This window comes from Kitasatospora sp. MAP5-34 (assembly GCF_029894335.1).
Classification (GTDB): domain Bacteria; phylum Actinomycetota; class Actinomycetes; order Streptomycetales; family Streptomycetaceae; genus Kitasatospora.
The window spans coordinates 56,073-153,391 of the sequence record NZ_JARXZC010000013.1; the positions used below are offsets into that span (position 1 = coordinate 56,073).

78 protein-coding genes, 1 tRNA gene, 1 rRNA gene, 1 other RNA gene, 2 pseudogenes and 1 riboswitch (1 of these 84 only partly in view) are annotated in these 97,319 nt (G+C 71.9%); of the genes and pseudogenes, 23 read left to right on the forward strand and 60 right to left on the reverse strand.

The window, feature by feature from the left end:
• Window positions 1–899 carry the 3' portion of a nicotinate phosphoribosyltransferase gene (locus P3T29_RS13795; RefSeq protein ID WP_280716699.1) on the forward strand. Its footprint begins 436 nt before the window's first position, so 899 of the gene's 1,335 nt are visible here — the last part of the coding sequence; its start codon lies off the left edge, out of view; its stop codon occupies window positions 897–899.
• A 104-nt stretch (window positions 900–1,003) separates the two neighbouring features.
• The gene (locus P3T29_RS13800; RefSeq protein WP_280716700.1) at window positions 1,004–1,594 is read left to right on the forward strand and encodes an isochorismatase family protein; all 591 of its coding nucleotides are present in this window, start codon (window positions 1,004–1,006) and stop codon (window positions 1,592–1,594) included.
• A gap of 44 nt (window positions 1,595–1,638) precedes the next feature.
• On the opposite strand, the gene P3T29_RS13805 is transcribed toward P3T29_RS13800, so the two are convergent.
• A complete protein-coding gene (locus P3T29_RS13805; RefSeq protein ID WP_280716701.1) occupies window positions 1,639–2,700 on the reverse strand; it encodes a hypothetical protein in 1,062 nt (353 codons plus the stop codon).
• 316 nt (window positions 2,701–3,016) lie between these two features.
• On the opposite strand from P3T29_RS13805, the gene P3T29_RS13810 reads away from it, so the two are divergent.
• Window positions 3,017–3,595, forward strand: coding sequence for a hypothetical protein (locus P3T29_RS13810; RefSeq protein ID WP_280716702.1), 579 nt, complete (start codon window positions 3,017–3,019; stop codon window positions 3,593–3,595).
• A 33-nt stretch (window positions 3,596–3,628) separates the two neighbouring features.
• Here P3T29_RS13810 and P3T29_RS13815 read toward each other — a convergent pair whose 3' ends face one another.
• A complete protein-coding gene (locus P3T29_RS13815) occupies window positions 3,629–3,853 on the reverse strand; it encodes a hypothetical protein (RefSeq protein WP_280716703.1) in 225 nt (74 codons plus the stop codon).
• Window positions 3,854–4,111: 258 nt separating this feature from the next.
• Here P3T29_RS13815 and P3T29_RS13820 point away from each other — a divergent pair, with 258 nt between their 5' ends.
• The gene (locus tag P3T29_RS13820; RefSeq protein ID WP_280716704.1) at window positions 4,112–4,549 is read left to right on the forward strand and encodes a hypothetical protein; all 438 of its coding nucleotides are present in this window, start codon (window positions 4,112–4,114) and stop codon (window positions 4,547–4,549) included.
• 154 nt (window positions 4,550–4,703) lie between these two features.
• Entirely contained in the window at window positions 4,704–5,783 is a 1,080-nt protein-coding gene (locus tag P3T29_RS13825; protein WP_280716705.1) for a DUF2332 domain-containing protein, read from the forward strand.
• Here the strand turns inward: P3T29_RS13825 and P3T29_RS13830 are convergent.
• The 7 genes from P3T29_RS13830 to P3T29_RS13860 form a co-directional block, all read right to left on the reverse strand.
• Complete coding sequence (locus P3T29_RS13830; RefSeq protein WP_280716706.1) at window positions 5,780–6,316, reverse strand: DinB family protein; 537 nt, start codon at window positions 6,314–6,316, stop codon at window positions 5,780–5,782. The two genes, P3T29_RS13825 and P3T29_RS13830, sit on opposite strands and share 4 nt — an antisense overlap.
• 81 nt (window positions 6,317–6,397) lie before the next feature.
• Window positions 6,398–6,886 (reverse strand): GNAT family N-acetyltransferase, encoded by a 489-nt coding sequence (locus P3T29_RS13835; RefSeq protein ID WP_280716707.1) that lies wholly within the window; start codon window positions 6,884–6,886, stop codon window positions 6,398–6,400.
• Window positions 6,887–6,943: 57 nt separating this feature from the next.
• Window positions 6,944–7,159 carry a hypothetical protein gene (locus P3T29_RS13840; protein WP_280716708.1) on the reverse strand — a complete coding sequence of 72 codons (216 nt, stop codon included), beginning with the start codon at window positions 7,157–7,159 and terminating at the stop codon, window positions 6,944–6,946.
• 86 nt (window positions 7,160–7,245) lie between these two features.
• Window positions 7,246–8,679 (reverse strand): type VII secretion-associated serine protease mycosin, encoded by a 1,434-nt coding sequence (gene mycP / locus P3T29_RS13845; protein ID WP_280716709.1) that lies wholly within the window; start codon window positions 8,677–8,679, stop codon window positions 7,246–7,248.
• Window positions 8,680–8,769: 90 nt separating this feature from the next.
• The gene (locus tag P3T29_RS13850) at window positions 8,770–10,158 is read right to left on the reverse strand and encodes a WXG100 family type VII secretion target (protein WP_280716710.1); all 1,389 of its coding nucleotides are present in this window, start codon (window positions 10,156–10,158) and stop codon (window positions 8,770–8,772) included.
• Between the two features lie 82 nt (window positions 10,159–10,240).
• Window positions 10,241–10,756, reverse strand: coding sequence for a hypothetical protein (locus tag P3T29_RS13855; protein ID WP_280716711.1), 516 nt, complete (start codon window positions 10,754–10,756; stop codon window positions 10,241–10,243).
• 234 nt (window positions 10,757–10,990) lie between these two features.
• Window positions 10,991–11,683, reverse strand: a complete 693-nt coding sequence (locus P3T29_RS13860; RefSeq protein WP_280716712.1) for an endonuclease V — start codon at window positions 11,681–11,683, stop codon at window positions 10,991–10,993.
• Window positions 11,684–11,927: 244 nt separating this feature from the next.
• On the opposite strand from P3T29_RS13860, the gene P3T29_RS13865 reads away from it, so the two are divergent.
• The gene (locus P3T29_RS13865) at window positions 11,928–12,170 is read left to right on the forward strand and encodes a hypothetical protein (protein WP_280716713.1); all 243 of its coding nucleotides are present in this window, start codon (window positions 11,928–11,930) and stop codon (window positions 12,168–12,170) included.
• Between the two features lie 106 nt (window positions 12,171–12,276).
• On the opposite strand, the gene P3T29_RS13870 is transcribed toward P3T29_RS13865, so the two are convergent.
• Both P3T29_RS13870 and P3T29_RS13875 read right to left on the reverse strand, forming a co-directional pair.
• A complete protein-coding gene (locus P3T29_RS13870; RefSeq protein WP_280716714.1) occupies window positions 12,277–12,885 on the reverse strand; it encodes an RDD family protein in 609 nt (202 codons plus the stop codon).
• A gap of 82 nt (window positions 12,886–12,967) precedes the next feature.
• Window positions 12,968–14,266, reverse strand: a complete 1,299-nt coding sequence (locus tag P3T29_RS13875; protein ID WP_280716715.1) for an RDD family protein — start codon at window positions 14,264–14,266, stop codon at window positions 12,968–12,970.
• A gap of 325 nt (window positions 14,267–14,591) precedes the next feature.
• Here P3T29_RS13875 and P3T29_RS13880 point away from each other — a divergent pair, with 325 nt between their 5' ends.
• The gene (locus P3T29_RS13880; protein ID WP_280716716.1) at window positions 14,592–15,035 is read left to right on the forward strand and encodes an SsgA family sporulation/cell division regulator; all 444 of its coding nucleotides are present in this window, start codon (window positions 14,592–14,594) and stop codon (window positions 15,033–15,035) included.
• Window positions 15,036–15,130: 95 nt separating this feature from the next.
• Here P3T29_RS13880 and P3T29_RS13885 read toward each other — a convergent pair whose 3' ends face one another.
• From P3T29_RS13885 to P3T29_RS13895, 3 genes are all read right to left on the reverse strand, one after another.
• The gene (locus P3T29_RS13885) at window positions 15,131–16,597 is read right to left on the reverse strand and encodes a glycosyltransferase 87 family protein (RefSeq protein ID WP_280716717.1); all 1,467 of its coding nucleotides are present in this window, start codon (window positions 16,595–16,597) and stop codon (window positions 15,131–15,133) included.
• A 116-nt stretch (window positions 16,598–16,713) separates the two neighbouring features.
• A complete protein-coding gene (locus tag P3T29_RS13890; protein WP_280716771.1) occupies window positions 16,714–18,087 on the reverse strand; it encodes an ATP-binding protein in 1,374 nt (457 codons plus the stop codon).
• A 23-nt stretch (window positions 18,088–18,110) separates the two neighbouring features.
• Complete coding sequence (locus tag P3T29_RS13895; protein WP_280716718.1) at window positions 18,111–18,806, reverse strand: response regulator transcription factor; 696 nt, start codon at window positions 18,804–18,806, stop codon at window positions 18,111–18,113.
• On the opposite strand from P3T29_RS13895, the gene P3T29_RS13900 reads away from it, so the two are divergent.
• Entirely contained in the window at window positions 18,805–19,395 is a 591-nt protein-coding gene (locus P3T29_RS13900) for a hypothetical protein (protein WP_280716719.1), read from the forward strand. The two genes, P3T29_RS13895 and P3T29_RS13900, sit on opposite strands and share 2 nt — an antisense overlap.
• A 36-nt stretch (window positions 19,396–19,431) precedes the next feature.
• Here the strand turns inward: P3T29_RS13900 and P3T29_RS13905 are convergent.
• Window positions 19,432–19,938, reverse strand: a pseudogene (locus tag P3T29_RS13905) (VOC family protein); the annotation flags it as partial.
• A 183-nt stretch (window positions 19,939–20,121) separates the two neighbouring features.
• Here P3T29_RS13905 and P3T29_RS13910 point away from each other — a divergent pair.
• Window positions 20,122–20,604, forward strand: a complete 483-nt coding sequence (locus P3T29_RS13910) for an Lrp/AsnC family transcriptional regulator (RefSeq protein ID WP_280716720.1) — start codon at window positions 20,122–20,124, stop codon at window positions 20,602–20,604.
• Between the two features lie 112 nt (window positions 20,605–20,716).
• On the opposite strand, the gene P3T29_RS13915 is transcribed toward P3T29_RS13910, so the two are convergent.
• The 5 genes from P3T29_RS13915 to P3T29_RS13935 all read right to left on the reverse strand — a co-directional run bounded on the left by P3T29_RS13915 (window position 20,717) and on the right by P3T29_RS13935 (window position 25,270).
• The gene (locus P3T29_RS13915; RefSeq protein ID WP_280716721.1) at window positions 20,717–21,523 is read right to left on the reverse strand and encodes a S16 family serine protease; all 807 of its coding nucleotides are present in this window, start codon (window positions 21,521–21,523) and stop codon (window positions 20,717–20,719) included.
• Window positions 21,524–21,559: 36 nt separating this feature from the next.
• On the reverse strand, window positions 21,560–22,210 hold the full coding sequence (locus P3T29_RS13920; RefSeq protein ID WP_280716722.1) for a helix-turn-helix domain-containing protein: 651 nt from the start codon (window positions 22,208–22,210) through the stop codon (window positions 21,560–21,562).
• Window positions 22,211–22,514: 304 nt separating this feature from the next.
• The gene (locus P3T29_RS13925) at window positions 22,515–22,865 is read right to left on the reverse strand and encodes a DUF2752 domain-containing protein (protein WP_280716772.1); all 351 of its coding nucleotides are present in this window, start codon (window positions 22,863–22,865) and stop codon (window positions 22,515–22,517) included.
• Window positions 22,866–22,994: 129 nt separating this feature from the next.
• Complete coding sequence (locus tag P3T29_RS13930) at window positions 22,995–23,231, reverse strand: TM2 domain-containing protein (protein WP_280716723.1); 237 nt, start codon at window positions 23,229–23,231, stop codon at window positions 22,995–22,997.
• Window positions 23,232–23,446: 215 nt separating this feature from the next.
• The gene (locus P3T29_RS13935; RefSeq protein WP_280716773.1) at window positions 23,447–25,270 is read right to left on the reverse strand and encodes a DEAD/DEAH box helicase; all 1,824 of its coding nucleotides are present in this window, start codon (window positions 25,268–25,270) and stop codon (window positions 23,447–23,449) included.
• Between the two features lie 312 nt (window positions 25,271–25,582).
• On the opposite strand from P3T29_RS13935, the gene P3T29_RS13940 reads away from it, so the two are divergent.
• Complete coding sequence (locus P3T29_RS13940) at window positions 25,583–26,083, forward strand: SsgA family sporulation/cell division regulator (RefSeq protein ID WP_280716724.1); 501 nt, start codon at window positions 25,583–25,585, stop codon at window positions 26,081–26,083.
• An 11-nt stretch (window positions 26,084–26,094) separates the two neighbouring features.
• Here P3T29_RS13940 and P3T29_RS13945 read toward each other — a convergent pair whose 3' ends face one another.
• The 3 genes from P3T29_RS13945 to P3T29_RS13955 form a co-directional block, all read right to left on the reverse strand.
• Window positions 26,095–28,644, reverse strand: a complete 2,550-nt coding sequence (locus P3T29_RS13945) for a DUF2156 domain-containing protein (RefSeq protein WP_280716725.1) — start codon at window positions 28,642–28,644, stop codon at window positions 26,095–26,097.
• Window positions 28,641–29,960, reverse strand: coding sequence for an alpha/beta hydrolase-fold protein (locus P3T29_RS13950; RefSeq protein ID WP_280716726.1), 1,320 nt, complete (start codon window positions 29,958–29,960; stop codon window positions 28,641–28,643). The genes P3T29_RS13945 and P3T29_RS13950 overlap by 4 nt, the downstream gene beginning before the upstream one ends.
• 349 nt (window positions 29,961–30,309) lie before the next feature.
• Complete coding sequence (locus P3T29_RS13955; RefSeq protein WP_280716727.1) at window positions 30,310–32,874, reverse strand: phosphatidylglycerol lysyltransferase domain-containing protein; 2,565 nt, start codon at window positions 32,872–32,874, stop codon at window positions 30,310–30,312.
• A 396-nt stretch (window positions 32,875–33,270) separates the two neighbouring features.
• Between P3T29_RS13955 and P3T29_RS13960 the strand changes: the two genes are divergently transcribed.
• Window positions 33,271–34,620: a hypothetical protein gene (locus P3T29_RS13960; protein ID WP_280716728.1), complete on the forward strand. Its 1,350-nt coding sequence runs from the start codon at window positions 33,271–33,273 to the stop codon at window positions 34,618–34,620.
• Here the strand turns inward: P3T29_RS13960 and P3T29_RS13965 are convergent.
• Window positions 34,546–36,033, reverse strand: a complete 1,488-nt coding sequence (locus tag P3T29_RS13965) for an MFS transporter (protein WP_280716729.1) — start codon at window positions 36,031–36,033, stop codon at window positions 34,546–34,548. The two genes, P3T29_RS13960 and P3T29_RS13965, sit on opposite strands and share 75 nt — an antisense overlap.
• A 108-nt stretch (window positions 36,034–36,141) precedes the next feature.
• Window positions 36,142–36,456, reverse strand: a complete 315-nt coding sequence (locus P3T29_RS13970; RefSeq protein WP_280716730.1) for an SMR family transporter — start codon at window positions 36,454–36,456, stop codon at window positions 36,142–36,144.
• A 46-nt stretch (window positions 36,457–36,502) separates the two neighbouring features.
• Window positions 36,503–36,563, reverse strand: a riboswitch (guanidine-III (ykkC-III) riboswitch).
• A 296-nt stretch (window positions 36,564–36,859) separates the two neighbouring features.
• Between P3T29_RS13970 and P3T29_RS13975 the strand changes: the two genes are divergently transcribed.
• Window positions 36,860–36,934 (forward strand) — tRNA-Cys (locus P3T29_RS13975).
• 62 nt (window positions 36,935–36,996) lie between these two features.
• Here P3T29_RS13975 and P3T29_RS13980 read toward each other — a convergent pair.
• The 11 genes and pseudogenes from P3T29_RS13980 to P3T29_RS14030 form a co-directional block, all read right to left on the reverse strand.
• Window positions 36,997–37,284, reverse strand: coding sequence for a hypothetical protein (locus tag P3T29_RS13980; RefSeq protein ID WP_280716778.1), 288 nt, complete (start codon window positions 37,282–37,284; stop codon window positions 36,997–36,999).
• Window positions 37,175–37,849 carry a class I SAM-dependent methyltransferase gene (locus P3T29_RS13985; protein WP_280716731.1) on the reverse strand — a complete coding sequence of 225 codons (675 nt, stop codon included), beginning with the start codon at window positions 37,847–37,849 and terminating at the stop codon, window positions 37,175–37,177. Before P3T29_RS13985 ends, P3T29_RS13980 begins: the two co-directional genes overlap by 110 nt.
• 65 nt (window positions 37,850–37,914) lie before the next feature.
• Complete coding sequence (locus tag P3T29_RS13990) at window positions 37,915–39,465, reverse strand: hypothetical protein (protein ID WP_280716732.1); 1,551 nt, start codon at window positions 39,463–39,465, stop codon at window positions 37,915–37,917.
• Between the two features lies 1 nt (window position 39,466).
• Entirely contained in the window at window positions 39,467–39,796 is a 330-nt protein-coding gene (locus P3T29_RS13995; RefSeq protein ID WP_280716733.1) for a hypothetical protein, read from the reverse strand.
• 143 nt (window positions 39,797–39,939) lie between these two features.
• Window positions 39,940–41,346 (reverse strand): S8 family serine peptidase, encoded by a 1,407-nt coding sequence (locus P3T29_RS14000; protein WP_280716734.1) that lies wholly within the window; start codon window positions 41,344–41,346, stop codon window positions 39,940–39,942.
• Window positions 41,347–41,518: 172 nt separating this feature from the next.
• Complete coding sequence (locus P3T29_RS14005; RefSeq protein ID WP_280716735.1) at window positions 41,519–43,873, reverse strand: xanthine dehydrogenase family protein molybdopterin-binding subunit; 2,355 nt, start codon at window positions 43,871–43,873, stop codon at window positions 41,519–41,521.
• 728 nt (window positions 43,874–44,601) lie between these two features.
• Window positions 44,602–45,051: pseudogene (locus tag P3T29_RS14010) on the reverse strand ((2Fe-2S)-binding protein); the annotation flags it as partial.
• A 116-nt stretch (window positions 45,052–45,167) separates the two neighbouring features.
• On the reverse strand, window positions 45,168–46,034 hold the full coding sequence (locus P3T29_RS14015) for an FAD binding domain-containing protein (RefSeq protein WP_280716774.1): 867 nt from the start codon (window positions 46,032–46,034) through the stop codon (window positions 45,168–45,170).
• 438 nt (window positions 46,035–46,472) lie between these two features.
• Window positions 46,473–48,077 (reverse strand): beta-N-acetylhexosaminidase, encoded by a 1,605-nt coding sequence (locus P3T29_RS14020; RefSeq protein WP_280716736.1) that lies wholly within the window; start codon window positions 48,075–48,077, stop codon window positions 46,473–46,475.
• Window positions 48,078–48,179: 102 nt separating this feature from the next.
• The gene (locus tag P3T29_RS14025) at window positions 48,180–48,455 is read right to left on the reverse strand and encodes a DUF3039 domain-containing protein (RefSeq protein WP_280716737.1); all 276 of its coding nucleotides are present in this window, start codon (window positions 48,453–48,455) and stop codon (window positions 48,180–48,182) included.
• A gap of 91 nt (window positions 48,456–48,546) precedes the next feature.
• Window positions 48,547–49,116: a YqgE/AlgH family protein gene (locus P3T29_RS14030; RefSeq protein ID WP_280716738.1), complete on the reverse strand. Its 570-nt coding sequence runs from the start codon at window positions 49,114–49,116 to the stop codon at window positions 48,547–48,549.
• 338 nt (window positions 49,117–49,454) lie between these two features.
• On the opposite strand from P3T29_RS14030, the gene murA reads away from it, so the two are divergent.
• Entirely contained in the window at window positions 49,455–50,795 is a 1,341-nt protein-coding gene (gene murA, locus P3T29_RS14035) for a UDP-N-acetylglucosamine 1-carboxyvinyltransferase (protein ID WP_280716739.1), read from the forward strand.
• Between the two features lie 115 nt (window positions 50,796–50,910).
• Here the strand turns inward: murA and P3T29_RS14040 are convergent, their stop codons facing one another.
• The 8 genes from P3T29_RS14040 to ftsE all read right to left on the reverse strand — a co-directional run bounded on the left by P3T29_RS14040 (window position 50,911) and on the right by ftsE (window position 60,289).
• Window positions 50,911–51,192, reverse strand: coding sequence for an HU family DNA-binding protein (locus tag P3T29_RS14040; protein WP_057237508.1), 282 nt, complete (start codon window positions 51,190–51,192; stop codon window positions 50,911–50,913).
• 667 nt (window positions 51,193–51,859) lie between these two features.
• Complete coding sequence (locus tag P3T29_RS14045) at window positions 51,860–53,335, reverse strand: NAD-dependent malic enzyme (protein WP_280716740.1); 1,476 nt, start codon at window positions 53,333–53,335, stop codon at window positions 51,860–51,862.
• 371 nt (window positions 53,336–53,706) lie between these two features.
• Entirely contained in the window at window positions 53,707–56,046 is a 2,340-nt protein-coding gene (locus P3T29_RS14050; protein ID WP_280716741.1) for a UvrD-helicase domain-containing protein, read from the reverse strand.
• Between the two features lie 263 nt (window positions 56,047–56,309).
• Window positions 56,310–56,680, reverse strand: a transfer-messenger RNA (tmRNA) gene (gene ssrA, locus P3T29_RS14055).
• Between the two features lie 124 nt (window positions 56,681–56,804).
• Window positions 56,805–57,287 (reverse strand): SsrA-binding protein SmpB, encoded by a 483-nt coding sequence (smpB, locus tag P3T29_RS14060; RefSeq protein WP_280716742.1) that lies wholly within the window; start codon window positions 57,285–57,287, stop codon window positions 56,805–56,807.
• Between the two features lie 45 nt (window positions 57,288–57,332).
• The gene (locus P3T29_RS14065; RefSeq protein ID WP_280716743.1) at window positions 57,333–58,457 is read right to left on the reverse strand and encodes a S41 family peptidase; all 1,125 of its coding nucleotides are present in this window, start codon (window positions 58,455–58,457) and stop codon (window positions 57,333–57,335) included.
• 179 nt (window positions 58,458–58,636) lie between these two features.
• On the reverse strand, window positions 58,637–59,545 hold the full coding sequence (gene ftsX / locus P3T29_RS14070) for a permease-like cell division protein FtsX (protein ID WP_280716744.1): 909 nt from the start codon (window positions 59,543–59,545) through the stop codon (window positions 58,637–58,639).
• A 54-nt stretch (window positions 59,546–59,599) separates the two neighbouring features.
• Window positions 59,600–60,289 (reverse strand): cell division ATP-binding protein FtsE, encoded by a 690-nt coding sequence (ftsE, locus tag P3T29_RS14075; protein ID WP_280716745.1) that lies wholly within the window; start codon window positions 60,287–60,289, stop codon window positions 59,600–59,602.
• A 482-nt stretch (window positions 60,290–60,771) separates the two neighbouring features.
• Here ftsE and P3T29_RS14080 point away from each other — a divergent pair, with 482 nt between their 5' ends.
• Window positions 60,772–60,966 (forward strand): hypothetical protein, encoded by a 195-nt coding sequence (locus P3T29_RS14080; protein ID WP_280716746.1) that lies wholly within the window; start codon window positions 60,772–60,774, stop codon window positions 60,964–60,966.
• A gap of 159 nt (window positions 60,967–61,125) precedes the next feature.
• Here P3T29_RS14080 and prfB read toward each other — a convergent pair whose 3' ends face one another.
• The 3 genes from prfB to P3T29_RS14095 all read right to left on the reverse strand — a co-directional run bounded on the left by prfB (window position 61,126) and on the right by P3T29_RS14095 (window position 65,526).
• Window positions 61,126–62,238: a peptide chain release factor 2 gene (gene prfB, locus P3T29_RS14085; protein WP_280716747.1), complete on the reverse strand. Its 1,113-nt coding sequence runs from the start codon at window positions 62,236–62,238 to the stop codon at window positions 61,126–61,128.
• 34 nt (window positions 62,239–62,272) lie between these two features.
• Window positions 62,273–63,535 (reverse strand): serine/threonine-protein kinase, encoded by a 1,263-nt coding sequence (locus tag P3T29_RS14090; RefSeq protein WP_280716748.1) that lies wholly within the window; start codon window positions 63,533–63,535, stop codon window positions 62,273–62,275.
• A 191-nt stretch (window positions 63,536–63,726) separates the two neighbouring features.
• Complete coding sequence (locus tag P3T29_RS14095) at window positions 63,727–65,526, reverse strand: serine/threonine-protein kinase (protein WP_280716749.1); 1,800 nt, start codon at window positions 65,524–65,526, stop codon at window positions 63,727–63,729.
• A 282-nt stretch (window positions 65,527–65,808) separates the two neighbouring features.
• On the opposite strand from P3T29_RS14095, the gene P3T29_RS14100 reads away from it, so the two are divergent.
• On the forward strand, window positions 65,809–68,535 hold the full coding sequence (locus tag P3T29_RS14100; protein ID WP_280716750.1) for an FtsK/SpoIIIE domain-containing protein: 2,727 nt from the start codon (window positions 65,809–65,811) through the stop codon (window positions 68,533–68,535).
• Window positions 68,536–68,665: 130 nt separating this feature from the next.
• On the opposite strand, the gene P3T29_RS14105 is transcribed toward P3T29_RS14100, so the two are convergent.
• The 5 genes from P3T29_RS14105 to P3T29_RS14125 form a co-directional block, all read right to left on the reverse strand.
• A complete protein-coding gene (locus tag P3T29_RS14105) occupies window positions 68,666–73,612 on the reverse strand; it encodes an NAD-glutamate dehydrogenase (RefSeq protein ID WP_280716751.1) in 4,947 nt (1,648 codons plus the stop codon).
• A 312-nt stretch (window positions 73,613–73,924) separates the two neighbouring features.
• Window positions 73,925–75,550, reverse strand: a complete 1,626-nt coding sequence (pruA, locus tag P3T29_RS14110) for an L-glutamate gamma-semialdehyde dehydrogenase (protein ID WP_280716775.1) — start codon at window positions 75,548–75,550, stop codon at window positions 73,925–73,927.
• 117 nt (window positions 75,551–75,667) lie between these two features.
• A complete protein-coding gene (locus tag P3T29_RS14115) occupies window positions 75,668–76,327 on the reverse strand; it encodes an HAD family hydrolase (protein ID WP_280716752.1) in 660 nt (219 codons plus the stop codon).
• Window positions 76,328–76,356: 29 nt separating this feature from the next.
• The gene (locus tag P3T29_RS14120; protein WP_280716753.1) at window positions 76,357–76,866 is read right to left on the reverse strand and encodes a hypothetical protein; all 510 of its coding nucleotides are present in this window, start codon (window positions 76,864–76,866) and stop codon (window positions 76,357–76,359) included.
• A 59-nt stretch (window positions 76,867–76,925) separates the two neighbouring features.
• Window positions 76,926–77,975, reverse strand: a complete 1,050-nt coding sequence (locus tag P3T29_RS14125) for a patatin-like phospholipase family protein (protein ID WP_280716754.1) — start codon at window positions 77,973–77,975, stop codon at window positions 76,926–76,928.
• A 320-nt stretch (window positions 77,976–78,295) separates the two neighbouring features.
• On the opposite strand from P3T29_RS14125, the gene P3T29_RS14130 reads away from it, so the two are divergent.
• The gene (locus P3T29_RS14130) at window positions 78,296–78,829 is read left to right on the forward strand and encodes an Rv3235 family protein (protein WP_280716755.1); all 534 of its coding nucleotides are present in this window, start codon (window positions 78,296–78,298) and stop codon (window positions 78,827–78,829) included.
• 154 nt (window positions 78,830–78,983) lie between these two features.
• Here the strand turns inward: P3T29_RS14130 and secA are convergent, their stop codons facing one another.
• A complete protein-coding gene (secA, locus tag P3T29_RS14135; RefSeq protein ID WP_280716756.1) occupies window positions 78,984–81,740 on the reverse strand; it encodes a preprotein translocase subunit SecA in 2,757 nt (918 codons plus the stop codon).
• Between the two features lie 238 nt (window positions 81,741–81,978).
• On the opposite strand from secA, the gene P3T29_RS14140 reads away from it, so the two are divergent.
• Window positions 81,979–83,142, forward strand: a complete 1,164-nt coding sequence (locus tag P3T29_RS14140; RefSeq protein ID WP_280716757.1) for a crosslink repair DNA glycosylase YcaQ family protein — start codon at window positions 81,979–81,981, stop codon at window positions 83,140–83,142.
• Window positions 83,143–83,152: 10 nt separating this feature from the next.
• Here P3T29_RS14140 and P3T29_RS14145 read toward each other — a convergent pair whose 3' ends face one another.
• Complete coding sequence (locus P3T29_RS14145) at window positions 83,153–83,854, reverse strand: response regulator transcription factor (protein ID WP_348532831.1); 702 nt, start codon at window positions 83,852–83,854, stop codon at window positions 83,153–83,155.
• Window positions 83,855–84,159: 305 nt separating this feature from the next.
• Complete coding sequence (raiA, locus tag P3T29_RS14150; RefSeq protein ID WP_280716759.1) at window positions 84,160–84,855, reverse strand: ribosome-associated translation inhibitor RaiA; 696 nt, start codon at window positions 84,853–84,855, stop codon at window positions 84,160–84,162.
• Window positions 84,856–85,228: 373 nt separating this feature from the next.
• Here raiA and P3T29_RS14155 point away from each other — a divergent pair, with 373 nt between their 5' ends.
• A complete protein-coding gene (locus P3T29_RS14155; RefSeq protein ID WP_348532830.1) occupies window positions 85,229–85,984 on the forward strand; it encodes a phosphoribosyltransferase family protein in 756 nt (251 codons plus the stop codon).
• Here P3T29_RS14155 and P3T29_RS14160 read toward each other — a convergent pair.
• The 3 genes from P3T29_RS14160 to mtrA are packed head-to-tail and all read right to left on the reverse strand — an operon-like array spanning window position 85,968 to window position 90,685.
• Window positions 85,968–87,833 (reverse strand): LpqB family beta-propeller domain-containing protein, encoded by a 1,866-nt coding sequence (locus P3T29_RS14160; RefSeq protein ID WP_280716760.1) that lies wholly within the window; start codon window positions 87,831–87,833, stop codon window positions 85,968–85,970. The two genes, P3T29_RS14155 and P3T29_RS14160, sit on opposite strands and share 17 nt — an antisense overlap.
• A complete protein-coding gene (gene mtrB, locus P3T29_RS14165; RefSeq protein WP_280716761.1) occupies window positions 87,805–90,003 on the reverse strand; it encodes an MtrAB system histidine kinase MtrB in 2,199 nt (732 codons plus the stop codon). Before mtrB ends, P3T29_RS14160 begins: the two co-directional genes overlap by 29 nt.
• Window positions 90,004–90,007: 4 nt before the next feature.
• Window positions 90,008–90,685 (reverse strand): MtrAB system response regulator MtrA, encoded by a 678-nt coding sequence (gene mtrA / locus P3T29_RS14170; protein ID WP_280716762.1) that lies wholly within the window; start codon window positions 90,683–90,685, stop codon window positions 90,008–90,010.
• 260 nt (window positions 90,686–90,945) lie between these two features.
• Between mtrA and P3T29_RS14175 the strand changes: the two genes are divergently transcribed.
• Genes P3T29_RS14175 through P3T29_RS14195 form a run of 5 tightly spaced genes read left to right on the forward strand, consistent with a single transcriptional unit; the run spans window position 90,946 to window position 96,413 of the window.
• Window positions 90,946–92,190, forward strand: a complete 1,245-nt coding sequence (locus P3T29_RS14175; protein ID WP_280716763.1) for a hypothetical protein — start codon at window positions 90,946–90,948, stop codon at window positions 92,188–92,190.
• 5 nt (window positions 92,191–92,195) lie between these two features.
• A complete protein-coding gene (locus P3T29_RS14180) occupies window positions 92,196–92,867 on the forward strand; it encodes a DUF4129 domain-containing protein (protein WP_280716764.1) in 672 nt (223 codons plus the stop codon).
• The gene (locus tag P3T29_RS14185; protein WP_280716765.1) at window positions 92,864–94,075 is read left to right on the forward strand and encodes a DUF4350 domain-containing protein; all 1,212 of its coding nucleotides are present in this window, start codon (window positions 92,864–92,866) and stop codon (window positions 94,073–94,075) included. The genes P3T29_RS14180 and P3T29_RS14185 overlap by 4 nt, the downstream gene beginning before the upstream one ends.
• Before the next feature lie 20 nt (window positions 94,076–94,095).
• A complete protein-coding gene (locus P3T29_RS14190) occupies window positions 94,096–95,082 on the forward strand; it encodes a MoxR family ATPase (RefSeq protein ID WP_280716777.1) in 987 nt (328 codons plus the stop codon).
• Window positions 95,083–95,102: 20 nt separating this feature from the next.
• Entirely contained in the window at window positions 95,103–96,413 is a 1,311-nt protein-coding gene (locus P3T29_RS14195) for a DUF58 domain-containing protein (RefSeq protein WP_280716766.1), read from the forward strand.
• Window positions 96,414–96,502: 89 nt separating this feature from the next.
• On the opposite strand, the gene P3T29_RS14200 is transcribed toward P3T29_RS14195, so the two are convergent.
• Window positions 96,503–97,165, reverse strand: coding sequence for a transposase (locus P3T29_RS14200; protein WP_280716767.1), 663 nt, complete (start codon window positions 97,163–97,165; stop codon window positions 96,503–96,505).
• Window positions 97,166–97,235: 70 nt separating this feature from the next.
• Window positions 97,236–97,319 (reverse strand): 5S ribosomal RNA (rrf, locus tag P3T29_RS14205); the annotation flags it as partial.

Below are 97,319 nucleotides of genomic sequence, written 5' to 3' on the forward strand. Positions count from 1 at the left end.
CCCGGATGACCAGCGCGGCCGGGGAGCGCCCCTGCATCGAGATGGGCGCCCGCCGGGCCCACGAGGGCGCCGCCGTGGCGGCCGCCCGCGCGGCGTACATCGCGGGCTTCGCCGCCACCTCCGACCTGGAGGCCGGCTTCACCCACGGCATCCCGACCCGAGGTACGGCCGCACACGCCTTCACCCTGGTGCACGACACCGAGCGGGACGCCTTCACCGCCCAGATCGACTCGATGGGCCGGGGCACCACCTTGCTGATCGACACCTACGACCTCGCCGAGGCCGTCCGTACCGCCGTCGAGGTGGCGGGCCCGACACTGGGCGCCGTCCGGATCGACTCCGGCGACCTCACCCTCCTCGCCCACCGCGTCCGCCGGCAGCTGGACGACCTCGGGGCCGACAAGACCCGGATCATCGTCACCTCGGACCTGGACGAGTACGCCATCGCCGCGCTCGCCGCAGCCCCGGTCGACGGGTACGGGGTCGGCACCAGCCTGGTCACCGGCAGCGGCCACCCGACCTGCGCGATGGTCTACAAGCTGGTCGCCCGGGCCACCGCGCCCGACGGGTCGCTGCTGCCGGTCGCCAAGCGCTCGGCGGGGGCCAAGTCCAGTGTGGGCGGCCGGAAGTGGGCCGCCCGCCCGCTCGACGCGGACGGCGTCGCCGAGGCCGAGGTGGTCGGCACCGGACCGGTGCCGGAGGAGCTGGTGCCGCACCTGCTGCACGTGCCGCTGATCAGCGGGGGCGAGGTGGTCGGGCGCGAGCCGCTCAGCGCGGCGCGCGAGCGGCACCTGCGGGCGCGGGCCGCCCTGCCGCTGTCGGCCACCCAGCTCTCCAAGGGCGAGCCGGTGCTCGGCACCGAACTCCGGATCGCCGCCACCGAAGGGGTTCCCGCCTGAACCGGTAGCCGCCCGGCCCCTTCCGCCTACGCGCGTCACTCCCTAGAGTTGCCACCACCAACCCCCGCCCCTCCCACCCACCGCTACGACCAAGGACACACCCCATGCACCGGGCACTCATCGTCGTCGACGTGCAGAACGACTTCTGCGAGGGCGGCAGCCTCGCCGTCGCCGGCGGCGCCGAGGTCGCCGCCGCGATCACCGACCTGATCGCCGAGTCCGCCGCCGGGTACGCCCACATCCTCGCCACCCGGGACCACCACATCGACCCGGGCGGGCACTTCTCGGCCGAACCGGACTACGTCGCCTCCTGGCCGGCCCACTGCGTCGCGGGTACCGAGGGCGTCGGCTTCCACCCGAACTTCGCCCCGTCCGTCACCACCGGCGCCATCGAGGCGGTCTTCGACAAGGGCGCGTACTCCGCCGCCTACAGCGGCTTCGAGGGCACCGACGAGAACGGCGAGTCGATGGCCGGCTGGCTGCGCGCCCGGGACGTCACCGAGGTGGACGTGGTCGGCATCGCCACCGACCACTGCGTCCGGGCCACCGCGCTGGACGCCGCCCGCGAGGGGTTCACCACCCGCGTGCTGCTCGACCTCACCGCCGGGGTGGCCGCCGCGACCACCGAGGCCGCGCTGGCCGAACTGGCGGCGGCAGGAGTCGAGTTGACCGGCACTCCGGTCGTCCGGAGCTGACCGGCCGAGCGGAGCCGACCAGGGCCGACCGGCCGCAGTGGTGCTCAGCGCTCGGTGACCAGCAGCCCGACCACGTCCGACCCGCCCGCGCGGAACGCCTCGCGCAGCTCGTCGCCGACCACGTCCGGCTCGGCGGCGATCCGCTGCCCCGACAGGTAGACCACCCGCACCCCCAGGAACTCCATCCGGTGCTGGCCGCCGCGCACCCAGGCGGCCTCGCCCTCGCTGACGCAGCGCAGCTCCGAGTCCACCTCCACCGCGACCCCGGCGGCCGGCCAGTACAGGTCGGGCACCGCGACATAGGTGCCGCCGCACATCCGCAGTTCGGGGCCGACCAGCGGCTCCGGGAGCAGCCACTCGTCGACCAGCTCACCGATCCGCCCGAACACCGACTCCCGCTCCGCAGCGAGCAGTTCGTCCACCGCCGCCCGGATCCGAGGCTCCGGCAACAGCCCGGCCTCGCCCAGCTCGGCGATCAACTCGCCCACTGTGCAGCCGGATTCCCCTCGGACCGGCTGCTCCGCCCGCGCCACCGCCCCCCGCGCCACCGCCTCGCCCAGCACCGCGCGCAGCAGCCCCGGCCCCAGCTCGCCGCTCTCGAAGGCACCCGCCTCCGCCCACTCGCGCAGCGCGTCGGCAACGGCCCGCGCCACCGGGGCGCAGGCCAGCCCGTGCACCGATCTGGCCTCCAACTCCCGTTCGGTACGCCGGATTCTGACCTCCCCCGCGTCCTTCAGCCGCCGCTGGCGGGGCACCAGGATCTCGACCTCGGTGACGGCGGGCAGCCGGGGCACCGAGGCGAAGCCGTACAGCGCCAGCGCGGCCGTGCCGGTGATCACGGCACCCTCGCGGCGGCCCTCCTCCCGGCCGTCCTGCGCGGCGTAGAGCAGGGCCGCCCACATCCGCTGCTCGGGGGTCGGCTCACCGCCCTGCAGCAGGTAGACCCGGGGCAGCAGCCGCCGCCAGGGGCCACCCTGGCGGCAGTGTTCGCTGACCACCCGGGTCGGCACCCCCCGGGCGCGCAACTGGCTGGCGGTGATGACATTCTGCTGACGCTGTGCCAGCTCCTGCAGGGACGGGTGCGAGGAAGGAATCTGGTAGCTCATGCCGACACCCTCCCCAAGAGCGCGGCCGCACCATCCCCGACCTGACGCACCGTTACCCAACCGTCGCGAAATCGGGATTGGCCCGCACTAAAGTCCTCATACCCTCACTCATTCGGCCTAACGGACCTTCATCCGATTGCCGGACTCAAGCCGTGCTCTGTCCATACCAGCCGATTTTTCTCAATTCGTCGGGGTCTCCGGACAGGCCAGTCGTACACCTCCGAACAGCATCGTCTGACCGAGAGTGACGAGTACCATACGGTGAAGCACCACCCTGGAGTCACAGTGGCCCCCCACGATTGCCTACGATCGCCTCATGTCACGTGACGACTCCACCGGCCTGCGTGCCGCCCAACTGCGTCTCGGCCGCCTGCCCGGCTACGTCCGCCAACCGGACCTGGCCCGCCGCAACGGCGAGGACGGCCACACGTACAAGAAGGGCTGGGAGGTCCGCTTCACCGCGCGGAACGAACAGGAGATAGCGGAGATCCGCGAGGTGGTGATCGCTGCGGGCTTCGCCCCGGCGCGGCCGTTCTTCAAGGGCCACCAGCTGATCCAGCCGGTCTACGGGATAGCCGCCGTGCAGGCCTACCTGGCCGCGCGGGAGGCGGTCGAGGAACTCGCCCGCACCCGCCGCAGCAGACCCGTCGGGCCGACCGATCCCGCCGCCCCCGGCGTTCCCGCCCCTACCGTGCTGCCGGAGCAGTCCCACCCCGAACGGACCCACGCCGAGCAGCGCGCCGCCGCTGCCTCAACTGCCTCAACCGCCTCAACTGCCGCTTCGGCCGCGGCTTCGGCCGCCTCGGTGGCCGCCGCGTCCGCCGTCACCGCACAGCGCGCGCGGTGCGGCGCCGAGCGCTCGGTCGGCGCACCGCCCGCCGGCCGCACCGCCTGAAAGCGCGGACCGGAAAAGGCCGGAAGAGGTAGGTCATGAGCCCGTGGTCGGCCGGGGAGCGGCTGCGGGCGCGGGGGACGTACCGACGGAGGACGTACCGACGGACGTGCCGGCGGACGTGCCGACTGGGGTGTCGGCAAAGGCGAAGGTCGGTGCGTAGGTCGCTGCCAGCCCCACGGCGACGGCCAGCCCGGCGAGGGTCAGGGCGGCGCGGCGGGCGAGCGACGTGGCGGGACGCTTGGCAGCGGTGGGCTTCATGTCCGTAAGCCTGCCGCCCGACCGGCCCGCCCGACCATCGGTGATCACCCCGGAACTCCCCCGAGACAACCATGAGGCGCCCCTGAGGGTTCACCCCAAGAGGGTTGCACCGCACCACAGCTGACACTTCGTCATACAGCGACTCAAATCAAGCCCCTTCTGAACATCTGATGAGACTTGTCACTCAAAGCATCCGCCCAAGGGCCTAGAGTGAGCGCAGCGACACCCCTGCCGTCGAGACCAGATCGCGAGGCTGATGTGACCGGTCGTCATATCCCTGCCGCCGACCTGGCCGGCACTCCCGGGCCGGCTTCGATGTCGCTGGAGTTCACGGCCTTCCGCGAGCTCCACCACCCCCGCTACCTGAGCTACGCGCGCGTCTGGTTCCCCGACCCGGCGTCGGCGGCCGACGTGGTCGAGCTGGCCTTCAAGGCGCTGGCCACCGTCTGGCCCGAGATCCTGGGCAGCCCCAACCCCGCAGCGGCCGCCTGGCAGATCCTGCGCGGCACGGTCGCCGAACGGATCGCCCCGCCCGGCACGTCCACACCACGGACCGCCGCCGACGAGGATCTCGCCATCCTGCACTACGTGGTCGGCCTCGCCACCCCCGAGATCGCCGACGTCATGGGCGCCGACACCGCGAGCGTCGCCAGCCAGCTGCGCCACGCCCTCCGGCGCGAGACCGCCGACTGGTAGCCCGGCAGGCCGGGCCGCCCCGCCCCCTCGTCATCTGCGCAGCTGGTGACGCCGATCACCCGGTCGGTCACTTCTCCCGCGCGTTCCGCAGGCGAATGATGATCTACAGTCGATCCGCCGGGAGAACACAGTGTCACTCGAACACGCAATCGCCATGACCGAGCACCAGGCCTCCGCCTGCGCCGAGTTGGGCTCGCCGCTCTACGCAGCCCTACTGCACCGGGTCGCCCGGGACCTGGCCGACGGCGGCCCCTGCGCGGCAGCCATCGCCGGGCACGAGGAGGCTCCCGGGCCGGCCGCCATCTCGCTGCGGCTGCTCGGCGGGGTGCACGCGCTCGTCCTCACCGGCCGGGCCCCCGAACTCGCGGCCCACTACCCCAGCGCCGGCGGCACCTTCGACCCCGCCTCCCCCGAGGCGGCCGAGGCCGCCTGGACGGCCTTCCGCAGCACCGTCGCCGCCAACCTCCCCTGGATCCGCGACTGGCTGACCCGGCCCCCGCAGACCAACGAGGTCGGCCGCGCCAACCTGCTGATCACCGGCCTGCTGCACACCCTCACCACCGGTCCGGCAACCGGCCCACTGCCCGTCCGACTGTTCGAACTCGGCTCCAGCGCGGGGCTCAATCTGCTCGCGGACCGGTTCCGCTGCGAGGCCCCGGGTTTCGCGTACGGCCCGGTGGGCTCCCCCGTGCTGCTCCCCGACGCCTGGCGCGATACGCCGCCGGCCTGGCTCACGGGCCCGCAGCCCGTACTGGAGTTCACCGAACGGAGCGGCTGCGACCCGACCCCGATCGACCCGACCTCGCCGGACGGCGCCCTGGCCCTGCGCGCTTACGTCTGGGCCGACCAGCCCGCCCGCGCCGCCCGGCTGAACGGCGCACTGGAACTCGCGGCCAAGGCACCGCTACGGGTCGAGACGACAGGTGCCGCCGACTTCCTGCGGGAGGTGCGGGTCGCGGCCGGAGCCCTGACCGTCGTCTGGCACTCCGTCATGCGGCAGTACGTGCCGAAGCCGGAATGGCAGCGCGCCGAGCTGGAGTTGGCGCGCCTGGCCGCCGCGAGCACGCCCACCGCGCCCTTCGCCCACATCGCCTTCGAGCCGCGCCGGACCGGCGCCGAACACCGCTTCCTGCTCACCGTACGAGTCGGCACCGGCCCGGAGCACGTCCTCGCCGAAGCCCTCCCGCACGGCCTCCCGGCCTGGGAACCGGAGGCGGCCGACCTCGGGAGCTAGGCCGGTCCGACGCCCGCGACGTCGAAGCGGTGGTGCACCACATCGTGGATCAGGTAGCGCGAGAAGGACTCCACGGTGAACCGGACCCCGTCGCTACGGTCCCCCCTGCGCTGCCACTGCTCACCCGAGACCGCCGCCAGGGAGGCCGCCAACTGCTCCGCCGCCGCTGCGAGTTCTATCGCGACCACGGCCGGATCCTGCTCGCCATAGCGCTCGGCGACGGCGGCCTCGTCCTGGTCCCAGTTGACGAATCGCGGGCCGTCCTGGGTGAGCGCCAGCTCCAGGCGGTGGTCGAACAGCCGGAAGACGTCCCGCACATGGCCGGCGTACTCAAGGTCCGACCAGACCTCGGGGCTCGGGCGGCGGCGCAGCGCCTCCACCGGCCGCCCGGTGAGCAGGGCCACCCAGCAGGCCGCCTCGGCGAGCACCCTCGGGGCCATCTCCTCGCGGACGAGCGCCGGGGTGTCGAGTCCGCAGTCGCCGCAGGCGCGCCGGAGGACCCAGGTCCAGTCCTTGGTGTCAGGGGTGATCATGCCCCCAGGATGTCCCGGCCCCACCGCCCCCGGCCAGCGGCCGGACCGCCACACTGCACCAAGATGCTGCCAGGGCAGGAGCTAGAGGTTCTTGGCGAACCAGAGCTCCGCGTACGGGTCGTCGCCGTACGGGTCGGTCTCCCGGTACCCCAGCCTCCGGTAGAGTGCGATCGCCTCGGTCAGATCCTTCCGGGTGTTGAGCAGCACCCGCCCGACCCCGTGCGCCCGGGCCGCCTCCTCAGCAGCCGCCACCACCCGGGCCCCGCCACCACCCCGCCGCGCCTGCGCGGTCACGAAGACCCTGGTCAGCTCACCGACCTCAGGACTCAACCAGCGCAGCCCCGCGCACCCGACCAGCACCCCGGCGTCCCGGGCGACCAGCAGCACCCCGTGCGGCGCGACGAGATCCGAACCGTCCCCCATCTCCTGGACGATCTCGGACTCCAGTGCCGGACGTCCGTAGTAGCGGCTGATCAACTCGTCCAGATACCCGCGCAGCAGCACCACCGCGTCGGGGTGGCCGACCGGCGTCGGGGTGATGGTCCAGGTGCGGGGCGCTGAGGTGGTCACACCCCTCATTGTCCCGGCGAGGGCAACCCGGTTTAAGGGTCACCCCGGCGCCGACTCTCAGCCGTGGTTGCCCTTCACCGTGCAGACCGAGTTGATCGAGGTCGGCGTGAGGCCGGTCGGCATCGCCCAGGCCAGCAACTGCTTGCACATCGCAGCCTCCTGCGGATTGGCCGGCCCTTGCGCGCCTTGCGCGGCGGCCGGGCCCGCAGTGACGACCGGGATCGCGACCACGACGGCGGCGAGCAGAACACGGGTGACCAGTTGCTTGAGCACGACGGCCCTCCAGGTAGACGACGGACGAGCCATCAATACCTGAAGGGCCGCCGTTGCTCGGTGATCCTGGGCCGTTCGTGGGCGTGTCAGCTGTACGGGTTGCCCTGGCCCGGCGGGGACTGCGGTGGCCCCTGCGGCGGGTACTGCTGCGGGTGCTGCTGCTGGTACGGGTTCTGCTGGTACGGGTTCTGCTGGTACGGCTGCTGGTAGGCGTTCTGCTGCTGCGGCGGCGCCCCCGGGGTGTACGGCGGCGGTGCGGTCGGCGGTGCGTAACCCCCGGGCGCAGCAGCGGCGTTGCGGCCACCGCGCCGGCGCAGGAGCAGCACGGCCCCCAGGATCACCAGCAGCGCCACCACCCCGACGATCGCGTAGACCAGAACGGAGCCACCACTGCCGGTACTACCGGCGGCCACCGGCTTGGAGGCCCCACCGGAGCTACCGGAGCCACCGCCACCGGCCACCGCCGACGCGGACGGGCTCGCCCCGGCATCCGGGGCGCCCTGCGCCTCGGGCCGGGAGAGCAGCGGGTTGTCCTTCGGCCCGTTGTCGACGGCGGGGTTGGCGGCGAGCGCCTTGCCCGGCGACGCGATGCCGTACCCGTAACTGTCGTTGGGCACCGTGGAGTGATCGGGCGGCGCCACCGCCGACTTGATCATCCGGTTGATGACCTGCCCGGCGGAGAGTTCGGGGTACTTGGCCCGGATCAGCGCCGCGATGGCCGACACGTAGGCGGACGCGTCGGAGGTGCCCGTCCCCGTGCCGTAGCTGCTGGCGGACTTGGCAGTCGCCCGGTAGATGCCCACGCCGGGCGCGACCAGCGTGGTCTCAGGGCCGGTGTTCGACCCGGGCCAGACGTTCCCCTGCTTGTCGACCGCGCCCACGGCCACCACGCCCGGGAAGGCTGCGGGGTACTGCACCGGGTTGTGCTCCTGGCCGAGGTTGCCGCTGGCGGCGACCAGGACGACGTCCTTGCTGACGGCGTAGCTCACCGCCGCCCGGATACCCGCGTCATGGCCGAGCGTGCCGCCGATGGACATGTTGACGACCTTGGCACCGTGATCCACCGCGAAGTGGATGGCGTCCGCGAGCCTGCTGTCCTGACCGGCGCCGAACTCGGTGGCATCCGTGAGCGGGACCTTGATGGGAAGGATCTTCGCCTTGGGTGCCAACCCCATGATCCCGGCCTGCGTTCCGTGGCCGTGACCGGCGATCAGGCTGGCCATGCCGGTGCCGTGCCCGCTGGTGTCGGCATGCCCCTGCGAGCTGCCGCCCGTGAGGTCCGCACCCGCCAGCACCTGACCCGCCAGGTCCTGATGGTCCGACACACCGCTGTCGATCACGGCGACGGTGACACCGTCGCCCTGGCTGATCGGCCACACCTGGCTCTCTGCGGCGTACTTCAGCAACGGCCACTGGCCGTCGCGAATGCTGTCGGCCCCGGCGGGCCCGGCGCCGATGCCCCAGAGCAGGGCTCCTGCAGCCAGCACGGCCATGCCGCGCAACGGTCGGCTGGTCGTCAAGCCTGGTCACCCCACTCGTAGAAGCGGTCGTCCCGCAGACCTTGATCTGCGGGACGACCGGTCAGGTCCAGTTGTCCTTCGGACAGGGAATCATTCCACCACGTTCGAGTTGGGCCCATTCCCCGAAGCCCACGTCTCCTCGTCCTCGACGAGGTAGTCGGCACGATCCCTGCCCTGCTTCTTGTCCTTCTTCTTCGCCTGGGCGCCACCGATCGTCCCGTGGCCGTGGCCCTTCTCCTGGCCACCCGCGCCCTGTGCGGCCTGCGCGCGACCTCGCCCCAGCCCGGAACCGCCCTCGGTGAATCCACGACGACCGGCCGTACCGGCACCGGCCCCCTCCGAGCCGTCCTCGCCGATCACACCGCCCGCGTTCCGGCCGAGACTCCCGCCCCGACCACCGAGGCCACGGCCACCGGCGGCACCGGCGCCGTCCTCGGCCCCCGCGACACCACCGGCACCGAAGGCACCGGCACCCCGGCCGGAACCGCCGATCCCGCCGCCGAACCGCCCGACCGGGCCGCCGACGCCTTCGCCGATCGCTCCGCCGACCGGCTCCGTCCCGCCACCGGAGCGGCCGGTCCAGCTGCCGCTGCCACTGCCCCCGGCGCCGCCGGCACTGTTCAGGCCAAGGCCGGGCCCACCGCCGCCACCGGGCCGGGGCCCGACGATCCCGCCGTCGATCCCGGTACCCGGGCCGATGCTGACCGGGGACTGCAGCTTGGGCAGCGGGTTCGCCATCCCACCCCGGATACCGGGATCGGACGGACCCGCTGAGGCGAGCTTCGGAGCCTGCGGCGTCTGACCGTCCGAAGAAGATCCGGCCTGCCGCGAGGTCGTCCCGACGGTGTCGAGCGATCCACCGGCACTGAGCAGGCCCATGCCGCCGCCCATGATCAACGCGCTTATCGCGGCGGCCCCCGTGGGGTCGGCGGGCGGCGGTATGTCGGTGACATCGTCGAACTGCCCCCCACCGAACGGAGGGGGCTTCAGGTAGGAAGCAGCCGCGCGGTACCTGGTCGCGAGCAGTTCCATGACCGCGACCGCTTTGGCCTTCTTCTCGTCCGTGATCGTCGTCCGGGCGGCCGCGTCGTCGCCGACCGCCGACTTGGCGGTGTCATCGATCGCGTTGCCGACCTTGTCCAGGAAGCTGGGCTCCTCGGGCATGTCGTGTTTGGCCTGGTCGATCGCCTCGGACATCATCTTCATGGTGACGGCCGCGTCGTTGGCGTAGGCGGCGACATTGTTGACGCTGGCGGCCAGCTTGGTCATCTTCGAGTAGAAGGCCTCGCTCGAGGCTCCCTCCCAGGACGACGTGGCGTCACCCGAGGCCGTGTTGAGGGTGGTTCGGATCTGCTTGAGCGTGTCCGAGGCCTTCCGCCACGGATCGCCGGCGGACATGACCCCGCCGGAGTCCATGGAGTGGACCATTTTCAGCAGGTCGCCATGGCTGTAGCCGTTGAAGTTCGTGAAGTCACTCATGCTCGGACGCCTCCGGTCCCCGTCCCGATCGCCGTACTACCGCCGCTCACTACGCCTACGCCTGCGCCGAGCGCGCCCACGCCTACCACGTCGGCTGCGGACTGCCGCTGCCCGCAGGCGCACTGCCCGCAGGCGCCCCCGGCGTGGCCGCCGGGCCGGCCGGCCTGCTCGGCAGGCCGCTGCCGTACGTGGTCCGAACCGTCCGGGCGACGGGCGTGACCGGCGACGGGCTGTCGACCGACCAGCCGTCGGCGTCGAGCTTGAGGTGGCGGGAGGTCTCGCGCTCCTGCTCCTCGTAGTTGGCCGCCGTCAGATCGGCCTTCTTCTGCGACTCGTCGATCGCTTCCTGAAGGGCGTTCAGGACATCGCGCAGACCGTCCCGCATCACGTCGTACTTCTCGCGCAGCGCCTCGGCCTCGGCGAAGGTACCGAACGCCGTCGGCGCGACACCGCTCAGCCCGTGCGTCCGGGTGCCGTCCGCACTCGCCTGAAACTCACTCAGCAGTCCCCGCACCTGCGTGGCGAACGCCCGCAGGCTGTCCACCTCGACCCGGTAGCCGGCGCCGGAGCCACCGCTCGAACCACTCCCCGTGCTCACGACCTCGTGCCTCCCCCGTACCCGCCGTACACCATGACCCGGTCCGACCGACGTGACCGACCCGACCGATCGGAGCGGATCACCTCAGCTCCGACCCACATGTCTAACACACGTGGCGGTCCGCCAGAACGCCGCCTCGTACCCCGACCACGGGCCCCCGGTCGGCCAGGCGGCAGGGCTCCCCCCCACCTGTACCCGCAGCGGGACGGCGGAATCGCCCTGGACCGACCGGTCCTACTGTTCCCCGCCCGCCGCCCGCGCCAAGGCCCGTCGGCACAGCGAGTCGGCCCGGCGGGTGGTCTCCGGCAGCCGGTAGTCCGGGGCCAGCGCCAGCGTCACGGCCACCGATTCGGCGAGGCCGATGCGATGGCCGACGGAGACGAAGACGGGCTTCACACCTGGTCGGGTCCGCAGGGCGCGCCCCACCTCCTCGCCCGTCCCGGTGTCCAGCAGCGGTGCCCAGGAGCCGCGTTCCGGTCCCGGCTGCTCGTACGTGAACGCGAACGGGGTCTTGGCGACGCCGATCGTCCGAAGGCCCGTCAGCACACCGAGGTGGCTGGCGAGGCCGAGCCGGCGGGGATGGGCCAGGCCGTAGCCGTCGCAGACGACCAGATCGGGCGTGCCCCGGAGCGCGGCGAGGGCGTCGAGCACGGTCGGGAGTTCACGGAAGGCCAGCAGGCCGGGTACGTACGGGAAGCTGATCCGCCCGACCGCCGTGGCCTCCTCCACCAGCTCGCGGGTCGTGCCGTCGAGCAGGACGGCGGCGGCCACCACCAGGTCCGACGCGTCGTCGTACGCGACGTCGACCCCCGCCACCAACGCGCCGTCGGCGAGGCCCGGCCCGGACGGCTCCACCAGCGCCCGCAGCCGGTGCTGCTCGGCCAGGGCCTCGGCCTCGGTGGTGGGCCAGTTCTCGGGTACGGGCACGGTTCCCCCAGCAGACTTTCACGGACGGCTTTTCCGGCCTCACCGTACCGAGGACACGTCCCAGCAGGCCGTCCAGTACCCACTCGACGAAGTCGCAGCACGGGGGAGCGGGAGCGTGAGCCCGTGCGCCCCCCTGTGCCCCGCATATGCCGATTTAGGCTGTACTTACCGGCCTACCGCCATGGGTAGACCTTCAGAACCTGTGTCTGAACGACACTCCCCCTCGCGCGAAGGACGGACCGCCATGCCGCGCCCCACCATCGCCCAGTTGTGCACCGGCACTCTCACCGTCGTCGCCGCCGCAGTGGCGCTGCTCGCCGTCTCCGGCGCCACGGGGGTGCTCGAGATCGTGGTCCTGGTCGCCTTCTCGCTGGCCCTCGGCACGCTCGCCACGGCGCTGCAGATGACCGCCGCCCGACGTCGGCCGACACCCGTGGCCGCCGGTCACGTCCCGGCCCCCCGGCCGGAGTACGCGCGCCAGCTCTGAAACACAGCACGTCACCGACCACCTGACCCGCAGGCCCCGAAGACGCGCGGGCCGTGACCGGGCACAGACGCCGGTCACGGCCTGCGGCCACCGGGGTGCGGCCGGGTCAGGCGGTCGAGACCACCACGGTCTTGGCCGCCTTGTCGTGGATGCACTGCCGGTACGGCTTGTCGAAGACACCGAACAGCCCGTCGACCGGCCACCAGAGAGCGCCGCAACAGACCAGCGCGGGCACGATGAACGTCGCCGCCCTGGTCCACGCGGCCGAGTTGGTCGGCGAGCTGCCGTCCACGAGCATCGCGACGCGCACCTTCATGACCTTCTTGCCGACGGTCTGCCCGTCCCGGCTCAGCATCAGCCCGTCGTAGACCAGGTAGAGCGCGCCGCCGAGCCAGACCCAGCCCACCCAGCCGTTCTGGTTGCCGAGGTTGACGAAGGGGAGCACGACCAGAGCCGCCACGGCCTCGATCATCACGAAGTCGATCAGACGGGCGAGGATGCGGTTGGGCCAACTGCCCAGCGGAGGCATCCCGGGCACCGGGCCGGCCCCCGGCGCATGCGGGGCACCGTACACGGGTGGCGGCGCGCCGTACGGAGCACCGTAACCGCCCGGAGCGTCGTAGGGGCTGCCGTCCTGCGGAGGCGGGGGCTGCTTGTCGAAGGAGGGCTTGCCGCCCCCTTCCGGCTCGGGGGCCGAGGGGTCATAGCTGCTCATACCACGAGTAGAACATCACCAATACTACAATTCTTGGATATTTGGGACGCCGGGCGGTGTTGCGCCGTCAGCCGACTCGTCATCAGGTCCGCACCACTCGTGAGCGTGCCACCCGGTCCTGCCAACCGCGCCGCGCACCCCGGTCGAACAGCGGCAGGAACAGGCCGACCACCAGCAGCAACCCGAGCTGCCCTACCAGCCAACGCGCCACCGAACGGCCCAGGGTGAGCGGCCCGGCACCCCGGCCGGACGCCCCGCAGTCGACGACCCGGACACCCACCAGCCGCTTGCCGAAAGTCTGACCCGTCCGGGAGGTCGGGATCACCTCGTACACGACCCCCAGCAGCACGAGCACGCCGAGCAGCACCGCGACCTTGCCGACCACCACCGGATCGACCAGCCAGACCTGCACGTCACGCCCCGTCAGCTCACTGGCCGCCCGCGCCCGCTCGAGCTTCTGCTGCACGTGCTCGACCGTGGAGGAGAGCAGCGGAAGCCCGACCCCGACCGCGACCACCGCACCCACCACACTGTCCAGCAAGCGCGCGACGAGCCGACGCCCCAGCCCGGCCGCCGGACGCACCTCCGCCTTCCTGGTCCCGGCCGGCTCACCGGCCTTCGCCGGACGTACGGCCGCCGGACGTACGGCCGCCGGACGTACGGCCGCTGGACGTACCACGGCCGGACGTACGACGGCCGGGCCCACGACCGCCGGACGTACGACGGGAAGGGCAGCCGCAGCAGCCACCGGCGGGGGCACCGGGGTCGGCGCTGGAGTCGACGCCGGCACCGGCACGGCTGCCGCGCCGCCGGGATCCGCCACTGCGCCGCCCGCCCGGTCGGTCGGGAGCGCTCCCCAGGAGACCCAGCGCGGAGCATCCGGTGGCTCCAGCAGGCCACGCTGGGCTCCGGGGTCGGCGTGCCAGGCGGGCCCGGCCTCGGGCTGCGCCACCTCGGACCGGGAGATCCGGACGGTCTCCACCGCCCGCTCCACGGCCGGGGCCGGCGCGGCCCGGGGCACCTGGTCCGCTGCGGGCGCCGGGCCCAGGCGGAGCTCGGGCTCCGGGTACGGGGCGAAGGTGAACGAGGCGCCCGCCGAGGTCTGGTCGAGGTACACCGGCCCGGTCTCGACGACCACCGCCGGCAGCGGAGCCGCCACGGGCGGGGGTACGTACCGGGCGGGAGCCGGGGCCGACTGCCGCGCGACGAAGCGCGGGGGCTCCAGGACCTCCCCCGCCGACGGCGCCGGCCTGCTGGTGCCGGGCACCCAGGCCGTACCACCCCAGTAGCGGACGAAGCCGGGGACAGAGGGGTCGGGGTAGTAGCCCGGCGTCGGGCCAACGGCGGTGTCCACGCCGCCGACGAAGGGCCGTTCCGTCATGAGGTTCTTCTTTCGTGGCTTTCACAGCAGCGGCAGTGGCAACAGCAGCACACCGAGTACCTGGCTGCGGGAGTACCGGGGTGCATGACGTACGAGGGGACGAGGAGCTGAGCAGGCGGCAGCGCGCGCGGGCAGTCCGCCGGTGCGCATGGGCGGACAGTCGCCACGCAGTCACAAAGGGTAGTGCCTCAGGGGCGTGCCGGTTGGCACATACGGAATACCAGGAACTTCGCCGAAAGGCGTGTAAGACCTTTCGCACACCACGCTCTCCTCCTCCGAAGGAGCCCGGAGGCGGGCTCCGAGCAGAGCGAGAGGAAAGCTGGTCATGGAGAGGTCCCCGAGCGTCGTCGAGCACGAACTCGAACTCAGCCTGGTGCTGTCACCGGAGCGCAGCGTCCCCGTCCCGGCCCGGCTGTCGTACGGCAGCCACGACCCGTTCGCCGTCCACATCACCTTCCACCTGGACACCGGAACGCCCGTGACCTGGGTGTTCGCCCGTGAGCTGCTGGTGGAGGGCACCTTCCGGCCCTGCGGCCACGGCGACGTGCGGATCTGGCCGACCCTGGCCCAGCCGCCGGCCGGGAGCGGCTCCAATGGGCGGCGCAGCGTGCTCTGCCTGGCCCTCAGCTCCCCCGCCGGTGACGCCCTGCTGGAGGCGCCGCTGCCGGCCGTGGCGGCCTGGCTGGAGCGGGCGCACCGGCTGGTGCCGCCCGGCGCCGAGCTCGCCGCGCTGGACCTGGATCAGTCGCTCGCCGAGCTGCTGGCGTGAGGGCGTGAGGGCCTCAGAGGCGGTGGGGCGGGTGCTCAGCAGGCATGGGCTCAGCGGGCGTGGGCTCAGCGGGCGTGGGCTCAGCGGGCGTGGGCTCAGTGGCTGGCGGGTGCGGCGGCGCGCGAGCCGTCCCGCGCGCCCTCGTCCGGTACAGCCGCCGGTGCAGCCGCCGGTGCAGCCGCCGGTACGGCGCTCACCCCGGCGGGGACCCGTTGGTTCGGCACCCGTACGAGTGGTGCCCCGGCGGCGCGGCGGCGTGCGTGCACCCGCAGGGCCGCCACCGCCAGGAAGCAGATCCCGACCACGGGGTAGATGGACGCCGGGAGCTGGTGCAGCGGGGGCAGGTGCAGGACGAGCAGGCCCTTGCGCGGGACCATCCACATCATGAAGGACAGGAAGGCGAACAGCGTGGCACCGAAGATGAACCGCCAGCGCCGACGCCGCACGAGCGCCGGGCGGGAGCGTTCGTGCGCGGCCTCGGCCGCGAGCAGGACCAGCATCGGCACGCACCACACCCAGTGGTGGGTCCAGCTGATCGGTGAGATGAGCACCGCCGTGACGGCCGCGCAGCAGACGGACCACGCCTCGGAGCGGGGCAGCCAGCGGGCGCTGCGGTAGGCCCAGGCCGCGATGGCGAGACCGGCGACGGCGACCAGGCCGGCGGTCACGGTGGCCAGGGTGCCGGGGTCCGGGGTGTGCAGCAGGCGGGCGAAGGCGCCGCGTACGGACTGGTTGTCGACAACCTCGGTCCGGCCGACCCGGGAGGAGTCGTACAGGTACTTCGTCCAGAAGCCCCAGGTGGCGTCGGGCAGGACGAGCCCGCCGATCGCGAAGGTGACCAGGAACGTGAAGCCCGCCACGAAGGCCGCCCGTACCCGGCCGGTGATCAGCAGGTAGACGGCGAACAGGCCGGGGGTGAGCTTGATGCCGGCGGCGATGCCGATGGCGAGGCCCTTGCTGCGGCGCCCGTCCGGGCGGGTGAGGTCCCAGAGGACCAGGCAGGCGAGGACCAGGTTGATCTGGCCGTAGCGCAGCGTGGTGAAGACCGGCTCCAGCCAGACGCCGAGCCCGGCGACCAGCACCACGCCCACCGGGCGGAGCTCGCGGCGCGGCCAGCCGACCAGTTTGAACGACAGGTGGGCGAGCAGCCCGAGCAGGACGACGTTGCCCGCCGTGACCACGACCCGCAGCAGCCCGACCCCGACCCAGGTGGTCGGCACGAACAGCATCGCGGCGAACGGCGGGTAGGTGGCTGGCAGGTTCCACTGGGTGACGCGCAGCGCGTAGAGGTCATGGCCGTGGGCGACGGCGGCACCCTCCGCGCGGTAGACGACCATGTCCACCATCGAGGTGCCGACGAGGTGCCTCAGGACGGCGTACGCCAGCAGCGAGAACAGCGCCACGGCACCGGCCCTGGCCAGCGGGCGGCGCGGGGCCTCCCGCAGCGCCCGTACGGGTGCGTCCAGCGCGCGGCGCCACGCCGGAACCACCGGGACGGCCGGGGAGGCCGGGGTGGCAGCGGACCCCTCTGGAGCCCTGCGCTGCGCTTGCGCCGCTGTCACGTTCCACTCCGTCCGCCGGTCCGACCGGCTTGCGACACTACCGGACGGAGTGCACGACACCACCGCGCCGAGAGGGACCGGCGGCCCAAGTCACATCCCGGGCCGGTCGGTCGGTGCTACTGGCGGAGCCTCCTGCGGCGGGCGCCACGGGATGGCGTTCCGTCGGGGCGGGTCTGCAGGCGGAGGCGGAGTTCGGCGCCGCCGAGGACGGCGCTGCGGCCGAGGGCCAGGTCGCCGCCGGTGGCCTCGGCGAGTTTGCGGACGATGTCGAGGCCGAGCCCGGTGGAGCCCTCGCCGCCCTGGCCCTCGCCGCGTCGCAGCGCGGCGGCGGGGTCGGCGAAGCCGGGGCCCGCGTCGCCGACCAGGACGATGACGGAGCTCTCGGTGGCCAGTACGTCGACCGCGAAGGCCGTCCCCGTCGCGGTGTGCCGGAAGACGTTGCCGAGCAGCGCGTCGACGGCGGCGGCGAGGTCGCCGCGCTGGACGGGTACGGGGGCCGGGCCCTCGGCGCCGGCCAGCTGCCAGCGGCGGCTCTCGTCCTCCGCGAGGGCGGACCAGAAGCCGACCCGCTCGCGGATCACCTCGGCGGCGTCGCAGCCGATGGCCACGGCCGGCGCGTCATCGGAGGCGCGGCGGGCCGAGCGGATGATCTGGTCGACCTCGCGTTCCAGCTGGGCGACCGCGTGCCGGGTGGCGTGGGCGGCGTCGCCCTCGCCGAGCGAGGCGGTGTTGAGGCGCAGCACGGTGAGCGGCGTGCGCAGCCGGTGCGAGAGGTCGGCGGCGAGTTCGCGTTCGGCGGCGAGCAGGTGGACGACCCGGTCCGCCATCGCGTTGAACGCGTGGGCGGCCTCGCGGAGTTCGTCGGGTGCTCCGTCGGCCTGCCGGCCCTCGACCGGGACCCGGACGGCGAGGTTGCCGTGGCCCAGCGAGCGGGCGGCGGCGGCGAGGCGGCGGGCCGAGCCGACGATCCGGGCGCCCATCCGGTCGGCGACCAGCACGGAGATCGCCACCAGCACCAGGGCGACCAGCGAGAGCACCAGCCAGGCCGTGCCGACACCCCTGCTGAGGTCACTCTCGGCGACGTACACCTCGACGACGGCGACCCGGCCGTCCTCCACGGCGAACGGCTGCAGCAGCGCGAAACCGCCGGACACCCGGACGGTGAACGACCGCCCCTGCCCGCTCGCGGCGGCGACCCCCGGGGCGTCGGCGCGGGCCTGGCCGACCACGGCCCCCGAAGCGGCCGGGCCCGGCAGGTGGACGGCGATCCGCTCCCGGGCTCCGGCGTCGGTGCTGGCCAGGGCTCTGGCGATGGCGTCCTGGTCGGTGGTGATGGCGAGGGCGGGGCCAAGGGCGTCGGCCTGGCGTTCGGCGGCGGTGAAGGCCCGGTCGCGAGCGGTCTGCTGGACCATCAGGCCGAGCGGGATGAGGAAGGCCAGCGCGACCATGGTGGTGCCCGCGACGGCGGCCTTGATCAACGCCCAGCGCAGTGAGTGCCCGGACCCGGCCCGCCTCACGTCAGGTGGTCCGACGGCGCCTCGAGCCTGACGCCGACGCCGCGCACGGTGTGCAGGTAGCGGGGCTTGGACGCGGTCTCGCCCATCTTGCGGCGCAGCCAGGAGAGGTGGACGTCGATGGTCTGGTCGCCGCCGTACGTCTGGCGCCAGACCTCGGCGAGGATCTCCCGGCGCGGTACGACGACGCCGGGGCGGGCGGCGAGGAAGGCGAGCAGGTCGAACTCACGGCGGGTCAGGTCGAGCGGGCGCCCGTCGAGCACGGCCTCGCGGCGCTGGGCGTCGACGGCGAGTCCGCCGACCCGCAGCAGCGGCGGCACGGGCACGCTGCCGCCGCCGAAGCGGCGCAGCACGGCGGCTATCCGGGCAGTCAGGTGCTCGGGCGAGAACGGCTTCACGAGGTAGTCGTCGGCGCCGTCGTTGAGCAGCCGGACGATCTCGGCCTCGTCGTCCCTGGCGGTGGAGATGATCACCGGGACGTCGGTCAGCCCCCGGATCATCTTGAGCGCCTCACCGCCGTCCAGGTCGGGCAGGCCGAGATCCAGGATCACCAGGTCACAGCCGACCTGGGCGACCTCGCGGAGCGCCTCCAGCGCGGTGCCGACGCTGCGTACCGCGTGGCCGGACTCGGACAGGTGCCGGATGAGGGCGGAGCGTACGAAGGGGTCGTCCTCGACCACGAGCACTGTTGCCATGGCCCAGCACGGTACGCCATTCGACTCAATTGGTCTGTACCTCAGGCGCCTGGACCTGTCGATCGCCCAGGTCGCCCAGGTACGGCAGGATGTGCAGGCGATGCGGAACGGACTGGTACAACTCGGCGCCTGGGCGGCGGCCACCGGGGCAGCGGTGCTGCTGTCCTGGCTCGGCGTGCACGCCGTGCTCGCCGACGCGTCCTTCGAGCAGCCGCAGACCCTGCGGCTGCCGGTGCCGATGCCCTCCGCGAGCACCTCCCCGCCGGCCGTGCACGTAGAGCAGACCACCCCGGCCCCGTCGGCCGGTACGGCGTCGCCCACCCGGGCGGCGAGCCGCAAGCCGGCCGCCGCCACCACGAGCCCCGCCGGCACGGTCCGCAGCTACCTGGTCCCGGGCGGCCGGGTCGCCCTGGACATGCGGCCCGACCAGGCCGAGCTGGTCTCCGCGACGCCCGACGCCGACTGGCAGATGCAGTTCTGGCAGGGCGACCAGTGGATGCGCTTCGACTTCTCCCGGGGCGACAGCACCAACTCGGTCTTCGTGACCTGGAACGGCCACCCCCCGGAGGTCCAGACCGTCGTCCGCTGACCGACCGGCCTGCTACCGGACGCTTCGCGGCGGCACGACGTACCCCGGCAGGTAGAGGCCCGCGTAGGCGGTGCGTTCGACCAGGGTGTGCCGGCCCGTCCCGGCGGTACCGATGACGGCGAGCACCACCGTGCCGTAGCGGTCGTCGAGTTCGTACGGCTCGGTGATCGGGGTGGCCCCCCGGTCGACCGCGTAGTCGAACGCGGCGTAGGCGTCGGGCACCTCGACGGCGAGGTCGAGGATGCCGTCCCCGTGGGCGGCGACGTGCTCGGCGACGAGGCGTCCGTGGTCGGTCAGCACCTGGACGACCGAGGTGATCACGAAGCGGGCGCCGCCGGACTCCAGGACGTACGAGGCGGTCTCGGGGTTGCCGGTCTCGGGGCCCGAGTACGCGGTGCAGCTCATCGCCATCGCCGTGGCGTAGCGCCGCGCCGTCCGCCGGGCGTCGGCGACGGCCAGCACCACCGCGTCGGTACGCCGGACGGGGAGCGGACCGAACTCGTCCGGGCTGGTGACGAGCGGCTCGGCGAAGACATCGGTCAAGAGAACCTCCCCGGGTCTGGACCCCGTGGCACGGTGTGGGGGCCCGCACCACGGGGTTGTGGAGGGAGCGTGGCGCCACTCACATCGATGCGCAACTGTTCCGATTCATCCTGGGCAAGCTGCGCGGCCTGGCCGGAAAATGGCAGTCCCAGCTGGACAGGTTGCCCATCGGACGGAGCCTCAGTGCACTCCCTCAACGACACCATCGACACGCTCGACGGAAAGTTGATCAGACTACTGACCGACGAACCCAGGATCGGCGTACTGGAGTGCTCCCGCCGCCTACAGGTCGCCCGGGGCACCGTCCAGGCCCGGCTGGACCGGCTCCAGACGAAGGGGGTGATCGGCGGCTTCGGCCCGCAGGTGGACCCGGCGGCGCTCGGCTACCCCGTGATGGCCTTCGCCACCCTGGAGATCTCGCAGGGCCAGGGGGTGGACGTACGGGCGCACCTGTCGTCGGTGCCGGAGGTGCTGGAGCTGCACACCATCACCGGCCAGGGCGACATGCTGGTACGGATCGTGGCCCGCTCCAACGCGGACCTCCAGCGGGTGATCGACCGGGTGGTGTGCTTCGACGGGATCGTCCGCGCCTCCACGGCGATCGCACTGGAGAACCCGGTCCCGTACCGGGTCCTACCGCTGGTGGAGCAGGCCGCCGGGGAGTGAACCCGGGCAGCCACCACCAGTGGCGCGGGGAACTGCGCGAAACCGGAAGGCAACGGTCCGAACCCTTCCGCTTCGCTCCGCCCCCGCTCCCCTGTTCCGTTGGCGGAGCCGTTCAGCAGCTGGGGACCGTCCCGCCGGTCTTCAGCGCCTTCAGCGCGTTGACGGAGTCGGTGAGCGTGGTCACGGGGATCAGCCGCAGCCCGGCCGGGGTGTTGACCTTGGCGTCCGAGCACTCGTCCTTGGGGACCAGGAAGACCGTCGCGCCGTCCCTGGCCGCCGCCCGGGTCTTCAGCGGGACGCCGCCGACCGCGCCGACGTTGCCCTGGTCGTCGATGGTGCCGGTGCCGGCGATCACCCTGCCACCGGTCAGGTCGCCGCCCTGGCCGTCGCCCGCGAGCCGGTCGATGATCCCGAGGGCGATCAGCTGGCCTGCGCTGGGGCCGCCGATGTCGCCGAGGTCCACCGTCACCTTGACCTGGCTCGGCGCGAGGCGGAGGTAGCCGAGCGCCGCGACGGTCGCGCTGTCCTGGGACTGCGTCATCTGGTCGGCGGTCACCTGCTGGGCCTTCGCCGGGTCCGTCTGCGGGTAGACCGCCTCGGAGGGCAGTACGGCCTCCGCCGAGCTGCCCCAGGCCCGCAGGGCGGTCCAGAGGGTGGTCCGCTCGCCCGGGTTGGTCGCCGAGATGGTGACCATCCGCAGCTGTCCTTCGGTCTGCCTGGTCGGCGCTCCGGTGATGGTGAGCACCTGCTTCCCCTGGTACGTGCCGAGGACGTCCGCCGTCGAGCCGGGCCACGTGAGGGTGTACGGCAGCGGTGCGAAGGCCGCGACCGCGAACAGTGAACCGACCAGTACGCCGCAGAGCGCCAGCGCGCGGGTCTTGGGAGCGGTCAGGGCGGGGGGCAGCTTCACGTCGGGCACACCGGAATCCAAACACACCGGGGCGCCCGTCGGGACTCACCGCAGCGCGTCGGCCACCTCGGTCGCGGCCTCGACCACGCGGGGGCCGACCCGCTCGGGCACCAGCCCGTTCAGCATCACCACGCCGACGCTGCCTTCTATCCCGCTGAGGCCCAGCAGCGCGGCCGCCGCACCGCTCGCGCCGGACTGCTCCTCCGCGCGGGTGATGACGAACCCCTGCTCGGGCCGGCGCTGGCCCGGGAAAGCGCGCGCCTCCAGGATCGCCCGGCCGGCCGCGCTCTCCTCCAGCGGGTGGCGCAGGCCGGTCCGGTACGCGACGTGGAAGTCCGTCCAGCTGGGCTCGACCACGGCGACGGCGAGTGCCTCGGCCCCGTCCACCAGCGTGAGGTGGGCCGTCGCGCCGAGGTCCTCGGCGAGGCTGCGCAGCGCGGGCAGGGCGGCCTCGCGCAGCAGCGGGTGCACCCGGTGGGCGAGCCGCAGCACACCGAGGCCGACCCGGGCCCGGCCGCCGATGTCGCGGCGGACCAGGCCGTGCTGCTCCAGGGTGGCCAGCAGCCGGTAGACGACGGTGCGGTTGACGGCGAGGCGGGCCGCCAGCTCGGTGACGGTCAGGCCGCGCTCGGAGTCGGCGAGGAGCTTGAGGACGCGTACGCCTCGGTCCAGCGTTTGGGAGGTCTCGGCAGTCACGAAGCGCTTTCCTTTCTGCGGCGGTCGCCGGCAACGCCGGGACATGCCGGTGCCGGGACAGGGGTGACGCACGCAGGAGGGGTGGCTGCGGTGGCTTCTCGGCTCGGGGTGGGGGCGTGAGAGAGCGTGGGGAGAAGGTAATGAAGGAGAGGCACCCGGCGGAAGTAGTTGTCCCGAATTCGGGCAGGATCGATGCAATCCCGTGCTCCAAATCGGGGCAAGAAGGCTATTTTTCAGGGCCATGGCGAACATAGGTTCGATTCAATTCCGGAGTCCGGACACCACCGGTCACCAGGGCGGCGGTTCAGAGGACGTTTCGGCCGATCGTCCAGGCGACGGCGGCGGCGAGCACGACGGCCGTCCCGAGCGGTCCGAGCCGCAGCCGCCAGCGGCGGCCGGCCAGACCGTGGCGCAGCCAGGTGAGGTAGAACGCGGCGAGCAGCGGGAGGGCCAGCAGCAGCCCGGCGTTGTCGTGCCACGCTGCGGTGAGGTCGCCGTGCATCAGGTCGTACGCCATCCGGGTGCCGCCGCAGCCGGGGCACTGCCACCCGGTCAGCCGCCGCCAGGGGCAGAACGGCAGCGCCTGCCCGGGCAGGTGCGGGTTCCGGGACCACAGGTACCCGGCGGCCGCGACACCCGCGCCCAGCAGGGCCAGCGGCTGGGCGGCGGCCCGGAGGCGGTCCCGGCGGGAGGCAGGAGGGGCGGCGGAAACGCGAGTACCCCCGTCCCGGGTGACGTCACCGGGACGGGGGTCGATTCGCGGGCTGTGCGCCGGGGACACCGATCAGCTGCGGAGCTTGCGGCCCTGGGCGTCGGTGCGGTCGTTGCTGGTCAGGAAGATGATGCCGTCGATCAGGGCCCAGAAGCCGAGACCACCACAGGTGCAGAGCTGCGCGATGGCCATACCGGTGTGACCGGTGTAGAAACGGCCGGCGCCGAAGCCGCCGAGGAAGATCTGCAGCAGACCGGCGGTGACCTTCGACTTGTCGGACAGCTCGGCGTTGTTGGCGGGGTGAGACACGGTGGTGCGCTCCTTCTGACGGCATGTCAAGCGGCGAGACGGCGACGTCTCGGCATTCAGCGGGGTACCGGATGTACGCCGCGAATTCCCCCGCGAGCGCCATGGCATGCGGAACAGTAGCGGATCATCAGATCAGCTGTCTCCACAGAATCTCCGCCGACCGCTGAACTGCCGCGTCGGCTCCCGGCGGAGCGCCACCAGGAGCCGACGGAACATCAACCGTTCGCCCACTCACGGATCTTGGCGATCCTGGCCTTCAGCTGATTGGCCGTCGCCTGGGCGGTGAGCGGTCCGCCGCACTGGCGGCGCAGCTCGTTGTGGACGGTGCCGTGCGGCTGGTTGGTGCGGTGGTGCCAGGCGGCGACCAGGGCGTTGAGTTCCTTGCGCAGGTCGCGCAGCTCCTGGTGGGTGACCACCGGACGCTGGTCGGCGGGGAGTTCGAGCAGGTCGGCCTCCCCGGCGGGCTTGGCCTTGCTGCGCTGGATCTGCCGGGTCTGGCGCTTCTGCAGCAGCATCTGCACCTGGTCCGGCTCCAGCAGGCCCGGGATGCCGAGGTAGTCGTCCTCCTCCTCGCTGCCCGGGTGCGCCTGCATGCCGAATTCCATGGCGTTGTAGAGCACCCGGTCGAAGACCGCGTCCGAGCCGAGCGCCTCGTACGAGAGCTCGTCGCCCCCGGCGCCGTCGGGGCCGTCGTTGGCCCGCTCGGCCTCGGCGAGCAGCCGGTCCTCCTCGTCGAAGAGACCGTCGCCCTCCTTCTTCGGCCGGTCCAGCACGTGGTCGCGCTGCAGCTCCATCTCGTTGGCGAAGCTGAGCAGCATCGGCACCGAGGGCAGGAAGACCGACGCCGTCTCGCCGCGCTTGCGGGCCCGGACGAAGCGGCCGACGGCCTGCGCGAAGAACAGCGGGGTGGAGATCGAGGTGGCGTACACGCCGACGGCGAGCCGGGGCACGTCGACGCCCTCGGAGACCATCCGGACGGCGACCATCCAACGCGAGTCGCCCTCGGCGAAGTCGGTGATCCGCTGCGAGGCCTCGGTCTCGTCGGAGAGCACCACCGTGGCGCCCTGGCCGGTGATCTCGCGGATCATCTTGGCGTAGGCGCGGGCGGCGTTCTGGTCGGTGGCGATGACCAGCCCGCCGGCGTCCGGGATGGCCTTGCGGACCTCGGTGAGCCGCTTGTCGGCGGCGCGCAGCACGTTCGGGATCCACTCGCCCTGCGGGGCGAGCGCGGTGCGCCATGCCTGGGCGATCAGGTCCTTGGTCATCGGCTCGCCGAGCCGGGCCTCCAGCTCGTCGCCGGACTTGGTCCGCCAGCGCATGTTGCCGCTGTAGGACAGGAAGATCACCGGGCGCACGACGTGGTCGGCGAGGGCGTGGCCGTAGCCGTAGGTGTAGTCGGCGACCGACTTGCGGATGCCGTCGCCGCCCGCCTCGTACGAGACGAACGGGATCGGGTTGGTGTCCGAGCGGAACGGCGTACCGGTCAGCGCGAGGCGGCGAGTGGCTGGCTCGAACGCCTCGAAGCAGGCCTCGCCCCAGGACTTCGAGTCACCGGCGTGGTGGATCTCGTCCATGATCACCAGGGTCTTGCGGGCCTCGGTGCGGTTGCGGTGCAGCATCGGGTTGACGCCGACGCCCGCGTAGGTGACCACGATGCCGTGGTAGTCCTTCGACAGCGGTCCCGAGGAGTAGGCCGGGTCGAGCCGGATGCCTATCTTCGCCGCCGCCTCGGCCCACTGCTTCTTCAGGTGCTCGGTCGGCGCGACGACGGTGATCTGCTGGATCAGGTGGTTGTGCAGCAGGTACGAGGCCAGCGTGAGCGCGAAGGTGGTCTTGCCTGCGCCCGGGGTCGCGACCGCGAGGAAGTCGCGCGGCTGCTTCTCGATGTACCGGTCCAGCGCGCCCTGCTGCCAGGCCCGGAGCCTGCCTGCGGTACCCCAGGGGGCACGGCCGGGGAAGGCCGGGGACAGGTGGTGCGAGGGCGCTGCGGCGGCGCGTACGGCGGCGTGCGGGTCGGCATCCGAGAACAGCGGAGCCATCGGGGAAGCGGCGGCAGTACTCACGGTCTCCGAGTGGGATCGTCGCAGGTCAGGGCCGTGAATCAAGCCCCGCACCACGGTCGGGCGGCGGTCGGACAACCCGCCTAGCCTACCGGGCCGGGCCCCCGAACGGCGCCCGACACCGCGCGCCGACCGGTTCCCGCAGGTCACCCGCCCTGGTGGTTTGGGGGGTTTCGGAAAATGTTCCTGAAGCCGTGTAAGCAGAGCCACATCCACCACTCTCACCACGTGAGACCCGACCGACCCACCGGTAGCAGGGCCCTCTACAGACCCACCATCGGGAGGAACCACATGTCCGCAGTCGTCGAGCAGGCCGTCCAGGCGCACCTGATCCTGTCCACCCGGCGGTCCGCCCGCCTCCGGGTCACCCTGCGCTACCGGGCGGACGACCCGCTGGCGGTGCGGATGGGCTTCCCCGCCGAGTACTCCCTGGACGCCGAGCACCCGATGGATCCGGAGTACTCGACGGGCCCGGAGCACCCGATGGACCCGGAGCACCCGATGGGCCCGGCGAGCGCGGCCGGCCCGGAGCCGGAGATCGAGTGGATCTTCGCCCGGCACCTGCTCGCGGCCGGGCTCGACCTGCCGTCGGGCGTGGGGGACGTGCACATCCGGCCCGCCCAGGAGCGGCACACCGTGGTGGAGCTGCGGGCGGCGGAGGGGGTGGCCCTGCTGCGGTTCGACACCGCCGGACTGCGGCGGTTCCTGTGGCACAGCTACCTGGCCGTACCGGAGGGCGAGGAGTTCCAGCGCCTCGACGCCGACCGCGCGCTCGCCGAACTGCTGAGCTGAGACCGACCTGTCTAAGCGGTCAGCTTCCGCATCAGCCGGACTCCCTGAGTCGGCGTCAGGTGCGGGAGGTAGGCCTTGCCTATCGCGCGGGTGATGCTGGCGAGCGCGGCCGGATCGGGGTAGACCATGTACATCGGCCGGTACTCGGGCTGGAACTTGGCCTTGAACGCGAGCAGCGAGCGGAAGCCGTAGACCGGTTCCAGTGCCTTGCCCGTCCAGTCGAGCATCCGCTGCAGCGCGGTCGGCGGCTCACCCCGGTCGGAGCGGGCCAGCGGGGCGCCGGAGAGGCTGAGGAAGCGGGCGCCCTCCTCCTTGAAGCCGAGGGCCGCCGAGGCGATCAGGAACTCCATCACGCCCCGGAAGGGCCGATGAGCGGCTTCGCCACGGGCATCGGCCCGGCGCCGCATGAAGTCGAGCGTCCAGCCGACCGGCTCGCCGTTCTCGTACACCGGCATCCAGCTGGTCAGCCCGTGCACCGTCCGCTCGGCGTCCACGGCGATCAGTACCCGGACGGCCGGGTCGTCCAGCTCGGCCAGCCCACCGAGGGTGAACCCCATCTCGGGCAGGCCCTTGTCGGAGACCCACTCCTCGGAGATCGAGCGGATCTGGTCCTTCACGGCGAGCGGCGCGTCGGCGTAGCGCCACCACTCGGCAGTGATGCCCTGCCTGCCCGCCTTGTTCAGCGAGGTGCGGATGTCCTGCCACTTCTTCCCCGTGAAGGCGAGATCCGGCAGCGGCACCACGGTGTCCTCCGCGACCTGGAGCGAACGCCAGCCGAGCGCCTCGGCCGCACTCCGGGTGTCGGGGGTGACGCTGTAGAAGCAGGGCGTCCAGCCGCGCTCGTCGCAGTACCGGGCGAACCCGCCCACCGCCCGCCGCCGGGCCGCCGGCTCGCCGAACGGGTCCCCGGTGGTCAGTGCGACGGTGGCGATCACCCGGTACGGGACGGCGGCCTCGCCCGCCTCGTCGAACCAGTAGTGGTTGCCGTCCCAGGTGCTGATGAAGGAGAGTGTCGAGCCGCCGTGCCGGACGAGCAGCGCGCGGGCACGGGCGGCGTCCCCGGCGTCCAGGTGTACCGCCGGGCGGCGGAAGGCGAGCAGCAGCACGGCCAGCGTGACGGCCCAGAAGACCAGGCCGCAGTAGATCTCCAGTGACTGCGCCACCCCTCCCACGGCGATCGGGTGGTCCGGCAGCAGGTCGCTGTAGGAGGGCGGCAGCAGCTCGGCCGGCAGCCCCTCGACCAGCCGCCCCAGCGTGGCGGTCGGCTCGTACTGGTCGCGGACCAGCCGGCCGAGGCCGACGTACGCGCCGCAGGCGAGCAGCAGCGTGCCGCCGATGACGGCGGCCGGCCGACGGGTGTCGCGGCGCGGCAGCCGCTGGTCGAAACGGCGCCGGGAGACCAGCAGCAGCACCAGCATCAGTACCGGCAGCAGCAGCGACTCGCCGATCAGTTCGTAGAGGTAGGAGGTGCCGCCGCCGGCCTGGAAGTCGTGGTAGCCGAGGACGAGCAGCCAACAGAGCACGCCGGCCCAGAGCAGCTCGGTGACGGTGGTGATCCACCAGGCGAGCCGCAGGCCGCGTCGGAGCCCCTCCGCCAGCACCAGCAGCAGGACGGGGACCAGGGCGGCCATCAGGCGGCCCGGGGAGTCGAAGAACCGGACCTCGGAGTGCACGCGGGCGCAGGACCGGACGGAGTCGTCGCAAGCCAGCGAGATCTCGTCGGCCGAGGGGACGTGCGAGAAGTAGAGGTCGCCGAGCGTGTTGAACGGGCCGCCGGCGTCGTGGTAGAGCGAGGCGATCAGCGGGCCGAGCGCGGTGGCGACCAGGCACAGGGCCACCAGCACCCGCGCCTCGGTGTGCGAGACGGGGTGCGGCCGGGCCGGCCGCCGGCGCTGCAGCAGTGCGCCGACCGCGATCCCCACCAGCACCCCGGCCGCCCGCTGCACGCTCTGCAGATGGCCGATGTACAGCATCATCACCAGCGGGACGAGCACCACCAGCAGCCGCAGCCGGCGGCGCCAGAGCACGGTCAGCCGGAAGCTCAGCACGGCGGCGAGCGCGAACAGGCCGATGGCCGGCCCGATCGAGATCTGATCCTGGATCTCCAGCGTCCACCCCAGGTCGGCGGCGATGCCGAGCCGGACCAGACCGGTGCCGAGCAGGGCCCCGAACACCTGCCCGGCCAGCAGCAGGGCGGCGCTGAGCGGGGCGCCGAGCCGCTCCTCGGCGGCCGGTCCGATCACCAGCAGGAGCAGCGTGGTCGCGACGTACGAGCCGAGGCCCGAGCACCAGAACAGCGAGCTGACCGGCGTCCACCAGTGGCCCGCGCCCAGGGTGGGCAGGCCGACGCCGATCTGCTCCAGCAGGTGCTGGGAGGGCCCCTGCCCGATGCTGCCGGTGGCCGCGCCGACCGTCCAGAGCGTGACGAGCAGCGTCAGCGTGAGCGGCGCGGCGCGCAGCTGGGCGGTGAGAGGGGCCGACGCGCGCAGCCGGCGGGGCCGGTCGCGCTCGAGGCGCGGGGTGATCGGGACGGGTGCGGCCGGCGCGATGGTCACGGTCATCGGATCAGTCCCGCCTGCTGGGCCAGCCAGGGGAGGTTGCCGCCCAGCCCGGCCCGGAAGGTGTTCCAGTCGTGGCCGCCCGGGACGGTCTGGAACTTCGCCGTCATCCCGGCCTTCACGGCGGCCGCGTAGGCCTTCCGCTGCTGCGGCCCGTACTCCCCGTCGCCGGCGCCGACCACGAAGACGGCGGCGGTGTCGGGGAATCGCCGACGGGCCATCACATGCAGCGGGTCGACGGCGTCGAAGGCCGTCTCGTCGCCGCCGAAGGCCGCCTTGACGGTCCTGCTGTGGCTGCCGAGGGTCGGCGCGTCCTGTCCCGAGATGTCGAGGAAGGAGCCGTAGACCTGCGGCGCGTCGACGGCGAGCTGGAGCGAACAGGTGCCGCCGAGCGAGAGACCGCCGATCGACCAGGCGGTGCGGCCGGTGGCGGTCTGCAGGTGGGCGTGGACCCAGTCGGGGACGTCCTGGGCGAGGTAGGTCTGCGCCTTGGCGATCCGTGAGTCCAGGCAGAGCGTGTTGTTCCAGGGCGAGCCGATCGGGTCCGCGACCACCACCACCGGGGCGAGCCCGTCGTGGGCGGCGGCGAAGCCGTCCAGTAGCCGCTGCAGCCCGCCGGAGTTGACCCAGTCGGCCGGCGTCCCCGGCTGACCGGCCAGCAGGACCAGCACGGGCAGCAGCGGGCGCGGGCTCGCCTGGTAGGCGGGCGGCAGGTAGACGTACGCGTCGCGGGCCTTGAAACCGGACTTGGCGCCCGGGATCGGCGCGGTGGAGACGGTGCCGTTGGCGGGCAGCCCGGCGGGCCGGCGCCAGACCTCGGCGAGCACCTGGCCGGGCAGCGGGGTCACCGTGCTCGGGGCCTGACCGGTGGTCAGCGCGTCGGTCCGGCCGATCCAGGGGGCGAGCAGCACGCGGAAGGTCGGGTACTGGTCGAAGTACCGGTTGACCTGCGAGGAGGACATCAGCAGCACCAGTACGGCGGCCGACGCGGCGACCGCTCGCCCGCGCCACCGGAGCCCGGGCAGCCGGACGGCCGCCAGGCCCAGCCCGAGAATGCCGACGCCGATCCAGCCGGTCACCTGGCGCGGCAGGCTGTCCGGGAAGGGCTGCCACCAGTCGTCGACGGCGACCTGCAGCAACACGGTGAGCCCGGCGGCGAGCAGCAGCACGGCCGGGAGGCGGCGGGTCCACCAGCGCGGGGTGCGGGAGACCGCGACGGCCATCAGGGCGGCGGCGCCGATCGCCAGGACCGCGTACGGGATCACCCCGTGGGTCAGCGACCAGTCGAGCGGATTCCACGCCGCTATCGGCCGGCTCATCGTTCTCCTTCGGATACTTCAGATACGTCAGAGGTGCGAACACCACGACGTCGCCGTGGTAGGCGTTTCGCCTGGTGAAGCCCCCGCCGCAGGTGTTGATCCGCCGGTGGGAGCCGGGTCCCGCGCCATGGACCTTCGCGTCGGGAAGTCCTGGTCGGTCACCCTTGTGGAAGGTGCCGAGGCGGTGGGAGGCGGCGGGCCCGCGCTTGGTATCGACGTGCCCAGCCGTGATCGCGGTTCCCCGGGCAAGCGTAGGCCCAGCCACTACGCCCAGTGAACCCGCAGGATCGCCGGCCGACATCCACAGCTCGGACGAACCTCACCCCCGCCGATCGGCGAGAATCGCAGGTCAGTCAGCTGACGGAGCGTCCGGAACGGCCTGCACCGAACGATTGGCCGAACGACCGGCCGAACGGCCTCGCCGCAGCGACGGCCGGGTCAGGAACCCCTCGGCGATGGCGTTGGCGACGGCGATGGCGGGCAGCTCGGAGGACTTCTCGTACAGCACGAAGCGCGGCTCCCAGCTGGGCTGGTACTTCGCGTTGGCCCGGTACAGCGACTCCAGCTGCCACCAGCGGGACAGGAAGCGCAGCACCGACCGGGTCAGCCGCAGCACCGGCCCGGCGCCGATCCGGCCGCCCTGCTCGAAGACGTACCGGAACATCGCGAAGTTCAACGACACCCGGGAGAGGGTCAGCTCCCCCGCCTTGGCCCGCAGCAGCACCTCCGTGATCATGAACTCCACCAGCCCGTTGTCCGACTCCCGGTCACGCCGCATCAGGTCCAGCGACAGACCGTGCGCGCCCCACGGCACGAAGCTGAGCAGTGCGCACGTCCGGTCGTTCTCGTCCCGGCACTCGACCAGCAGGCAGTCGCCGTCCGCCGGGTCGCCGAGCCGCCCGAGCGCCATCGAGAAGCCGCGCTCGGTCCGGCCGTGCCGCCAGGCGTCCGCGAGCCGCACCAGCTCCGCGAGTTCGCCCTCCGGGATGTCCCGGTGGCGCCGCAGCACCACGCGGTACCCGGCCTTGCGGACCCGGTTGTACGTCTGGCGCAGCGTCCGCATCGAGCGGCCCTCCAGGCTGAAGCCATCCGTCTCGACCACCGCCTCGTCGCCGATCTCCAGCGCCCGCAGCCCCGCCCGCCGGTACGCCGTGCCGGCCTGCTCGCCCGCGCCCGTGACGGCCGGGATCCAGGCGTGGTCACGGACCTCCTGCCGCCAGACCTCGATCGCCTGCGGCCAGGCCTCCGGGTCCCCGAGCGGGTCGCCGGAGGCCAGCGCGACACCGTTCACCACCCGGTGCAGCACGGCGGCCTTGCCGGACGGCGACCAGCAGACCGACTTGTCGCGGCGCAGCGCGAAGTAGCCGAGCGAGTCCCGGGCACCGTGCCGCTCCAGCAGCGCCCGCAGCCGCCGCTCGTCCTCCGGCTCCAGGTGCAGCAACCCGCGCGCGGAGCGGAAGAACACCCGGACGGTGAGCAGCAGCAGCGCGGCACCGAGGATGTTGATCGTCAGATCGGCCCAGCCGGCCACCTCCAGCGGCGAGTACTCGACGATCCCGGAGAGGGTGACCAGCCGGAACAGGACGTACTCGGCCGCGTCCCCCCAGCCGGGCGGGGTGCCGGACTGGCTGAGGCGGACCAGTGCCGCGCCCAGGCCGGTGAGCGCGGCCCCGCCGAGCAGCAGCACGCCGAGACCGAGCACGATGTTGCCTCGCCCGCCCTTGACGTGGAAGGCGGGCCGGCCGAGCAGCAGCACGACGAACAGGACGACGGTGAGCGCCGCCGACACCCAGTTGAACGGGTGTGCCCGGTCCTCGGGCAGCACCACCAGCGCGAGCAGGAACAGCACCGCGTACACCGCGACGACGGCGACCGCGACGATCCAGGCGGCCCGCTTGCGGCGGCGCAGCATCACCGCGAGCAGCCCGGCGAAGAGCGCGGCGGTGAAGCCGGCCGTCATCAGCACGGGGGTAAAGAACTGGCCGCTGTTGGCGTGGTTGACCTGGTCCCGGAAGGGTTCGATCAGCCCGGCGACCAGGTTGAGCAGCGCCGCGATCCGCAGGTACCACTCGGCGAGTACCGCGCACCGGGCCCGCCAGGCGGGCAGCGGCGGCGGGACGTACGGCTCGGGCGGCAGCTCCGGCTGTGCCGGCTCCAGTGGCACGGGCTCCGCCACGACGTCGGGGGCGCCCGCGAGCACGTTGTAGACCGAGGACTTGGCCGCGACCAGACGTTGGTGGATCTGGGTGTCCCGGCGCTCGGCCCGGGCCATCCGCTTGGGCCGCGAGTGGTACCGCCAGCGTGCCCACGGACTCCTCGGGCGGGCCAGCCGGACCGCGCCGATCGCCGCGAGCGGCCACACCATCACACCGAGCAGGCCGGTCCAGATCTTGCCCTTGATGAGGCTGATCACCACCAGGAGCAGCAGCACCCCCGCCCCCACCAGCTGCCCCAGCGTCAGCCCGCCGTTGAAACCACCGAACGGCAGCTCACCGAGCAGCAGCAGACCGATGATCGACACCGCCAGGATCACCGCGTCCACGGACTTACGGCCCTGCTCGCTCCAGTAGACGTCCTGCAGGTGCAGCACCAGCGCGAACTCGTCCAGCACCAGCCCGCAACCGATGCCGAACCCGACCGCCAGCACCTCCCGCAGCACCCCTCCGCTGCCCCGGACGGCGAACGCGCCGACCCCGCAGATCACCATCAACGCCTGGCCGAACACCACGTGGTGGATGTGCAGCCCACCGGGGGTCACGTTGCCCGGCCACCAGCTGGTGCCGCGCCGGATCATCCGGACGCTGAAGCGGATGAACAGGAACGAGGCGATCAGCCCGGCCAGCAGCAGGAAGAGCGGCTGCCGACCGGTGTCGACGATCCGCTCCCGGTACGCGTCGAGCACCGACTGCCACATGGCTGGACGTACACCTCCGGACAGCGTTCCGATCGGGTGGGTTCGAGCGGGTGGGTTCGTACGGGCGGGCTGGCTCGTACGGATGGGCTCTTACCCAGCATGGCTCTGACCCTCCAGCTGACGTCGGATCAGACCCTGCCGCCAGCCGACAGGCCCTCAGGTACTCCGAACGGGCAGCGGGCTGCCCGCACCCGGGTGTCGGCCTTCCCTCGCCCGGCCCTGTCATACCGGGCCCATCCGTTACCCCATGTCATACTTTGCCCAAATTCGAACCGTTCGATGACTCATCGGACTTTCGGTCTGCCCCTTCCGCGCGGCTCGAACTCCCCACCGCGCTGTCCAGGCTCTTCCCCCGGCGCGGGCTCTCCGCACGTCCCTTCAGGAACGGATGTGACCATGGACGCTCTCTCCCGCCGGACACTGCTGGCCGCCGGGGCCGCCACAGCGGCCGGACTCGCCGCCGGCTGCGGCACCACCCGCGGCAGCGAGGGCGAGCAGGCGGCTCCGCCCACCGCCGCCGCCGCCTCGGGGAGCCGCGCCGCCGCCCCGACCCCCGTACCCAGGCCGCCCGCCACCCTGATCGGTGACGGCTCGACCTCCGACACCGGGCCGCAGCCGCACCAGCCGAAGCCCGTACAACTCCAGGCCGGCGAGCGGCCGCCGCAGTTCGTGGTCTTCTCCTGGGACGGCGCCGGCGAGCTGGACAACCGGCTGTTCAGCCGGTTCCGGCACCTCGCCAAGGAGCACGGCGCGTCGATGACGTTCTTCCTGAGCGGCATCTACACCCTGCCCGAGTCGAAGAAGAACCTCTACCACCCGCCGCAGCACCACATCGGCGCCAGCGACATCGACTACCTGAGCGACCAGCACATCCGCGCCACCCTCCAGCAGATCGCGCTGGCCTGGCTGGACGGGCACGAGATCGGCACCCACTTCAACGGTCACTTCTGCGGCTCGAACGGGGTCGGCCGGTGGTCTCCTGACGAGTGGGACAGCGAGATCGAGCAGGCGATGTCCTTCGTCATGAACTGGAAGACCAACACCGGCTTCTCCGACCTGCCGGCCCTGCCGTTCGACTACCGCAAGGAACTGATCGGCGCCCGCACCCCCTGCCTGGAGGGCCAGCGCGCCCTGCTGCCGACGGCGGTGGCACGCGGCTGGAAGTACGACAGCAGCGGTTCGGGCGGGCTGCAGGTGTGGCCGCAGAAGTTCCAGGGCGGCGCGCTGTGGGACTTCCCGCTGCAGTCGATCCCGTTCCCCGGGCACAGCTTCCAGGTGCTGTCGATGGACTACAACATCATGTACAACCAGTCCGGCACCAACACCAAGGCCGACCCGGCCAAGCGCGGCGGCTGGCAGACCCAGGCCCGGGACTCGTACCTGGCGGGCTTCGACCGGGCGTACCACGGCAACCGGGCGCCGTTCATCATCGGCAACCACTTCGAGCAGTGGAACGGCGGCATCTACATGAACGCCGTCGAGGACGTGCTCACCGAGATCGCCGGGCATCCCGAGGTGCGGTTGGTGTCGTTCCGTCAGCTGGTGCAGTGGCTGGAGGCGCAGGACCCGGCCGTGCTGCGCAAACTGCAGGAGCTCAACCCGGGCGAGGCACCGACCGGGGGCTGGGAGAGCTTCCTCGGCAACGCCGCCGGCTCAGCCTCCTCGTCCGACTCAGCTTCCTCCGCCGGCGCGTCCGCCGGCGCGTCGGTCGGTGCGTCGGTCGGCGCGTCCGCCGGTACGTCCTGAGAGCAGCGCGCCGAGCAGCGCCACCCCGGCCATCACCAGGAAGATCACCGCGAACGCGGCGGCCGGCGTCGACGCACCGTCGGCGGCAGCCACCGCCGAACCACCGCCCAGCGCCGCGAACAGCACCCCCGCCAGGCCGATCAGCAGCACGTTGCCGAGGGCGTCGCTCATCTGCAGCGAGGCCGAGTTCGCCCCGGCCTCCTCGGGCGTGGACAGCTTCATCATCAGCACGCTGATGCTCGCCACCGACAGACCCATGCCGACCCCGCCGACCGCCCAGGCCGTGGCCGCCAGCCAGACCGGCGCGGCGGGGATCAGGACCAGCGAGGCCCCGGCTATCGCCACGGCCGTCAGCACGAAGCCGAGCCGGATCAGCGCCTCCCGGTGCCGCTGCGCCGCCGGGCGGCCCTGCAACCAGGAGCCGAGCGCCCAGGAGAGTCCGCCACTGGTCAGGGTCAGCCCGGCCATGGTCGGCGAGAGGCCCCGGCGGGTGACCATCATCAGCGGGATGAACGCCTCCGCCGCGAAGAACGCGCCCGCCGCGACCCCGCGCAGCAGGATCACCGTGGGCAGCCCGCGCGCCGCCCGCAGCGTGCCCGGCGGCAGCAGCCGCACCACAGCGGGCAGCAGCAGCCCCGCACCCGCCACCGCCGGGACCAACGCGAGCAGGTCCAGCCGCTGGCCGGCGTACTGCAGCAGACCCGCACCGAGCGCGGCCATCGCCGCCAGCCCGGTACGCCTGCGGTCGATCTCCGCGCCGACCGCGCTCGGCTGCTCACGCTCGGAGCGGCGCAGCGCCGGGCCCATCACCGCGAGCGGCAGAAGTATCAACACCGGTACGGCGAGGAACACCCAGCGCCAGCCGAGGTGCTGGGTGACGGCCCCGGACACCACCGGGCCGACGATCGACGGCAGCACCCAGGCCGCCGAGAAGGCGGCGAACACCGCCGGTCGCAACCGCTCGGGGAAGGCCCGCCCGACCACCACGTAGAGCGCGACGATCACCAGGCCGCCGCCGAGCCCCTGGATCGCCCGTCCCCCGACGAACAGCCACATGTTCACCGCCGTCCCGGCCACCACCAGCCCGGCCCCGAACACGGCGATCCCGGTGAACAGCGGCGCCATCGGCCCACGCCGGTCGCACCACTGCCCGGAGACGACGAGGGCGAAGAGCGTACTGGTGAAGTAGCCGGAGAACGCGAACGCGTACAGCCCGATCCCGTCCAGCTGCCGCGCGGCCACCGGCATCGCGGTGTTCACCGCCGTCGCCTCGAAGGCCAGCAGCAGCACCACCGAGACGATCCCCAGCGTCAGCGCCCGGTACGGGCCGCTGAGCACGCCGCCCGACTCCTCGGCGACGGGCGGCTGCTGTCCGGGGGTGCGGTCGACCGAGGTGGGGGAGGCTGTGGTCATGCGTCTCATGGTAAGGCTCTCGCGCCTCTTTGACTCCTGACTTGTAGTCGGAGCCGCCTCCCCCGTTCGACCTAGGACCTCGGCCGCACCCGGGCGCCCTCCAGGGCGTCAGTGCAACACCTTGAGCCCCACCACACCGCCGAGTATCAGCACCAGGCAGGTGATCCGGGCCGCCGTCGCCGCGTCGCCCATCGCCGCCATCCCGTACAGCGCGGTACCGATCGCCCCGATCCCGACCCACACCGCGTACCCCGTCCCGAGCGGGATGCTCCGCATCGCGTACGCCAACCCGCCCATACTCAGCACGAGCGCGACCGCGAAGACCAGGCTGGGCACCAGCCGCGAGAACCCCTTGGACGCCTCCAGGGCGACCGCCCACACCGTCTCCAGGACGCCGGCGATGATCAGAACGACCCAGGCCATGACGAGTACTCCTCCGCAGTAGTTCGCGACGGGGTTGCCGCTGTGTACTGCGCCGTCTTGTCATACCGGGTACGACGCGCTCGTCCGGGGTGATCGCTCACCTGTTCCCACTGTCCTCGACCGTAGCACGTCGCGACATCGCAACATCGCGACATGCAGAATTCATAATCGGATATTGACGCACCCCACCCCGGGCCGCATAAGATGAATTCACAAGCACGGCGGCCGAGCCGAATCGGACGCCACGACGACAGGAGCAGGCCATGGACAGGAAGACGGTGGCCAGCACAGCGCCCCGCGCCTGTGCCGCTCCCAGTTGTTGTCGCGCCTGCTGTTGTTCCTGCTGCGCCTGAGCGCGCGTTCTCCCCCACCGATGAGGGCCACTGGCCTCTCGTCATCCCATGGCCGTGTGCCCGAGTGGCTTAGGGAACCGCCTGCAAAGCGGTTTACACGGGTTCGATTCCCGTCATGGCCTCCATGCGTTTCCGCCGAATTGCCGAGTGGGTGATCAATTCCACCCTCGGCAATTCGGCGTACGCTTTATCGAAATTCCGAACCCGCGCGGATCACATGCCCGCCAGGGCGTCGGGGCGGGTCCGCCGGGCCGAGATTCTCGACGGTGGAGAAACCCAGATCCGTCAGGTCTGCGGCCAGCTCCTCGGCGGCGAAGTAACTGAGCCAGGGCTCCCCGATCCCGGCGACCCGGTCGGCCCGCGCCTCATGGGCGGCGCGCTTCAGCGGCGCCATGGCAGACGGCGGATCGCCGTAGTCGAACACCACCTCCGCGCCGCCGGGCAGGCCCGCGACGAGGCCGAGCGTGCCGAACACCGCCTCGCGGGTCAGATACGGGACCACGCCCCAGCCAGCCGAAGAAGGCCGGGGCCTGCGAATCGAAGCCCGCCGCCGCCAGGCCGCCGGCCAGACCGTCCCGCTCGAAGTCCACCGGAACGAACCTCTGCGAAGCCGGCGGAACGATGCCGGCCTCGTCGAGCCGTGCACGCTTCCAGGCCTGCGTCGCCGGGTGGTCCACCTCGAAGACGGTCAGCCCCACGGCCTCGTGCGGATTGCGGCAGCCGAAGGTGTCCAACCCCGCCCCCAGCACCGCCAGTTGCCGCACGCCGCGCTCCACCGCGTCGGCCAGCGCGTCCTCGGCGAAGCGGCTGCGGACGGCGATGAAGAGACGCATCAACCGCCGTTCGGGATGAGCCTCGGCGTCGGCGTCACGGGCGAGATCGTCCGGGTCCTCACCGAGGATGCGGACCGCCAGCGGGTCCCGGAAGGCTAATTGCTGACGTGTCGCCAGGGGCGGGTCTTCGCCTTGCAGGCGAGACTCAAGTTCCTCGGCAAGAGCTGACGGACCGTCCGAAGGTGGAAAGCACGGTGGCCCGGCCACGTCAGTTTCGCTGACGTGGCCGGGCCACCTGTCGTCCTACTGTCCTGCTGTCCTACCGGGCTCGGCTACTCGATGACCGGCGGGTTGGCCCCGCCGGTACGCCAGGTGTCCTCGTCCTCGACGAGGTAGTCCGGGCGAGCGCCGTTCTTGCCCTTCTTCTTGTTACCGGCCGCGCCACCGACACCGTGGGCACCGCCCTGGCCGTTGGCACCGTTCTTACCCAGGCCGGACCCGCCCTGGGTGAACGCCTTGCCGCTGGCGCCGCCACGAGCACTGCCGACCGTACCACCGGCCCTACTACCCAGGCTGCTGCCGCTCTTGCCACCCAGGCCCTTGCCACCGGCACCGCCGAGGCCACTGGGAGCGTGCATCCCACCGGCACCGGGTGCACCACTCTTACCCTGGCCGGCACCGAGCGCACCACCGGCGCCACCGGCACCCGTGCCGCCGACACCGCCCGAGGCGCCACCTGCACCGAGGCCGCCGACGGAACCGGCGCGGCCACCAGGAGTGCTGGTCAGACCACTCCCGCTGCCACCACCACCGAAGCCGCCGAAACCACCACCGCCGGGCATCGGGCCGAGGCCGCCTCCACCGAGACCACCTCCACCACCCAGGCCACCGCCGCCACCGAGACCACCACCACCGAGGCCGTCACCGCCACTAGGCAGCGGGCCGGTCACCGGAGGCGTGGTGACGGGGGGCGTCACACTGTCGAGCCCGGTACCGACCGGAACGATCGGCGACGGCACCGGGTGGTGAATCGGCGTGGGCGCAACCGGCTGCCACGGCGGAGTGGGTCCAATCGGCGGGTTGACCTGATGGATGGGCCCACCCGGGTTGTAGACGGGCCCGACCGGGTTCGTACCGATCGGCCCGCCGCCGATGGGGGGAACCGGCCCACCGGGCGGGGGCGGGCCACCACCGACCGGGGGCGCGGGGGGCGCGGGGTGGTGGATCGGCGGCATCGGGGTGGGAGCGGTGCCGGTCGGCGGAGTGGTCGACGGCGGCGGGGGGAAGCCCGTGCCCACGTGCTGGTGGCCACCATCAGGTGGCGGCGGCGGATCGAGGTAGTTGGTGGCCTGGATGTACTGCGGGCTCAGGTGCTCCATGACCCCGATCGCGTTCTGATGCGCGATCTCGGTCGCCGACAGCTGGTCGTAGTTCTTCTTGACCGCAGTGAGCCGGTCCATGCCGCTGGCCAGGTCCGCCTTGAACTGGGCATCAGAACGGTCGCCGAGGTCACTGACCAGCTTCAGACCGCTGTCCCACGTGCTCGGGACGTGGATCGAGGCCATGGCCGTCTTGGTCTGATGCAGGGCGTCACCCGCGAACTTCATCGCGACCGACGTGTTCTGCGCATGAGCAGCCGTGTTCAGCATGCTGCTCTGGATGGCTGACGCACGATCAGTGAATCCCTGCGCGGCGTCACCCTGCCAGTTCTGTGTGGCCTGCTGCACCGCCTTCTGGAGCTCATCGGCAGCGCTCTGGATCTCCTTCTGGACGCTGCTCCAGTGGTCGCCGACCTCTTTGATCCGGTCCGGATTCGAGTGGTCGACCATCCCCTTGAGCGGGACCAGGTCGTACTTGTCGAACTCAGTCTTGGAGGAAGCCATCTCAGACGATCCTCTCCTGCTGCTGGTTCATGGTGACCACGCCGTCTTGTTCGAGACTCCTGTACGACGTGTTGACCGTGTGCGTCTTGTCACCGAAGTCGTTGATCAGGTTGTCGAGGTTCGTCACCATGGCGGTCAGCGACTGCTGCATGGCGTCGTGCTGCGCGTACAGCTGCTGGGCCTCGACGAAGTTGCCACCGAAGTCGTCCTGGACGAGAACGGTGTTGTACTTGGTCTTGTCCGCGGTCTGACCGAGACTCTGCTGGAGCGCGCGCAGTCGCTTGACGACCGCCTCCAACTCGTCGGTATTGACCCGGTATCCGTCGGACATACGGCTCTCTCCCCCTGGAGTGTCGATGCTTCCCCGTCTGGCACTGGCTCCGGCGGGTGGTGAAGGTGCCCGCTCACACGGGCGGCGGCTAGATGACTTGGGCGTTCGATCGTAGCGCTTACGAAGCGGGTGTTGACACACCCTCAACGCGGCTGGTTTCCGCCCGGGCCGTACGGATTCTGGTACGGCTGCTGAGGCGGGTATCCAGGCGGCGGCGCCTGGTTCCCGTACGGCGCCTGAGACTGGTTCGGGTACGGCTGCTGGGGCTGGTTTCCGTACGGCGGCTGCGGCTGGTTCGGGTAGTGCTGCTGCCCCTGGGGCTGCCAGCCGGGCGGTGTCCCGTACGGTGCCGGTCCGGCCTGTCCCGCACCAGGAGTGCGTCGGCGGCGGGCAACCACCACGATCACAGCGACCAGCACAGCCAGGAGCAGAACGCCGAAGCCGCCTACATACAGCACCTTTGAGACACTGGAACTGGAGCTGGCGATCTGCGGCAACGCGCCAGGGGTGGGATTCGCAGTGCCGGGGACAGCTCCACCAGGAGTCGCCGTGCCACCTCCCGAATCACCGGAGCCGGCGGTCTTGGCGAGCGGGCCCTGAGCCGAGCCAACTGGAATGTCCTGCGTGAGCGCTTCGTAGGGCCGGACCACTCCGTACCCGTAGTGCTCGTCAGGCAACTGAGCACCAGCGAGCGCAGAAGGCACGAGTGCCGACTTCACCAGACGGTTCGCCACCTGACCTGCTGTCAGGTTTGGGAACTTGGCCCGGACCAGTGCGGCCGTCGCGGAGACGTATGCAGTCGCGTCGGAGGTGCCGCTCGCCATGCAGTACTGCTGGCCGTCACAGGCGCCAGCGCTCACGACGTCGACACCGGGCGCCGAGAGCATCACCTCTGGCCCCGCGTTGGACTGGCTCCAGATCATGTCGTGCTTGTCCACCGCACCAACCGCGACCACTCCGGGCTCGGCCCCCGGGTAGTCGACCGACGTCTTTCCCTCGTTACCCGCCGCCGCCACGATCAGAACATCGTGCTGAGCGGCGTACCCGACCGCTTCAGCCACCTTGGGGTTCTGGCCTCCGCCCAGCGAGATGCTGATGACCTTCGCACCGTTGTCCACAGCCCAGTGAATATCCGCAGGAACGGCGTCATGGCCGTCCGCGTCGGCTTCATAGACCGGCAGGATCTTGGCTCCCGGCGCCAACCCGAGCATGCCAGCCCCACTGCCGTGACCATGCCCGGCGATCTCGCTGGCCATGCTGGTGCCGTGCGGGTTGGTCGGGTGCGTGACGAGGCCCTTGCCACTCAAGTCATACCCCGGCAGCACCTGCCCCGTCAGGTCAGCGTGGTTCGCGTCGACGCCACTGTCGATGACAGCGACGATAACCCCGTCGCCCCGGCTCACCGACCAGACCTTGTCCAGGTTGAAGTACTGGTTGACCCACTGCGCGTCCCGCACCTGGTCCGCCGAGGCGGCCGGAGCTGCGGTGAGCAGCAGGCTGCCGGCTAGAGCTGTGGCGCTGAGCGCGCGCAAGGTCCTGGTCAGCGTCATCCCTACCCCGTTACCCGTCAGTTGGTTACTGCGATACTGCGTTTGCGGCGGCCCCCACAAACGCAGGGCAGCTCCGATCGTATCGCCCGACAGTGAGACGTGGGCAGGACCCCACACCTCTCCACGGCTTCCGCACCAAGGAGTTGAGGATCCCTTGAGGTAGGAGGGGCCCTCAGCCCGCGATGGCGTCCTCGGGGAGGATCGGCAGCCGGCCGACCGGCAGGCCGGTCGCAGCACGTACGGCGGCGGCCACTGCTGCGGGAGCGACTACCGCCGGGGCCGCGCTGACGGCCTTGGCGCCGAAGGTCGCGACCACGTCCCGCTCCTCCAGCAGGGCCGCGATCCGGACTTCCGGGGTGTCGAGCGCGGTCGGGAGGCGGTAACCCGTGAGCGAAGGATTGACGAGACGTCCACCCTCCGTACGCAGATCCTCCAGCAGCGCCAGGCCGACGCCCTGGGCGACCCCAGCCTCGATGCGGTCCTCGATCTGCCGGGGGTTGAGCGCTCGCCCGACGTCCTGGGCGACCGTCACGTCGACGACCCGGACCGTCCCGAGCTCGATGTCGACATCGACGACGGCCCGCATCGCGCAGAACGCGATCGACACGAAGGCGTCGCCCTGCCCGGCCTCGTCCAGCGGCTCGGTCGGGTGCGGGCGGCACTGAGCCGTCGCCCAGAGCTCTTTCCCCTCCAACGCCTCGCCGACTGGCATGCCGAGCACGCCGTCGTAGGAGGTGATCTTGCCGTCGGCGATCGACAGCAGCTCGACCGACATGCCGAAGTTGGCGGCGATCGGCTGCAGCAGCTGGTGACGGACCATCAGGGCGGCTCGCTCCACGGCTCCACCCGACACCCAGGTGTGCCGCCCCCGCGCCGACGGGCCCGCGATCGACTGGTCGCTGTCGACCGGTGCGACGTAGACCTCGGTCACGCCGAGCACGTCCTGCACGATCTGCCGGGCCAGGGTCGCGAAGCCCTGACCGGAGTCGACGGCGGCGCAGATGACCGTCGCGTGGTCGCCGCTAACCCGGACGGTGGCGGTGGAGACCTCGTCCTCGCCCTCCGCGCCGAGCATGTGCACCATGCCGACGGCGTAGCCGATCCCCCGCCGCACTGCGGCCGGGTCTCCGGCGCCGCCCGGGCCGCCGGGGAGCAGCCAGTCGCCTTCGGGATCGTCCATCGGCAGGGCCGGCAGCGGTGAGGCGGAGACCGCGTCGAGCAGGGCGGCGACCGGAGCGGGGCAGGTGACGGCCTGTCCAGTGGGCATCGGGTCGCCCGTCGCCATGGCGTTGCGGCGACGGATCTCCAGCGGCTCGACGCCCACCCGAACGGCGAGCTGGTCGAGCTGGGACTCGTACGCGAAGCAGGTCTGCAGGGCGCCCTCGCCGCGCATCCGTCCGGCGGGCGGGTTGTTGGTGCGGACGGCCCAGGCGTCGACGAAGACGTTGGGGCAGACGTACGGGCCGACCGAGAAGGCGGTGGCGGCGGCAAGTGCCTCCGAGGAGACGTCCGCGTACGCGCCGCCGTCCAGCAGGATCTGTGCCTCGACCTTGACCAACCGGCCCTCGGCGTCCGCGTGGTGGCGGTAGCGCAGCAGGGCGGGGTGGCGGGAGGTGTGGGTCTGGAAGGACTCCTCGCGGGTGAGGGTCATCTTCACCGGGCGGCCGGTGCGCAGGGCGAGCATCGCCAGGGTGACCTGGAAGGAGAGGTCCTCGCGGTCAGCGGTGGCGCCGGGGATGCCGGTGACGACCAGGCGGACGCGGTCCGGCTCCAGGCCGAGGCAGGCGGCCGTGCGGTCGCGGTCGCCGTGCGGGTCGGTGCTGGAGAGGTGCAGCTCGACGCCGCCGTCCGGGCGGGGCACGGCAAGGCCGGCCTCGGCGCCGATCGGGGCCGGGTCCTGACGGCCGACCTGGTAGAGGCCCTCGACGATGATCTCGCCGACGGCCTCCGGGTCGCCGGTGCGCAGCGGGAGGTGGCGGAAGAGGTTGCCGTCGGGGTGCAGCGGCGGGGCGCTGAACGCCTGCTCGGGGTCGGTGACGGGCTCCAGCACCTCGTACTCGACCACGATCGAGGCGGCGGCCAGCCGCGCGGTGTCGGGATGGTCGGCGGCGACGGCGGCGACCGGCTCGCCATGGTGGCGGATCAGGCCGGCGGCGAGGATCGGGCGGTCGGCGACGATCGGGCCGTGCGGCGCGCCGTCGGGGGCGCCCTCGGGGCCGGGCGGCAGGTCGGCGGCGGTGATCACGGCGTGCACGCCGGGGAGGGCGAGCGCGGCCGAGGTGTCGACCGAGACGATCCGCGCGTGCGGGTGCGGCGCGCGCAGCACGGCGCCCCAGAGCAGGCCCTCCGCCCACAGGTCGGCGGCGTACGGGTAGATGCCCAGCGCCTTGGGCAGGGCGTCGTTGCGCGGCGCGGAACTGCCGAGGCCGAACGGTTCGGGCGTCTGCGCGTCATCGTCGACGGCGGACTGCGCGAGGGCGGACTGCGCGGCGGCCGCCGCCGACGCGATGTCGGTGGGCGAGCTCATGCGTGGTCGTCCTCGGGAAGCGGGATGCCGTGGGCGGGGGTGCTGCCGTCGTAGCCGGTGTGCTCGTAGACGGTGCTGTTGTCGTACGAGGGGTTCTCGTACGTCGAGGTCTCGTACGTCGAGGTCTCGTACGTCGCAGTCTCGTATGTCGCGTTCTCGTACGCGGCGCTGTCGTACGGGGTCCCGTGCGCGGGGGTCTGGGTGTACGGGGTGCCGTGGGCGGGCGTGCCCTCGAAGGGCGGGCCGTCGTGGGCGGTGCCGTGCGCCGGGGTGGCCTCGTACCGGCTCTGCTCGAACGTCGCGTCGTAGGAGGCGTCGTACGGGGTGCCGTCGTACGGCGGTGTCCCGTTGTACGGCGGGGTGGCCGGGTAGGGCGGGTAGTCGGCCGGCTCGTACACGCCGGTCTGGTGGGTGGTGGCAGCTCCCCCGTGGCCCACACCATGACCAACGCCCTGGCCATCCCCGTAGTCGACGCCGTAGTCGGCCACGGCGTCGATGCCGACGCCGATGCCCGTACCGGCGGCGGTGGGCTGCGCCGGGTGCGGCTGCTCGGCCTCGACCCAGGCTTCGGAGTCCGCGTAGAGCGGCATCTCACCGGCCAGCGACAGATCGGCGGCGGACTGCACGGGCACGGCTACCGGCACGGCCGACGGCGCGGCTGCCTCCGGCGGGTCGGCCTGCTCGGGTTCCTCCTGCTCGGGCAGCTCGTCGACGGCGCCGCGTGCCTCCGCGACGACCTGGACGGCCGCCAGCGCGCCCCGGTAGCCGGTGCAGCGGCAGAGGTTGCCGCAGAGCGCCTGCCGGGCCTCGACCTCGCTGGGCCGGTGGTTGCGCTGGAGCAGGTCGTGGACGGCCATCGCCATCCCCGGGGTGCAGTAACCGCACTGCACGGCACCGGAGTCGGCGAGCGCCTGCTGCACGTCACTGGCCGTACCGCCCGCCGACAGGCCCTCGACGGTGGCGATCTCGCTGTCGGACGCCAGCGCGGCGGGCACCAGGCAGCCGGCCACCAGCTGCCCGTCCACCTGCACCGAGCACGCGCCGCACTCGCCCTGCTCGCACCCGTCCTTGGCGCCGGCCAGGCCGAGCCGCTCGCGCAGCACGTAGAGCAGGCTCTCGCCGATCCAGGCGTCGGTGACGGGCCGTTCAAAGCCGTTGACGCGCAGCGTGTACGAGGCACACGGCCGGGCGTCCCCGCCGAACGCGCCCCCGCCGACCACGTCGTGCGTGGGGGGAGTCTGCGCGAGCGGGTCCGTACCCAGGTCGACGTGGCCGAAGCCGATCGAGTCTGTCGTCACTTCAGCGCCCTTCCCAGAGCCCGTCGGGCCAGCACCGATACGGTACGCCGCACGCGCGCCGCGCCTTGGGCCAACCCCTCGTTCGTACCGTCCGGCAGGACCTCGGGGACGCAGGCCCCGGCGACGTACTCCCCGAAGGCGGCCGCGGCCGCCGGGTCGATGACGGTCGCGCCGTCCTCGCCCCGGGCGTCCCAGTCGATGCAGCCGGCGACCCAGGTCTCGGCCTCCAACGGCCGCAGCGGTACCGGCGCGACCGCGCCGACGGCGCAGCGCACGGCCCGGCGGGCGGGGTCGAGGACGAGGGCGACGGAGGCGGTGGCGCGGGCGGGGCCGCTGCGACCGGTGGCCTTGAGGAAGACCTGCGGGGCGTTCAGCAGGGGCACCCGGACCCAGGTGAGCAGCTCGCCGGGGCGGAGCGGGTCGAGGCCGGTGAGCAGGTGACTGACCGGCACCTCACGGGTGGACCCGGCGCGGGCCAGGGTGGCGGTGGCTTCCAGCGCGGCGAGGACGGGGAGGGTGTCGCCGGCCGGGGCGGCGGTGGCGACGTTGCCGCCGAGGGTGCCGACGTTGCGCACCTGCGGGGGGCCGGCCGTGCGGGCCGCGTCGGCGAGGGCCGGGATCAGCGCGGCGAAGTCGGGGCGGTCCATCCGGGCGTGGGTGAGCCCGGCGCCGAGAACGGCGGTGCCGCCGTCCTCGTAGCGCCAGCCGCGCAGCTCGGTGATCCGGCCGAGACCGATCAGGGCGGCTGGGCGGAGCCGTCCCGCGTTGACGGCTTCCATCAGGTCGGTGGCGCCGGCCACCGGCACCGCGCCGGGAGTGGCGGCGAGCGCCTCGACAGCCTCGTCGAGAGAGGCCGGCAGCATGATCGTCCGGTTCACCAGGATTCCACCGTGCTCCACTTGCTCATTGCCGCCCTGCCCCGTCCCTGCAGTGTGCGGCCTGGCCCGTAGGGTACGGGCGATCGGTGCGGGTTGGGCAACTCTGGCACACAATGTTCAGTGATCAACTCCGGGGTCACCGGCAATCGGGGACGAATCCCGGACGAATCCGGGCGCCTTCCGATCCGACCCGGTCCGAACGGAACCAGATGTTCACCAGTTCTTGACGCTCGACCAGCGGCGAGGGTTCCCCGGCGCCGCCCACCCGGTGGCCGGTGGCCGGTCACGGACCGGCCGGAACCGGCCCGTCGGACGGGCGGACGGGCGGACGGGCGGACGGGCGGACGGCTGATGTCCGAGGCAAGGCGCTGCTCTGGCGACGCGACGCCGCCCACCAGCTGCCGACCCGTCCAGCCGACCGGTCTAAACGCCCGGAACCGGCCCGTCGGACGGGCAGCCGGCCACACCGGGGCGGCGCTGCCAGGGGTACGGGCCGCCGGGGGGACGGTATTCGACGCCGAGTGCGTCCAAGCGGGCGTAGTGGACGGCCATCCGGCGCTCGAAACCCTCGAAGTCCCGGGCCTCGGACGCGGGCAGCTCGGACCAGGCGACCTCGGCGAAGGCGGCCAGGCGCGGGAAGGCCCGGTAGTCGACGTCCCGGGCGTCGTTCATGAACTCGGTCCACAGGTTGGCCTGAGTACCGATCACGTGCCGGGCGGCCTCGGCGTCCAGCTCCGGCGGCAGCGGCTCGAAGCGGAAGACGTCCTCCAGCGTGCGGACATAGCCGACCGGGATCGGCTCGTACTCCCCGGCGGCCTGCCGGTGGTCCAGGTACACGTGCTGCTCGGGGCACATCACCACGTCGTGCCCGGCCCGCGCGGCGGCCACCCCGCCCGCGTAACCCCGCCAGGACGAGACTGCGGCGCCCGGCGCGAGGCCGCCCTCCAGGATCTCGTCCCAGCCGATCAGGCGGCGGCCACGCGCCGTCAGCCAGCTGTCGAAGTGCCGGATGAACCAGCTCTGCAGCTCGTCCTCGCCGGCCAGGTCCAACTCCCTGATCCGGGCCTGGGCCGCCGGGCTGGCCCGCCACTGGTCCTTGGGGCACTCGTCGCCGCCCAGGTGGACGAACTCGGCGGGGAAGATCTCCAACAGCTCCTCCAGCACCCCTTCGAAGAAGCGCAGGGTGGCGTCGGAGACGTTCAGCACGTTGGGGTTGATCCCCCAGTCCGTCCAGACGCCCAGCGTGGCGGTGTCCACCACGTCGGTGTTGCCGAGCTCCGGGTAGGCGCAGATCGCGGCCTGGGCGTGGCCCGGCAGGTCGATCTCGGGGACGACGGTGATCTGCCGGTCCGCCGCGTAGGCGACGATCTCGCGCAGGTCGTCCTGGGTGTAGTAGCCGCCGTGCGGCTGGTCGTCACGCCGCTCACCCGAGCGGTACCCGACCATCGAGCGCTCCCGCCAGCCGCCGGCCGAGGTGAGCCGGGGGTAGCGCTTGATCTCGACCCGCCAGCCCTGGTCGTCCGTCAGGTGCAGGTGCAGGACGTTGAGCTTGTGCGCGGCCATCAGGTCGAGGAAGCGCAGCACGTCCGCCTTGGGCAGGAAGTGCCGGGAGACGTCCAGCAGGACCCCGCGCCAGCCGAACCGGGGCGCGTCCTCGATCTCGCAGCCGGGCAGCGCCCAGCCGGTGCGGCGCAGCGGTGCGCGGCGGAAGGCGTCGGGCCCGAGCAGCTGGCGCAGGGTCTGAGCACCCCAGAACACCCCGGCCGGGTCGCCGCCACGCAGCACGGCCCGGCCGTCGCGCACGCTGATCCGGTACGACTCCGGCGCGAGCGCGCCGTCCAGCGTCAGTTCGAGGCCGCCCCCGGCGCCCGGCAGCAGCGGGAGCCCGGTCGCGGCGCCGAGGACGGACCGCAGCCAGGCGCCCACGGCCTCCGTACCGGGCCCGGCCGTCAGCGGCGTGTCCCCGTCGAGCGGGAGGGCCCACTCCTCGACGTACCGGGCGGTCAGCGGAGCAGGGATGAGATCCATGCGGCCCATCCTGCCCCGGCAGCCTGAATTGGCATAGACCACTGGCCGCCTCCGCGACGCCGGCCCCCTAACGGCGGACGCTCTGGAACGACGCAGTGGGGACTACTTGTCCTTGTCGCCGTCCTTGGGCTGCTCGATCCCGTCGAAGATCTCCTTGCACATCGGACAGACCGGGTACTTCTTCGGGTCGCGCCCGGGCACCCAGACCTTGCCGCAGAGCGCGACCACCGGGGTACCGGAGAGCGCGCTCTCCATGATCTTGTCCTTCTGGACGTAGTGCGCGTAGCGCTCGTGGTCGCCGTCCCCGTGGGACACCTGGGGGACTGGCTCGACCAGGGTGCCGGTGCCGAGGCCGCGCTCGGGCTCAAGAGTGCTCATGGGTGCCAAGTCTATGGGGGCCGCTCCGGAGCGGGCCAGCACCGGCGGACGAGAGTCCCGACACGGCAGAGCAGCGAGCCTACGGAATCGCTCAGTTCAGGGTCGGGTCGTCCGGGTAGGTGGCGAGCATGGCCAGCGGTCCGCGCTGGCGGCGCAGTACGGAGCGCCAGAGCCGCTCCGGGTCCGGGCAGGAGATGTCGCCCGGCTCACAGTCGACCAGGTACCAGGCCCCCTCGGCGACCTCGGTCTCCAGCTGGCCCGGCGACCAGCCCGAGTAGCCCGCGAACACCCGCAGGCCGCCCAGCTCCCCGGCCAGTACCTGCGGCGGCGCCTCCAGGTCGACCAGGCCGATCGCGCCGTGCACCCGGCGCCAGCCGAGCGGCTCGGACTGCCCCGGCTCGCCGGGCACCACCGCGACGGCGAGCGCCGAGTCGAGCGCCACCGGGCCGCCCTGGAAGACCACCGAGGGCCGGCCCGCCAGCTCGGCCCAGCCGTTCAGCACCCGCTCCACCTCGATCGGGGTGGGGCGGTTGAGCACCACACCCAGTGCGCCCTGGAGGTCGTGGTCGAGGAGCAGCACCACCGCCCGGGCGAAGTTCGGGTCGGTCAGCATGGGCGTCGCGACCAGCAGTCGGCCGGTGTGCGAGAGGGCCGGGGTCATGACCACATGATCCCGCAGTCCGGCCCGGGACGGGCCCCCAACACGAAACCTGAACACCCGCACCGAACACCCGTACGGTCGAATCGGGCGGCCGGGCCCCCGGCGAAGAGAGCACCATCACCTAAAGGGGCGGAAAGGAACCAATCGACCGGCCATTACCATCTACAGGTGGTGGTGACCCGTTGATCCGGCCGAGACTCCCCCGAGGCTCTGCCGCGCCCGGTCGCCAGGCCCACGGCCCCACCCGCACAGTGACACCGCAGAAGCAGAAGCAGTAGCCACAGCGACACCGCTTGAAGTCCTGCTCTCACCCCTTGGCATCCCGGATTGCGAGAACGATGACCGACGACGTCCTGCTGGTCCACGGCGGAAACCCGCTCGAAGGCGAGATCCGCGTCCGCGGTGCGAAGAACCTGGTCCCCAAGGCCATGGTCGCCGCCCTGCTCGGCACGGGCCCCAGCAGACTGCGCAACGTCCCGGACATCCGTGACGTCAAGGTCGTCCGCGGCCTGCTGCAGCTGCACGGTGTGACCGTGCGCACCGGCGACGAGGAGGGCGAGCTGATCCTCGACCCCTCGCACGTGGAGAGCGCGAACGTCGCCGACATCGACGCGCACGCCGGCTCCTCCCGGATCCCGATCCTGTTCTGCGGCCCGCTGCTGCACCGCCTCGGCCACGCCTTCATCCCGGGCCTGGGCGGCTGCGACATCGGCGGCCGGCCGGTCGACTTCCACTTCGAGGTGCTGCGCCAGTTCGGCGCGACCATCGAGAAGCACCCGCAGGGCACCTACCTGGTGGCGGCGCAGCGCCTGCGCGGCACCAAGATCGAGCTGCCGTTCCCGTCGGTCGGCGCGACCGAGCAGGTGCTGCTGACGGCCGTCCTGGCCGAGGGCGTCACCGAGCTGCGCAACGCCGCCATCGAGCCGGAGATCGTCGACCTGATCTGCGTGCTGCAGAAGATGGGCGCGATCATCTCGATGGGCACCGACCGCACCATCCTGATCACCGGTGTGGACGAGCTCAGCGGCTACACCCACCGCGCGCTGCCGGACCGCCTGGAGGCGGCCTCCTGGGCGTGCGCGGCGCTGGCGACCAAGGGCGACATCTACGTCCGTGGCGCCCGCCAGATCGAGATGATGACCTTCCTGAACACCTTCCGGAAGGTCGGCGGCGCCTTCGAGGTGGACGACGAGGGCATCCGATTCTGGCACCCGGGCGGCGAGCTCAAGGCGATCGCCCTGGAGACCGACGTGCACCCCGGCTTCCAGACCGACTGGCAGCAGCCGCTGGTGGTCGCGCTGACCCAGGCGAGCGGGCTCTCCATCGTGCACGAGACGGTGTACGAGTCGCGGCTCGGCTTCACCTCGGCGCTGAACCAGATGGGCGCGCACATCCAGCTGTACCGCGAGTGCCTGGGCGGCACCCCGTGCCGGTTCGGCCAGCGCAACTTCCTGCACTCCGCAGTGGTCAGCGGCCCGTCCAAGCTGATGGGCGGCGAGCTGGTCATCCCCGACCTGCGCGGCGGCTTCTCGTACCTGATCGCGGCCCTGGCCGCCGAGGGCACCTCGACCGTGCACGGCATCGACCTGATCAACCGCGGCTACGAGAACTTCATGGACAAGCTCCGTGACCTCGGCGCCCACGTCGAGCTGCCCAGCGAGGAGCTCGTCACCGTCTGATCCGGCGGACAGAACGACTGTGGCCGGTCTCCCCGCGAGGGGGGACCGGCCACAGTCGTTGTCACTTCACTACGTCACGCTCAATACGTCACGCGGGGCTCCGGGGAGCCTTGCGTCACTTGCCCTTGGCGGCTTCCTTGAGCTTCGAACCGGCGCTCACCTTGGCGCTGAAGCCGGCCGGGATCTGGATCGGGTCACCGGTCTGCGGGTTACGCGCGGTGCGGGCGGCGCGGTGGGTGCGCTCGAAGGTGAGGAACCCGGGAATGGTGACCTTCTCGTCGCCCTTGGCGACGACCTCGCCGACGACCTCGGCGAAGGCGGCCAGAACAGCGTCGGCGTCCTTGCGGGTCACCTCGGCGCGCTCGGACAGAGCGGCCACCAGCTCACTGCGGTTCATGTGTACTCCTGTGGTCTGTTCGCGTTGCGGCGTGCGGGGGCCCCATCGGTCGTCCCTCCGGGGGTATCCGGCTGGGCCGCTGGTCCGCACACACTGTGCTCATTCAGGCGAGGGTTGGTCAGGGGTCGGGCTTGCACCCCGAAGCGCCTCAAACCGCACTGCCTGGGTACGAATCCTGCCCCGACCGGCACTGAGAAAGCCAATCGGGCCTTGGCGGACTGACCCGAACAGCGCCCTCCGGGCGGAGTTGTGACACTCCGTCGGCTCCGGCGGACCGGCGCGGGCGGCGGTCGGGACGACACGCCGATAGGCCGAGGGGGACGTTCCGTACTTGTCGGACACGCCCACCCCGTTCAGGGCTACCGTACGCCCTGTCACCGACAAGCCCAAACACGCCCCTTCCCCTTGTGTCGCAAGGGGAAGGGGCGTGTCTCACCAGGTGGGGCCGCCAATCGGTCAGGTGACCGAGCCGACGACACGCCAGGAGTGACCCTTCGAGCGGCTCCTGACACTCCCGATACCGGACCGATCAGGGAGAAACCGGTACGGATCCGGCGCGGATCCGGCGCGGCTCCCGTGCAGATCCGGTGCAGATCCGAGGTAGATCCGGGTCGGCGGGCCCGGGTCGGCTGGCCCGGCAGAGCAGCTCCGGCTCAGCGGGTCCGACTCAGAGCCGGACCTGCGGGAAGGAGGTGGTGTCCAGGGTGCCGACGATGCCGTGGGTGGGCCGCGAGGGGGCCTGCTCGGCGTCACCGCGCGCCGCCACGGCGGCGTCGCGGACGGCCGAGGCGACGGTCTTGGCGACGTCCGGGTGGAAGACGCTGGGGATGATGTAGTTGGCGTTGAGCTGGTCGTCCGCGACGGTGGTGGCCAGCGCGCGGGCGGCGGCGATCATCATCTCGGTGTTGACGGTCTTGCTCTGGGCGTCCAGCAGGCCGCGGAAGACACCCGGGAAGACCAGCACGTTGTTGATCTGGTTCGGGAAGTCGCTGCGGCCGGTGGCGACCACGGCGGCGGTCTGCCGGGCGACGGCCGGGTCGACCTCCGGGTCCGGGTTGGCCAGCGCGAAGACGATCGCGCCGTCGGCCATGGTGGCGATGTCGTCACCGTCCAGCACGTTCGGGGCCGAGACGCCGATGAAGACGTCGGCGTCCGCCACGGCCTCCTTGAGCGAGCCCGTACGGCCCGAGCGGTTGGTGTGCTCGGCGATCCAGCGGAGGCTGTCGTTGAGGTCGTCACGGCCCAGGTGGACCACACCGCGCACGTCGGCGACGGTGGCGTGCTCGACGCCGGCGGCCAGCAGCAGCTTGAGGATGGCGGTACCGGCGGCGCCGGCGCCCGACATCACCACCCGGATCTCGGAGATCTCCTTGCCGACCACCCGCAGCGCGTTGGTGAGCGCGGCCAGCACGACGATCGCGGTGCCGTGCTGGTCGTCGTGGAAGACCGGGATGTCCAGGGCCTCGCGCAGCCGGGCCTCGATCTCGAAGCAGCGCGGCGCGGAGATGTCCTCCAGGTTGATCCCCGCGAAGCCGGGGGCGATCGCCTTGACGATGGCGACGATCTCGTCGGTGTCCTGGGTGTCCAGGCAGATCGGCCAGGCGTCGATGTTGGCGAAGCGCTTGAACAGGGCCGCCTTGCCCTCCATCACGGGCAGCGCCGCCATCGGGCCGATGTTGCCGAGGCCCAGTACGGCGGAGCCGTCGGTGACCACGGCGACGCTGTTGCGCTTGATGGTGAGGCGGCGGGCGTCCTCGGGGTTCTCGGCGATCGCCATGCAGACCCGGGCCACGCCGGGGGTGTAGATCATGCTCAGGTCGTCACGGTTGCGGATTGGCAGCTTCGAGGACATCTCGATCTTGCCGCCGAGGTGCATCAGGAACGTACGGTCCGAGACCCGGCCGATCGTCACGCCCTCGATCGCCCGCAGCTTCTCGACGATCTCCTCGCCGTGCACGACCGAGGTCGCGGCGACGGTGACGTCGATCCGCAGCGCCTCCAGGCCGGACGCGGTCACGTCCAGACCGGTGACCGAGCCACCGGAGGACTCGACCGCCGTGGTGATCGAGCTCACTGCGTTGCCCGTGGCCGGAACCTCCAGCCGCACCGTGATCGAGTTCGAGACACTGGGCACCGTCGCCATCGACGTCCTTCTTCCGTCCACTAATTCAACAGATTGTTGAAGCGCTGCTGCAGCGCATGTTAGACCTCGATGGTCGCACCTACCAGTGGGTAGCCAGAAATAACGTTCATTGATTGCACGGACCCGACAACAGCCGCCCCGCCGCGCGGTCCGCATCGTGAAAATCTCTCGTCTCCGGGCTGCCTCACGGAGCTGATGGGTTACATTGGACGAGACACCGGCTCGATCCAAGCCCCCGGGCCCAACCTTAGTCGCTTCGAGCGACCACTTGCCGCGAGGCGAGCATGGCGGGTCGGTGTCACCAACGTGAGGCGAAGGCCCCCACCATCCGGTGGGGGCCTTCGCCGTGAGTGACCGTCAGCCCGGCGGCGTCAGCCGTGCAGCAGCGCCGGGACGCCGTCCGCGTCGGGCAGGTCGTCCGGGCCGGAGAGGACCGTCAGGCGCTGGGTGGCGCGGGTCAGCGCCACGTACAGGACGCGCAGGCCGGCCTCCGACTCGCCGGCGATGCCGGTCGGGTCGGCGACCACCGTCGCGTCGTACTCCAGGCCCTTGGCCTCCAGGCTGCCGAGCGCCACCACGCGCTCACCGAGACCCTTGATCCAGTCCTCGGCCTCGGTACGGCGGTCCATCGGCACGACCACCGCGACCGTGCCGTCCACCTCGGTGAGCAGGTGGGCCAGCTCGGCGCGGACCGCCTCGGCGAAGGCCGCCGGGTCGGTGGAGGTGACCGCCGCGAACCTCGGCTCGATGCCCGTGGAGCGGACGGCGCGCGGCGACTCGGTGCCCGGCGCGGCCAGCGCCAGCACCTTCGCCGCCACCTCGGCGATCTCGGCGGGGTTGCGGTAGTTCACCGTCAGCGTGTGGCGGCGGCGCGGCTTGCCGGACAGCACCTCGTCCAGCGCGGCCTGGGCCTCCTGCGGGTACGGCCAGGAGCTCTGCGCCGGGTCCCCGACGATCGTCCAGGTCGCCATCCGCGAGCGGCGGCCGATCATGCGCCACTGCATCGGGGTGAGGTCCTGGGCCTCGTCCACGATCACGTGCGCGTACTCCGTGCGCTCGACCGGCCCCCGCTCACGCTGCCGGTAGGACCGGTCCGCGTAGGTGGTGACCTCGTCCAGGCCGCTGAGCAGGTCGACGGCGTCGACCTCGCGCAGCTTGGGCCGGGCGGGCTCGCCGAGCAGCAGCTGCAGCTCGTCGATCAGTGCCACGTCGTGAGCGGACAGCGCGCCCTCGCCCCGGTCCGTCAGGTGCCGCCAGGAGGTCGCCAGCAGGCGGGCCTCCTCCGGGGTGACCGCGCGGCGGGCGATCCTGTTGGTGTGCCGGGTCTGCTTGAGCGTCGCCAGCACCCGGCGCGGGGTCACGGCGGGCCACCAGGCGTCCAGGAAGTCCAGGAACACGGCCTCGTCCGACACGTACTCGTCGAACGCCTCCTTCTCCTCCTGGCGCTGCTCCCGGGAGTAGTGGTCGGTGACCTTGGGCAGGTGCCGGACCAGCTCGGACCAGAGTGCGTCCAGCAGCAGGCGGCGGGCGCGCGGACGGAGCAGGTTGAGCGGGGTGCCGCCGCTGCCGACGACGTTGCCGCGCACCGCCTTCAGCCGGCCGGCGTCCAGCCGCAGCGCCTCGCCCCGGGCGAAGACCTTGAGCTCGGTCGGCGCGTCCAGCTCCAGCGCGGCGCGGGCCGCGCGGCGCATCAGCTGCGTCATCCGGGCCGAACCCTTGACGTGAGCGGTCTCGGGCGTGTCGTACCGGCCCGCCTCGATGCCGGCGACCAGGCTGCCGACCGCGCGGATCGCGACCTGCCCCTCCTCGCCGAGCGAGGGCAGCACGCCCTCGGTGTACGAGACGAGCAGGGCGGTCGGGCTGACCACCAGGATGCCGCCCGCGTACCGGCGGCGGTCCTGGTAGAGCAGGAAGGCGGCCCGGTGCAGGGCGACGGCGGTCTTGCCGGTGCCGGGACCACCGGTGACCAGGGTGGCACCGGCGGCGGGCGCGCGGATGACCTCGTCCTGCTCCTTCTGGATGGACGAGACGATGTCGCGCATCGAGTGGCTGCGGGCCCGGCCGAGCGAGGCCATCAGGGCGCCGTCGCCGACCACCGCGAGTTCCGTGCCGTCCAGGGTGGGGGCCAGGTCGGGGCGCAGCAGGTCGTCCTCGACGCCGATCACCTTGCGGCCCTTGGAGCGGATCACCCGGCGGCGCATCACCCGGCCCGGCTCCAACGGGGTCGAGCGGTAGAACGGCGCGGCGGCGGGCGCCCGCCAGTCGATCACCAGCGGGCCGTACTCGGCGTCGAGCACGCCGAGGCGGCCGATGTGCAGGGTCTCGGCGACGGTGGGGTCGGCGGCGTCCAGGGGGGTGTTGGACGGGATGCCGTGCTCTTCGGGCGCGTCGGGTGCCTGGAGGTCGATCCGGCCGAACAGGAAGTCCTCGAACTCGCTGTTCAACCGGTGCAGGTGCGCGCCGGCCCGGTACACCTGGGCGTCGCGCTCGGCGAGCGCGCCGGGGGTACCGACCTGCACGCGCTTGGCGGCGTCCTCGAGGATGTACTCGGCCTCGGCGAGCTTCTCCTCCAGCCGGTGGTAGACGTTGTCGAGGTGGCGCTGCTCCTCGGCGATCTCGCGGTCGCGGACGGTGTCCGCGTCCGCGCCCGGGGTCGTGGGGGCGGGGGTGGGCGTGCCGGCGCTGGTGCCGGTGACTGTGCTGGTCTGCATGACGGTGCTGTGCATGGCCTCGGTGGTTGCGGCGGTGTCTTGCTGGGCTGAGCCGTGCGCGCCCAAAGAGCCCCCTGAGGTGCGTCCTGCGAGTGGTGGGAGACCGCCTCCCGAAAGAAGCGGACAGATGATCCTACGCCTTCGGCACCCGACTTCGTCGATGGGGGGCTGAGATCGAGAGGGCGCGGTGCCAGGCCCCGGACGCACGAAAGCCGCCCTCCGACCGGAGGGCGGCTTTCGATACGTGCCGATCAAACATGGGGTGGTGGAGATGCCGGGAATCGAACCCGGGTCCAGTGGAGTGGATTCAGGACTTCTCCGAGCGCAGTCCGCTGTGCTTTTCTCGGCCCTGGCAGTCACGCGGACAAGCCGCCAACAGGCCCAGCTGCTGTTTGGTTTCCCGCCCACCCTCGCAGCCCGGGTGGACGGTTGAGTTCCCTAAATTATGCCAGGATCCGGATCGGGAACGCTCCGGGCTGACACCACGCTACTCGCTGCTTAGGCAGCGAGCGCGAAGGAATCGCGCTTAGTGTTGGCGATTATTTTTTTGCGACAGATGGTTAACGAGATCATTGTCGCCTTCCTCGGCTCGCTTCTCCTGTTTCGACTTCCCCTGTCGAAACCGATCATCCCCATGTTTTTTTAAGAAGTAACAGCCAGAAGTAACAACCAACTGGCGCGTCATCCGAGGAGGGCTACCCCTACCCGGCGTTGCTGGAGCTATGGTACGCGCTCCGACCGAGAGCGGTCCAGCTCATTTAACGTCCGCCCTGCTTGCGACGGACGGCGGCGACCGCGCGGGCGGTCTCGCGGGTGTCCTGCTGCTCGCGCAGCGTCTGCCGCTTGTCGTACAACTTCTTGCCGACGGCGAGCGCCAGCTCCAGCTTGACCTTGCCGTCCTTGAAGTACAGCGAGAGCGGGACCAGCGTGTGGCCCGTCTCCTTGGTCTTCGCCTCCAGCTTGCGGATCTCCATCCGGTGCAGCAGCAACTTGCGCTTGCGCCGCGCGGAGTGGTTGGTCCAGGTGCCCTGGGTGTACTCCGGGATGAAGATGTTGTCGATCCAGGCTTCGTGCCCCTGGATGTACGCGTAACCGTCGACCAGGTTGGCCCGGCCCTCGCGCAGCGACTTCACCTCGGTGCCGGTGAGCACCAGGCCGCATTCGTAGGTGTCGAGGATGGTGTACTCGTGCCGCGCCTTCTTGTTCTGCGCGATCAGCTTCTGTCCGGTTTCCTTTGCCATAGCGCCGATCATTCTCGCATCCCGGGGGCGTGCGCGGCAGCCCTATTATCCGCGCGTCCCCAGGCCCGCCAGCACCCTCAGGCCCAACTCCGCCGCCTCGGAAGGATCCTGGGCCGGCACGTCGGGCGTCAGCCCGGTGCCGTCGGGCGACCGCCCGTCCGGGGTCTGGTAGCGGCCGACCGTCAGCTCCAGCACCGACCCGTCGGCCAGTCGGCTCGGCTGCTGGACGGTGCCCTTGCCGAACGTACGGGCGCCCACCAGCACCGCGCGGCAGCGGTCCTGCAGAGCCCCCGCCAGCAGCTCGGAGGCGCTCATGGTGCCGCCGTCCACCAGCACCACCAGCGGTGTCGTGGTGTCACCACCCCGGGCGGCGGTCAACTCCCGTGCCACGCCCCGGGCCTCGTACGAGCCCACCGGGCCGCCGTCCAGGAAGACCGAGGCGGTCTCGGACGCCTCCTCGACCAGGCCGCCCGAGCTGCCCCGCAGGTCGAGCAGCACGCCGCGCGCGCCTCGGGCGGCGGCCCGGACCTGCTCGGCGACCCCGCTGGTGAAGCCGTGCACCGCGATCCGGACGATGCCGGCGGCGGGGTGATCCACCGTCACCTCCTGGGCGTCCAGCACCGTCCGGCGCAGCACCACCTCGCGCACCGGCCCGCCCGCCCGCTGGACGGCCAGCGACACGGTCGAGCCCGCCTGCCGGCCCTCCGGCCCGCCGCGCAGCCGGGCCACCACCTCGGTGACCGGGAGGCGGTCGGCCCGGATCCCGTCGATGTGCAGCAGCCGGTCGCCGACCGTGACCCCCGCCAGAGCGGCGGGCCCGGCAGCCCGGACCTGCGACACGTCGGTACTGCCGTCCCGCGCCCGGTCCACCGAGAGCCCGACACCGAGGTACCGGCCGCTGGTGAGGTCCGAGTACGCCTGCGGGCTGTAGTACGCGGCCCAGCGGTCGCCACTGGCTCCGACCAACTGCTCCGCCTGCTGCCGGGAGAGCTGGGCACCCGCCGGGTCGATCCCGGCGGGCAGGTCCGCCGGCACGCTGTCGGAGGACGGCAGTCGGGGTGCGGACGCGGGCTCGCCCCAGGCCCCGGTGGCCGCTCCGGCGAGCAGCACGGCGCCGAACACCAAGGTGAGCGTGGCTCCCTGACGTACCTGGCGCGGCATTGCTGGCATGGCACCGGAGTCTAGGCGCCGCTGCCCCGGCCGAAGCCGAAACGGGCGGACCAGGCACACGACAGCCCCGGACGGCGCAGTGCCGTCCGGGGCTGTTCGATCGCGAACCGCTGTGCGGGGTCGGACCTTTCGGAGCAGTACTTGAACCTTGAGGGCGGTGCTGAACCTTCAGGGCAGTACTAGACCTTCAAGTACTTGCGGAGCGTGAAGAAGGCGGCGACGCCGGCCATCGCCATACCCACCACGATCAGCAGCGGTATCACCGCCAACACCGAGGAGAGCCCGATGAACTGGATGAACTGGACTCGCGAGGCAAGGAAGTTCTGCACGAAGTAGTGCCCGATCAGCAGCAGCCCGGACGCCAGCGCTGCGCCCAGCAGCGCCGCGAAGGCGGCCTCCGCGATGAACGGCATCTGCACGTAGAAGTTCGAAGCGCCGACCAGGCGCATGATGCCCGTTTCACGCCGTCGGCTGAAGGCGGACACCCGGACGGTGTTGACGATCAGCAGCAGCGCGACGAAGAGCATCAGCACCATGATCACGAACGCTGCGGCCTGCAGACCGTTGAGCAGGCCGAAGAGGTTCTCCAGGATCTTCCGCTGGTCCTCGACCGACTTCACCCCCGGTTTCCCGGCGAAGGCGCTCTGGATGACGTCGTACTTGGTCGGGTCGTTGAGCTTGACCCGCCAGGACTGCGGCATCGCGTCCGCGCCGACGGCGGCCAGCAGCGGGTTGTCCGGGTTGGTGTCCTTGTAGCGCTTGTACGCCTCGGCCGAGCTCTCGAAGGTCGAGCTCTGGACCAGCGGCATGCCGTCCAGCACGGTCTTGACGTCCTTGATCTGCTGGTCCGTGGCGACACCGTTGGCGCACTGGGCCGAGGCACGGGCGTCGGACTTCGTGCAGAAGTAGATGCTCACCTCGACCTTGTCGTACCAGTAACCCTTCATCGAGTTGACCTGGTCCCGGACCAGGAGACTGGCACCGGCGAGGGCGAGCGACAGCGCGACACTGACGACCACCGCGATGGTCATCGTCAGGTTGCGGCGGAGACCGACACCGATCTCCGACAGAACGAACTGGGCGCGCATCTTTTATCTCACTCCAGGGTCAATGCAGGGTCGGGCGACGAGGCGGGCGGGTGTCTAGTGCTGGTAGCCGTAGACACCGCGGGCCTGGTCGCGGACCAGCAGCCCCTTGTCGAGTTCGATCACTCGCTTGCGCATCTGGTCGACGATGGCCTGGTCGTGGGTGGCCATCAGGACGGTCGTGCCGGTCCGGTTGATCCGGTCCAGCAGCTTCATGATGCCGACCGAGTTCTGCGGGTCGAGGTTTCCGGTCGGCTCGTCCGCGATCAGCAGCATCGGGCGGTTCACGAACGCCCGGGCGATCGCCACGCGCTGCTGCTCACCACCGGAGAGCTCGCCGGGCATCCGGCCTTCCTTGCCGCCGAGGCCGACCAGGTCGAGCACCTCGGGGACGACCTTGTTGATGGCGCTCTTCGGCTTGCCGATGACCTCCAGGGCGAACGCCACGTTCTGCGCGACCGTCTTGTTCGGCAGCAGGCGGAAGTCCTGGAAGACGGTGCCCAGCTGGCGCCGCATGTGCGGCACCTTCCAGTTGGACAGCTTGCCGAGGTCCTTGCCCAGCACGTGCACCTCACCGGTGCTCGGGCGCTCCTCGCGCAGGCAGAGCCGCAGGAAGGTGGACTTGCCCGAGCCGGAGGACCCGACCAGGAAGACGAACTCGCCCTTCTCGATCTCGAGCGAGACGTCCGACAGGGCGGGACGGTTCTGCTTGGGATAGGTCTTGGAGACGTTGTCGAATCTGATCACGGCTGCATCACGGAGGCCATCCTAGGTGGAATGGCGGACCACTCGGCCGGACTTCCGTGACCCGATCGTTACGTCGAGGCCGGAGGTCGCGGCCCCACGGCGCCGTTCCTCGGTCGGTACCGCCCCTGCACCAGGCCTGGAGCGGACGGCGGGAGCGGCCGTCTGCCACCCCTCCAGCCAGGGACCATACGCGAATCCCCTACGAGCTCGCAGGCACCGCCCGCCGAGCGGCCAGGGAATTGGCGAAGTATGTCCTCATATGACCCGAATAATTCGAGCCATTTCACAGCCACCGCCCCGATTTCCAAGCCGGAAGGGCATCCGACTCCCCCACCCCGGGAGCCGGATGCGCCCGGACCTGGCACAGTGGTAGCTAGTGGTAACAGCAGAGCGGCTCAGTTTGGCCGCTACCCCGCACAGGGCATGGACAGGAACCAGAAGCCCGCCCGGTGCGTTGGCTGTAGCAGCAAGGAGGAGATCGCATGACCTGCGACCAACTGGTGTGCGCCAACTGCAACGGCCGCGTGAGCGACGGCCGCTGCCCGGTGTGCCGCGCCAACCGTGCCCGACTGCAGGAGCAGCAGGGCCCGTTCGCCGCGCTGTCCCCGGCCACTCTGATCGCGCTGCTCGTGGCCCTGCTGGCGGTGGCCCTGATCGCCCGGCAGGCCCTGGCCTGACAGCCGTACGCACGAGGAAGGGCCCCGGGAGAACATCTCCCGGGGCCCTTCTCTCTACGTACTACGACAACCACAACAGGGGCGCGAGGAACTGCGCGAATCGGCAGGCAACCACCTGTGCCCTACCGTTCCGCGCCCCCTCACGCCAGGCGGAGCCTGTTACGCCGCGCCGGTCTCCCGCTGCTTGCGCCAGCGGATGCCGGCCTCGATGAAGCCGTCGATGTCGCCGTCCAGGACGGCCTGCGGGTTGCCGACCTCGTACTCGGTCCGCAGGTCCTTGACCATCTGGTACGGCGCCAGCACGTACGACCGCATCTGGTTGCCCCAGGAGCTGCCCTCGCCCTTGAGCGAGTCCATCAGGGCCCGCTCCTCCTGGCGGCGCCGCTCCAGCAGCTTCGCCTGGAGGACGTTCATCGCGGAGGCCTTGTTCTGGATCTGCGAGCGCTCGTTCTGGCAGGAGACCACCACGCCGGTCGGCAGGTGGGTGATCCGGACCGCCGAGTCGGTGGTGTTGACGCCCTGGCCGCCGGGGCCGGAGGCGCGGTAGACGTCGATCCGCAGCTCGGTCTCGTCGATCTCGACGTGGTCGCTGACCTCGACGACGGGCAGCACCTCGACGCCCGCGAAGGAGGTCTGGCGGCGGCCCTGGTTGTCGAACGGCGAGATCCGCACCAGGCGGTGCGTGCCCTGCTCGACGGAGAGCGTGCCGTAGGCGTACGGGATCTTGACGGAGAAGGTCGCGGACTTGATGCCGGCCTCTTCCGCGTACGAGGTGTCGAGCACCTCGGTCGGGTAGTTGTGCCGCTCGGCCCAGCGGAGGTACATCCGCATCAGCTGCTCGGCGAAGTCGGCGGCGTCGACGCCACCGGCCTCGGCCCGGATGTTGACCAGGGCCTCACGGGCGTCGTACTCGCCGGAGAGCAGGGTGCGGACCTCGAGCTCCTCGACGGCCTTCTGCACGGAGGTCAGCTCGATGAGCGCCTCGGCGAGGGTGTCGGCGTCGTCCTCGTCGGCGGCCAGCTCGAACATCACGGCCAGGTCGTCGACCCGGCCGCGCAGGTGCAGGACCTTGCGCAGTTCGCCCTGCAGGAAGGAGAGCCGGCTGGTCACCTTCTGGGCGTTCGCGAGGTCGTCCCACAGGTTCGGAGCGGCTGCCTCCTCCTCCAGGGACGCGATGTCGGCCCGGATCTTGTCCAGGTCGAGGACGGCCTCGATCGACCCCATGGTCGTTTCGAGGGACTTGAGCTCTTCGGAAGGATCGACGGCTGCCACATGACCAGCCTAATGGCTCCGGGAGGGAGCTGGACTACAGCGGGGGCCCGTGCGACGTCCAGGAGTGCGGAACGAGCCCCCTGGCCGGACCGTGCCGCCCGTCCCGGCCGGCCCCGAAAGCCGCGTACGCCGCTGCCGCTCCCGCCACCAGCAGGACCACCGCGACCAGCACCGCGAGCATCCGGCGGCGCCGTACCAGCGCCCGGCGGCGGTGACTGGGCGCGGGTGCGGCGTTGCGCTGGGCCTGGGACTCGGCCGCGTACGAGGCGAGCTCCTGCGGGGACGGGCGGCGCAGGCTGGTGTGGGTGTCCCGGGTGGAGTCCGGCGACGGGGCCGGGACGAGCGGCACCGCCGGACCCCGGCGGCGCCGGTGGGTACCGGAACCGGCGTCGGCCTCGGCGTACACGGCCTCCCCCGGCGTGGGCGCCTCCTCGGCCGGCGCGCGCTGGACGGGGACGGCGAGCGGGGGCAGTCCGGCCAGCGCCGGGAGCTGCTTGCGCAGGCGGTCGGCCAGTTCGGCGGCGCGCAGCCGGGAGGCGGGGGCCTTGGCGAGGCACTCGGCGATGATCCGCCAGAGGCCGTCGGGCAGCCCCGGGACGGGCGGGATGCTCTCCGTGACATGCCGCCGCAGGACGGCGCCGGTGTGCCCGCCGCCGAACGGGGTGAAGCCCGTGAGCAGCTCGTACAGCACGGTGGCGAGGGCGTAGATGTCGACGGCGGCCCGGGGCTCCAGGCCCTCGATGATCTCGGGGGCGAGGTAGTCGGGGGTGCCGATGATGCGGGTGGCCCGGGTGCGGCGTGGGGCGTCGACCAGGCGGGCGATGCCGAAGTCGGTGAGCTTGGCGCGCGGGGCGCCGCCCGGCCCGGGTGGGGAGAGCAGGTCGAGCATGACGTTCTCGGGCTTGACGTCGCGGTGCACGATCCCGGCCGCGTGCGCGGCTGCCAGGCCGTCCGCGACGTCGGCGATCACCGAGACGGCTGCCTGCGGGGCGAGCACGCCCTCGCGTTCGAGCCGGGAACGCAGGTCGGTGCCCTGGACCAGCTCCATCACCAGCGCCAGGTCGTCGCCGTCCACCACCATGTCGCGCACGCCGACCACCCGGGGATGGTCGAGGCTGGTGAGGGCGGCGCGTTCCTGGACGAAACGGCCCACGAGCACCTGATCGGAAGCCAGATCCTCGCGCAGCAGCTTGACCGCCACTGGCCCGTCCGGCCCCTCACCGAGCCACACGGTCCCGGCGGAACCCCGGCCGATCACCTGGTGGACGGTGTACCGGCTGCCGATCTTGCGTGCCAAAGCTCATGCTCCGTAGGCGGCGGGAGCGCACGGCCGTCGGTGCGCTCGGTGTCGGTGCGTCAGCGACCAACCTACGCGCCCGGAGACCCTCCAGGGGCGCTGGAGGGCCTCCGGGCGCCGCCGGTTGACGGGAAATATCGCGAAGTGTCGACAAAGCGCCAAAACTGCTGATCAGCGGCGGCCCGGCCCGGTCACTTGCCCGTGACGGTCCGCACCCAGGTGACGGCGACGTCGTACCAGCCGTGCACGTCGTTCCAGTACTGCGGCAGCGGGGTGAAGTTCCAGAGCGCGACACCCGCCACCCCGAGGATCAGCAGCACCATCAGACAGCCCTTGAGGCAGCCGAGGCCGGGGATGTACATCCGGTTCCGGCTACGACGGCGCGGCTCCCGCTCACGTTCCCGCTCACGCTCGCGCACCGGCTCCGGCTCGCGCTCGCGCTGATGTGGGGCCGGCGGCTCGGAGCGGCGCGGCGGCGCCGGCTCCGGACGGCGGGCGGGCGCGGGCTGCGGGGTCGGCGGCGGGTACGCCTCGTACTCCGGTCGGCCGGCCTGCTGCTGCCCCCGCTGCTGGCCCTGGCGGCGGCCCTGCGGGGACTGCTGCTGCCCGTACGGCGGCGGGTCCATCGGCGGGCGCTGGGCGTAGCCGCCCGGGCCCGGGCGCTGTTGCTGGTACGCCTGCGGGGACTGCTGGGGCTGCTGCCGGTACGGCTGGTACGGGCGCGGGGCGACCTGGGGGGTGCCGAGGTCCTGCTGGTCGAAGTAACCGACCTCGGTCTGCTGGTTGCGGTCCCGGGCCGCGCGGAGCTGGGTCTGCCACGGGTGCGGCGACTCACCCTGCGCGGCGGCGGCCACCGGCGTGGGCGCGGAGCCGGGCGGCGCGGCGGGCACGGGCGGCATCATCCTGGTCGGGTCCGCCGAGGTCGGCGGGGTGCCCATCAGCTGGGTACGGTCCTCGGCCCCGAACAGCTGGGTGGCGGCCGCCGGGTCGTAGCGGCCGGTCGGCAGCACCTGGGTCGGGTCGGACCAGGTCTGCACCGTCTCCACGACCGGCTCGGCGAACGTGCCGGTGGCCGGGGGTCGCGGGGGCAGCAGCAGCGCGCCGACCGCGAGGGCCGCGTCCACCGCCGCCGGGGAGGCGTGGACACCGACGCCCGCCGCGACCACCCGCAGGGCGTCGGCCAGCGAGACGGCGCTCGGGCGCTCGTCGGGGTTCTTGCGCAGGCAGCGCTCGATCACCGTCCAGAGCGGCTCGGGCATGGTGCGCGGACGCTCCGGGTCCTGCGCGATGTGGGCGTGCAGGATCGCGATCGGGCTGTCGCCCTGGAACGGCGGGCGGCCGGTGACCAGCTCGTACAGCATGATCCCGGCGCCGTAGACGTCCACGGCGGCGGTCTGCGGGCGGCCGTCGGCGGACTCGGGGGCGACGTACGCCGGGGTGCCGACGAACTCGTGGGTCCGGGTGATGCCCGGGGAGTCGGCGAGGCGGGCGATGCCGAAGTCGGTGAGCATCGGGTGCATCTGCTCGACGCCGTCCACATCGGTGGAGGCGAGCAGTACGTTGGCGGGCTTGAGGTCGCGGTGCACGACGCCGTCGGCGTGGCTGGCGGCGAGCGCGTCGGCGATCTGGGCCATCAGCAGGGCGCCCGCGATCGGGCTGAACGGCCCGTTGCCGCGCAGGTAGCGGAACAGGTCGGGCCCGTCGACCAGGTCCATCACCAGGGCCAGCAGCTCGCCCTCGACCACCAGGTCGCGGACCCGGACGATGTTCGGGTGGGTGAGCCGCAGCAGCACCGAGCGCTCGCGCAGGAAGCGCATCACGACGTCCGGGTCGGCCGCCAGCTCCTCGCGCAGTATCTTGATCGCCACCGGCCGGCCGGGCTCGATCCCGGGCACGCTGACGTCCGGGCGCACCTGGGCGCGCCACACGGTGCCGGTGGCTCCGCGCCCGAGGGTCTCCTCGAGCAGATACTTGCTGCCGACTGGCCGCACCTGTGTACTCCTGAATGTCAATGCTCGCCGCCGTGAGCCACGTTTCGGGCAACTCTAACCGTGTCCGCCCCGGTTTCCGAGGTACGGCCTCCGCGCCCGCGAAGAGCTCCCCCAGGAGGCCGGGTTGACCTGACTGCCCGTCGGCTCCACCATGGCGATCATCGCAAGATCGTCAAATCCGGTACCGTGCGCGGGCGGTCGGTCCCGGGTGGCAGGATGGCATAACCACACGTGTGGCCCCTTGGGACACAGCGGCACTAGCCAGAAGGGACCACGGGCGAGATGCAGATCCGGCTGACCGTCCTCCGACCGCGCAGCGGCCCGGCAGCCGCCGGATCGTGCACCGACGTACTGGTCACCGCCCCGATAGGGACGACGCTGGGCACCGTCGCGGGGGCGCTCGCGGGGGCGGTGGGCGTACGCGGCCCGCGCTCGGCGACACACGTGCACCTGTACGCCGGCACCCGGCGGGTGGACGAGCAGGCACTGCTCGGGCACCCCCCGCTGCTGGACGGCGCGATTCTCTCCCTCAACGAGCCGGACCCGGACGCCGACGAGGCCGTCCACCCCGCCACCGCCGAGCTCCGCGTCATCGGCGGACCGGACGCGGGCGGCGTGCACCGGCTGCACGGCGAGCAGATCCGGGTCGGCCGCTCCAGCGAGGCCGACGTCCCGCTCGACGACCCGGACGTCTCCCGGCTGCACCTCTCGCTGCACCTGGGCCCCGACGGCCGGGTGACCGTCCGCGACCTCGGCTCCACCAACGGCACCACGCTCGACGGCCGGTTCCTCCGGGCCGACACCGCCGAGCTGCCCGAGGGCGGACTGCTGCGGGTCGGCGAGTCCACCCTGCTGCTCGCGCCGCCCGACCCGGCGGAGCCCCGGCAGGCCACGCCGGACGGCCTGGGCCACCTCCAGCTCTCCCCCGCACCACCCGCCAGGTCGGCCCCCACCACCCCGGCCCCCGAACCCACGCCGGACCCGCCCGCCCCCGGCCGGGCCCGGGCCCTGCTCTCCCGCCGCCTCGGCCGCTCCGGCCCCGCCGAGCAGCCCCCCGCCGGCGCGGCCCAGCAGCACGCGGCAGCCCGTACCCGGCAGGCCGCCGGCCGGCGCGAGCGCTGGCCCGACCCGGCCTCCCTGCTGCTCACCGCGCTCGCCCCCGGCCCCCGGCTCTGGGAGCGCGGTCCCGGCCACCCGGACGCGCTGACGGTCCGGCTCGGCACCGCCGACCTCCCCGGTGGCGCCGGTACGGCCCCCGGCACGGTGCTGCCCGGCGTCCCCGTGACGGTCGACCTGAAGACGGCCGGCAGCCTCGGCCTGGCGGGCCCGCGCGAGCGTCTGGCGGGCCTGGCCCGCGCCGTGCTGGCCCAGCTCGCCGCCCTGCACCCGCCGAGCAGCCTGAGCACCGTGCTGGTCAGCCCGGACGAGACCCGGGCCGCCGACTGGACCTGGGCCCTCTGGCTGCCGCACCTGCGGCCCGCCCACGGGCAGGACTGCCGGCTGCTGGTCGGCTTCGACCCCGTCCAGGCCGAGGCCCGGCTCGACGAACTGACCGCACCCGACCCGGCCACCCGGCCGCCCGCGACGGTGGTCCTGCTGGACGGCGACCCGGACACCCCGGCCGCCCGCCGCGCCCTGGAGCGGCTGCTCAGGCAGGGCCCCGCGCTCGGCGTCTTCCCGATCTGCCTCGCCGAACACCCCGACGAGCTGCCGGACGGCCTCGGCGCGACCGGGCTGATCACCGGCGAGGTCTCCACCCAGCTCACAGTCACCCGCCCGGCCATGTCCGGGCACGAGGTGCTGCCGGACATAGCCCTGGACGCCGTCTCCGCCGCCTGGGCCGAGCGGCTGGCCCGGGTCCTCGCCCCGCTCCGCGAGGCCACCCCCAACACCCGGGGCCCGCTGCCCGGCACGCTGCGCCTGCTAGACCTGCTGCACCTGGACACCGTCACCCCCGCCAAGCTCTCGGCCCGCTGGGCGGCCCTGCCCGTCACCCCCGGCACGGCCGCCGCCCTGCTCGGCACCACCCGCGACGACCTCTGCACCATCGACCTCGCCGACCCCGACCTGACGGCACCGGGCGAGCCCGGAGGCCCGCACCTGCTGGTCGGCGGCGCCAAGGGCTCGGGGAAGACCGAGCTGCTCCGTACCCTGATCGCCTCGCTCGCCGTCTCGGAACGCCCCGAACGGCTCACCGTCACCGTCGTCGAGGGCCGGGGCTCCACCGGCACCGACGATCCGGCGGGCCTGCGCGGCTGCACCGACCTGCCGCACGTCACCACCCACGTGGACGCGGCAGCCGACCCCCGGCACGCGATGCTCGCCGCCGAAGCCCTGCTGGACGAGCTGACGCACCGTGAGGAACTCCTCGGGGAACTCGACTTCGCCTCCTGGCACTCCGTACGTGCACACACACCCGCACTGGTGGCCGCAGGCCGGGCCGGCTCCCCCGACGCCCCCCGGATCGCGGGCCCGCGCCAGGCCCCGGAAGCCCGCGCCGCGCTGCCCGCCCGGCTGGTCGTGGTGGTGGACGACTACGACGCGCTGCTCTCCCCCACCTCCCCGGCCGGACGCCCGCTGGCCCGTGCGCTGGCCGCCGTCGCCCAGCGCGGCGGACGGCTCGGGATGCACCTGGTGGCCGCCACCGGCGCCCCGGAGGAGACGGCCGGCAGCGAGGTCGACGAGGCCGCGCTGCTGCGGATCGCCCTGCGTACCGGCGACCCGGCCGACTCCGACCTGCTGATCCACCTCCCGGACGCCGCCGCCCTCACCGACGACACCCCGGGCCGTGGCTACCTCCGCCGCCCCGACGGCGGGGTCACGGCCTTCCAGACCGCCCGGGTCAGCGGCCGCATCCCCCGCACCGCCACCCTCCGCCCGACCGTCGTCGCCGTGGACCGCTCCCAACTGGGCGCCCCACCCACCCGCCGCCCGGTCCGCGAACTGGGCAACGGCCCCACCGACCTAGCCCTCCTCGCCAGCGCGCTCCAGCGTGCCGCTGCGCAGTAACCACAACCAGGGGCGCGAGGAACTGCGCTGATCGGGGTACCAAAAGGGGCGCGGGGAGCTGCGCTGCCAACCATGCACTCCCGTACACAGTTGCGCAGAACAGCTCCCCGCGCCCCGAGCAAGTTGGCCGCTACTGCATCGACCCCGTCCGCACGAGAGTGCGGATGGTCCGCATGGCCACCGACAGGCTGGACAGCTCGTAGTTGTCCGAACCCCTTATGTCGTCGAGGGTGGTCCTGGCCCGGCTGAGCAGGTTCCTGTTGGTGTCCGCCCAGACCTCGTACCGCTCCTCGGGCGAGGCGCCCTCGGGGCCGCAGGCGAGGATGTCGGCGGTCAGCGCCGCGTGGGCCGCGAAGAGTTCCTCGCGGATGGACGCGCGGGCCATCGAGGACCAGCGATCGGTACGCGGGAGCTCGATGATCCGGTCCAGCAGGTGGGTGATCTGCAGGCGGTCGGCGAGGTCGTAGTACAGCTCCGCGACCTCGGTGACCTCGGCACCCGAGCGGTCCGCGACACCGACGATGTCGAGGGCCGGGAAGGCGGAGGACAGACCCGCGATCCGGACCGCGAGCGCGTCCGGCACACCGGCCGTGGTGAGGTCCTGGTAGACCGCCTCGAACCAGACCAGGTCCTCGCCGCGCAGCGGCTTGGGCAGGCTGCCCCAGACCTGGTTGACCCGGTCGTGGAAGAACGCGATGGTGCCCGCGATGTCGAGCGGCTGACGCCGGTTGTTGAGCAGCCAGCGGGTGGCCCGCTCGACCAGTCGGCGGGAGTGCAGCCGCATCCGGGTCTGCGCCCGGGCCGACACCTGGTTGTCCAGGCCCTCGACCTCGTCCCAGATCTCCGCCAGGCCAAAGACCGCGCGCGCCGCCGTGTGGGTGCGGGCGATCTCCTCGTGCGTCGCGCCGGTCTCCTCGCGGAGGCGGAAGGCGAAGGTGCAGCCGCCCTGGTTGATCGTGTCGTTGACGATCAGGGTGGTGATGATCTCCCGGTGCAGCGGGTGCCGGTCGATCGCCTCGGCGAACCTGCCCTGCAGGGCGGTCGGGAAGTACTCGTGCAGCGTGGAGCGGAAGTACGGGTCGTCCGGCAGGTCGGTGCCGAGCAGCTCGTCGGCGAGCGTGATCTTCGTGTACGCGAGCAGCACGGACAGCTCGGGCTGGGAGAGCCCGCGTCCGGCCTGCTGGCGGTCCCGGATCTGCTTCTCGGTGGGCAGGAACTCCAGCGCGCGGTCGAGCTGGCCGTCCGCCTCCAGGCGGTTGATCATGCGCGAGTGCACGTTGACCATCGAGCCGGCCTGGGCGACGGCGTTGGCGAGCACCACGTTCTGCGCGTAGTTGTTGCGCAGGACGAGCGCGCCGACCTCGTCGGTCATCTCGGCGAGCAGGGTGTTGCGCTGCTTGACCGTCATGTCGCCGTCGGCGACCACCTGGTTGAGCAGGATCTTGATGTTCACCTCGTGGTCCGAGGTGTCCACGCCGGCCGAGTTGTCGATGGCGTCGGTGTTGATCCAGCCGCCGGTGCCCTCGGGGCCGCCGGCCGCCGCGTACTCGATCCGGCCGAGCTGGGTGCAGCCGAGGTTGCCGCCCTCGCCGATCACCCGGGCGCGGACCTGGCCGCCGCTGACCCGGATCGCGTCGTTGGCCTTGTCGCCGACCTCGGCGTTGGTCTCCCGCGAGGCCTTGATGTAGGTGCCGATGCCGCCGTTCCAGAACAGGTCGACGGGCGCCTGCAGGATCGCCTTCATCAGCTCGGCCGGGGTGAGCCGGGTCTCGCTGATGCCGAGCGCGCCGCGGACCTGTGCGGTCAGCTGGATCGACTTGGCGCTGCGCGGGAAGATCCCGCCGCCGGACGAGATCAGCTTCCGGTCGTAGTCGTCCCAGGAGCTGCGCGGCAGGTCGAAGAGCCGGCGGCGCTCCGCGTACGAGGCGGCGGCGTCCGGGTTCGGGTCCAGGAAGATGTGCCGGTGGTCGAAGGCGGCGACCAGGCGGATGTGCTCGCTGAGCAGCATCCCGTTGCCGAACACGTCACCGGACATGTCGCCGATGCCGACGACCGTGAAGTCCTCGCTCTGGGTGTCGACGCCCAGCTCGCGGAAGTTCCGCTTGACCGACTCCCAGGCGCCCCGGGCGGTGATGCCCATGCCCTTGTGGTCGTACCCGGCGGAGCCGCCCGAGGCGAACGCGTCGCCCAGCCAGAAGCCGTACGACTCGGCGACACCGTTGGCGATGTCGGAGAAGGTCGCGGTGCCCTTGTCGGCGGCGACCACCAGGTAGGTGTCGTCCTCGTCGTGGCGGACCACGTCGACGGGGTGGACGACCTCGCCGGCCTTCAGGTTGTCGGTGATGTCGAGCAGCGCCGAGATGAAGGTCTTGTACGAGGAGATGCCCTCGGCCAGCCAGGCATCGCGGTCCACACTCGGGTCCGGCAGCTGCTTGGCGACGAAGCCGCCCTTGGCGCCGACCGGGACGATGACGGTGTTCTTGACCATCTGGGCCTTGACCAGGCCGAGGATCTCGGTACGGAAGTCCTCGCGCCGGTCGGACCAGCGCAGACCGCCGCGCGCGACCTTGCCGAAGCGCAGGTGCACGCCCTCGACCTGCGGCGAGTACACCCAGATCTCGAAGGCCGGGCGGGGTGCGGGCAGGTCCGGGATGGCCTTCGGGTCGAACTTCATCGACACGTAGTCGTGCCACCGGCCGTCGGCCGCGTGCTGGAAGAAGTTGGTCCGCAGGGTGGCCGTGATCAGGTGCAGGAAGGAGCGCAGGATGCGGTCCTCGTCCAGCGAGGCGACCTCGTCGAGCGCGCCGGCCAGCTCCTCCAGGATGCCCTCGGTCAGCTCCTGGGCGCCCGACTGGTGGCCGGGGCTCAGGCGGGCCTCGAAGAGGTTGACCAGCAGCCGGGTGGTGTGGGCGTTGTTGCGGAGCGCGTCCTCCATGTAGTCCTGGGAGAAGGTGCTCCCGGCCTGGCGGAGGTACTTGGCGAGGGCGCGCAGCACCACGGCCTGACGCCAGTTCAGCCCGGCGGTCAGGACCAGCTCGTTGAAGCCGTCGTTCTCGGCCTTGCCCGTCCAGGTCGCCGCGAAGGTGTCCTGGAAGCGGTCGCGGGCCTCGTCGGTGAGGCCGGTGGCCTCGCGCAGCTTGAGCCCGAAGTCGTAGACCCACGCGGTGGTCTCGTCGGAGCGGCGCAGCGCGTACGGGTGCTCGTCGAGCACCTCCACGCCCAGGCGCTGCAGGACGGGCAGGACCTCGGTGAGCGAGATCGGGCCGCCGACCCGGTAGATCTTGAAGCGGCGCTCGTCGTCGCCCGCGCCGACCGGCTGGTACAGGTTGAGGCGGAAGTCGCCCTCGCCGCTCAGCGACTCGATCTGCTTGAGGTCGGCGACGGCCGCGCGGGCGGTGAAGTCGGCGCGGTAGCCGTCGGGGAAGGCGTTGGCGTACTTGTGGGAGAACTCGGCGGCCTTCTCCTCGCCCAGCTCGACGTGCAGCTGGTCGTTGAAGCCGTCCATCCAGAACCGGGCGGCCTCGGCGAGCTTCGCCTCGATCCGCTCGATCTCGGGCTCGGTGAGCTGCGGCAGCTCGCTGCCCTTGGCGACCCGGATCACGAAGTGCAGACGGGTCAGCACCGACTCGGTGGAGTAGATCGTGTAGTCGATCGCGGTGCCGTTGAGCTCCTGCTTCAGGATCGCCGTCAGGCGCTCCCGGATGCGGGTGGTGTAGCGGTCGCGCGGCAGGTAGATCAGCGCGGAGAAGTAGCGCCCGTACTCGTCCTGGCGCAGGAACAGCCGCAGCCGGCGGCGCTCCTGGAGGTAGAGCACGTTGGTGGCGATGGTGAGCAGCTCGTCCGCCGGGGTCTGGAAGATCTCGTCCCGGGGGAAGGTCTCCAGGATCTGCAGCAGGTCGCGGCCGTCGTGGCTGTCGCTGGAGAAGCCCGAGGTGGTCAGCACCTCCTGGACCTTGCGGCGGACCACCGGGATGCGGGTCACCGACTCGGTGTACGCGGCGGAGGAGAACAGACCGAGGAAGCGGCGCTCGCCGACCACGTTGCCGGCCGCGTCGAACTTCTTGACGCCGACGTAGTCCAGGTAGGCCGGGCGGTGCACGGTCGCCCGGCTGTTGGCCTTGGTGAGGACGAGCAGCTTCTTCTCGTGCGCCTTGGCCCGGACGGGCGCGCTCATCCGGCCGAAGGCCTCACTGACCGGGTGGTGGTCGGTGTCGTGGCTGAGCGGGTCGGAGCGCAGCACGCCGAGGCCGGTGCCGGGGACGGCGCGCAGCACCTCCTCGCCCTCGTGCTCGGCGAGCTCGTACTCGCGGTAGCCGAGGAAGGTGAAGTGGTCGTCGGCCAGCCAGCGCATCAGCTCCCAGGCCTCGCCGACCTCCTGCTCGTGCAGGTGGGCCGGGGGCTCCTCGGCGAGCTCGTCGGCGAGGCGCAGCGCGCCGTCGCGCATCTTGGTCCAGTCCTCGACGACCTCGCGGACGTCACCCAGGACGCGGCGCAGGCCGGTCTCGATGGCGGTCAGGTCCTCGCGGTCGGTCTCGCGGTCGATCTCGATGTGCATCCAGGACTCGACGATCGCGTCGGCCGGCCAGTCCGCGGTGGCGGTCTTGTTGCGCGAGCAGGCGTCGATGTCCAGGATCTCCAGCAGCTTGCCGGTGATGTCACGGCGGACGGCCAGCTGGGGGTGGATCACGACGTGGATGCCACGGTCCTGGCGGGTCAGCTCGTTGGTGACCGAGTCGACCAGGAAGGGCATGTCGTCGGTGACCACCTCGACCACGGTGTGGCCGCAGGACCACCCGTTCTCCTCGACGGTCGGGGTGTACACCCGGACCTCGGCGGTGCCCTGCGGGCGCTTGAGCCCGAGGCGGTAGTGGGAGGCGGCCGCGCCGTAGACGTCGACCGGGTCGCGGTCGACCAGGTCCTCGGGCGCGGTGTGGAGGTAGTAGTGGTGCAGGTACGCGGTCAGAGCACCATTGCTCAGACCTTCCCCTGGCGCCGCTCCCCCCACCTGGCTGTTCTCAGCGGCTGCTGCTGCCTTCTTGAGCAGTTCGGCCTTGGCTGCGTCCAGCTTGGTCTGCATGGCTTGTTGGCTCCTGTCGCGCGCCGTTGCGTGACTCGGTGGTGGTGGGTGATCACCGCCGGGTCTGCCGCAATCTTCCCTCACATTCTGGGTGAAAAGCGCCCATGCCACGCATGGATCACCTCTCGACCGGGTACATGAGAGCTTTTGGCCTGCGGAGCCAACCCGACGACGCCAGTCAGCCTAACGGGCTGAAACGAAGGTGTCAGGGGACAGGGAGGCACAAACCCGCAGGAAGATCGATCCCTCCTGGACACCTTGTCCAAACTGGTGATCGAAGCATGTCAGTCCCTGTCAGGTCGGAACACCTGCTCATCCCATGTGCGGGTAACGGTGGTCCGTCGGCGGCACGAACGTCTCCTTGATCGACCGGGCCGAGGTCCAGCGCAGCAGGTTCTGCGCCGCGCCCGCCTTGTCGTTGGTCCCCGACCCGCGCCCGCCCCCGAACGGCTGCTGCCCGACCACCGCGCCGGTCGGCCGGTCGTTGACGTAGAAGTTGCCCGCCGCGAACCGCAGCCGCTCCACCGCCTGCGCGATGGCGTACCTGTCCTGAGCCAGCACAGCCCCCGTCAGCCCGTACGGCGAGGTGGAGTCGACCCGGGCGAGCACGTCGTCCCAGCGGGAGTCCTCGTAGACGTGGATCGCGAGGATCGGCCCGAAGTACTCGGTGCTGAAGATCTCGTTGCGGTGGTCCCCCGAGACCAGCACCGTCGGCCGGACGAAGTACCCGATGGCGTCGTCGTACTGGCCGCCCGCCACCAGCTCGACCGTCGGATCCTGGACGGCCCGGTCGATCGCCGCCCGGTTCTTGTCGTAGGCGCGGCGGTCGATCAGCGCCCCCATGAAGTTGCTGAGGTCGGTGACGTCGCCGACGGTCAGCGCGTCCACCTCCGCCAGGAAGTCGTCCTTGATCTGCTGCCAGAGGCTGCGCGGCAGGTACGCCCGGGAGAGCGCCGAGCACTTCTGCCCCTGGTACTCGAACGCACCCCGGATCAGCGCGGTCTTCAGGGTCAGCGGGTCCGCCGAGCGGTGCGCGACCAGGAAGTCCTTGCCGCCGGTCTCCCCGACGATGCGCGGGTACGCCCGGTACGAGGCGAGGTTGGCGCCGATGGTCTGCCAGAGCGACTGGAAGGTCGCGGTGGAGCCGGTGAAGTGCAGGCCCGCCAGCGCCGGGTCGGCCAGCGCGACCTGGGAGAGCTGCTTGCCGTCCCCGGTCACCATGTTGATCACCCCGGGCGGCAGCCCGGCAGCCTCCAGCACCCGCATCAGGTGGAACGCGGAGAGCGTCTGGGTCGGCGAGGGCTTCCAGACCACCGTGTTGCCCATCAGGGCCGGCGCGGTCGGCAGGTTCCCGGCGATGGCGGTGAAGTTGAACGGCGTGACGGCGTAGACGAAGCCCTCCAGCGGCCGGTGGTCGGTACGGTTCCACACCCCGGGCGAGGACTGCGGCTGGTCGGCGAGGATCTGCCGGGCGAAGTGCACGTTGAAACGCCAGAAGTCCACCAGCTCGCAGGGCGAGTCGATCTCCGCCTGCTGGACGGTCTTGGACTGGCCGAGCATGGTGGCCGCCGCGACCGTCTCCCGCCAGGGCCCGGCCAGCAGGTCCGCCGCCCGCAGGAAGACGGCCGCGCGGTCGTCGAACGAGAGCGCACGCCACTCGGGACCGGCCGCCAGCGCCGCGTCCACGGCCAGCCGGGCGTCCTCCCTGGTCGCGTTCCCGAGCACGCCCAGCCGGGCCGCGTGGTGGTGCGGCTGGACGACGTCGATCCGCTCGCCGGCGCCGAACCGCTGCTCGCCCGCGATCGTCATCGGCAGCGGGATCGGCTCGGCGGCCAGCTCGTCCAGCTTCTGCTCCAGCCGGGCCCGTTCGGGGCTGCCGGGGGCGTAGCCGTGCACGGGCTCGTTGCGCGGGATCGGCACCTGGGTCACTGCGTCGATGGGCATGGCGGCTCCGCTCGGTCGAAAAACTGACGTCAGTCCCAGACTGACTACCTTTCAGCCGATTCGTCCCGGGTGACACGCCACCCGGGGCTGTGGCTCACGCCACGATCCGCCTTACGCCACGATGCGCTCCGCGAGCTCCACCGCCTCGGCGAGGCTGTCGACCACCGGCACGCCGAGCGGCTCCAGCTTCGCCCGGGTGTGCGAACCGCCGGTGTACAGCACCGCGTACGCGCCCGCGTTCAGCGCCGCCTCGGCGTCGTCGGCGGCGTCACCGATCAGCACCGTACGGCTCGGGTCCACCGCCGGGCCCAGCGCGGCGAGGTGGCGCAGCAGGTACCCGCTCTTGCCCGTGCCGTCGGAGATCCCGCTCCGGCCGTCCACCCGGACGAAGTGCTCCTCGATCCCGCGCGCCCGCACCTGCGGCACCAGCCGGACGTGCTCGTGCATCGACAGCAGCGACTGGCTCCGCCCGGACGCCCGCCACCCGGCCAGCAGCTCCGCCGCCCCGGGCGTCAGCGCGCAGGCCTCGCTCAGCTCGGCGTACCGCTCCTGGAACGCCGCGTCCAGCACCACCCACTCCTGCGCGCTCGGCTCCCGGCCGAGCAGCAGGGCGTAGAACCGGGGGATCGGGAAGCAGTACAGCTCCCGGTACCGCTCCACGGTGATCGGCGGCACCCCGAGCGTGGCGAAGGCGGCGTTGCTCGCCGCCACCACCGCGTCCATGTCGTGCAGCAGCGTGCCGTTCCAGTCCCAGACGATGTGAGTACGCACCCAGGAAGGGTAGTCGGGTGGGCGGACAATCAGGCCAGCAGGCCGGGGATCTCCTGGGTCGCGAACCAGAGCAGCTCGTGGTCCTCCGCGCCGTCCACGGTGAACTGGGCGTCGTCGTCGCCCTTGTCGGCGGCGGTGATCGCCTCGGCAGCGGCCGTGACGTCCGTGACCACGTCGGCGTCGGCGGTGTCCGCGTGCACGGCGGCGGCCTTGGCCAGCGGGAGCGGGCCCTTGAGCAGGATCCGGCCCAGCGAGGCCTGGTCCTGGTACTCGTCACCGGCGAACGGCGTCACCGCCGAGTCGGCGACGTCGACCGCGACCACCACGCGCCGGCGGGGAGCCGCCGGGTCGGCGGCCAGCAGGCGCAGCGAGGACTGGGCGGCCCGGTTGAGCGCCGCGTACTCCAGCTCCTCCAGGTCGTCGCTGACGTACCACTCGCGCAGCGCGGGGGTCACCGCGTACGCGGCGGACTCGTCCAGGGCGCCGCCCGGGTACGCCGCCGCCAGGCCGTTCAACGTGGTGGGCACGTACACGCGCATCGGGGGTGCTCCGGTTCTGGGCGAGGTGGTGGTGGGCCCCCAGAATACGGCGCGCGTGATCAGCCCACCGCCTTTACGCCGGTCAGCGCGGCCCGGCTGGTGCGCAGCGCCGTCTCCAGGACCTCGGTGCGGCGCGCCGGGTCCATCATGTTCGGGCCCATCACCGCCAGGTCCTCCAGCGTCGGGGCGAGCAGCTGCACCCGCGTGCCGGACTCCCGCAGCAGCCGGGCCTCGCGCAGCAACTGCCGGGTCACCGACCGCCGGTAGCGGCTGACCAGCTGGGCGAGCACGCCCTTGGGCCGGTCCCGCGCCCGCCACTCGCGCAGCCCGGAGCCCGGGCCGGTGGGCCGCAGCGCCATGGGGGCGAGGACGTAGATCTCGTCCAGGTCCCGGGCGGCCATCAGGTCCGCGTTGGTGGCGGACCAGCAGCCGCCGTCCACGTACCGGCTGCCGTTCACCTCGACCGGGGCGAACCAGCCGGGGATCGCGCAGGAGGCCATCACGGCGTCCGCCGGGCTGGCGGCCGGTGCGTCCGGATCGCCGAAGGTGACCCGGTGGCCCGTCCGGTAGTCCACCGCCGCGACCCGCAGCCCGGACCCGGCGGGCCAGCCGTCCGCGCCGACCAGGCCGCGCACCAGCTCACCGACGGGGGCGACCGAGCCCCGGCCGGTCGGGACGGCGGCGGAGACCATGGTCAGGAAGGGGTACTCGCGCGGGTGCCGGACGGCGTCCCGCAGCAGGCCGGGCGAGCCGATCCCGGGGCGCGGGCGGGGCGGCAGCGCGCCGCCGACCGCGCTGTCGTAGTCGAAGTCCACCCCGGCCAGCGGGCCCGCCTCGATCGGCAGGCCGAGCTGGTGGTCCCGCAGCTGCTCGGCCCGCACCCCGGCGGCCAGCATGGTGGCCAGAATCGCCCCGGCGGAGGTCCCGAGGATCACCTCGGCGTCCGCCGGACGCCAGTCGGTGACCTCCTCGACCGCGCACAGCGCACCGATCGTCCAGGCGGCCCCGAGCATCCCGCCCCCGCCGAGCACCAGCCCGCGCCGGACGCCCGGCTCTGCCGCCTGGCCTGCACCACCGGCCGACGCCCGAGTCGAAGCCCGACTCACCATGCCACCGCCGCCTCTCCGGATCGTGTCTCCCGATCCTCCTTCCTACCCGACGGTAGGACGGTCGCCGCCACCGGCCCGACACCCGAAGTTCTCCCGGCGTACGTACCCCTTCGTGCGCCACCTACCGCCCGCGCACGTCAACCGGATGCGCCGTCCGCCGGGCCCGCACCCCGCCGACCACAACGACGGTCACCCGGATAGGTGACACGGAACGGCGTTCCCGACACCGTTCCGGCGGTCGTTGCCGCCCCACCACGGCCCGGGTACCAAGGACCTCAACACCCCGCGCCACCCCCACGCCACCGCCGGAGGTCCCGCCCATGGTCGAGCCCGCAGCCGTACGGCACCTCGCGACCGCGCACGCCCCGCGCGTACGCCCCCTCGTCCAGCAGACCGGCCACCCGCACGCCCGGCGCCCGGCCCACGCCCCGCACCACCACCGTCCCGTCGCCGTGGCGCACCCCGCCGCCGTGGCGACCGAGCCGCGCCGCCCGAGGCACCCGCGCGCCGCCTGCGCGCCCACGCACGGCGGCCACGGCGAGCTGGCGGCCCGCTTCGCCCAACGCCTGGTCGAGGTGCTCACCGGGCTGCGCCCCGCCGGGCAGCTGCAGCGCCACACCACCGTCCCCGCCTACCAGCAGCTCACCGCCCTGGTCCGGGGCGGTCCCCTGCGCCCCCGGGGCCGGGTCACCAGCCACCGCCTCGGCCGGGTCTACGACTCCGCGCCCCTGCCCGGCACCCTGGAGGTCTGCGTCCGGGTCGAGTTCGGCCCACGCCACCACATGGTCGCCTTCCGCCTGGAACAGCACCGCCGCACCGACCAGTGGCAGTGCGCAGCGGTCGAAGCCCGCTGAGTCGGGCCAACCACAGCCGAGACCGGTCAGCTCGGGCCAACCACAAGGGGCGCGGGGAACTGCGCGAAACCGGAAGGCGACAACCTGTGCCCTACCGCTCTCGCGCAGTTCCCCGCGCCCCTCCAGTCGTCTGACGCTGACCGGCCGTCAGGCCTTACGCCTTACGACGCCGCCCCTTGGCCGACTTCGCGGCCTTGCGGCGCTCCGCGCGGGTCAGGCCGTCGCCCTCGTCCTCGAGGTCGTCGTCGAAGTCGCCCTCGATGACCGTCTCGCCGCCGTCCACGGTGGGAGCCGTGTAGTGCAGGCGCTGCGGCTTCGGGGCCTCCAGGCCCTTGGCCTTGATCTCCGGGCGGGCTTCCTTCTCCAGCGAGATCTCACCGGGGACGCCGTCCGAGACCGGGACCTCCTCGACCTGCTGCTCGACCTGGACCTCCAGGTTGAACAGGTAGCCGACGGACTCCTCCTTGATGCCCTCCATCATGGCGCCGAACATGTCGAAGCCCTCGCGCTGGTACTCGACCAGCGGGTCGCGCTGGGCCATCGCCCGCAGGCCGATGCCCTCCTGGAGGTAGTCCATCTCGTAGAGGTGCTCGCGCCAGCGGCGGTCCAGCACCGAGAGGACGACCCGCCGCTCCAGCTCGCGCATGATCTCGGAGCCGAGCTGGTCCTCGCGGGCGCCGTACTGCGCCTGGATGTCCTCCTGGATGACCTTGGTCAGGAACTCCGAGGTGAGCCCGGCCGAACCGCCGGCCTCCTCCTCCAGCGCGTCCAGCTCCAGGGTGACGGGGTAGAGCTGCTTCAGCGCGAGCCAGAGCTTCTCCAGGTCCCAGTCGTCCTCGAAGCCCTCGCCGGTCGCGGCGTTGACGTACGCCTCGACGGTGTCGTCCATGAAGTGGCCGACCTGCTCCTGCAGGTCCTCGCCCTCCAGGACGCGGCGGCGCTCGCCGTAGATGACCTCGCGCTGACGGTTCAGCACCTCGTCGTACTTGAGGACGTTCTTGCGGATCTCGAAGTTCTGCTGCTCGACCTGGGTCTGCGCAGAGGCGATGGCGCGGGTGACCATCTTCGACTCGATCGGCACGTCCTCCGGCACGTTGGCCATCGACAGCACGCGCTCGACCATGCCGGCCTTGAAGAGCCGCATCAGGTCGTCGCCCAGCGAGAGGTAGAACCGGGACTCGCCCGGGTCGCCCTGACGGCCGGAGCGGCCGCGCAGCTGGTTGTCGATGCGGCGCGACTCGTGCCGCTCGGTGCCCAGGACGTACAGACCACCGATCTCCTGGACCTCGATCTGCTCGGCCTTGACGGCCGCCTTGGCCTTCTCCAGCGCCTCCGGGAAGGCCGCCTCGTACTCCTCCGGGGTCTCCACCGGAGTGAGGCCGCGCTGTGCCAGCTCGGCGGAGGCCAGGTGGTCGGGGTTGCCGCCGAGCATGATGTCGGTACCACGGCCGGCCATGTTGGTGGCGACCGTGACGGCGCCCTTGCGGCCCGCCTGGGCGACGATCTGCGCCTCGCGCTCGTGGTGCTTGGCGTTCAGCACCTCGTGCGGGACGCCGCGCTTGCGCAGCTCCTGCGACAGGTACTCGGACTTCTCGACCGAGACGGTGCCGACCAGGACCGGCTGGCCCTTCTCGTGCTTCTCGACGATGTCCTCGACCACGGCGGCGAACTTGGCCGGCTCCGACTTGTAGATCAGGTCGGGCTGGTCGATGCGCAGCGGGTTCTTGTTGGTCGGGATCGGGACGACGCCGAGCTTGTAGATCTGGTGGAACTCGGCCGCCTCGGTGGTGGCCGTACCGGTCATGCCGGAGAGCTTGTCGTACAGACGGAAGAAGTTCTGCAGGGTGATGGTGGCCAGCGTCTGGTTCTCGTTCTGGACCTCCACCCCCTCCTTGGCCTCGATCGCCTGGTGCATGCCCTCGTTGTAACGGCGACCGGCGAGGATACGGCCGGTGTGCTCGTCCACGATCATGACCTCGCCGTTCATGACGACGTAGTCCTTGTCGTTCTTGTAGAGCTCCTTCGCCTTGATGGCGTTGTTCAGGAACCCGACAAGCGGCGTGTTGACCGACTCGTAGAGGTTGTCGATGCCGAGGTAGTCCTCGACCCGCGAGACACCCTCCTCCAGCACGCCGACCGTGCGCTTCTTCTCGTCGACCTCGTAGTCCCGGTCGATCTTGAGGCGCTGCACGAGCTTGGCGAAGTCGGCGTACCACTTGGTCGCCTGGTCCGCCGGGCCGGAGATGATCAGCGGGGTACGGGCCTCGTCGATCAGGATCGAGTCGACCTCGTCGACCACCGCGAAGTTGTGACCGCGCTGGACCAGTTCGTCCTGCGACCACGCCATGTTGTCGCGCAGGTAGTCGAAGCCGAACTCGTTGTTGGTGCCGTACGTGATGTCCATCGCGTACTGCCGCTTGCGCTCGGCGGGCGACATGCTGCCGAGGATCACGCCGACCTCGAGGCCGAGGAAGCGGTGCACCCGGCCCATCCACTCCGAGTCACGCTCGGCGAGGTAGTCGTTGACCGTGATCAGGTGGACACCCTTGCCGGTCAGCGCGTTGAGGTAGGTCGGCAGCGTGCCGACGAGGGTCTTGCCCTCACCGGTACGCATCTCGGCGACATAGCCGAGGTGCAGGGCCGCGCCACCCATGATCTGGACGTCGTAGTGCCGCTGGCCGAGGACGCGCTTCGCCGCCTCACGGACGGTCGCGAACGCCTCGGGCAGGATGTCGTCCAGCGACTCACCGTCGGCGAGGCGCTGCTTGTACTCGTCGGTCAGCGCACGCAGCTCGTCGTCCGTGAGGTTGACGAAGTCCTCTTCGATGGAGTTGACCTGCGTGGCGATCCGCTGCAGCTTGCGAAGGATCTTGCCCTCGCCTGCGCGCAGGATCTTGTCGAAGACGGACACTTGAGCGGGCTCCTTGCCTGGATCGGCTCTGGACGACTGCGAGGCGGGGTTTACCCCACCGTACGGGCCATCGTATGCGAGGAGTCCAACGCGCCGGGAGGTGCGTCAGCACGGTATTCCCGTGTCACCCCTGCGAGTCTCCGCGAGCACATCCGCCGATAGCACGACCCGGTGGGGCAAATCGGGCGCCACAGCGGCCGATCCGGGCCTGTCAGTGCCGGCCTCTACGCTGCCGGGCATGAGCCCGTTCTCCCGCACCGCCGAACTCACCGCCGAAGAAGCCCGCCGGATCGCGCTCCGCGCCCAGGGGCTGCTGGGCGCACCGGACCGGCGCGCGGGGGTGCCCGGGGTGCTCCGACGGCTCGGCGCGGTGCAGCTGGACACCATCTCGGTGCTGGCCCGCTCGCACGAGCTGATCCCGTACGCGCGTCTGGGCGCGGTGGGCCGCCCGGCCGTCGAGAAGGCGTACTGGGGATCGGAGGCGACGTTCGAATACTGGTCCCACGCCGCCTGCATCCTGCCGGTCGAGGAGTGGCCGCTGTTCGCCTTCCGCCGCCGCGCGTACCGCAGCCGGGGCAATCTCTGGGACCACCAGGTCACCCCCGGGACGTACCGGCACGTGCTCGACAAGCTGCGCACCGAGGGCCCGCTGACCTCCACCGAACTGGGCGGCAGCAAGAAGACCAGCGAGTGGTGGGACTGGTCCGACACCAAGATCGCGGTCGAGCGCGCGCTCGCCTTCGGCGATGTGGTCTGCACCGAACGCCGCAGCTGGAAGCGGGTGTACGAGCTGGCCGAGCAAGCCGTTCCGGCGGAGCTCTACGGACAGGAGCTCGGCGACGAGGAGTGCCTGCGCCGCCTGGTCGCGCAGGCGGGAGCCGCCCTCGGGGTCGCGACCAGGGCCGACCTGATGGACTACCACCGACTGAAGGCCGACCAGGTCGACTCGGTACTGGCCGACTCCGGGCTGCTGCCCGTCGAGGTGGCGGGCTGGCCCGCACCCGCCTGGGCCGATCCGACGGCACTGGCCACCGAGCCGCGCGGGCGGCACCGGACGACGCTGCTCTCGCCCTTCGACTCACTGATCTGGGACCGCGCGCGCACCGAGCGGATCTTCGGCATGGCACACCGCCTGGAGGCGTACACCCCCAAGCACAAGCGGGTGCACGGCTACTTCGCGATGCCGCTGCTGGCCGGCGGCAGGCTGGTCGGCCGGGTCGACCCGGCGCGCGAGGGCAGCACCCTGGTGGCCCGTCAGATCTCCCTGGACGCACCGAAGTACGTCGAGGAGCTGGCCCGCGCACTGCGCGAGGCCGCCGAGTGGGTGGGCTGCACGGCGGTCCGGGTCGAGGCGCTCGCCGACGAGCGGCTGCGGCCCGTGCTGGAGCGGCTGCTCGCCTGAAGCGGGGCGCTCACCCTATTTCGAGGATCTTCTCGCGCATCGCGTAGACCACGGCCTCCATCCGGGAGTGCAGTTGCAGCTTCTCCAGGATGTTGCGGACGTGGTTCTTCACGGTGTTCTCGCTGATGAAGAGCTCCTTGGCGATCTCCCGGTTGTTCATCCCGGTGGCCACCAGTTTGAGCACCTCCAGCTCGCGGTCGGTGAGCCGAGGCGCGGGCACCAAGTCCCGGTCGTCGGAACGCCGTTGGATCATCGACTTGAACTCGGTGAGCAGCTTGGAGGCCATCGAGGGACTGATCTGCGACTGGCCGTCGGCGACCGCGCGGATGGCGGTCGCGACCTCGTCGGTGGAGATCTCCTTCAGCAGGTAGCCCGTCGCGCCGGCCTTGATCGCCTCGTAGAGGTCGGCTTCCTCATCGCTGATGGTCAGCATGATGATCTTGGCACTGGGCACCACGTCCTTGATCGCGGTGCAGGCCTCGATCCCGCTGCGGCGAGGCATCCGGACGTCCATCAGGATGATGTCGGGCAGCAGGTCGGCGGCCTTCAGTACGGCCTCCGCGCCGTCGCCCGCCTCCCCGATGACGCGGATGTCCTCCTCCTCGGCCAGCACGATCTCCAGGCCCCGGCGGAACAGCGCGTGGTCGTCCACCACCAGCACCCGGATCGGCTCTGCGCGACGCGGCGGATACTCCGGCTGGTCGTAGTCCACGGTCTCCCCACCCTGGCCCTGGCCCGGGTTCGCTCCCGGACCGATCCTCGTGCCCTGACTCGGATCCCCCATCCGCTCCTCCCCCGTAGCCGGTCACTGTCGGCCCATCATTCCATGGCCGACCCGGCTGCGATCACCCTCCGCCGTCGGACCGCCCAGCTGGGTGACCCCGGCGGCCGAAGCCGCCGGGGTCACCCGGCTCGGTCGAACTCTTCGGTTGTGCCGTACCTACCAGGAAGTACCTGCCAGTAGTACCCGTTGGGAGTACCTACCGGCAGCTACCGGCCGGTCGGCCACCGGACGAATCAGTCCTCGTCCGGCCCGCCGATGGCACCACCGGCACCGCCGACCTCGCCGGCGGCCGTGCCGTCGGTGCTGAGGTGGATGACGCCGTAGTGGTAGCCGTGCCGGCGGTAGACCACGCTCGGCAGACCACTGTCCTTCTCCACGAACAGGTAGAAGTCGTGGCCGACGAGCTCCATCTCGTACAGCGCCTGGTCCAGCGCCATCGGCGCGGCCGGGTGCGTCTTCTCTCGGACGACGAGCGGGCCGTCGCCCTCCACCTCCAGGGATCCCATCATGGTCTTGCGGACCGCCCCGTTGGTCCCCCCGGTCGGCTGCTCGGCGACCGGCAGCGCGGCGAGCGCGGCCGTCGCCTCCGCGACACTGATCGGGGTACGGGCTCCGGTGCCGCCCTTGTGCACCCGGCGCCGGTCCGCGGACTTGCGCAGCTGCGCGTCGAGCTTCGCGGAGGCCAGGTCGAGCGCCGCGTACGGGTCGGCTGCGGCTGCTTCGGCCCGGATCACAGGGCCACGGGTGAGGAGGGTGATCTCCACCCGGTCGGAACGGTCGGCCTGGCGCGGGTTGTGCTCCTTGGACACCTCGACGTCGAGGCTGATCACCTTTTCGTCGAACCTCTGGATCTTCTCCAGCTTCTCGGCCACGTGCTCGCGGAACCTCTTGGGCACCTCGGTCTTGCGGCCCTTGACGACGATGTCCACGCAGAACTCCGATCCCTCGTGCTGACGCCGACCCGGAGTGCTCACCGGATCGGGCTGAGACCCAGCCGGACCAGCCCCTCTACCGCCGACCCGCACTACGTCGGGGGCGGTGAGCGCGACCGGCCCTCACCTCACTTCCTCCCCACCAGGAACGCGTGAAACCCCTTGGAGCCTTATCGAACACCTGCTTAGGGGATTCCGCCTCCCCAGTCGAACAACGTAGCGGCTCGGGGCTGGCTGTCCAGCTGTTTCACCCTGTTTACCCTCTTGCGAGTGAAACGACGGTAAACACCTGGACAACACCCCCCAGACGGCCCACCGTTAGGTCTCACTCCGTGCTCCCCACGAGCCCCGGGAGGAGTCGTGACCGTCCGTGACCATCAGCGGTAACAACCGACTCACCATCGGCCTCCTCGACCTGCTCGAACTGGTGCTGCCCACCGACTGCGCCGGCTGCCGTACCGGGCACAGCCAGCTCTGCCCCGCCTGCCGGGCCACCCTGTCCACGCCACCCGCCGGCCCAGCCGGCCCGCTGCCCCCGCCGCCCGGTCTGCCGCCGCTGCACGCCGCGATGCCCTACGCCGACCCGGTCCGGCAGCTGCTGCTCGCCCACAAGGAGCGCGGCGCACTCCGGTTGGCCGGGCCGCTGGGGCTCGCGTTGGCGGCCGCCGTCCGGTCCGCGCTCGGTCCCGCACCGCCCGGGCCGGTCCTGCTCGTACCGATGCCCTCCACCCGGCAGGCCGTCCGCTCGCGCGGGCACGACCCGATGCTCCGGCTGACCCGCGCCGCCGCGCGGGAGCTGGGCCGGCACGGGCGGCCCGCCACGGTGGCTCCGGTGCTGCGACACCGGCGGACCGTCGCCGACCAGTCCGGCCTGTCCGCGTCCGAGCGGCACGACAACCTGCGCGGAGCCCTGCGCGTCCCCGCCCGCTCGGCGGCCCGGCTGGCCGCCCGGGCCCGGGGCCGCCCGCTGATCCTGGTGGACGACCTGGTCACCACCGGCGCCAGCCTCGCCGAAGCCGCCCGCGCCCTGCACGCGGTCGGCTGCCCACCGCTCGCGGCGGCGACGGTGGCCGCCACGGGCCGCCGACGGCGGGCACCAACTGCCGGCCTCAGCCCGGGTAGCTGAAGAAGCTCCCGTGGTGCTGCCCGGTCACCTCGCGCCACTGGTTGCCCAGCAGGCGGTAGATCTGCTTGTTGGACGAGACAGCCAGCACCGGCGGCGCGATGTCGTCGCCCGAGAGGGTCTCCGACGCCGAGACGGAGAGCATCGAATCGCCGCCCGGCTGCGGGGTGTCGCCGGTCTGCGAACCGTCCGTGCCGACGTAGTGCAGCTGCTGGAGCTTGTTCGGCTCGTTCCCGAGCACCAGCAGCTGGTCGGTGTCCGCCCAGGAGAACGAGACGATCTCGCTCAGCTTCGGTGCCAGCGGCCGCAGCCCGGTGATCGCCACCTGCGGGTCGTCGACCGTCCCCGAGTGCACCACCAGACCCAGCATCAGCGCCGAGGCCCCTGACGACGCGTCGACGACTCGCAGCACCACCCGGGTCCCGTCCGAGGAGATCCTCAGCTCCTGGACGATCCGCCCGTTCAGCCCGTCGACCTGCGCGGCGACGACGGTCCTGCCACGCACCATCAGGACCCGCGGCGTCACCGGGTCGCGGTCGACCACCCAGAGGTTCTGCCGCCCGTCCCAGCTCGGCGAGGCCAACCCCTGGTCCGACTGTGCGGGGTGAACGGTCATCAGCGGCCCGGTGGCCTTGTCACCCGCGCCGATATCCACCACCGACAGCGACCTGCGGTCGGCGCTGATCACGGCCGCCGCGCCACCGTCCCGGCGGACGGCGATGTCGGCCGGCCTGGCCTGGCCGGCCTGACTCGGCTGGCCGAGTGCGCCGAGCACCGGCTTACCGTCGCCCTCGCCCTGAGTCTGCATCAACTGGCCGTTGTCCAGCTGGAAGTACTGCTGCGCCCCGGTGTCCACACCGGCCAGCGCACCGGGAGCGAGCTGCGCGCTGTGCGTCGCGTCCACCGAGCAGGAGCCCTTGGTCCCGCTCAGGTCGAGCCGTTCGAGCTGCCGCTTGGGCTGCTGGTCGGCGAGGGTGTAGAAGAGCTGCTCGGCCATCATGCGGCAGAGCAGCGGCTGGCTCCCGAAGTCGGCCACGCTGACCTTGGCGGCAGCCACCTGACTGTCGCTCATCGACACCGGGCCCACCACCCTGACGCCGTGGAAGGCCGTCTCCACCGCACCGCTCAGCCAGTCCGACGGACCGTCGGCCAGCGCCTGCGCGGCGGCGGTCAGCGGGTCTATTCGCCGCCGCAGGTAGATCGGGTCGGGCACCAGGACCTGCGGCGGGCCGGCGTGGACCGACGGGTCGGCGGCCGAGAAGAAGTAACGGTGGACCGGGCGGTAGCCGTTGTTGAAGTTGGTCAGGTCGACGATCAGCCCGTCCGGCAGCTGGTCGATCCGCCACTCGCCCTTGTCCGGGCCCTGGGTCTCCTTCACGAAGGTGAACTTCTGCTGGTACGGCACATCCGGTACGTCCCGGTAGGTGTGCTTGCCGTCCAGCTGGGCGACCTGACTACCCGTCACCGTGATGCCGGTGGCGTCTCCGTCACCCTTCGGCTGGGTCTGGCTCTTGCTGGCCAGCACCACCACCCCGGCGTCCGGGTGCCAGCGCTTACGGGCGTCGGCCGTGAGGTACTTCAGGGCGGTGCCGTAGTCGGCCTCGTCCGCGTTGGAGGCGTCCAGGAAGCCCGTCAGCAGGTCGACCGGGTCCGCGCCCGGGTGCGGCTCCACCGGGAAGACCCGGACCTGGAGGTCCTGCGCGGCGGCGCCCTGCGGGAAGTCGACGGGCGTCGGCGACCCGTCGGTGGGCATCCCCGCACAACCCGTGGCGAGCAGCGGGATCAGTACCCCCCACGCCGCCCACACCGCGCCGGTGCGCCGGTCAGCCGCCCTGCTGCTCGTCCTCGGCACGGTGCGCCCCCTCTGTGTCGCTGTCCCTGTCGCTGCCCGCTGCTCCGTCCCGCACCGTTCCGTTCTGCGCAGCCCCGTCCTGCGCTGCTCCGTCCCGGCCGGCGCGCGAGGCGGGCGGGCGGACAGCGGACCGGTCCACCACGACCTGCGCCCCGGTGGCACCGTACCCCGACGACGCCGCCCGGACGTCCGAGGGGTCGGAGACCGGCGCCGACGGCATCCGCCCGAGCCCCGGGCCGATGCTCAGGACTCCGCCGAGGCCGCTGCCGAAGCCGGTCTGCGGGGTGTCCGGAGTCTCCGGGATGTCCGGCGTACCGACGCCCGGCTCGCCCGACACGGTCAGCGCGGTTGCCCCGGTCGAACGGACGGCCCGCCGGTACGGGGTGCCGGGCGCGCCGAGGCCCCGGTTGTGCCGGGAGTCCTCGGGCTCCAGGCGGAACGGCGCCCGGCCGATCTCGCCGCCCCGGGTCCGGGGCAGGGTGAGCCGGAAGTGCGAGCCGCCGCCGGGCTCACCCCAGGCCTGCAGCCAACCGCCGTGCAGATGGGCGTCCTCGACCGCGATGGAGAGGCCGAGACCGGTGCCACCGGTGGTCCGGACCCGGGACGGGTCCGCGCGCCAGAAGCGGTGGAAGACCCGGGACGCCTCGCCGGGCTTGAGCCCGATCCCGTAGTCCCGGACACCGACCGCGACGGCACCGCCGGCCGAGCCGAGCTGGATGACCACGTCCCGGCCCTCGCCGTGCTCCAGTGCGTTGACCACCAGGTTGCGCAGGATGCGCTCGATCCGCCGGGGGTCCACCTCGGCGACGACCGGTTCATCCCCGCCCCGGACGAGTACGGCGCTGCCCTTGGCCTGGGCCAGCGGGTCGGCGGCCTCGATCACCCGGGTGACGACGTCGCGCAGGTCGACGGGCTCGGCGTCCAGGATCGCGGCGCCCGCGTCGAACCGGCTGATCTCCAGCAGGTCGGCGAGCAGCGACTCGAAACGGTCCAGCTGCCCCTGGAGCAGCTCGGCGGAGCGGGCCGCCATCGGATCGAGGTCCTCGCGGCTGTCGTAGATCAGGTCGGCTGCCATCCGGACGGTAGTCAGCGGCGTGCGCAGCTCGTGCGAGACGTCCGAGACGAAGCGCCGCTGCACCCGGGAGAGTTCCTCCAGCTGACGGATCTGGGCCTGGAGCGCGTTGGCCATCCGGTTGAACGATTCGCCGAGCCGGGCGATGTCGTCCGTGCCGGTGACCTTCATCCGCTCCTCCAGGTGCCCGGCGGCCAGTCGCTCGGAGATCCCGGCGGCCATCCGGACCGGCGTGACGACCTGGCGGACCACCAGCCAGGCGATGCCGCCGAGCAGCATCACCACGAACACGCCGGCGGTCGCCAGCGTGCTGGTGATCGCGCCGAGGGTCTGGGTCTCCTGGACGAAGGAGAAGACGTAGTAGAGCTGGTAGTTCGTGAGATCGGGGCCGGTGAACTGCTTGCCGATGACCAGGCCGGGTTCCCCGTGGGGCTGGCTGCCGTTGCCGGCGCCGCGCTGGATCTCGGTGGTCTGCTCGTGCGGCCTGGAGGGGTCGGCGGCGACCTGGTTGCGCAGCTCCGGGGAGATGCTGCTCGGCAGGATGTCACCCGAGTAGAAGGCGCCCTGGAGACCGGCGCTCTGCGCGGTCTCCTCCTGCCCGTCGGTGGGCACCAGCGCGATCACCGAGTAGACACCGGTGCCGCCGCTGGCGAGGTCGGAGACCTGCTTGATCAGCCAGGTGCTGGTCTGGTCCCGGGTCGGGTCGGTGCCGGCACCTGCCTTGGCCTGCAGGTTGATGGCCTCGTTGATCTTCTCCTGCTCGTTCTGGAAGCCGCCGATGGCCTGCCCCTGCGAGGAGGTCTGCTTGTTCTCCAGCAGCCAGTGGCGGACCTGGGCCACCACGACCACGCCGAGCACCAGCATCGCCACCAGCGAGAGCAGCAGGGTGGCGGCGACCACCCGCACCTGGATCGACCGCCGGTACAGCGCGAGCACCTGGTCGACCGGGCGCCGGAACTGACGCACCACCAACGCGAGCAGGGCCGCCGGACCACGGCGGGGCGCACGGCCCTGGGTGGTCGAGCTCAGTACGTCCCCGCGCACGGCGGACTCCCCGTCGGCACCCGCACCCGACGGGGAGTCGTCAGTATCGAACATCACGTCAGCTGGGCCCGGCCTTGTAGCCGACGCCACGCACCGTCACCACGATCTCGGGACGCTCCGGGTCCTTCTCGATCTTGGAGCGGAGACGCTGGACGTGGACGTTGACCAGCCTGGTGTCAGCGGCGTGCCGGTATCCCCAGACCTGCTCCAGCAGCACCTCGCGGGTGAACACCTGCCAGGGCTTGCGGGCCAGGGCGACCAGCAGGTCGAACTCCAGCGGGGTCAGCGCGATGCCACGGCCGTCCCGCTTGACCGAGTGGCCTGCCACGTCGATCACCAGATCGCCGATGGTCAGCTGTTCAGGTGTGGGCTCCTCTGCGCGGCGCAACCGGGCGCGAACCCGGGCCACCAGCTCCTTGGGCTTGAACGGCTTGACGACATAGTCGTCGGCGCCGGACTCCAATCCGACCACGATGTCAACGGTGTCGGTCTTGGCGGTGAGCATCACGATCGGCACCCCCGACTCCGATCGGATCTGCCTACAGACATCGATGCCGTCACGGCCGGGCAGCATCAGATCGAGGAGAACCAGATCAGGCTTGGTCTCCCGGAACGCGGCTAGTGCCTTGTCCCCATCCGCGACGAAAAACGGTTCAAAACCTTCACCACGCAGCACAATGCCGAGCATCTCGGCCAGTGCGGTGTCGTCATCAACGACGAGGACGCGTCCCTTCATGGGTCCATCCTCTCATTACCGGATTGTGACCTGCCGCACAGTCGTGCCATTTCGTCCTGATGGGAGCCTCCGAGTCAGTCATACCGTCGCAAAGTTCGCAGCTCGCTCCAGTCGTCGGACCGATCTCCGAACGATCTCCGGGCCGACGGGGATTCCGTGGGGCGGCGGCTCTGGGGTGCCTGGTCACACCATGGCACGATGGGCCGCACAGGGGCCGGGATCACTCGGATTCTCCCCGAAGCCCCGCACAAGGAGCAGTGATGACCGACACCCCGGGCTGGACGTCGCCCGGCTCGCCCGAGCCATCCGACGAGGCCGCCGGACCGTCGGGACCACCTTCGGCACCCGTGACCGCACCGCCCGCCGCCCCGCAGAGCTCTCCTCAGGACGCGCCTCAGGACACCCCGCCCCCGCACCAGGGCTGGGGCACCCCCGGCCCGTACGGCGGCGCGCCCTACGGCGGCGGACCGCACCCGGGCCAGCCGTACCCAGGCCCGGGCCGGCCCTTCCCGGGCTGGGGCGCGCCGCCCAGCCCGAAGCCCGGCGTCATACCGCTGCGCCCGCTCGGGGTGGGCGAGATCCTGGACGGCGCGATGTCCACCGTGCGCAAGCACTGGCGGACGGCGCTCGGCCTCTCCTTCGGCATCGCCGTGCTGGAACAGACCGTCACCGCGCTCGGCCAGCTGTGGTCGTACAACAGTCCGCACGACGTGCTGGCGCTCGTCGCCCGGTTCGCCACGTACCCCGTCGCCATCCTGCTGGGCATCGTCGCCACCGGCCTGCTGACCATCGTGGTCAGCAAGGCGGTCGTCGGTGAGAACGTCACCCTCGGCTCCGCCTGGGCCGCCGCCCGGCCACGGCTCGCGAAGCTGGCCGGGGTCACCCTGCTCACCGTGCTCGTCACCGTCGGGATCGTACTGCTGTCGGTGGCTCCGCTGGTCACGGTGCTGCTCATCGGCGGGCCCACCTTCTGGTCGGTCGCCCCGACCGTACTGCTGGCCCTGGCCGGCCTGGTGGTGGCCTGCTGGATCGGCATCCAGCTGAGCTTCGCCGCTCCCGCGCTGATGCTGGAGAAGCAGGGCGTGATCGCCTCGCTGTCCCGGTCCCGGCGGCTGGTCAAAGGCTCCTGGTGGCGGGTCTTCGGCATCACCCTGCTCGGCCAGATCCTGATCGGCGTGGTAGCCGGGATCATCGCGGCACCGTTCGCGATCGTCGGCGTCGCGCTGACGGTGGGCAGCGCCACCAGCTCGACCCCGTTCGGCAGTACCGGCGGGGGTACGACTCCGCTGGTCATCCTGCTGACCTCGATCGGCGGCGTCCTCGGCGCCACCCTCACCATCCCGGTGCTGGCCGGCATCAACGTGCTGCTCTACGTCGACCAGCGGATCCGGCGCGAGGCCCTCGACATCGAACTCGCCCGCGCCGCCGGGCTGCCCGAGAGCGCCACCGGGGTGGCCGGCCCCGGCCCGCTCATCCCGGGCCAGAGCGGGCCGCAGGGGATCTGACGCGGATGTCGAACTGGGGGGAAGGGGCACCGCCGGCCGGCGGTGCCCCGGTCACCGTTCCTCGTGACGCGGCGCACGACGCCGCCCGCCAGGAACTGCTCAACCCGGCCTACCACCGGCACGACCCGAGCCTGACGCAGCGCGTCATGGACTGGCTCGGCGAGCAGCTCGACCACGCCCTCGCCCAGGTCGGGTCGACCGCCCACGGCGGCGCCGCCGGGCTGCTGCTCTTCCTGCTGGTGGCGGTGGCGATCGGCGCCGCCCTGTGGTGGCGGCTCGGCGCACCCCGCCGGGAGGCCCGCAGCACCGCCTCGCTGTTCGAGACGGCCGGACCGCGCACCGCCGCCCAGCACCGCACCGCAGCGGCGGCCCACGCGGCCGCCGCCGAGTGGGGCGAAGCCGTACGGGAGCAGATGCGCGCCCTGGTCCGGGCCCTGGAGGAGCGCACGCTGCTGGACTCCCGCCCCGGGCGCACCGCCGACGAGGCCGCCGCCGAAGCCGGCCGCGCCCTGCCGGCCCACTCTGCGGCGCTCGGCACGGCCGCCCGTACCTTCGACGACATCGCGTTCGGCGAACGGACCGCCGACCAGGCCGCGTACCGGTCCCTGGTCGAGCTGGACCAGGCCCTCGAGGCGACGAAGCCCGTCCTCACCCCGGCCGCCGGAGGTGCCGCATGACCACCGAGGCCCCTGAAGCCCCCACCACCGGCATCTCCCCGGACGGCCGCCGGCTCTGGCGCCGCTCCCGCTGGTACCTGGTCGCCACCGGCCTGCTGCTGCTCGCCGGTCTGCTGCTCAGCGCGCTGAGCAGCCACCCGCAGTACCCCCCGCTGGACCCGCGCTCGACCGACCCCGAAGGCACCCAGGCCGCCGTCCACCTGCTGGACCAGCGCGGCGTGACCACCCGCACCGTCTCCGGCGAGGACGACCTGGCCGCCGCGCTGGCCGCACCCGGCACCACCGTCGTCCTCCCCGAACCTGACCTGCTGACCGACGGACAGCTGAACCGGCTCGCCACACTTCAGCGCGGCGGCGACAGCCGCCTCGTGCTGATCTCCCCCCAGACCACCGCGCTCAACGCCCTCGCCCCCGGCATCTCGGTCGCGACCGGGCCCGGCGGCCTGCCCTCGAGCGCCGGCTCGACCAGCCTGCCCGCCGACTGCGCGCTCCCCGAGGCCGTCCGGGCGGGCAGCGCGGAACTCGGCGGGCTGTTCTACCGGCCCGGCCAGGACGACGTGGCCTGCTACCCCGGCCAGGACGGCTCGCCGCTGGTCCGGCACACCGACCCGGGCTCGCGCGAGCTGGTCGTCCTCGGCTCCGGCAGGCTGCTGACCAACGAGCGGCTCGCGCACGACGGCAACGCCTCGCTCGCCCTCGGCCTGCTCGGCTCACGGCCGCACCTGGTCTGGTACCTGCCCGACTACACCGCCGCACCGCCCGTCACCCAGCAGAAGACCCTCACCGACTACCTCCCGAAGGGCTGGTCCTGGGCCACCCTTCAGCTGGCCGTCGCCGCCCTGCTCGCGGCCTGCTGGCGCGGGCGCCGGCTCGGCCCGGTGGTCGGCGAGGACCTCCCCGTGGTGGTCCGAGCCGCCGAGACCACCGAGGGCCGGGCCCGGCTGTACCAGCGCGCCAAGGCCCGGGGGCGCGCGGCGGACACCCTGCGCCGCGCGGTGCAGCACCGCCTCGCCGCCGCACTCGGCGTACTGCTCACCACCCGCGAACCCGAGCCCACCGCGCTCTGCGCCGCCGTCGCCGACCGGCTGGCGTGCCCGGCCGCCGACGTCCGGTCGCTGCTGTACGGCGCCCCGCCCACCGACGACGCCGCACTGCTGCGGCTCACCGACGACCTCGATGCCCTGGAAAGGCAGGTACGACAGCCGTGACCGAGCAGGCCCCCATCTCCCTGACGGAGGCTCCTACGGACTCCCGGGAGACTCCTCCCGGCGGTCCCCGGGCAGCCCTGACCGCCCTGCGCACCGAGATAGCCAAGGCCGTGGTGGGCCAGGACTCCGCCGTCACCGGCCTGGTCGTCGCGCTGCTCTGCGGCGGTCACGTACTGCTCGAGGGCGTCCCTGGTGTCGCGAAGACCCTGCTGGTCCGGACCCTGTCCACCGCCCTCGCCCTCGACACCAAGCGCATCCAGTTCACCCCCGACCTGATGCCCGGCGACGTCACCGGTTCGCTGGTCTACGACGCGCGCACCGCCGAGTTCTCCTTCCAGCCCGGCCCGGTCTTCACCAACCTGCTGCTCGCGGACGAGATCAACCGCACCCCTCCCAAGACCCAGGCCTCGCTGCTGGAGGCGATGGAGGAGCACCAGGTCACCGTGGACGGCGAGCCGCGCCCGCTGCCCGTACCGTTCCTGGTCGCGGCCACCCAGAACCCGGTCGAGTACGAGGGCACCTACCCCCTCCCCGAGGCCCAGCTCGACCGCTTCCTGCTCAAGCTGGTGCTGCCGCTGCCCTCCCGCGACCAGGAGTTCCAGGTCCTCAGCCGGCACGCCGCCGGCTTCGACCCGCGCAACCTGGCCGCCGCCGGCGTCCGCCCGGTGGCGGGCCCGGCCGACATCACGGCCGCCCGGGCCGAGATCGCCGAACTGACCGTCTCGCCCGAGATCCTGGCGTACATCGTCGACCTCTGCCGGGCCACCCGGCACTCCCCCTCGCTGTCCATCGGCGTCTCGCCGCGCGGCGCGACCGCCCTGCTGAACACCTCCCGGGCGTGGGCCTGGCTGGCCGGCCGCGACTACGTCACCCCCGACGACGTCAAGGCCCTCGCCCTGCCGACGCTGCGCCACCGGATCCAGCTGCGTGCCGAGGCCGAGATGGAGGGCGTCACCGCGGACTCGGTGATCCAGGCCGTCCTGGCCCAGACGCCCGCCCCGCGCTGAAACCCTCTTAGGAGCACCAGATGGCCCTGACCGGCCGAACCGCCCTCCTCGCCGCGCTCGGCGCGCTGGTCGTGGGTTTCCTGCTGCCCTCCTGGGCCGGGATCGGCGCGGTCACCCTCACCGTCCTGCTCGGCGTCCTCGTCGACCTGGCGTTCGCCGCTCCGGTCCGTACCCTGCGGTTCGTCCGGAGCGGCGACACCTCCGTCCGGCTCGGTGAGCCCGCCACCGTCGAGCTCACCGTCACCAACCCGGCCCGCCGCCCGCTCCGAGCCCTGATCCGGGACGCCTGGCCCCCGTCCGCCTGGCGCCCCGGCAGCGCGATCGCGGGCTCCCGGCACACCATCACCGTTCCGGCCGGGGAGCGCCGCCGGATCACCAGCCTGCTCGCCCCGACCCGGCGCGGCGACCACCACGCGTACCGGGTGACGGTCCGTTCGCTGGGCCCACTGGGCCTGGCGGGCCGTCAGGGCTCACACCACGTCCCCTGGACGGTACGGGCACTGCCACCCTTCCCGAGCCGCAAGCACCTTCCCTCCCGCCTGGCCCGGCTGCGCGAACTCGACGGCCGCACCTCGGTCCTGACGCGTGGCCAGGGCACCGAGTTCGACTCCCTGCGCGAGTACCTCCCCGGCGACGACGTCCGCTCCATCGACTGGCGGGCCAGCGCCCGCCGCAACACTGTCGCCGTCCGCACCTGGCGGCCCGAGCGGGACCGGCACATCCTGATCGTCCTGGACACCGGCCGCACCTCGGCCGGCCGCGTCGGCGACGCACCACGGCTGGACGCCGCCCTGGACGCCGCCCTGCTGCTGACCGCCCTGGCCACCAAGGCCGGCGACCGCGTCGACCTGCTCGCACACGACCTCCGCAAGCGCGGCAGCGTCATCGGCCGATCCCCCTCCGAGATCCTGCCGGCCTTCACCAACGCCATGGCCACCCTGCAGCCCGCACTGCTCGAGACCGACATGCGCGCGCTCACCTCGACCGTGCTGCGGATGGCCCCGCACCGCTCACTCATCGTGCTGCTCACCGGCCTGGACGCCCGCCCGGTGGAGGAGGGCCTGCTGCCCCACCTGCCGCTGCTCACCAAGCGCCACGAAGTCGTCCTCGCCTCGGTCGCCGACCCGCGCCTGGACGAACTCGCCGCCGCACGCGGCACCGTCAAGGACGTCTACGGCGCCGCAGCGGCCGAACAGACCCGGGCCGACCGCCGCCGCACCGCCGAACGCCTCACCCGCCACGGCGTCACCGTCCTCGACGCCCCACCCGCCGCCCTCCCCCCGGCCCTCGCCGACAGCTACCTCGCCCTCAAGGCGGCAGGCCGGCTCTGACCCCGCCCATGCTCCGGACGTGTTGATGGCCCCTTCCGAACTCGGAAGGGGCCATCAACACGTTTAGCTACACAGTCAACGACAGCGGTTCAGCGCCCCGGCTTGATCCAGACGTGAGCGGACGAGACAGTCCCGTCCTCCTCGCCGGTGCCCTCCTCGGGCTGCGTGGGAGCCGCCTGCCAGGCCGTGATGCCTGCGGTCAGGGCGGCGGCGGACGACTTGTCGCCGTGGAATCCCTCCCGGGCCGCCTGGTACGCGAACCACCGCTCGACGTGGGCGAGCCACGCCTCCTCGGTGGGCGCGAAGTGCATGGTGAAGCGCGGGTGCGCGTTCAGCCAGTTCTTCACGGTCGGCGACTTGTGGGTGAAGTAGTTGTCGCAGATGAGGTGGACCTCGCCGACCTCGGGCAGTTGCTTCTCCAACTCGGTGAGGAAGCGACGGAACTCCACACCCCGCCGACGCCGGTGCAACGTCCCCTGCACCTTCCCGGTCGTACTGCCGAGAGTCGTCAGCAACGACGTCACGGCAGCGGGGAGCGGCTCCGCACGCAGCGTCGTGAGCGCGTCCCGGAGCTTGGGCCGCAGCACGGTCTCGGCATCGACGTGCAGCGCGAGGACACGCTCCGGCGGTGCGAGATAGATCCCGGCGACCTCGTGCGACGTCTCCATCGCGAACGGGTCGGTGGACAGGCTGAACGGCTCGATGTGCGGCTGGGGTTCGGGGCTGGCCTTCTTGGGACCTGGTCTTGCCATATCAGGAATCCTATCCGGAAATGCAGAGAGCCCCCATCCGTTCCCGGATGGGGGCTCTCTGTGAATGATTGTTCGGCGGCGTCCTACTCTCCCACAGGGTCCCCCCTGCAGTACCATCGGCGCTACGAGGCTTAGCTTCCGGGTTCGGAATGTA

Bases quoted from the DNA above. Each gene is read 5' to 3' on its own strand.
- P3T29_RS13800 (WP_280716700.1), top strand. From the start codon at position 1,004: ATGCACCGGGCACTCATCGTCGTCGACGTGCAGAACGACTTCTGCGAG.
- P3T29_RS13805 (WP_280716701.1), bottom strand. From the start codon at position 2,700: ATGAGCTACCAGATTCCTTCCTCGCACCCGTCCCTGCAGGAGCTGGCA.
- P3T29_RS13810 (WP_280716702.1), top strand. From the start codon at position 3,017: ATGTCACGTGACGACTCCACCGGCCTGCGTGCCGCCCAACTGCGTCTC.
- P3T29_RS13815 (WP_280716703.1), bottom strand. From the start codon at position 3,853: ATGAAGCCCACCGCTGCCAAGCGTCCCGCCACGTCGCTCGCCCGCCGC.
- P3T29_RS13825 (WP_280716705.1), top strand. From the start codon at position 4,704: ATGACCGAGCACCAGGCCTCCGCCTGCGCCGAGTTGGGCTCGCCGCTC.
- P3T29_RS13830 (WP_280716706.1), bottom strand. From the start codon at position 6,316: ATGATCACCCCTGACACCAAGGACTGGACCTGGGTCCTCCGGCGCGCC.
- P3T29_RS13850 (WP_280716710.1), bottom strand. From the start codon at position 10,158: ATGAGTGACTTCACGAACTTCAACGGCTACAGCCATGGCGACCTGCTG.
- P3T29_RS13865 (WP_280716713.1), top strand. From the start codon at position 11,928: ATGCCGCGCCCCACCATCGCCCAGTTGTGCACCGGCACTCTCACCGTC.
- P3T29_RS13870 (WP_280716714.1), bottom strand. From the start codon at position 12,885: ATGAGCAGCTATGACCCCTCGGCCCCCGAGCCGGAAGGGGGCGGCAAG.
- P3T29_RS13875 (WP_280716715.1), bottom strand. From the start codon at position 14,266: ATGACGGAACGGCCCTTCGTCGGCGGCGTGGACACCGCCGTTGGCCCG.
- P3T29_RS13880 (WP_280716716.1), top strand. From the start codon at position 14,592: ATGGAGAGGTCCCCGAGCGTCGTCGAGCACGAACTCGAACTCAGCCTG.
- P3T29_RS13900 (WP_280716719.1), top strand. From the start codon at position 18,805: ATGGCCCAGCACGGTACGCCATTCGACTCAATTGGTCTGTACCTCAGG.
- P3T29_RS13895 (WP_280716718.1), bottom strand. From the start codon at position 18,806: ATGGCAACAGTGCTCGTGGTCGAGGACGACCCCTTCGTACGCTCCGCC.
- P3T29_RS13935 (WP_280716773.1), bottom strand. From the start codon at position 25,270: ATGGCTCCGCTGTTCTCGGATGCCGACCCGCACGCCGCCGTACGCGCC.
- P3T29_RS13940 (WP_280716724.1), top strand. From the start codon at position 25,583: ATGTCCGCAGTCGTCGAGCAGGCCGTCCAGGCGCACCTGATCCTGTCC.
- P3T29_RS13945 (WP_280716725.1), bottom strand. From the start codon at position 28,644: ATGACCGTGACCATCGCGCCGGCCGCACCCGTCCCGATCACCCCGCGC.
- P3T29_RS13950 (WP_280716726.1), bottom strand. From the start codon at position 29,960: ATGAGCCGGCCGATAGCGGCGTGGAATCCGCTCGACTGGTCGCTGACC.
- P3T29_RS13955 (WP_280716727.1), bottom strand. From the start codon at position 32,874: ATGTGGCAGTCGGTGCTCGACGCGTACCGGGAGCGGATCGTCGACACC.
- P3T29_RS13960 (WP_280716728.1), top strand. From the start codon at position 33,271: ATGGACGCTCTCTCCCGCCGGACACTGCTGGCCGCCGGGGCCGCCACA.
- P3T29_RS13965 (WP_280716729.1), bottom strand. From the start codon at position 36,033: ATGACCACAGCCTCCCCCACCTCGGTCGACCGCACCCCCGGACAGCAG.
- P3T29_RS13970 (WP_280716730.1), bottom strand. From the start codon at position 36,456: ATGGCCTGGGTCGTTCTGATCATCGCCGGCGTCCTGGAGACGGTGTGG.
- P3T29_RS13990 (WP_280716732.1), bottom strand. From the start codon at position 39,465: ATGGCTTCCTCCAAGACTGAGTTCGACAAGTACGACCTGGTCCCGCTC.
- P3T29_RS13995 (WP_280716733.1), bottom strand. From the start codon at position 39,796: ATGTCCGACGGATACCGGGTCAATACCGACGAGTTGGAGGCGGTCGTC.
- P3T29_RS14000 (WP_280716734.1), bottom strand. From the start codon at position 41,346: ATGACGCTGACCAGGACCTTGCGCGCGCTCAGCGCCACAGCTCTAGCC.
- P3T29_RS14005 (WP_280716735.1), bottom strand. From the start codon at position 43,873: ATGAGCTCGCCCACCGACATCGCGTCGGCGGCGGCCGCCGCGCAGTCC.
- P3T29_RS14015 (WP_280716774.1), bottom strand. From the start codon at position 46,034: ATGCTGCCGGCCTCTCTCGACGAGGCTGTCGAGGCGCTCGCCGCCACT.
- P3T29_RS14020 (WP_280716736.1), bottom strand. From the start codon at position 48,077: ATGGATCTCATCCCTGCTCCGCTGACCGCCCGGTACGTCGAGGAGTGG.
- P3T29_RS14025 (WP_280716737.1), bottom strand. From the start codon at position 48,455: ATGAGCACTCTTGAGCCCGAGCGCGGCCTCGGCACCGGCACCCTGGTC.
- P3T29_RS14030 (WP_280716738.1), bottom strand. From the start codon at position 49,116: ATGACCCCGGCCCTCTCGCACACCGGCCGACTGCTGGTCGCGACGCCC.
- murA (WP_280716739.1), top strand. From the start codon at position 49,455: ATGACCGACGACGTCCTGCTGGTCCACGGCGGAAACCCGCTCGAAGGC.
- P3T29_RS14040 (WP_057237508.1), bottom strand. From the start codon at position 51,192: ATGAACCGCAGTGAGCTGGTGGCCGCTCTGTCCGAGCGCGCCGAGGTG.
- P3T29_RS14045 (WP_280716740.1), bottom strand. From the start codon at position 53,335: ATGGCGACGGTGCCCAGTGTCTCGAACTCGATCACGGTGCGGCTGGAG.
- P3T29_RS14050 (WP_280716741.1), bottom strand. From the start codon at position 56,046: ATGCAGACCAGCACAGTCACCGGCACCAGCGCCGGCACGCCCACCCCC.
- smpB (WP_280716742.1), bottom strand. From the start codon at position 57,287: ATGGCAAAGGAAACCGGACAGAAGCTGATCGCGCAGAACAAGAAGGCG.
- P3T29_RS14065 (WP_280716743.1), bottom strand. From the start codon at position 58,457: ATGCCAGCAATGCCGCGCCAGGTACGTCAGGGAGCCACGCTCACCTTG.
- ftsX (WP_280716744.1), bottom strand. From the start codon at position 59,545: ATGCGCGCCCAGTTCGTTCTGTCGGAGATCGGTGTCGGTCTCCGCCGC.
- P3T29_RS14080 (WP_280716746.1), top strand. From the start codon at position 60,772: ATGACCTGCGACCAACTGGTGTGCGCCAACTGCAACGGCCGCGTGAGC.
- P3T29_RS14100 (WP_280716750.1), top strand. From the start codon at position 65,809: ATGCAGATCCGGCTGACCGTCCTCCGACCGCGCAGCGGCCCGGCAGCC.
- P3T29_RS14105 (WP_280716751.1), bottom strand. From the start codon at position 73,612: ATGCAGACCAAGCTGGACGCAGCCAAGGCCGAACTGCTCAAGAAGGCA.
- P3T29_RS14120 (WP_280716753.1), bottom strand. From the start codon at position 76,866: ATGCGCGTGTACGTGCCCACCACGTTGAACGGCCTGGCGGCGGCGTAC.
- P3T29_RS14125 (WP_280716754.1), bottom strand. From the start codon at position 77,975: ATGGTGAGTCGGGCTTCGACTCGGGCGTCGGCCGGTGGTGCAGGCCAG.
- P3T29_RS14130 (WP_280716755.1), top strand. From the start codon at position 78,296: ATGGTCGAGCCCGCAGCCGTACGGCACCTCGCGACCGCGCACGCCCCG.
- P3T29_RS14140 (WP_280716757.1), top strand. From the start codon at position 81,979: ATGAGCCCGTTCTCCCGCACCGCCGAACTCACCGCCGAAGAAGCCCGC.
- mtrB (WP_280716761.1), bottom strand. From the start codon at position 90,003: ATGTTCGATACTGACGACTCCCCGTCGGGTGCGGGTGCCGACGGGGAG.
- mtrA (WP_280716762.1), bottom strand. From the start codon at position 90,685: ATGAAGGGACGCGTCCTCGTCGTTGATGACGACACCGCACTGGCCGAG.
- P3T29_RS14175 (WP_280716763.1), top strand. From the start codon at position 90,946: ATGACCGACACCCCGGGCTGGACGTCGCCCGGCTCGCCCGAGCCATCC.
- P3T29_RS14180 (WP_280716764.1), top strand. From the start codon at position 92,196: ATGTCGAACTGGGGGGAAGGGGCACCGCCGGCCGGCGGTGCCCCGGTC.
- P3T29_RS14185 (WP_280716765.1), top strand. From the start codon at position 92,864: ATGACCACCGAGGCCCCTGAAGCCCCCACCACCGGCATCTCCCCGGAC.
- P3T29_RS14195 (WP_280716766.1), top strand. From the start codon at position 95,103: ATGGCCCTGACCGGCCGAACCGCCCTCCTCGCCGCGCTCGGCGCGCTG.
- P3T29_RS14200 (WP_280716767.1), bottom strand. From the start codon at position 97,165: ATGGCAAGACCAGGTCCCAAGAAGGCCAGCCCCGAACCCCAGCCGCAC.